Below are 111,883 nucleotides of genomic sequence, written 5' to 3' on the forward strand. Positions count from 1 at the left end.
GCAGGCTCTCCACAAACCCTGTCGTTTGACGTGGCGGCAGCCCGAACAACACCTTGATCGAGAGGCAGAATTGTATGGCCGCCGCAGAAAACCTCTCAGGGTGACCCGCCTGGCCGCCCGGGACCGCGAACCAGGCCATCTCAGGGTCAAACCATACCATCAGCGAGCCACGACGCTTCAAGGCTCGACTGTAGCTCGACCAGTTCGTCGTGCGGAAAAGAGGGATCGGTTTGCTCATGGGGCCAACCTAACCCCCGGACTCACAAACATGAATCCGTAGGTCACAGGGATAGCGCAACAAAGCCGGTTATCGGCTAAGAAAGGCGAGAGCAGCAGCATTGGCCATTTCTGGGGCAACTGCCTCACAAATCGGTGCCTGGACTGGGCATGCGAGCCTCTCAGAGATCGCCCATTACACCAAACAGGCAGACCAGAAAGGGATTCTGGGGGCGAATAAAGAACGCGAGATGGGAAACCGTGTTAAAAAGTTTCCAAAATCTCCGGAATAATATCCTAAAATTAGCATGTTAGGAGAGTATTGGCGCACCCGACAGGATTCGAACCTGTGACCTCTGCCTTCGGAGGGCAGCACTCTATCCAGCTGAGCTACGGGTGCGTCGTGCGCTCTCTTAGCCGTTCCGCCGGGGCGCTGCAAGCTCAGGCGAAGAGCTCGTGGCAAAATTCCAGGGCTTCGACCAGGGCGTCGACCTCGGCCTCGGTGTTGTAGAGGCCGAAGGAGGCGCGGCAGGTCGCCCCTACCCGAAACCGCTCCATCAGCGGCATGGCGCAATGGGTGCCGGCGCGCACCGCGATGCCCTTTTTGTCGAGCACGGTCGAGATATCATGCGCATGGGCCGCACCTTGCAGCGTAAAGCTGAAAATCGCCCCCTTATCAGGCGCGTCGCCCTGAATGTTCAGCCAGTTCAGCCCGGAGAGACGCTGGCGGGCATAGTCGCGCAGCCGGGTTTCATGTGCTGCGATATTCGCCATCCCGAGGCCCGTCAGGTAGTCCAGCGCGACACCGAGGCCGATCTGGTTGACGATGCCGGGTGTGCCGGCCTCGAATTTCATTGGCGGATCGGCCCAGGTGACGCGCTCGCGCGAGACTTCACGGATCATGTCGCCGCCGCCGAGGAAGGGGCGCATCTCCTCCATCCGCTCGCGGCGGATGAAGATCCCGCCGGAACCGCTTGGTCCGTATAGTTTATGCCCGGTGATCGCGTAGAAATCGCAGCCCAGAGCCGCCACATCCACCGGCATATGAACCGAGGCCTGGCTGCCGTCGACCAGCACCGGAACGCCCTGCCCGGCCGCCGCCCGGCAGATCGCGCCGACATCGACCACCGTGCCGGTGACGTTCGACATATGGCTGATCGCCACCAGCTTCGTGCGCGGCCCGATCGCGTCGATCACCGCCTGGGGATCGAGCACACCCTTGTCGTCGCAATCGACCCATTTCAGCACCACACCCTGACGCTCGCGCAGGAAATGCCAGGGCACGATATTGGCGTGATGTTCCAGGATCGAGAGCACGATCTCATCCCCGGCTTGCAGCCGCGGCGCGGCCCAGGCGTAGGAGACCAGGTTGATCCCCTCGGTCGCGCCCGAGGTGAAGACGATCTCCTCCTCGGAAGGCGCGTTCAGAAAGCGAGCGATCTTGCCGCGAATGGCCTCATACTTCTCGGTCGCCAGATTGGAAAGGTAGTGCAAGCCACGGTGAACATTGGCATATTCCATCGAATAGGCCTCGGTGATCGCGTCGATCACCGCCCGCGGCTTCTGCGCCGAGGCGCCGTTGTCGAGATAGACCAGCGGCCGGTCGTTCACCTTGCGCGACAGGATCGGAAAATCGGCGCGGATCCGGGCGATATCATAGGCCATGGGTCAGCGCCTCCGGGTCGATGAACAGGGAAAGCAGGAAGGACAGGATCACCAGCGCCGCGACCAGCGTCAGCACCACGCCGAGGAAGACACCGCCGACCGAGCGGAAGCCGTGAACCTCAGCCGTGAAATTGCTGAGAAATACGAAGAAAACCCCGATCGCCAGATAACTGACCAGCAGCGCGACCGGCGGCAGAAGCAGAACGAGCAGGATCTGCGCGATCTGCAAGGCCATCATCACGGCCTGGAGCCAGGCCATGGCGAGAATGGCGTCGGTGAAACTGCCCTGCCCGCCGCGCCAGCGTCCGACCTGCCAGAGCAGGAAGGCGGCGGCGAACAGCACCGCAAGCTGCACTCCGGCGGTCATGAACGGGCTGCCGAACAGCCGCAGCGCCAGCGCCTGATCGGCGGGCGCCATCATACGGATGCTCAGATGGATCAGCATGGTCGAGGCCACCGCCATCAGCACCAGCGCCACCGCCTCGCCGCCTTTGGGAAGCGGCAGATCAAGAATGCGCCGCATCCCCGCGCGGGGATTGCGGAAAGTCAGAACGAGCGTGTCGGTCAGGAAGGGCATCAGCGCATCGCCTCACGCAGCAGACGGAACCAGAGCCAGAGGAAGGCGAGCGCGATCAGCCCGCCCACCACGTTCACCGCTGCCCCGGGCCCCCTGAACCCGGCCAACAGGCCCTGGAACAGCATCAGGGGCGCCGTGCACAAAAGCGCCCAGAACAGCGAAAGCCGCGCCGCATAGGGGCTGATCCGGCGGCCCATGACGCGCAACGCGAGCGCCGAAAGCATCGCGATACCGTAGAAGATCAGCGGCACCACGAAGAGGAAGACGAAAAGATTGATCCCCATCAGCGCCTGAAGGCCCGGCACCTGATCAAGCGGCTGGCCGGTCTGTTCGGCATGGGTCAGCGCCAGATACGCCTCGCGCGACAGCCGGGGCCATTGCGCGACGAAGAACAGGAAACAGGCCGCCAGCAGCGTCACCAGCGCGCGATCCTCGCGAATACCGTCGCCGAGCTTGCGGCGAAGCACGGCGCCTGGATGGCGCCATGTCTGGGCGATATCTGTGGTGACGGACATTTTCCTGCCTTTACAATCTTCTGCGCCTCAGTCTTCCATCGCGCCGAGCATAAGCTCCAGCCGGTGGAGGATGTCCCCGGCAATCGCCTCGTCCTCGATCTCGGCCAAGGCTTCGGCGAGGAAGGCCAGCACCAGCAGCGATTGCGCCTTCGCCTTCGGCACGCCGCGCGATTGCAGATAGAACAAGGCGGTCTCGTCGATGGCACCCGAGGTCGAGCCATGGCTGCACTTCACATCGTCGGCGTAGATTTCCAGCTCGGGCTTGGCAAGGAAATTGCTGTCCTCGTCCAGCAGCAGACTCTGGCTGATCTGATAGCCGTCGGTCTTCTGCGCGCCCTGTTTCACCAGGATCTTACCCTGAAAGACGCCGGTCGCGCCGTTCCTGAGCACCTTTTTGTAGACCTGGCGGCTCTCGCAGCGCTCTCCGGCATGGGTGACGAAGATGGTGTCGTCCTGGAGGAAGGCCGCGCCCTCGCCCATCACCGCCCCGGCGACATGGGCCACGCCGTCGTCGCCGTTCAGCTCCAGGATGACCTCGTTGCGGGTCAGGCGACCGCTGGCGGTCAGGGTGAAGCTCTTGACCAGCGCCTCTTCCTCAAGCCGGGCGAAGAGATGCGTCACGCAGCGGCGATCATGGTCGCGGCCCTGAGTGCGGATGTGGTGAAAGTGTCCGCCCGCCGCGACATCGACCTCAAGCACGGTATTGTAGCGCGCCGCGACCGCGCCGCTCTCCAGCAGGGTGAATTCGGCCCCGGATTCCACCTTCACGCAATGATGGAGGATCGCATCGGAACCCTCGGATTCGTGCCGATAAATCAGCGCAACGGGCTTCTCTGCCCTGCCCGTCACCCGGATCAAAAGCCCGTCCGTCGCGAAAGCGGTGTTCATCGCCGCAAGCGGGCGTTCCACCGGCACCTGGCCGCGCGTCTCCAACTGGCCGTAAAGGCCCTGCGCCCAGTGGATATCCTTCGCCCCCGCCGTGGCGAGGCGCTCGATCTCGACCCCGGCCAGAGCGAGATCGTCCGAGGCGGCCGCGTCGAACACACCATCGGTAAACACCACCTTCAGCCGCTCGATCGGGGCGAAAGCCGGGGTCTGCGCCGGAACCGGCGCGGCCGCAGGCGTCGCCGCCGCGGTCAGCACTGCGGGATCGGTATAGCGCCAGTATTCGTCGCGCTTCACCGGCAGGCCCATGGCGGTCAGCCGCGCCAGCGCCGCCGCCCGGGGCTCGGCAGTCCAGCCTTTGTGCTCAAGGTTAAGCCCGGCGATCCGCGCCGCCAGCGCATCCTGTTTCGCCTGAAGCACCGCCATCACTGCACCCCGGCCAGGAGATCGGCGTAGCCGTTGGTCTCGACCTCGATCGCCAGTTCCGGCCCGCCGGTCTTCACGATGCGCCCCGCGGCCATGATATGCACCACATCAGGTTTGATATGATCGAGAAGTCTTTGATAATGCGTGATAACAAGGAAAGACCGCCCCGCGTCGCGCAAGGCGTTCACCCCGTCCGAGACCAACTTCATCGCATCGACATCAAGGCCGGAGTCGGTCTCGTCGAGGATGCACATCTTCGGCTCCAGCATCGCCATCTGGAGGATCTCGTTGCGCTTCTTCTCGCCGCCCGAGAAGCCGACATTGACCGGACGCTTCAGCATTTCGGCGTCGATCTTCAGCGTTTTCGCCTTTTCGCGGATGATCTTCAGGAACTCGCCGGCGGAAAGTTCTTCCTCGCCGCGGGCCTTGCGCTGCGCGTTCACCGCGGTGCGCAGGAAGGTCATATTGCCGACGCCGGGGATCTCGACCGGATATTGGAACGCGAGGAACAGGCCGGCGGCGGCGCGCTCTTCGGGCTCCATCTCCAGCAGTTCCTCGCCGTCGAGCGTGGCGGAGCCGTCCGTCACCTCATAGCCGTCGCGGCCTGCGAGCACGTAAGACAAAGTGGATTTGCCCGAGCCGTTCGGCCCCATGATCGCATGGACTTCGCCTGCGTTCACCTTGAGGTCGACGCCTCTGAGGATCACCTTGTCCTCTTCCTCAAGTTTCACGTGCAGGTTCTTGATCTCAAGCATTTCTTCTCTCCTCAGACCGGCTGGAGCAGCGCCCGCGCATAGGCGCGCAGCCGGTCCGGTGTCAGTTGAACGGGTTCAAGGTCGAACCGGGCCATACGCCCGATCATCTCGGTCGGCCGCGCGATTTCCCCGGCCTTGTGATAGGCCGGGCGCGGCAGGTAATCGTCGAAGAACAGCACCACCGGGCGGGTGATGCGATAAGCGACGGTCAGAAAACAGGCCAGCCGGAACCGGCCGTCAACCAGCACCACATCGGGATGCGAAAAGCCCGGCAAGTCCCAGACCTGCAAGGCATAATCCGGCCAGCGTCGAAAGCCGGCCTCATCCGCCGGATGACCCCATTCCTTCGTCGGGCCGATGTCGGCGTGGTGGATATGCACCGGAGCGGGATGCGCCGCGAACCAGTCGCGCATCATCCCGGCCCAGGCGGCATCGGATTCCACCGACCAGACCGTGGCGCCGGCTTCTGCCGCCAGCAGCGTCGAGCCGCCCGAGCCGTATTCCAGCACCACCCGCGCAGTTGCGCAGGCCTGGCCCCAGGCACGGGCCTCCGCCTCGGGCATGGTCAATGCCGGGCGCCGGAGGGCCGCCGTCTCAGCCAAGGCGCACCGCCGTGCCCGTTTCCTGCTCACAGACAGCCGAACGGGTGCCCGGGATGTCGCGGATGCCCGCGAACAGATCGCGGAAGATATCGGTGCCAAGGATCGCCTCGCCGGTGACGATCCAAGGATAGCCGGTGATGGCCCGGCCCTCGACCGAGGGCGTGGTGGTCACGATCATATCCGCTCTCCCACAAATTCCTTCGAAGGAATTTGCAAAAATCTTTGAAGATTTTTGCCGTTACCCCACGCTTCCCTCAAGGCTGATCGCCACCAGGCTCTGCGCCTCCATGGCGAATTCCATCGGCAGCGCCTGGAGCACCTCTTTGCAGAAGCCGTTCACCACCAGCGCGACCGCCTCTTCCTCGTCCATCCCGCGCGAGCGGCAGTAGAACAGCTGATCGTCGTCGACCTTCGAGGTGGTGGCCTCATGCTCGCAGCGCGAGGTGTTGTTCTTCACCTCGATATAGGGAACGGTATGGGCGCCGCATTTGTCGCCGATCAGCAGGCTGTCGCATTGGGTGTAATTGCGCGAGCCCGAGGCCTTTGGATGGACCGAGACCAGCCCGCGGTAGGTGTTCTGCGCCCTGCCAGCCGAAATCCCCTTCGAGACGATGCGGGATTTGGTATTCTTGCCCAGATGGATCATCTTGGTGCCGGTATCGGCCTGCTGCGCGTTGTTGGCGATGGCGATCGAATAGAACTCGCCCTGGGCCTCGTTGCCGCGCAGGATGCAGGACGGGTATTTCCAGGTGATCGCCGAGCCGGTCTCGACCTGGGTCCACATCACCTTGGCGCGGTCGCCGCGGCAGTCGGCGCGTTTGGTGACGAAATTGTAGATCCCGCCCTTGCCGTCCTCATCGCCGGGGAACCAGTTCTGCACGGTGGAATATTTCACCTCGGCATCTTCGAGGATGACGATCTCGACCACCGCGGCATGCAGCTGATGGGTGTCGCGCTTCGGCGCGGTGCAACCTTCCAGATAGCTGACGTAAGAGCCCTTGTCGCAGATGATCAGCGTGCGCTCGAACTGGCCGGTGTTCTCGGCGTTGATGCGGAAATAGGTCGACAGTTCCATCGGGCAGCGGGTGCCCGGCGGGATGTAGACGAAAGAGCCGTCCGAGAAGACCGCAGAATTCAGCGTCGCGAAGAAATTATCCGACTGCGGCACGACCGAGCCGAGATATTTCTGCACCAGTTCCGGGTAGTCGCGGATCGCCTCCGAGATCGGGCAGAAGATCACCCCTGCCTTCGCCAGCTCCGCCTTGAAGGTGGTGCCGACCGAGACCGAATCGAACACCGCATCCACCGCGACCCGGCGCTCGCCCTCGGGCATCTCGACCCCGGCGAGCAGCGCCTGTTCCTTCAGCGGAATGCCCAGTTTTTCATAGGTCGCCAGCAGTTTCGGATCCACCTCGTCCAGAGACTTCGGTTTCACCGCCATGCTTTTCGGGCGCGCGTAGTAATACTGATCCTGATAGTCGATTTCGGGATAGGTCAGCATCGCCCAGCGGGGTTCTTCCATCTTCAGCCAGCGCCGGTAGGCCGCCAGACGCCAGTCCAGCATCCATTCCGGCTCGCCGTTCTTCTCGCTGATCAGGCGGACGATATCCTCGTTCAGCCCCTTGGGGGCGTATTCGGTCGGGATCTCGGTCTCCCAGCCGTATTTGTATTTGCCGGCCATGGCCTGGACGGTCTCGATCGTCTCGCGGTCCACGCCCTCACGGATGTCGTCTTCGGCCACATGGGTATTCATCATCTCAGCTCCATCCTCATGCGGCCCGCGCGCGAGCCTTCGCATATCCTTTGGTCCACGCCTCCGCGAACCGCAGGACATCTTCTTCGCTCACGCCCGGACCGATCGAGATCCTGACCATCTGCCCGGCCTCGTCGGCGCCGAAACCCATGGCGCCCAGCACTTTCGAGGTCCGGACCTTGCCGCTGGAACAGGCCGATCCCGCGGAAACCGCGAAGCCCGCCAGATCCATCGCCATGACCTGGGTTTCCCCGCGCCAGCCCGGAGCGATCACGCAAAGCGTATTGGGCAGCCGTTCGGCACCCTTCCCTACCGAGATAATCCCGTTCGATCCGGCAAACAATGCTGATTCTAGAATATTTCTAATCCGTGCGACATCTTCCCACAGCCCGTCGGCCAGATCCCGCGCCGCGGCCTCAGATGCCGCCGCCATTCCCGCAATGGCGATCAGGTTTTCGGTCCCTGCCCGGCGCCCCATCTCCTGGCCGCCGCCGCGCAGCTGCGCCGGCAGATCCAGTCCCTGGCGCAGGAAAACCGCCCCCACTCCGCGCGGCCCGCCGAATTTATGCGCGCTGGCGATGCCGAACTGCACGCCCAGCCAGTTGAACGCCAGAGGCAGCTTGCCGAGGCCTTGCGTCAGATCGCTGACCGCCAGCCCCTCGGGCAGGTGCTGCACCACGCCGGTCTCGGAATTGGCGATCTGAAGCGCGCTCCGCCCCGGATCCGCCACCGTCACCCGGCCTGCTGCATCCACCGGCAAAACCGGATCGCACCAGGCCAGCACGGCCTCGTGCTCGACCGGCGCGCAGACGAGGCCCCGCCCCGCGCAGACCAGCGCCGCCGCCTCGGTCGCGCCCGAGGTGAAGACGATATCCGCCCCCTCGGCCCCGAAAGCCGCCGCGATCTGCGCCCGCGATTTCTCCAGCAGCGCCTTCGCCGCCCGCCCCTCGGCATGGACCGAGGACGGATTGCCCACCACATCCATCGCCGCAATCATCGCGGCGCGGGCCTTGGGCCGCAAAGGCGCGGTGGCATTCCAGTCGAGATAAAGCCGATCAGCCATTTTCTGTCCGCAAATATCCTCGGGGGGAGCCCGCAGCATGGCTGCGGGCGCGGGGGGCAGACAGCCCCCCGGCGCGGCCTGCCACCGGCAAAACCCCGGTCATTCCTCGTCCACCACGCGAAACAGGTTCGGCACCGCCGGACAGGGCGTCAGATCGTTGCGGATCACGTCGGAAAGCCGGGCCTGATGCAGGAACACATAGACATTCGCCGAAAGGCTCTGCCACAGCCGGTTGGTCAGCGACTGCGCCCTTGTGCCAGACGAGCCGCCCGTGGCCCCTGCCCCGGTATGCATCGCATCGACGGTCTCCTCCACCGCCTGCAACACTTCGCTGACCCGGATCGCATCGGGGCTGCGCGCCAGCCGATAGCCGCCGCCGGGGCCGCGCACCGCCTCGACCAGCCCCGCCCGGCGCAGCTTGACGAAAAGCTGCTCCAGATAGGGCAGCGAGATGTCCTGCCGTTTCGAGATCTCGGCCAGCGAGACCAGATCGTCGTCGTCCTTCGATCTCGCCTCGGTCAGCGCCAGATCGGCCAGCGCCACCATCGCGTAGCGGCCCTTGGTAGAAAGTTTCATTCGATCCCCTCCCGCGCCCGCCGGGGGCGCCGCCGCGCGAGAGCGGCCTTTTCAAGCAATTCCATTGACGCCGCAGCCTGCGGACATTACCTCAGATCCGGTCGCAGGGGCCTTGCCAGTGCCCTTTAGAACCATTCTAAAATATCCGGGCGTTTCCGTCAAGTTTCTGCCCCGGTCAAATCAGGCGAGACCTATGCCCGAAGTCATCTTTGCCGGCCCCGACGGGCGCCTCGAAGGCCGTTACCATCCGCAGAAAGAGCGCGACGCCCCGATCGCCATCATCCTGCACCCGCATCCCGCTTATGGCGGAACGATGAACAACAAGGTGGTCTACAACCTGCATTATGCCTTTCACAACCTCGGCTTCAATGTGCTGCGGTTCAATTTCCGCGGCGTCGGAAGGTCGCAGGGCGAATATGATCAGGGCATCGGCGAGCTGTCGGACGCCGCTTCGGCGCTGGATTATCTGCAAAGCATGAACCAGAACGCCAAGCATTGCTGGGTGGCGGGCTTCTCCTTCGGGGCCTGGATCGGCATGCAGCTTCTGATGCGCCGCCCCGAGATCACCGGCTTCGTCTCGGTGGCGCCGCCGGCGAACATGTATGATTTCACCTTCCTCGCGCCCTGCCCGTCTTCCGGGCTGATCATCAACGGCTCCAGCGACAAGGTGGCGCCGCCGAAGGACACCCGCACGCTGGTCTCGAAACTGCACGAGCAGAAGGGGATCACCATCACCCATACCGAGATCGAGGGCGCCGATCACTTCTTCAAGGACGAAGAGGCGCATATGAAGCCGATGATCGACACGGTGAGCGATTACGTCCGCCGCCGGATGACCGAAAGCAGCCGCTGATGTCGTTCATCCAGGACCTGGCCGACACGCTGGCGCGCGACGTGCTGGAGGCCCAGGCCGAACTCGGCGACGACCGGTTCTACGAACAGGTCGGCCGGGTTCTGCTGGCGGCGTCGCCCACCCTGCAAGAGGCGTTCATGACCTCGATCCGCATCCGGCTGGCCGAGGCGCGCGGGCGCGACTTCCTGAACCGCGCGCTGAAAGCCGGACGCGAGGGCGCCGCGGCCCCCGACGCGCCGCCCGATGTGAGCCTCGGGCATTGACCATCCCGGACGGCGAACGTCTGGCGCGGCAGTTCGCCTTCCTGACCGAGGCCGACCGGCTGAAATCGGTGCTGCGGGCGAACCTGCTCTGCGACGCCTCGCGGCAGGAGAATTCCGGCGAGCATTCCTGGCACCTGGCGCTCTACGCCATGGTGCTGGCCGATCAGGCGCCCGAAGGGGTGCGGATCGACCGGGTGATCCGCATGCTGATCCTGCACGATCTGGTCGAGATCGACGTGGGCGACGTGCCGATCCATTCCGCCAACGGCACCGCCCATGGCAGCCCCGACATCTGCGCCGCCGAGGCAAAGGCCGCCGAGCGTATCTTCGGCCTGTTGCCCGGGGATCAGGCCAGCGCCTTCCGCGCGCTCTGGGATGAGTTCGAGGCGGCAGAGACCCCGGATGCGGTCTTTGCCAAAAGCCTCGACCGGCTTCAGCCGGTGATGCAGAACCTGGCCGGCGGCGGCGGCACCTGGACCACCTACGGCGTCACCTGGGCACAGCTTGAGGCGCGGGTGGGCGCGAAGATCGCCCGCGGCGCGCCGCGGCTGTGGGACTGGGTGAAGGAAAAGGCCCGACCCTGGTTCGGCTGAGCCCCTGGCGCTCATCAGCCCTTACGGGCTTCTTCGCTGCGTCCACGGCGCCGTCTGCCAGCGAAGAAGCCCGTAAGGGCTGATGAGCGGCCCGCAAATCCGCGGTAAATTCGGTATACCTTCGCATACCATCTTTCCCGGCCCCGTGGTTTCCGCTATAGGGCCCCCAGGCGAATCCCAAACTCCGAGAGGGCAAGAGATGACCAAAATCAAGGTGGCGAACCCCGTCGTCGAGATGGACGGCGACGAGATGACGCGCATCATCTGGGACTTCATCAAGAAGAAACTGATCCTGCCCTATCTGGACATCGACCTGCTCTACTACGATCTGGGCATCGAAGAGCGCGACCGCACAAACGATCAGATCACCATCGACGCCGCCAACAAGACCAAAGAGGTCGGCGTGGCGGTGAAATGCGCGACCATCACCCCCGACGAGGCCCGGGTCGAGGAATTCGGCCTGAAGGAAATGTGGAAATCGCCCAACGGCACCATCCGCAACATCCTCGGCGGCGTGATCTTCCGCGAGCCGATCATCTGCCAGAACGTGCCGCGTCTGGTGCCGCATTGGACGAAGCCGATCGTCGTCGGCCGCCACGCCTTCGGCGATCAGTATCGCGCCACCGATTTCCGCTTCCCCGGCAAGGGGAAACTCACGATGAAATTCGTCGGCGAAGACGGCACCGTCATCGAGAAGGACGTGTTCTCGGCCCCCGCCGCCGGCGTGGCCATGGGGATGTACAACCTCGACCAGTCGATCATCGACTTCGCCCGCGCTTCGCTGAACTACGGTCTCGTGCGCAATGTGCCGGTCTATCTTTCGACCAAGAACACCATCCTCAAGGCCTATGACGGCCGCTTCAAGGATCTGTTCCAGCAGATCTTCGACGAGGAATTCGCCGATAAATTCAAGGCCGCCGGCCTGACCTACGAACACCGGCTGATCGACGACATGGTGGCCTCGGCGCTGAAATGGTCGGGCGGCTATGTCTGGGCCTGCAAGAACTACGACGGCGACGTGCAGTCCGACATCGTGGCCCAGGGCTTCGGCTCGCTCGGCCTGATGACGAGCGTTCTGATGACGCCCGACGGCAGGATCGTCGAGGCCGAGGCCGCCCACGGCACCGTCACCCGCCACTACCGCGAGCATCAGAAGGGCAAGGAGACCTCGACCAACTCCATCGCCTCGATCTACGCCTGGACCGGCGGGCTGAAGCATCGCGCCAAGCTGGACGGCAACGAGCAGCTCCTGAAGTTCGCCGAAACGCTGGAGAAAGTGACCGTGCAGACCGTCGAGGACGGCTTCATGACCAAGGATCTCGCGCTGCTGGTCGGGCCGGATCAGAAATGGCTCACCACCATGGGCTATCTGGAAAAGGTCGACGAATATCTGAACAAGGCGCTGGCCTGATCGGCAAGGCGCTGGCCTGACCGGATCGAAAGCAAAGGCCGGGGCGTTCCCCGGCCTTTGTCTTTGCGCCGGGGAGGCTGTCCGCCCCGTTCCGCAAAGGAATGGCGCAGGTGCCGCCCCGCTCCGTCACGCAAGACACTGCCGACCCGGATGGCATACGAAACGGCGGCGGCAGGCCCGGCGGGCAACCGCCGCGCCCCGCTCACCCGCCCTTGCCGGACGCACAGCCGCCAGGGCCAGGCAAACACCTGCACCACACCGGAACAGAACAACTGTTCGTGGCGTTCTGTCAAGGGCTGCGGGATGCCTGCCCGGATGGAACGACGCAACGAACGGCTGACCGCTGCCTTCGCCGCAGCCCTCTCGGAGCGGCGGGAAGCCCTCGGCCTCACTCAGGAAGAGCTTGCCGCACGGGCCGATGTCTCGGCGCGCTTCATCTCTTTTCTGGAAACCGGCCGCCGCCAGCCCTCGCTTTCCGCGCTGCTGGCGCTGAGTGACGGGCTCGGGATCACCCTGACCGATCTGGCGACCGCGACCGAACGGCACTACCGCAGCACTGCGGAGCAAAGCTGATCCCCCTTGCGGATCGCCGCCAAACCGGCGCAGAAACCGCGTCATGACCGATCCCAACCGCCATTCCCGGTTTGAAGACGCCCAGGGCCTGATCTTCGGCACGCTGATGTGCGCGCTCGGGCTGCAATTCCTGCAACATGCGGGCTTTCTGACCGGGCAGACCGCGGGGCTGGCGCTCCTGATCTCCTATATCGGCGGCTACGGTTTCGGCCCGGTGTTCTTCGTGATCAACCTGCCGTTCTACTGGCTCGGCTATCGCCGCTTCGGGCTGGCCTTCACCGTGAAAAGCCTGATCGCGGTGGCGCTGCTGTCCGCCATGGCGCAGATCATGCCGCAGTATCTGAGCTTCGACAATTTGCACCCGCTGCTCGCGGGCATCCTGTTCGGCTTCGTCACCGGCGCCGGGCTGCTGGCGCTGTTCCGCCACGGCTCCAGCCTCGGCGGCATCGGCATCCTCGCGCTGATGGTGCAGGACCGCAGCGGCTTTCGCGCCGGCTGGCTTCAGATGGGTTTCGACATCGCGCTGTTCGTGCTGGCGCTGATCTGGATCCCCCTCGACCGGGTGCTCTGGTCGCTTCCCGGGATGGTGATCCTGAACCTCGTTCTGGCGATCAACCACCGCCGCGACCGCTATATCGCACTTTGACCGCGCCAGACTCGCCAAATCCATATTCTTCCTGTATCTGCGGCCTCACAGCAAACAGGACGCCCCTATGGACCTTCGCAATATTGCGATCATCGCCCACGTTGACCATGGCAAGACCACGCTGGTCGACGAACTTCTGAAACAATCCGGCACCTTCCGCGAAGGCCAGGCAACGACCGAACGCGCGATGGATTCGAACGACATCGAACGCGAACGCGGCATCACCATCCTCGCCAAGGCGACCTCGGTCGAATGGCAGGGGATGCGGATCAACATCGTCGACACCCCCGGCCACGCCGATTTCGGCGGCGAGGTGGAGCGGATTCTGTCGATGGTCGATGGCGTCTGTCTGCTGGTGGACGCGGCCGAGGGCCCGATGCCGCAGACAAAATTCGTGTTGGCCAAGGCGCTCGCGCTCGGGCTGCGCCCGATCGTGGTGCTGAACAAGGTCGACAAGCCCGATGCCGAGCCCGAGCGCGCGCTGAACGAGGTCTTCGATCTGTTCGCCAATCTCGGCGCCTCTGACGAGCAGCTCGATTTTCCGCATCTCTACGCCTCGGGCCGTTCGGGCTGGGCGGACGAGAGCCTCGACGGGCCGCGCAAGGATCTCACGGCGCTGTTCTCGCTGATCGTGAAACATGTGCCGGCGCCGAAACAACTCGCGCGCCAGGCCGAGCCGTTCACCATGCTGGCGACCACGCTCTCGGCCGACCCCTATCTGGGGCGCATCCTCACCGGCCGGGTCGAAAGCGGCCGGATCGCCGCCGGGGCGCAGCTCAAGGCGCTGTCGCGCGACGGCGAGCGGATCGAGCAGTTCCGCGTGACCAAGATCCTCGCCTTCCGCGGCCTCGGTCAGCAGCCGATCGACGAGGCGATCGCGGGCGACATCGTGACGCTCGCCGGCATGACCAAAGCCACCGTGGCCGACACGCTCTGCGCGCCCGAGGTCGAGACCGCGCTGCCCGCCCAGCCCATCGACCCGCCGACCATCACTGTCACCTTCGGGATCAACGACAGCCCACTGGCGGGGCGCGACGGCAACAAGGTGCAAAGCCGGGTGATCCGCGAGCGCCTCATGCGCGAGGCCGAGCAGAATGTCGCGATCAAGGTCGCCGACACCCCCGGCGGCGAAGCGTTCGAGGTCTCCGGCCGCGGCGAACTCCAGATGGGCGTGCTGATCGAGAACATGCGCCGCGAAGGTTTTGAGCTCTCGATCTCGCGCCCGCGGGTGATCTTCCGCGAGGAAGACGGCCAGCGGTTGGAGCCGGTCGAGGAGGTCATCGTCGATGTCGATGACGAATTCTCCGGCGCGGTGATCGACAAGCTGACCGGCGAGCGCAAGGGCGATCTGGTCGAGATGAAGCCCGCGGGCGTCGGCAAGACCCGGATCGTCGCCCATGTGCCCTCGCGCGGGCTGATCGGCTATCACGGCCAGTTCCTGACCGACACCCGCGGCACCGGCGTGCTGAACCGCATCTTCCACGGCTGGGTGGCGCATAAAGGTCCGATCCAGGGCCGCCGCCAGGGGGTGCTGATCTCGATGGAGAACGGCGTCACAGTGGCCTATGCGCTCTGGAACCTGGAGGAACGCGGCAAGCTGTTCCTCGGGCCCCAGGAGCAGGTCTATACCGGGATGCTGATCGGCGAGCATTCGCGCGACAACGATCTGGAAGTGAACCCGCTGAAGGGCAAGAAACTGACCAACGTCCGCGCCTCCGGCACCGACGAGGCGGTGCGGCTGACCCCGCATCTGCGTTTCTCGCTGGAAGAGGCGATCGCCTATATCCAGGACGACGAACTGGTCGAAGTGACGCCGAAGATCATCCGGCTGCGCAAACGTCACCTCGACCCGCATGAGCGCAAACGCGCAAGCCGCACGGAATGAACGAAAAACGGCGCCTCATGGGCGCCGTTTCTCTTTATGGCTTCCGTCGGAGCGGGGGCTGTCTGCCCCCGCACCCCCGAGGATATTTTCAGACAGAAAATGAAAGCAGCACTTTCCTATATTTTCTGTCTCTAAATATCCCGGGGTCCGGGGCAGAGCCCCGGCGGCCGGCCCCTATTCCGCCGCCAGCCGTTTCGCCTTCAGCATCGGCCCCAGATAGCGGCCGGTGTGGCTGGAGTCGGCCTTCGCCACCGCCTCGGGTGTGCCGGTGGCCACGATCCGCCCGCCGCCGTCTCCGCCTTCGGGGCCGATGTCCACGATCCAGTCGGCGGTCTTGATCACGTCGAGATTGTGCTCGATCACCACCACGGTATTGCCCTGCTCGACCAGGGAATGCAGCACTTCCAGCAGTTTGCGCACATCCTCGAAATGCAGTCCAGTGGTCGGCTCGTCGAGGATGTAGAGCGTGCGCCCGGTCGCGCGGCGCGACAACTCCTTCGAGAGCTTCACCCTTTGCGCCTCGCCGCCCGAGAGTGTGGTCGCCTGCTGTCCCACCTTGATGTAACCGAGCCCCACCTCGCAGAGCGCATCCATCTTTTCGCGGATCGCGGGCACCGCCTGGAAGAAGTCGCGCGCATCCTCGCAGGTCATTTCAAGAACATCGGCGATGCTCTTGTTCCTGAACTTGATTTCCAGCGTCTCGCGGTTGTAGCGGCGGCCCTTGCAGGTCTCGCAGGTGACATAGACATCGGGCAGGAAATGCATCTCGATCTTGATCACGCCGTCGCCTTGGCAGGCCTCGCAGCGCCCGCCCTTGACGTTGAACGAGAACCGCCCCGGCCCGTAACCGCGCGCCTTCGATTCCGGCAGCCCGGCATACCAGTCACGGATATGGGTGAAGGCGCCGGTGTAAGTGGCCGGATTGGAACGCGGAGTCCGCCCGATGGGGCGCTGGTCGATGTCGATCACCTTGTCGAGATGCTCGAAGCCTTTGATCGTTTCGCAGGGGGCGGGCGTCTCATGCGCGCCGTTCAGCTTCATCGCGGCGGTCTTGTAGAGCGTCTCGATGGTCAGCGTCGATTTGCCGCCGCCGGAGACGCCGGTCACGCAGACGAAGGTGCCGAGCGGGAAATCCACCGTCACGTCATGCAGGTTGTTCCCCGAAGCCTTTACCACGGTGAGCTTTTTGCCGTTCCCCTTGCGCCGGACTTTCGGCACCGCGATCTCGCGCGCGCCGGAAAGATACTGGCCGGTCAGGCTGGCGGGATCGGCGAGGATCTCGGAGGGCGTCCCGCGCGCCACCACCCGGCCACCATGGACACCGGCACCGGGCCCCATGTCGAAAACATAATCCGCCTCGCGGATCGCATCCTCGTCATGTTCCACCACCAGCACGGTATTGCCCTGATCGCGCAACCCTTTCAGCGTGCCGAGCAGCCGGTCGTTGTCACGCTGGTGCAACCCGATCGAGGGCTCATCCAGAACGTAGAGCACGCCGGTCAGGCCCGAGCCGATCTGGCTCGCCAGCCGGATCCGCTGGCTCTCGCCGCCGGAAAGCGTGCCGGCATTCCGGGCCATCGTCAGATAGTTCAGTCCGACATTCACAAGAAATCCAAGCCTTTCGCGGATTTCCTTCAGAATGGCGCGGGCGATTTCGTTCTGCTGGCCGGTCAGAGACCCGGGCACGGTGGCGATCCAGTCGTAGCTTTCCTGGATCGACTTTTCGACAACCTGGCCGATATGCAGCCCGGCGATCTTCACCGCCAGAGCCTCGGGTTTCAGCCGGTAGCCGCCGCAGGCGGAACAGGGCCGGTTGTTCTGGTAACGCTCCATCTCCTCGCGCGACCAGGAGCTGTCGGTCTCGCGGTAGCGGCGCTCCATATTGGGGACGATCCCCTCGAAAAGACGGCGCACTTTGTAGACGCGGCCGCCCTCGTCATAGGTGAAGTCGATCTCCTCTCCCTTTGATCCGTAAAGGAAAAGCGACTTCACGCTTTCCGGCAGGTCGCGCCATCTGGTCTTTTTGTCGAAGCCGTAATGTTTGGCGAGGCAATCCACCGTCTGGGTGAAATAGGCCGATTTCGATTTCGCCCAGGGCGCGATGGCGCCCTGAAGGATCGACAGGCTCTGGTCGGGAACCACCAGCCGCTCGTCGAAGAACAGCTCCACCCCCAGCCCGTCGCAGCTCGGGCAGGCGCCGAAGGGTGCGTTGAAGGAAAACAGCCGCGGCTCGATCTCGGCGATGGTGAAGCCCGAAACCGGACAGGCGAATTTCTCGGAATAGGTCTTCCGTTCGGCCGTCTCGTCGGCCATTTCGATCACCGCGATCCCGTCGGCGAGGTTCAGCGCGGTGCGGAAAGAATCCGCCAGCCGCGTCTCCAGCCCCTCGCGCACCACGATCCGGTCGACCACCACGTCGATGTTGTGGCGGAATTTCTTGTCCAGAACGGGCGGCTCTTCCAGGTCGTGGAATTCGCCGTTCACCTTGACGCGCTGGAAGCCTTGTTTACGAAGCTCCAGGAATTCCTTCTTATATTCGCCCTTGCGGTCGCGCACGATGGGGGCCAGCAGATAGGCGCGGGTGCCCTCCGGCATCGCCATCACCGCATCCACCATATCCTGCACCTGCATCGCGGTGATCGGCAGGCCGGTCGCCGGCGAGTAAGGCGTTCCCACCCGCGCGAACAGCAGACGCAGATAATCGTAGATCTCGGTGACCGTCCCCACGGTCGAGCGCGGGTTCTTCGAGGTGGTCTTCTGCTCGATGGAGATCGCGGGCGACAGGCCCGAGATATGATCCACATCGGGCTTGCCCATCATGTCGAGGAACTGCCGCGCATAGGCCGACAGGCTTTCGACATAGCGCCGCTGCCCCTCGGCATAGATCGTGTCGAAGGCGAGCGAGGACTTGCCCGAGCCCGACAGCCCGGTGATCACCACCAGCTGGTCGCGCGGGATGTCGAGATCGACGCCTTTGAGGTTGTGCTCGCGCGCGCCGCGCACCTCGATGAACTTCTGCTCCGTCATCACCACACCCCGGGAACTGCCGGCACCAGAGATAGGGCAAATCCCCGCCACATCCAACCGCATTTTGCGAACGAAGCAGGAACGATACACGGGCGCGCGATTTCCTGCCCTCTTGCGATGCCCCCGCCGCTGGCAGACAACGGGGCCAGACCGAGAGAGGTTCCCGCCATGACCACGCTTCCGATCCGCTTCTCGCCCGAAGTGGCGCGCGCCCGCGATCAGGGCAGCGCGCTGGTGGCGCTGGAATCGACCATCATCACCCACGGCATGCCATGGCCGCAGAACCTGGAGACCGCCGGGCGGGTGGAACAGGCGGTGCGCGAGGCGGGCGCCGTCCCCGCCACCATCGCCGTCCTGGAGGGGCGGATCCATATCGGGCTGACCGGGGCGGAACTGAGGGGCCTCGCGCAGGTGCAGGGGGTCGCGAAACTCTCGCGTGCCGATCTGGCGGCCTGCCTTGCCTCGGGCGGCAGCGGCGCGACCACGGTGGCGGCGACGATGATCTGCGCCCGCGCCGCCGGGATCCGGGTCTTCGCCACCGGCGGGATCGGCGGGGTGCATCGCGGCGCCGCCGAGAGTTTCGACATTTCCGCCGATCTTCAGGAACTGGCGCAGACGCCGGTGACGGTGGTCGCCGCCGGGCCCAAGGCGGTGCTCGATCTGCCGAAGACGCTGGAATATCTGGAAACCATGGGCGTTCCGGTGATCGCCTTCGGCCAGGACGAGCTTCCGGCCTTCTGGTCGCGCACATCGGGGCTGAAGGCGCCGCTCAGGATGGACGAGCCGGCGCAGATCGCCGCCGCGCACCGGATGCGCGAAGCACTCGGCCTGCCCGGGGGCCAGCTGGTGGCCAATCCGGTCCCGGCGGCGGACGAGATCGCGCAGCATGAGATCGCTCCCTGGATCGCGGCCGCGCTGGCCGAGGCCGGCGCCCGGGGCATCTCTGCCAAGGCGGTCACGCCGTTTCTTTTGCAGCATATATACGAGGCGAGCGCGGGCCGTTCGCTGGCCACCAACATCGCGCTGGTGCTCAACAATGCGCGTCTTGCGGCGCGGATCGCAAAAGACCTCGTGATGAACCCATGAAAAGCATGGCTTTTCTCTGATCGGCCATTGCGCGGGCGGGGCGGCGCCCCCTAGATTGAGCCGGTCCAGGGAGAGCTCATGTCCGATCCGATCCACCCCCGCCGAAGTTTCCTCGCCGGTCTGCGCGCCAGCTTTCTGACCGGGCTGGTCGTCGTCCTGCCGATCGGGCTGACGCTCTATCTGGTCTGGGCGGTGATCGGCTGGATCGACGGCTGGATCCTGCCGCTGATCCCCGCCAGCTACCGCCCCGATGCCATGCTGCGCTACTACCTCGGGCCGGAATACGAATTCCCGGTGCGCGGTGTGGGCGTGCTGGTGTTTCTGGTGTTCACGATCTGCGTGGGCTGGATCGCCAAGGGGCTGATCGGCCGCTCGGTGATCCGCAAGGGCGAGGATCTGGTCGACCGGATGCCGGTGGTGCGCTCGGTTTACGGCGCGATCAAACAGGTGGCCGAGACCTTCTTCAACAAGAAAGAAACCAGCTTCGACAAGGCCTGTCTGGTGGAGTTCCCCCGGCCCGGCACCTGGGCGCTCGGCTTTCTCTCGACCCGGCCCAAGGGAGAGCTGGCGCGCAAACTCGCGGATATGGGCGAGGAGATGTCGGCGGTGTTCATCGGCCTGACGCCGTTCACCAGCGGGGTGCTGCTGTTCGTGCCGACCAGGGAACTGGTGATCCTGGAGGAAACCGGGATCGACGATGCCGCCAAGCTGATCGTCTCGGGCGGCCTCGTCTATCCGGTGCCCAAGGATCCGCGCTGACCGCTCTCAGCCGAACAGGGCCGCCAGATCGGCCGAGCTGCGCTTGCCGATCTGATCGCCGCATTCCGCGAGGAACCTGTCCGCTGCCGCCCGCCCCGCCCCGAACAGACGTTCGATCAGCGCGCGCGAGGGCTGGAGTTTGGACGCCGCCGTCAGCCCGTTCATCAGCCCGTCGTCGAGGATCATATGCACCCGCACGTCCTTCATCTGGCCGGGGACGATGCGGCCCCCGGCGATCAGCCGTTTGACGAAGGCAATCGCGCGCAACTCTGACAGCAGCGTCGCGTTGAAGCTGATCTCATTCACCCGGTTCTGGATTTCCAGCGGGGTCTGGGGCACCTCTTCGCGCCGCAAAGGGTTGACATGGACGATCAGGATGTCGTCGGGCAGATCATGGTCGTAAAGCGGCCAGAGCGAGGGATTGCCGGCGAAACCGCCGTCCCAATAGCTCTCGTCGCCGATCCCGACCGCCTGAAAGACCGAAGGCAGCGCGGCCGAGGCCAGCAGCGCCTCGGGCGTGATCTCCTGCCCCGCGAAGACCCGCGCCTTGCCGCTGCGCACATTGGTGGCGCCGATGAACAGCCGCGGCGCCTCTTCGGCGCAGACATGGGCAAAATTCAGATCGCGCACCACCGGCTCCAGCGGATTGCGCCAGGCCGCGCCCCAGGCGTAGGGCGAGTAGAACTGCGACGCGACGGCCTGTGGGCTGAACGGCAGCATGGCCGCGGCAGCGTCCTGCGCCATCTGCAGCGCGGGCATCAGATGGTGGAACCAGGGCAGCAGCAGGCGGAAATCACCGATATCGGCGATGTCGTCCCACAGCCGGCGCAGCCGCTTGCGCGCGCCTTCGCGCCCGCCCGCGACAAGCCCGGCCTTCAGCGCCGCGCCGTTCAGCGCCCCGGCCGAAGTGCCGCTGATCGCGGCGATCTCCGGCCCCTCCTCTTCCAGCAGCCGGTCGAGCACCCCCCAGGTGAAGGCGCCATGCGCGCCGCCGCCCTGAAGCGCCAGCGAGATTTTCGTCATGCCGCCCCCTTCCCCTGCGCGGCACAATTTTCTTCAAAGAAAATTGCAAATTCCTTCACAGGAATTTGGCGGCCCGCCCGGCGGTTCATGTCACAACGCCGTCCAGCCGCCGTCGACGGAAATGGTCGTCCCCGTCACCTGGGCCGCGTAATCAGAGCACAGCCAGACCACCGTGCCGCCGATCTGTTCGGTGGTGGCGAACTGGCCCGAGGGCTGGCGTTGCAGCATCACCTCGCGGATCACGGTCTCGCGATCCATGTTGTGGACCTTCATCTGATCCGGGATCTGCGATTCGATCAGCGGCGTCAGCACATAGCCCGGGCAGACCGCGTTGCAGGTGATTCCCTGCCCCGCCGTCTCCAGCCCCACCGCTTTGGTCATCCCCACCACCCCGTGTTTGGCCGAGACATAGGCGGATTTATAGGGCGAGGCCGTCAGCCCATGCGCCGAGGCGATGTTGATGATCCGGCCCCAGCCCGCCGCCCGCATCCCCGGCAGCGCCGCGGCGGTGGTGTGGAAGGCCGAGTTCAGGTTGATCGCGATGATCCGGTTCCAGACCTCGACCGGGAATTCCTCGATCGGCGCCACATGCTGGATGCCGGCATTGTTGACGAGGATGTCGCAGCCGCCCATCTGCGCAACGGCCTCATCGATCAGCGCCCGCGCCTGCGCCCCGTCCGACAGATCGGCCTGGATATAGCGCGCGCTGACCCCGAATCGCTCGCCGAAAGACCTCGCGAGGTCGTGATCCTCGTCGCGATTCGTGAAGCTGTTCAGCACGACATCCGCCCCGGCCTTCGCCAGTTCCTCGGCCACGCCGAGACCGATTCCCGAATTCGATCCGGTCACCACCGCGCGTTTGCCCTTCAGATTCATGCTGCGCCCTCCATGCTGCATCTGCGCGGAAAGACTATCCGCTCACGCGGCGAATGCCAGCGCCGACGGACCAGGGGCAGCGAAAGGGCAAAAAAAACGCCGGCTCAAGGCCGGCGTTAAGTCGTTGAGGCAGGTTTCATACAGGCAAGAAACCTATCGAGCAGTAAGTTCTATATAGTCCTCTCTTTGCCGATGGCCAAGCTAAAAGTTTGAAAAGGCACGATCTGGCGCATAGGGTCGCCGCCAGACCCAGGCCAGAGGCGGATCGTTTCCAGAATGCGTGTGAATGTCCCGGCGAGTGTGAAGACTCTCTGCACCTGCCTTGCGGTTGTGCTGGCGGCTCTCTCCGCGCAGGCCGAGCCGCGGCACGGTATAGCTATGTATGGCGAGCCCGCCCTCCCCCCGGATTTTGTGTCTTTGCCGCAGGTGAACCCTGATGCGCCGAAGGGCGGAACCATCACTCTGGCGCTGCCCGGGGGGTTCGACAGCCTCAATCCGTTCATCACCGCAGGACAGCCCGCGACCGGGATCAGCCCCCTCGTGGTCGAGACTCTGATGGGCCGGAATTACGACGAGCCCTTCACCCTTTACGGCCTGCTCGCCGAATCGGTCGGGACCGACGATTCGCGCAGTTACGCGGAATTTACCCTGCGTGAGGAGGCGCGGTTCTCGGACGGCTCGCCCGTCACGGTCGAGGACGTGCTCTGGTCGTTCGAGACCCTCGGCACCATCGGCAATCCGCGCTACCACGCCGCGTGGAAGAAGATCGCGAAAGCCGAGCAGACCGGCCCGCGCTCGGTGCGCTTCACCTTCTCGGCCGAGGACCGCGAGCTGCCGCTGATTCTCGGGCTGCGTCCGGTGCTGAAAAAGGCGCAATGGGAGGGCCGCGATTTCGAGGCCACCACTTTCGACGCGCCGATCGGCTCCGGCCCCTATGTGGTGGAACGGCTTGAGCCCGGCAGCCGCATCACCTTCCGCCGCAACCCCGACTGGTGGGGCAAGGATCTGCCCTTCAACCGCGGCCAGTGGAATTTCGACGAGATCCGCTACGATTATTTCGCCAACCCGCAGGCGATTTTCGAGGCGTTCAAGGCCGGGCACGTCACCAGCTACCGCGAGACCAATCCGGCGAAATGGGCGGTGAACTACGATTTCCCGGCGGTGCGCGCGGGCGATGTGGTGCTCTCCGAGATCCCCCACAGCCGCCCCTCGGGGATCGAGGGTTTCGTCTTCAACACCCGCGATCCGAAATTCGCCGACTGGCGGGTGCGCGAGGCGCTGATCCGCGCCTTCGATTTCGATTTCATCAACCAGGTGATGAACGGCGGCGTGCAACCGCGGATCCGCTCGTATTTCTCGAACTCGCCTTTGGGGATGGAGCCCGGCACCCCCGCTTCGGGCCGCGAGCTGGAATTGCTGCACCCCTTCGCGGACAGCCTGCTGCCGGGCGTGATCGAGGGCTACAGCCTGCCGGAGTTCAAAGACCGCGCCAGCGCCCGCCGCCACCTGCGCGAGGCGGCGGCGCTTCTGGAAGACGCCGGCTGGCAGGTGGGCGAGGACGGCGTTTTGCGCGATGCCGCAGGCCAGCCGTTCCGGTTCGAGATCCTGCTTTCCGTCGGCCAGGACGAGATGGCCGCCGTCGCCGCGATCTGGGTCGAGGCGCTGAAACCGCTTGGGATCGACGCCCGCGTCTCGATGATCGACGCCGCCCAGATGCGTGAGCGCACCAAAACCTACGCTTTCGAGGTGACGCATTACATCCGCTCGCTCTCGCTCTCGCCCGGGAACGAGCAGATCCTCTACTGGGGCTCAAACGGCGTGACCGAGCCCGGCACCGGCAACTGGATGGGGATGGATGTCCCCGCCGCCGATGCGATGATCGCCGCCCTGCTGAAAAGCCGCGGGCCGGAGGAGTTCACCGCCGCGGTGCGCGCGCTGGACCGGATTCTGACCGCCGGGCGCTATGTGGTGCCGGTCTGGTATGCGGATCGCGCGAGGCTTGCCCACCGAAAAGAGTTGAAATATCCTGAAAACACTCCTCTCTACGGGGATTGGCTCGGATTCCAGCCCGATATCTGGTGGTATCAGGAAGAATGAACCGGAACCGGGTCTGGCAGAAGGCAGGCAGAGCATGAAGAAACTGATCCTCATCGGCGTAATTCTCGCCGCACTCGCAGGGTGCAACACGGTCGCGGGCGTGGGCGACGACGTCTCGGGCGGCGCGCGCACGGTCCAGGGCTGGCTGGGCTGAGGGCGCACGCCGGGGGCTGAACGCTTGCCAAGGCAGGCGGGGCGGCTTATCCCGGGGGCGTCATGGCGCATTACGATCCCTCGCGTTTCAACCTGGCGGCGCATGTTCTTGCGGCCGGTTCCGCCACGCCCGACAAGGTGGCGCTGGCGATCCTGACGCTGACCGGCGCCGAACGCTGGAGCTATGCGCGGCTGCTGCGCGCCGTTCTCGGCTGCGGCGGCTGGCTCTTGTCGCGCGGGCTGACGCCCGGCGACCGGCTGCTGATCCGGCTGGGAAACAGCCCGGGCTATCCGGTGCTTTACCTCGGCGCCATCGCCGCCGGGATCGTGCCGGTGGCCACCTCGCCCCTTCTGACCACGCCCGAGATCACCCGGATGGCGGCGCGCATCCGGGCAAAAGCGGTCGTGGCCGATCCCGGCATCGCTCTGCCTCAGGATTGCACCCCCTGGCCCGCTGATCTTGCCGCCTGGGAACAGGCCGCGCCCTGCGGATGGCATTTCGCAGATGCCGACCGCGAGGCCTATATCGTCTTCACCTCGGGCACCTCGGCCACGCCGCTCGCGGTGCGCCATGCGCATCGCGCGATCATGGGCCGCGCGCCGATGCACGCGGCCTGGGAGGGGCTGACGCCTTCCGACCGGCTTCTGCATTCCGGAGCCTTCAACTGGACCTATACGATGGGCACCGGGCTCATCGATCCCTGGACGGTCGGCGCGACCGCGCTGATCGCCGCGCCCTCGGTCGCGACCGAGCACCTCGGGCTGGTGCTGCGCCGCCATGACGCGACGATCTTCGCCTCGGTTCCCACCGTGTTCCGCCGGTTGTTGCGCGGCGAGATGCCCGGCCTGCCCCGGCTGCGCCACGCGCTTTCCGCGGGCGAAGCCCTGCCCCAGGATCTGCGCCGCGCCTGGCAGGAGAAGACCGGCACCGATATCCACGAAGCCTTCGGGATGAGCGAGATTTCCACCTTTCTCTCCGGCAGCCCCACCCGGCCCGCGCCCGAGGGCACCTCGGGCTTCCCGCAACCCGGCCGCCGCATCGCCGTGCTCTCGGACGCGGGCGAGCCGCTGCCGCCAGGCGAGATCGGCCGCCTCGCGGTCGCGACCAGCGACCCCGGCCTGATGCTGTCTTACGAGGGCGAGGCGCCGCCCTCGGGCAAATGGTTCACCAGCGGCGATCTGGTGCATCAGGACCATCGCGGCGCGATCCACTACCACGGCCGCGCCGACGAGATGATGAACCCCGGCGGCATCCGCATCAGCCCGCGCGAGGTCGAAGCCGCGCTTTCCGCCCTGCCCGGCGTCAGCGATCTGGCGGTGGCCGAGGTCGAACCCGCCCCCGGCACCCGCATCGTCGCGTGCTTTTACGCAGGCCAGCCTGTGCCGGAGAGCACCGCGAATGAATTTGCGGCCGCCCGGCTCGCGCGCTACAAATGTCCGCGCGCCTGGATCCATACCGAGGAGATCCCGCGCGGGCCGACCGGCAAGGTGATCCGCCGCCGCCTCATGGCCCTGTTTCAGGAACAGCTTTCGAAAGCCGACAGATGACCTCGCCCGCCCCCCGGCTGCCCGTCCGGCTGGATATCTTTTCCGACCCGGTCTGCCCCTGGTGCCATGTCGGCAAGCTCAATCTCGACCGCGCGCTGGCCGATCATCCCGGCCATCCGTTCCAGGTCGAGTGGCATCCGTTCCAGCTCAACCCCGACATGCCGCCGGGCGGTCTGGGCAAACGCGCCTGGCTGGAACAGAAATTCGGCGGCAAGGAACGGGTCGATGCGGTGCATGAGCGGCTGCGCGAAGCCGCCCGCGCCGCCGGGGTCGAACTGGACCCCGACCGCCCCGCGCGCATCCCCAATACGCTCGACGCCCACCGCCTGATCCACTGGGCCGGGATCGAGCACCGCCAGAACGAGATCGTCACCGCTTTGTTCCGCGCCTATTGGGACGAGGGCCGCGACATCGGCGAGCATGCCACGCTTGCCGACATCGCCGCGGACAACGGTATGGAGCGCGACGCCGTGCTGCGGCTGCTCGCCTCGGAGGCCGACGCCTCGGATCTGATCGCCCGCGACCAGGACGCCCGCCAGAAGGGTGTCACTTCCGTGCCCACCTTCCTCATCGCCCGCCACTATGTCGTGACCGGCGCGCAGCCGCCCGAACTCTGGGCGGATGTCATCAAAGACCTGAACAAGACGGATTCATGACCGAACAATACCACGCCCGGCCAAAGCTGGGCCAGGCGGAGTTCATCGCGCTGATCGCGATGCTCTTCGCCACCATCGCACTTTCGATCGACGCCATGCTGCCGGCAATCTCGGATATCGGCCGGCTCCTGTCGCCCGAGGCGCCGAACCGCGCCATGCTGATCATCGGCGCCTTCTTCCTCGGCATGGGGCTGGGCACCTTCGTCTCGGGCCCGCTGTCCGACGCCTACGGCCGCAAGTCGATCATGATGCTGGGTGGCGGGGTCTACTGCGCCGCCTCGCTGGCATGCTATTTCGCCGGTTCGCTTGAGATGCTGATCGTCGCCCGGGTGATCCAGGGCATCGGCGCCGCCGGGCCGCGCACCGTGTCGCTCGCCATGGTGCGCGACATGTATCGCGGCCGCGAGATGGCCAGGATCATGTCCTTCGCGATGATGGTCTTCATGGTCGCCCCGGCCATCGCACCGCTGGTCGGCCAGGCCATCATCGACATCGCCGACTGGCATGCGATCTTCCTTGCCTTCGTGCTGTTCTCGCTGACCAGCCTCGTCTGGCTCGGCCTGCGCCAGCCCGAGACCCTGGCGCGCCCCGACCGCATCCCGCTGAGCCCGCGCACGCTGCTCGCGTCGGCACAGGACATGTTCTCGCACCGGATCGTGGTGGTGACAATCCTGATCCAGGCGCTGGTGATGGCGGTGCTGGTCTCGCTCCTGTCCTCGATCGCACCGATCTTCGAGCAGCATTTCGACCGCGGCGTCGAATTCCCCTACTGGTTCGCGATGGCCGCGGTGTTCTCGGCAGTGGGGTCGTTCACCAATGCGAAACTGGTGATGACTGTGGGGATGCGCCGGGTGATCACCATCACCTTCGCCGCGGTGCTGGCGGTCTCGGTCGCGACGCTTGGCTGCCTGACCTGGGGCGACCTCAGCCCCACGGCCGATTTCGCGCTGTTCATGATCTGGATGACCAGCCTGTTCTGCATGATGAGCCTGACCATGGGCAATCTGAACGCCCTCGCGATGGAGCCGGTCGGCCATATCGCGGGCTTCGCCGCCTCGATCATGGCGGGCCTGTCGACCGTGCTCTCGGTGATCATCGCCACCCCGGTCAGCCAGGCCTTCGACGGCTCATACCTGCCGCTGGTGCTGGGCGCGGTGATCTTCCTCGGCCTTGCGCTGGCGCTGATGGCGCTGACCCGCAAGCCGCTTTCATCCTGACCCAAATACCCCCGCCGGAGGCATCCGGCGGATCAGGGCGCGCGGGGTCTATTTTCCGCGCGCCTTCTCCGCCAGATCGCGGGCGATGGCGAAGGCGCCGCGGATGCGCTCGGCCTCGGTCTTCATCTCGCCCATCAGCACGATCTTCGTGCCCTGGACCTTCGCCGCCGCGCCCTGCGCCTTCAGGAATTCGACCAGCCCCGCCGGATTGGCGAATTTGTCGCCCTGGAAGGTCAGCGTCGCGCCCTTCGGCCCGGCATCCAGCCGGTTGATCCCCGCCTTCTTCGCCATCGCCTTGATTCGCACGATCAGCATCAGCGTGTTGACCTCTTTCGGCAGCGGGCCGAAACGGTCGATCAGCTCGGCGGCGAAACCCTCCAGCTCGACCTTGGTCGCCAGCCCCGAGAGGCGGCGGTAGAGGCCGAGGCGGATGTCGAGATCGGGGATATATTCCTCTGGGATCATCACCGGCACGCCAAGGTTCAGCTGCGGCGACCAGTCGTCCGAGATCGGGGACAGCCCGTCGATCTCGCCCGCTTTCAGCTTCGCGATCGTCTCCTCCAGCATGTGCTGGTAAAGCTCATAGCCCACTTCGCGGATATGGCCGGACTGTTCCTCGCCCAGCAAATTCCCCGCGCCGCGCAGATCCAGATCGTGGCTCGCGAGGTTGAACCCGGCGCCGAGGCTGTCGAAACTCGCCAGCAGTTTCAACCGCTTCTGCGCCTGCGGCGTCAGCGGGATGCGCGGTTTCGTGGTCAGATAGCAATAGGCGCGGGTTTTCGAGCGCCCGACCCTTCCGCGGATCTGATAAAGCTGCGAGAGCCCGAACATATCGGCGCGATGCACGATCATCGTATTGGCAGTCGGGATATCGAGGCCCGATTCCACGATGGTCGTCGCCACCAGCACGTCGAACCGCCCGTCGTAGAACTGGTTCATCCGCTCGTCGAGATCGCCCGCCGCCAACTGGCCATGGGCTATGACATAAGTGACCTCGGGGACATGTTCCTTCAGGAACGCCTCGATATCGGGAATGTCCGAGACCCGCGGCACCACGAAGAACGACTGCCCGCCGCGGTAACGCTCGCGCAAGAGCGCCTCGCGGATCGTCACGGTGTCGAATTCCGACACATAGGTGCGGATCGCCAGCCGGTCCACCGGCGGCGTGGCGATGATCGACAGATCGCGCACGCCGGTCAGCGACAGTTGCAGCGTGCGCGGGATCGGCGTCGCGGTCAGGGTCAGGACGTGGACCTCCGAGCGCATCTCCTTCAGCCGCTCTTTGTGGCTGACGCCGAAATGCTGTTCCTCGTCGATGATCAAGAGGCCGAGGTTCTTCAGGCTGACGCCCTTCGCCAGAAGCGCATGGGTGCCGACCACGATATCCACCGTGCCATCCGCCAACCCCTTGCGGGTGGCAGAAGCCTCTTTCGCGGAAACGAAGCGCGACAAAGGCCGCACGTTGAGCGGAAAGCCCCGGAAGCGTTCCGCGAAGCTGCGGTAATGCTGGCGGGCAAGCAGCGTCGTTGGGCAGATCACCGCGACCTGCATCCCGGCCATGGCGGCGACGAAAGCCGCGCGCATCGCCACTTCGGTCTTGCCGAAACCGACATCGCCGACGATCAGCCGGTCCATCGGCGAGCCCTTCTCCAGATCCGCCACCACATCCTGGATGGCGGCAAGCTGGTCCTCGGTCTCGGGCCAGGGGAAGCGGGCGGCGAAAGCCTCCCAGGCGGAATGCGGGGTTTCCAGGATCGGGGCCGAGCGAAGCGCGCGTTCCGCCGCGATCCGCATCAGCCGGTCGGCGATCTCGCGGATACGTTCCTTGAGCTTTGCCTTCTTCGCCTGCCATGCCCCGCCGCCCAGCCGGTCGAGCAGCCCCTCTTCATGGCCGTAGCGCGACAGAAGTTCGATATTCTCGACCGGCAGGTAAAGTTTCGCCTGATCGGCATATTCGATCATCACGCAGGCATGTGGCGCCCCGAGCGCGGTGATGGTCTCGATCCCCAGATACCGCCCCACGCCATGCTCGACATGCACGACCAGATCGCCGGGCGACAGGCTGTCCACCTCGCGCAGGAAATTCTCGGCCTTGCGGCGGCGTTTGGGTTTGGCGACCAGCCGGTCGCCCAGCACGTCCTGTTCCGAGATCACCGCGAGGCCGGGCGCGGTGAACCCGGATTCCAGCGCCCAGACCATCTGGCAGATCCGGCCTTTGCCCTTCGCGGGCGGGCTCAGCCCCCGCAGATCGGCGATGGTCTCGCTCGCCAGCCCCTGATCGTCGAGAAGGCCCTTCAGCCGCTCCATCGCCCCTTCGGACCAGGAGGCCAGCACCACGTCGCGATCCTCGCGCAGCGCGCGAACATGGTCGGACAGTGCCCCGAAAAGACTGACCTTTTCCTGCTGCCGCTCGGGCGCGAAACTGCGGCCCACCCGACCGCCGGCATCCAGCACCCCGGGCCCGGGGCTTTGCGGCAGGGGCGAGAGCCGGATTTCGCGGTGCCCCGCCAGCGCCGCCTGCCAGCCCGCCTCGTCCAGATAGAGCCCGCGCGGCGCGACCGGCTTGTAGACGGTATCCATCTTCGCCCGCGCCGCCATGGCGTCGTTGCGGGCGTCGTAAGCGTCTTCCACCGCCTGCCAGCGCGCGATCTGCATCACCGGCACCTGATCGTCCAGCATCACCGCCGCATCGGGCAGATAGTCGAAGATCGTCTCCAGCCGCTCGTGGAAGAAGGGCAGCCAGTGCTCCATCCCCTGATGCTTGCGGCCCGCGCTCACCGCCTCGTAAAGCGGATCGTCCGAGCCTCCGGCGCCGAATTCCACCCGGTAATTCTGGCGAAACCGGGTGATCGCGGCCTCGTCCAGCACCACTTCCGACACCGGGGCGAATTCCACCGCCTTCAGCTTTTCGGTGGTGCGCTGCGAGACCGGATCGAAGCGCCGCGCGCCATCGAGCTGATCGCCGAAGAAATCCAGCCGCACCGGACCACCCGGCCCCGGCGGGAAGATATCGACGATCCCGCCCCGTATCGCGAAATCGCCCGGCTCGGCCACGGTGGAAACCGGGGTGAACCCCATCCGCGCAAGAAAGCCGCGCAGCCGCGTCTCGTCCACCCGGTCGCCCACTTTCGCGCGGAACGAGGATGCGCGCACCACCTCGCGCGCGGGGAGAAGCTGGCTCGCGGCATTGAGCGTGGTCGAGACCACGAAAGCGCCCGAAAGCCCCTCTGCCAGCGCCGCAAGCACCGCCATCCGGCGCGAGGCGGTGTCGGGGTTGGGCGAGATCCGGTCGTAGGGCAGGCAATCCCAGGCCGGCAGATCCAGCACCGGCACATCGGGCGCAAAGGCCGCCAGCGCCGCGCGCATCGCCTCGGCCCGCTTGTCGTCGCGCGCGACATGGATCACCGGCTGGCCGTGTTTCAGCTCGCGCGCCAGCAGAAAACCGTCGAAGCCCTCGGGCGCACCGCCGAGGAGGATGGGGCGTTGTTCCGTCATCAGTAAAGAATCGAATGGCTGAGGTTGCGCCACATCCCGAACATCGATGTGACCAGAATCGCGAACATCCCCACCACCTGCACCATCCGCCGCAGAAGCAGCAACTGCTGGTAAAGCCCCGCGCCCAGATCCTCGCCGCCCTCGATCTTCAGCGCGGTGCGCAGCGACAGCCAGGCCACCGGCAGCATCCAGACCGTCAGGAAGAACACCGCCTGGGCGAATTCCACCCAATACCAGAAGGCCAGCAGCGTCAGCACCGTGAAGAAAAACGCCAGCCCGAAGAACAGCGGCGCCGCGGCGGTTCGGGTGATCGCCAGCATGCGGCGCGCGTTGATCGAGGCCAGCGTCTCGACATCGAGCTGCGCCTGGCCGCCCTGGCGGCGCGCGCGCTGGATCATGTCATAGGGCACACCCAGCACCCAATGGCTTACCGAGGACCACAGCACGGCCAGCGCGACCCAATACCAGAGGTTCGAGAAGGATCGCAGGTCGATCACTTCGGAAACGATACGGTAAAGGTCCACGCCCGGATGTTCCTTTCTGGCAGCACATGGTCCGCGGGATCATGGCCGTCTGCGCTTGAGGCCCGGCCCTTTCCATGGCAGGCAAGAAGACGGGCCGCAAGCCCCTCCGACTCTCAAGACACCGCGACTCCTGAAATGTTGCGCGCAGCCTCCGGCGATCCGGCCCGCGCGCGACGCCCGACAGGGGCAAGCCAGACAGGTTTCAACGATGCAGCCGATCCATGCGCCCTTCCCCGCCACCCGCCTGCGCCGCCTGCGCAAAAGCCCGGCCCTGCGCGCGCTGACGCAGGAGAACCTGCTGAGCGCGGGCAATCTGATCTGGCCGGTGTTCATCCGCGAGGGCGAAGGGATCGAAGAGCCGGTCGCCTCGCTGCCCGGGGTGAACCGGCTGTCCCTCGACCGGCTGCTCGGGCGCGCGGAAGAGGCGCTGGCGCTCGGCATTCCGGCGATCTGCCTGTTTCCCTACACCGACCAGTCCTTGCGCACCGAGGGCTGCGAAGAGGCCTGGAGCCCCGACAACCTGACCAACCGCGCGATCCGGGCGCTCAAGCGCGAACTGCCGGAGCTGGCGGTGATGACCGATATCGCGCTCGACCCCTATAACGCCAACGGGCATGACGGTTTCGTGCGCGAGGGCGTGATCGTGAACGACGAGACGGTGGCGGCGCTGGTGAAGATGGCGCTGGCCCAGGCCGAGGCGGGGGCGGATATCCTCGGGCCGTCCGACATGATGGACGGCAGGATCGGCGCGATCCGCCAGGCGCTGGAGGCCGCGGGACACAAGGATGTGGCGATCATGTCCTATGCCGCGAAATACGCCAGCGCCTTCTACGGCCCGTTCCGCGATGCGGTGGGCGCCAGCGCGCGGCTGACGGGCGACAAGAAGACCTATCAGATGAACCCGGCGAACAGCGACGAGGCCCTGCGGCTGGTCGCGCGCGACCTGTCCGAGGGCGCGGATATGGTGATGGTGAAGCCGGGGATGCCCTATCTCGACATCTGCCGCCGGGTGAAGGACGCCTTCGGGGCGCCGACCTTCGCCTATCAGGTCTCGGGCGAATATGCGATGATCCGGGCCGCGGCGCTGAACGGCTGGATCGACGGCGAAAAGGCGATGGCCGAGAGCCTGATGGCTTTCCGCCGCGCGGGCTGCGACGGGATCCTCACCTATTTCGCGCCGGAAATGGCCCGGCTGCTGAGGGCGTGACGCGTGCGCCCCGCGCGCGAAACCCCGCCGATCACCGGGGCCTGTCTGAGAAACACATGACAAAGCCTTCGGATCACGCTAGATTTTGCGTCAATGGGGCCGCAGAGCCCCGGATGCAGGCAAAAAGGGCAGTATCATGAACAGGATCTCACGACGCACGTTGCTGGCCGGGGCCGGTTCCGCGGCGTTTCTGACCGCGGCCTGCGGCAATGGCGTGGGCTCGAACGGCGCGGCGCAGATCGACGCCAGGGTCGATGCCACGCAGAACTATCTTTTCGGCCATTATCCCGGCACCCGGGATCTGGCCTCGCGGGCAAGCGGCGTGCTCTACATGCCGCTGATGACCGAGGCGGGCCTCGTCTGGGGCGGCGCCTTCGGCCGCGGCGCGCTCAGGATCCAGGGCGCCACGGTGGATTATTATTCCGCCACCAAGGCCAGCGTGGGCTTGCAGATCGGCGCGCAGCAATATGCCCATGCGCTGTTCTTCATGACCCCGGCCGCGCTGGAGGAATTCCGCCGCTCGACCGGCTGGGCGGCGGCGGCCGATCTGCGCTATGCCACCCCCGAGGAAGGCGCCACCATCGGCAAGGCCACCACCGAGATGGAGCCGGTGATCGCGCTGGTCTTCGGCCAGCAGGGGCTGATCGCCGGGGCGACGCTGGCGGGGGTGAAATACACAAGGATCATCCCCTGACCACCAGGGCTCCGAAATCTTCGAAGATTTCGGGCCGATTTCTTCAAAGGAACCGGAGTCAGCGCGGCAGGCGGCGGATCAGGCTTGAGGTGTCGTTCCGCCCCCCGCCCATGTTCTGCACATCCTTGTAGAACTGATCGACCAGCGCCGTGACCGGCAGGCTGGCGCCGATCTGGTCGGCGGTCTCCAGACAGATCTTCAGATCCTTGCGCATCCAGTCCACCGCGAAGCCGAAATCGAACCTGTCGGCCAGCATGGTCTTATGGCGGTTGACCATCTGCCAGCTTCCCGCCGCGCCCTGCGAGATCACCTCGACCACCGCCTCGCCGTCGAGCCCCGCCCGGCTGCCGAAGGCCAAAGCCTCGGACAGCCCCTGCATCAGCCCGGCGATGCAGATCTGGTTCATCATCTTGGCAAGCTGCCCCGCGCCGCTGTCGCCGATCCGGCGGCAGATCCTTGCATAGGCGGCGATGACCGGCTCGGCCCGGGCGTAATCGGCTTCCGTCCCGCCGCACATCACCGAGAGCACGCCGTTCTCGGCCCCCGCCTGGCCGCCCGAGACCGGCGCGTCGATGAATCCCCGGCCGCTTTGCGCCAGCACCTCCGCCAGTTCGCGCGTCACCTGGGCCGAGACCGTGGTGTGATCGACGAAAACCGCGCCCTTTGCCAGGCCCGCAAAGGCCCCCTCCGCCCCGAGGCAGACCTCGCGCAGATCGTCATCGTTGCCGACGCAGGCCATGACGAATTCCGCGCCTTCCGCCGCCGCGCGCGCCGATTCCGCCACCCGGCCGGAAAACCGGGCCGCCCAGGCCCCGGCCCGCGCGGGCGAGCGGTTCCACACCGTCACCTCATGGCCCTTCGCCGCCAGATGGCCCGCCATCGGAAAGCCCATCACCCCGAGCCCCAGAAACGCCACCTTTGCCATGCCCTGCTCCTTGCGCCGTGAATTGCCCTTCGGTCCGGGATGGACTAGGACCTGTTTCGATTGCGGACGTCAAGAACAGGCCCCTGATGCTCACCCTCTTTCGCTGGATGCTGCGTCTTCTGACCGGGGCGCTGGTGCTCGCGGGCGTGGCCCTCGTCATCGGCTACTGGTTCCTGTCGCGCTCGCTGGTCGATTATAACGAGGACTTCACGCTTGCGGGCATCACCGCCCCGGTCGAGGTGGTCAGGAACAACGACAGCGTGCCGCATATCTTCGGCCGGAACGACCGCGACACCTGGTTCGCGCTCGGGTTTGTCCATGCCCAGGACCGGCTCTGGCAGATGACCATGCTGCGCCGCACCGCGCAGGGGCGGCTCTCGGAGATCTTCGGCCCGCGCACGCTGGCGGTGGACGAACTGGCGCGGCGGCTCGATCTTTACGGGCTGGCGCTGGAATCGGTGAAGGTGCAGGACGCGCAGACGCTGGCCGCGCTGGAAGCCTATTCCGCGGGGGTGAACGCCTGGATCGAACAGGTGAACTCGGGCGCGCGCGGGCGCGGTGCGCCGGAATTCTGGCTGTTCGAGCCGGAGATTTCTGCCTGGGCCCCGGCGGATTCCATTGCGGTGATGAAGCTGATGGCGCTGCAACTGACCGGCCAGGCCCAGAACGAGGTCCTGCGTGCGCGGCTCTCGCTGGCGCTGCCGCCCGAGCGGCTGGCCGATATCCTGCCCGAGGATCCGGGCAAGGGCATCACCTCGCCCAGCTACGCCAGCCTGATCCCCGGCGCGCTGCCCGAGGGTGAGCCGGTCGATTTCGCCCTTGGTCCCTTCTCGCCGCTGCTTGACCCCGCGCTTGCGGGCGCCTCGAACGCCTGGGCGGCGGTGCCGGGGCGCTCGGCTGCTGGCGGCGCGCTGCTCGCGAACGATCCGCATCTGGGCTTCACCGCGCCGACGATCTGGTATCTCGCGCGGCTGGAGCTGGAATCCGGCGGCGTGATCGGCGGCACCATTCCGGGGATTCCGGCGATCCTTGTCGGGCGCTCGGAGCAGATGGGATGGGGGCTGACCACGGCCTATCTCGACGACCAGGACATCGTGATCGAGAAGCTGAACCCGGAAAACCCCGAGGAATATCTGCTGCCGGGCGGCGGTTACGAGAAATTCACCACCCGCCAGACCGTGGTGATGGTCAAAGGCGGCGAGCCGCTGACCCTGACGCTCCGCTGGTCGCGAAACGGCCCGGTGCTGTCGGGGCGGCAATACGATCTGCAATCCATCACCCCGGCAGGCCATGTCGCGGCTTTGTCCTGGACCGCGCTTTCCGCGGCAGACACTTCGATGACCGCGGCGATCCGGGTGATGACATCAGGATCCGTCGCCGAGGCGATCGAGGCCGGGCGGCTGCATGTGGCGCCGGCGCAGAACCTGATGCTGGCCGGCCCCGACGGCATCGCTTTGCAACTGATCGGCGCCATGCCCGCGCGCGACCCGGAGCACCCCGGCCAGGGCCGCATCCCCGCCCCCGGCTGGCTGGATGCGACCGGCTTCAAGGGCATCTTCCCCTATGAGGACAACCCGCGTTTCGTGAACCCCGAAGAGGGCATCCTCGGCAATACCAACAACAAGACGGTGGACCGGCCCTTCCCGCATCACGTCAGCTTCACCTGGGGCGATACGCAGCGCATCCAGGCCTGGCTCGCACTGATCCGCACCCGCGAGGTCCATACCCGCGAGAGCTTCATGGAGGCGCAGCTCGATACGGTAAACCCGACCGCGCGCCTCTTGCTGCCGCTGATCGGCGCCGATCTGTGGTTCACCGGCGAGGCCGCGCCCGAGGGCACGCCCGGGCATTTCCGCCAGCGCGCGCTGGATCTGCTGGCGAAATGGAACGGCGAGATGAGCGAGCATCTGCCCGAGCCGCTGATCGCCGAGGCCTGGCTGCGCGCTTTGATGGACCGGCTGATCCAGGACGAGCTTGGGCCGCTGGCCACGAATTTCAGCCGCCCCGATCCGGTGTTCATCGAACGGGTTTACCGAGATGTCGGCGGCGCCGCGAAATGGTGCGACGTGGTGCAGTCGGCCCCGGTCGAGACCTGCACCGACATGGCGCGGATGGCGCTGGACGAGGCGCTGATCCGGCTGGCCGAGACCTATGGGCCGAATATGGAAAGCTGGCGGTGGGGCGATGCGCATCAGGCCACGCATGACCATCCGGTGCTGGGCGAGGTTCCGCTTCTGAAATGGTTCGTCAACATCCGCCAGTCGACCAGCGGCGGCGACGATACGCTGATGCGGGGCCGCACGAAGGGCTCGGGGCCGAATCCCTTCCTCAACGTCCATGGCGCGGGTTATCGCGGGGTCTATGATTTCGCCGACCCCGACAGTTCGATCTTCATCACCGCGACCGGCCAGTCGGGCCATCCGCTCTCGCGCCATTACGACGATCTGGGCGAATTGTGGCGGCGCGGCGAATATATCCCGATGAGCCTCGATCCCGATCTGGCCCATGCGGCCGCAGCGGGGGTGATGATGCTGACGCCGCTTGCGGGCGGGGCGGAGTGACGCCTCCGGCGGGGGTATTTGGGTCAGGATGAAAGGCGCAAGGCTCAGTTTGGTTCGCGGTCAGTCGCGATCCACAGGATGCCGGCGCCGACGGCGATAGCGGCGGGCGTGACGCCAGGCTGCCAGTAAAGCTCCATCAGCCCGTCGCCGAAGCCCCGGGTATGGTCGAAATGCGGTTTGAACAGGCCCGGGAGCCAGCAGGCGGCGAAGGTGAGACAGGCCAGCCCGCGCCCGACGCGCGCGGCCAGCCCGGTCGCCAGCGCCCGCGGCAGGGCCGCCAGCGCGCATTGCAGGAACAGCGCGCGCGCGCCCCAGGTCGCGCTCAGGCCGGGCGTCGCGGCAGAGTCCCGCCCGCGCGGATGAAATATCCGCGCCAACCGCCCGCAAGGAACATAAATGCCCGCCGGTGTCGAGCCCGAAGCCGGGCGCTGCGGTCCTGAGCGCCTGCCTCAGCCCCGCAGCGCGTGCCATTGCTTTTCCTGGCGTTCCGTCCACAGCACGTCCAGATCCCAGCCGTCCTCGGTCTGGCTTTCCGCGGTGACGATGCCCTGCTCATGCGCCCAGGCCCGTTTGCGGCCCTCGGCGAAGCCGAGCGTCAGCCGGGCCGCGCTTTTTTCCGGGGCGAGCGCGGCGGAGACCGCCAGCAGCAATTCCTCCACCCCCTCGCCGGTCAGGGCCGAGACCGCGAAGACCCCGGGCCGGGTCCCGGCCTGGGTCAGCAGCCCCTCGCGCGCCGAGGGTTCCACCAGGTCGAGCTTGTTCCAGACCTCGAATTTCGGCGTGACGCGGTTCACGCCGAGGCCGGAGAGGATGTCCTCGACATCGGCCGCCTGTTCCGCGGTCTCGGGATGCGAGATATCGCGCACATGCAGGATCAGATCGGCCGACAGCACCTCTTCGAGCGTGGCGCGAAAGGCGGCGACCAGCTGCGTCGGCAGGTCCGAGATGAAGCCCACGGTGTCCGACAGGATCACCTTGCGCCCCGCGCCTTGCGCCGCAGGCAGCACCACGCCGCGCATGGTCGGGTCGAGCGTGGCGAAGAGCATGTCCTTCGCCAGCACTTCGGCCCCGGTCACCCGGTTGAACAGGGTGGATTTTCCGGCATTGGTATAGCCGACCAAAGCCACCACCGGGAACGGGATGCGGGCGCGGGCGGCGCGGTGCAGCTCGCGCGTTCTGACCACCTTTTCAAGCTGGCGGCGCAGGCGGATCGCCTGTTCGTCGATGGCGCGGCGGTCGTTTTCCTTCTGCGTCTCACCCGGGCCGCCGACGAAGCCGAAACCGCCGCGCTGACGCTCCAGGTGGGTCCAGGCCCGCACGAGGCGGGTGCGCTGGTAGTTCAGCGCGGCGAGTTCCACCTGCAACACCCCCTCGCGGGTGCGGGCGCGGTCGGCGAAGATCTCCAGGATCAGGCTGGTGCGGTCGAGGAGTTTCACCTTCCACTCGCGTTCCAGATTGCGCTGCTGCACTGGCGTGACCGGGCCGTCGACCAGCACGAGGCCGATGTTCTCTGCCCTGATCCGCACGCCCAGCTCTTCGATCCGGCCGGCGCCGAACAGCATGCCGGGATGGAGCCGGGGCACCCGCACCACCTCGGACCAGATCACGTCGAGTTCGGGCAAAGCCCCGGCGAGGCTGACCGCCTCGGCCAGACCGTGTTCGGGCAGGCGGCGGCCGGGCCGGCTGCGGATGTCTGGATGCAGCACGATGGCGCGCATCTTCTGCGCGGCGGTGGCATGCGCGGCTCCGCGCTGCGCCCGGCGATCCAGGGGCAGCGGGATCAGATCGTCTTCGTCGTCGTCAGGGGCGTTTATCAGTCTTCGCCTTCATAGAGGTTGATCGGCGCACCAGGCATGATGGTCGAGATCGCGTGTTTATAGACCAGCTGCGACTGGCCATCCCGGCGCAGAAGCACGCAGAAATTGTCGAACCAGGTGATCACACCCTGGAGTTTGACCCCGTTGATCAGGAAGATCGTCACCGGAACCTTCGCCTTGCGGACGTGGTTCAGGAAGGCGTCCTGGAGGTTCTGTTTGTCGCCAGCCATTGTTTTGTTTTGCCTTGCGCTTGCCGCTTCGCCGCGGTCTTTGAGAGGATCGGCCAAAGGCCGCAGGCCCCCGGCAGGCTTCGCCCGCCGTGACGGATGGATAATAGGGCGGATACGGGCAGTTTCCAGATGAGAAATAGCGAAACCCCGGCGCAGGGTTTCCGGCCCCCGACCTGGTGTTGCGTAAATGCCCGCTATCGGCGCCAGTTGGCGGGAACCAGCAGCGCGATCAGGGCCAGGGTCTCCAGCCGGCCCAGCACCATCGCCAGCCCCAGAATCAGCTTCGCCCCTGCGCCGAGCGGCGCCCAGGCCACCGGCACATCGCCCGCCACCGCCGCCAGCGGGCCGGTGGTGGTCAGGGCCGAGATGCACAGCACCAGCGCCTCGGTGAAACCGATCCCCGTCAGCGTCAGCGCCGCGGTGACCAGCGCCACCGACAGCGCGAAGAGCATGAAGAAGATCCAGGCATACCAGGCCCCCTCGCCCGCCAGCCGCCGCGCCGCCGCGCCGCTGCCCACCGAACTGGGGTGGACGATCTTCTCCAGCTCGCGCCGGCCCTGGAGCAGCAGCGCCCAGACCCTGAGCAGCGTCACGCCCCCCGCCGTGGTCGCCACGCCGCCGCCGGTGATCGCAAGCCCCATCAGCAACAGCCCGGGCGAGCCCATCCCCGCCCAGTCCCGGGCCGAGATCCACCACTGGCTCTCATAGCCGGTGGTGGTCAGGAACGAGGCGGCAGTGAACAGGGACCCCCAGAAGGCGCGGGCCAGACCGGCAAGGCTCTCGCCCTCGCCCGTCGCCGCATCCGCCGCCAGATGGCGCAGCAGCAGAACCACCACCACCAGCGCGATCAGCGCAAGGCCGAGGCGGATCTCGGGATCGTCGCGCAGCCGGCCCTGGCGCTGCCCCGGCAACGGCAGCGGCATCAGGCGGCGGCTGAGCGCCAGCAGCATGAAGCCGCAGAGCAGCGCCTCGCCCGCAAGACCCGAGCCCGCGACCGCCCCGCCCCCGGTCATCGCCACGCCGCTGGTCGACAATGTGCCCATGGCATGGGTCAGCGCGACCAGCCCGTCCTCGTTCGCGACCAGAAGCCCCAGCCAGAGCGCGAAGGTCAGCCCGGCATAGACCGGCCAGATGGCGCCCGCGCAACGCGCCAGCCGCTCGCGCGGATCGCCCGTCCCGCCGCCCGCGCGGCCCTGGGCGGTGTTGTGGCCCGGCAGGCTGCCCGAGATCACCTCGCTGCCGCCAAGGTTCAGCGGCGCCAGTACCGCATAGGCCGCGAGCAGCACGAAGAACCCGCCCAGCCAGCCCGCCATCGCCCGCCACAGATGGACCGCGGGCGGCAGGCGCGCGGGATCGTAAAGCGTGGCGCCGGTGGTGGTGAAGGCCGAGACCATCTCGAACCACAGATCCATCCCGCCGCTGTCGCGCAGGATCCAGGTCAGCGGCAACGCGAAGGCCAGCGGCAAGAGCGCATAGGCCCCCGCCAGCGCGGCAAGCTGGCTGTGCGCCGTCTGGCGGCGGGGCTGCGCGCGGGTGACGATGGCCAGCATCGCGGTCAGCACCATCAGCAGCAGCCCCGAATAGAAGAAGGCCTGGGCAGTGTGGGGATCGCGCGTCATGGCCGCATGCGCGGCGGGCACCAGCGCCATCAGCGCCACCACGCCGAGCGCCAGCACCAGCAGCGGCAGGTCGCGCATCCAGGCCATGATCCCGGTTCGCCCGCGCATCAGAAGAAGTCGATCGAGACCTGGAACAGGCGCTCGACCTCGGGGATGTCTTTGGTCAGCGCGAAGATCGCCACCACGTCGCCCGGCTCGATCCGCATCGCGGGTTCGGGTTTCAGCACCCGGTCGCCCTTCATCACGCCGCCGACCAGCACGCCCTCGGGGAAGGCGATCTCGCGGATCAGCCGGCCGGAGATCGGCGAGGTCGACAGAACCTGGGCCTCGATCATCTCGGCCTCGCCGTCGCCGATGGAATAGACCGCACGCACGCGGCCATGGCGGATGTGGCGCAGGATCGAACTGACGGTGGTGGCGCGCGGGTTGATATAGGCGTCGATGTCGAGGGGCGCCATCAAAGGCGCCAGCGTCGGATCGTTCACCAGCGCGATCGTCAGCGGACAGCCCGCCTGTTTGGCGCGCACCGCGACCAGCAGATTGGTCTTGTCGTCATCGGTGACCGCCAGCACCGCATCGGCGCGGCCGACCCCGGCCTCGGCCAGCAGATCCATGTTCATCCCGTCGCCATTCAGCACGATGGTGCGCGACAACGCATCGGCCGCGGTCTCGGCGGTGGCGCGGTCCTTCTCGATCATCCGCACCCTGACCCGCCCGGAGCGCGCCTCCAGCACCCGGGCGACCGTCAGCCCGACATTGCCGCCGCCGATAATGACCACGCGCTCCTGCTTGTGGCTCTTCTTGCCGAAGATCTCCAGGCTGCGCGGCACGTCTCCGGCATGGGTGAAGAGATAGATCTGATCCTCTTCCAGAAGCTGGTCGTTCGGATCGGGCGCGAACAGCCGCCCCTCGCGCCGCACGCCGACCACGATGGCGCGGAGCGTGGGGAACAGATCGTTGAGCTGGCGCAAAGGGGTGTTCAACACCGGACATTCCGCGCTGAGTTGCAGCCCCAGAAGCTGGGCCCGGCCCTGCATGAAGACTTCGGTGTCAAAGGTCTCGGGCGCGGCGAGCCGTTGCAGCGCCGCCTCGGCCACCTCCAGCTCGGGGCTGATGATGACGTCGATCGCCAGCCGGTCGGTGTTGTAAAGGTCGGAATAGCCGGTCTCCAGATAGCTCTGGGCGCGGATGCGGGCGATGCGGCGGGTGACGTTGAAGGCGGCCTGGGCGATCTGACAGGTGACCATGTTCACCTCGTCGGAATGGGTGGCGGCGATCACCATATCGGCATCGCGCGCGCCCGCTTTCTCCAGCACGTCCGGGTGGCTGGCGAAGCCGACCACACCCTGGACGTCCAGCGTCTCGGTGGCGCGGCGCACCAGTTCGGCATTGATGTCGACGATGGTGACATCGTTCTTCTCGCCCGCCAGCTGGCGGGCGATCTGCCAGCCGACCTGGCCCGCACCGCAGATGATGACCTTCATCGCAAAACTCCCGAGGTGGCGATCACTGACCGGCCGCCGGGGGCGCTTCGCCCCCCGGACCCCCAGAGGATATTTTCAGACAGAAAATAGGGGAGCGCAGCTTATGCTCATTTTCTGTCTCTAAATATCCCACGGGGGTCCGGGGGTGTGAAACCCCCGGCGCTCTCAACTGGCGATCAGGCCTCGCTTTCTTCCGTCTCATCCTCGAAATGCGCGCCGCGGGCGCCGGATTTGGAGCTTGTCACCACGCCGAGGCTTTTCAGTTTGCGGTGCAGCGCCGAGCGTTCCATTCCGACGAAATTCGCGGTGCGGCTGATGTTGCCGCCGAAGCGGTTGATCTGGGTCAGCAGATATTCGCGCTCGAAGAGTTCCCGCGCCTCGCGCAGCGGCAGCGTCGCCACCGCACCGCCCAGCACCATGCTTTCCGCTCCCGAGGGCGCGCCTTCGGCGCCGGGCAGTTCCCGCGCCTCGATGGCGCCGCCGTTCTCGCCGAGGATCAGCACCCGCTCGATCATGTTCCTGAGCTGGCGGACATTGCCGGGCCAGGGCATGGTCTGAAGCATGGCCTCGGCATCGGACGAGATATTGCGCGCGGGCAGGCCCTGGCTGCGATGGAAGTAATCGACGAAATGGCGCGCGAGTTCGGGAATGTCGTCGCGGCGTTCCGACAAGGGCGGCACCGGGATCGGTACCACATTGAGCCGGTCGTAGAGTTCCTGGCGGAAGCGCCCGGTGCGGATCTCGGCCGGCAGATCGCGCGAGGTCGAGGAGATCACCCGCAGATCGACGCGCACCTTGTCGGTGCCGCCCGCGCGGGTGAACTGCTGCTCGGTCAGCACGCGCAGGATCTTGGACTGGGTGCCGGTGGGCATGTCGCCCACCTCGTCGAAATAGACCACGCCGCCATGGGCCTGTTCCAGCAGGCCCGGCTCGACCCCGCGCTCGGGCGTTTCGCGGCCGAAGAGCACCTCCTCCATTCGCTCGGGCTCGATCGTGGCCGACGAGACCGAGACGAAGGGCGCCGCGGCGCGGTTTGAATTGGCATGGATATAGCGCGCCGCCAGTTCCTTGCCCGATCCCGGCTGGCCGGTCAGCATCACCCGACCGTTGGACTTCGTGACCTTTTCCAGCTGTGATTTCAGCGCCTTGAAGGCCGGGCTTGACCCGATCATCTCGGAGGAGGCCACATCGCGGCGCCTGAGTTCGTGGTTCTCGCGGCGCAGGCGCGAGGTCTCCATCGCGCGGGCCACCACCAGGGTCAGCTGGTCGATGTTGAAGGGCTTCTCGATGAAATCGTAAGCGCCCTGTTTGATCGCCGCCACCGCGATCTCGATATTGCCATGGCCCGAGATGATGATCACCGGCACGTCGGGGTTGTCGCGTTTGACGGTCCTGAGAATGTCGATCCCATCCATCCGGCTGTCTTTCAGCCAGATGTCGAGGATCATCAGAGCGGGCGGTTCCGCGTTGATTTCGTTGATACATTCGTCGGAATTACCGGCGAGGCGCACGCTATAGCCTTCGTCCTTCAGGATATCGCCGATCAGTTCACGAATATCCTTTTCGTCGTCGACGATCAGAATGCTCATCTCAGCCTCCATGCCCGGAAGGGCTTGTGTTCGGCGCCCCGGCGGGGGCGGCATTGGCCTGGCCCTGAGGGCCAAGATTGCGTCCCATGCGGCGCCGCGCGAGCCGCGGCAGCCGGATCTCGGCCAGCGCGCCGGGATGGGAATTTCCGTCGAACACCGGCGCGTCGTGCAAAGACAGCGTGCCGCCGTGTTCCTCGATGATCTTCTTGACGATGGGCAGCCCGAGGCCGGTTCCCTTGGCGCGGGTGGTCACATAGGGCTCGAACAGGCGCGCGCGGTCCTCGGGCAGGCCGGTGCCGTTGTCGGCGATGCGGATCACGCTGTCGTTCCCGTCGCTGTCCATGGTGATGCGGATCTCGGGCTCATAGCCTGCGGGCGCACCGTTTTCCATAAGGGTTTCCGTGGCTTCTCCGGCGTTCTTGATCAGATTGGTGAGCGCCTGGCTGATCATCGTCGCATCCAGATCCATCAGCAGCGGCCCGGGCGGTATTTCGGCGCTGAAACGCACCCCGGGCTGGCCTGCGCGTTGCAGCGTGACCGCATCGCGCAGGACCGCGACCAGATCGGTTTCGCGCCGGTCCGGCTCGGGCATGCGGGCGAATTTGGAGAACTCGTCGACGATGCGGCGCAGATCGTTGGTCTGGCGGACGATCACATCGGTCAGGCTTTCCAGCTCGTCCACATCCTGCACCTGTTTGCGGAACTTGCGCTTCACCCGCTCGGCCGAGAGCGCGATCGGGGTCAGCGGGTTCTTGATCTCATGCGCGATGCGGCGCGCCACGTCGCCCCAGGCCGCCATCCGCTGCGCGGTGACCAGATCGGTCACATCGTCGAAGGCGACGACATAGCCCTCCAGCCCCTCGCCGCTGCGCCGTTCCGACAGGCGCACCAGCAGGCTCTCGATCTGGCCGCGGCGCGTCAGGCGGATCTCTTCCTGCGCCATCGGGCCGGGCTCTTCCCGAAGGCGCCGGAACAGATCGGCGAATTCGGGAACCAGATCCTCCAGCGGCTGCCCGGCGCTTTCGCCGGCCAGATCGAGCACCCGCACCGCCGCGCGGTTGACGAAATCGACCCGCCCCCCGGGGTCGAGACCGATCACCCCGGCGGTGACGTTCGACAGCACCGAATCGAACAGCCGGCGGCGCTCCTCGGTCTCGGCGTGGCTGGCGACCAGCGCCACCCGCTGGCCCTTGAGCTGCCGGGTCATGCGGTTGAAGATCCGCCCCAGCATGGCGATTTCGTCGTCGCCCTGTTCCTCGGGCACCTGGACATCCAGATCGCCGTCGCCCACGCGCTGCGCCGCGCCCGTCAGCCGCCCCACCGGACGCGCGAGCCGCTCGGCGAACCACAGCCCCAGCCAGATCGCGGCGAGGATCAGGATCAGCGCGAAGCCCAGATAGATCAGCCCGAAGTTGAGCAGCAGCTTGCCGCGCTCGGATTCGAGCTGGTTGTAGATCCGCACCGTCTCGGTGGTCTCATCCAGCAAGGACAGCAGCCGCCCGTCCACCTCGCGGCTGACATAGAGATAGCGGTCGGCATAGGCCGGCAGCCAGATCAGCGCGCGGAATTCGTTGCTCTGCCAGTCGGGGATCAGCACCACCTCGCCCTGCCGCGCCAGCGCCAGATCGTCGGGGGAAACCGCCTCGAAGCCGAACAGATAGGACCGCTCGCCCCGGGTTTTCAACTGGCCGGTGCCGTCGATCAGATAGGCCTCTTTCAGCCCGCGCTGGATCGCCTCCTGGCCTTTGGCCAGCAGCGGGCGAAGCTGGTCGTCGCGCAAAAAGACGCTTTGTTCGCGCGCGGCGTTCAGGAAACCGGCCAGCGCCAGCGAATCCTGGGAGAGGCTGGCGCGCTGTTCGCCCTCATAGGCCTGGGCGGCGGACAGCGAGGAGCCGACCACCGAACGCACCCGTTCCGAAAACCAGCCCTCAAGCCCGAGATTGACCGAGAGCACCGCGAAAACCGCGACAAGAATCGTCGGCACCAGCGCCATGCCGGCGAAGACCCCGGTCAGCCGCATATGCAGCTGCGATCCGGCCGAGCGGCGGCGGCGTTCCGCCAGCATCCGCATGATCCTGGCCAGCACCAGCGCCGCGATCAGCAGCACATAGACCAGATCCGCCAGCAGGATCAGCCGCAGAGCCGGAGAGCCGGTGGATTGATTCAGTGGCCCGAGCAGCAGGAAGGTCGCCACCACCAGCACCGGCCCGAGAAAGACGAGGCCAAGCGTCACCGCGGTCTGAATCCGCCGCTGGCGGCGCAAACGCGACATTCTGGCCCAGACATCCCGGCTTAGCGCCCGACCCGTTGCTGACATAACCCTTCAACATCTTGTGGGCAGAGCCGGATGCGACCGGGTTGCCACGCTTGATGTTGCGGTTTTACATCAGTTTGCGGCGCCGTGTCACGCGAATATCCAGGTCGGTGATCTTCTTGCGCAAAGTATTGCGATTGATCCCGAGAAGATCGGCGCATCTGGCCTGGTTTCCGGCGGTGGCGTCCAGCGCGATCTCGATCAGCGGCATTTCCACCTCGCGCAGGATGCGCTGCCAGACGCCGGGCGGCGGCAACTGGCCGCCATGCAAATCGAAATAGCGTTGCAGATGGCGCGCGACGGTGGCCGAGAGTTTCTCGCCCTCACCGGCGCCGCGCGAGGGTTCCGCCACCGGCAGCTGGCCCAGAACGGCGGCCACCTCGGCGCGGCTGATCTCGGGATCGGCCGAGGTCACCATCAGCCGGCGGATGGCGTTTTCAAGCTGGCGCACGTTGCCCGGCCAGGCATGGCTGCGGATCATCTCGCGCGCATCGGGCGCAAGCTGGCGCGGGGTGCCCGACTCGCGCTCGGCCCGGGCGATGAAATGCTCGGCCAGGAGCGGAATGTCCTCGACCCGCTCGCGCAGGGCGGGCACATGCAGGATGACGCCGCCCAGACGGTAGTAAAGATCCTGCCGGAAGCGGCCCGTCTCCATCCGCGCGGTCAGATCGGCCTGGCTCGTCGCCATGATCCGGGGCGCCTTGCCCGACATCGCCTCGGCCTGGATCAGATCGAGCAGCCGCACCACCCGGGCCTGGGCATCCTCGTCGTAATCGCCGATCTCGTCGAAGACCAGCGAGCCGCCGCGCGCCCGCGCCAAGAGCGAGGACGGCCCCTCGACCCCTTGCAGATCCCCGGCCTGAGCCAGGGTGAAGGGCAGATTGCGCCGGTCGGAGAAGTCGTGGATCGCGCGGGCGAGCAGGCTTTTGCCGGTGCCCGATTCCCCGGTGATCAGCACGGGGATATCGGTGTTCATCACCCGCGCCACCAGCCGGTACAGCGCCTGCATCGAGGGGGTGCGTCCGACCAGCGGCAGCTCTCCGGTCTCGCGCGTGGCGGGGGCGGCGGGCGCGGCGCGGCGCTTCTGTTCCAGCGCGCGCGCCGAGCGTTTCATCAGATCGGGCAGGTCGAAGGGTTTCGGCAGATAGTCGAAAGCCTCAGCCTCGGCGGCCTGGATCGCGGTCATGATCGTGTTCTGCGCCGAGATCACGATCACCGGCAGGCCCGGCCGCAGCCGGCCGATCCGCGGCAGCGCGTCCAGCCCGTTGCCGTCGGGCATGATCACATCCGAGATCACCAGGTCGCCCTTGCCCTCTTCGACCCACCGCATCAGCGTCATCAGGCTTGATGTCGCATGGACCTTGCAGCCCGCCCGGGTCAGCGCCTGGGTCAGAACCGTGCGGATCGTGCGATCGTCGTCCGCGACCAGAACCGTGCCATCCATGATCTACCCTTTCTTCTGTTCCTTCGGCGCCAGCGGCAGCGAGAGCCGGAACACCGTGCGTCCCGGCACCGAATCGACCGAGATCCAGCCCTCGTGGTCGGCGACGATTTTCGAGACCAGCGCGAGGCCGAGCCCGGTGCCGTTCTCGCGCCCAGAGACGAAGGGATCGAACACTTCGGCGGCGATGTCGGGCGGCAGGCCCGGCCCGTCGTCCTGGATCTCGATGTTCAGCGGCAGCGCGGCCTGGCTGCCATCCTTGCGGCGCATCCGCAGGCTGAGGTCGTAGAAGCTGCGCAGCCGGATGGTGCCGCCTTTGGGGCCCGCCGCCTCGGCCGCGTTGCGGATCAGGTTGAGAAACACCTGCATCAGCTGATCCGGGTCGGCGTAAGTCGGCGGCAGCGAGGGGTCGTAATCCTCCAGGATCTGCATATGCGAGGCGAAACCGACGAGGCCCGAGCGCCGCGCGCGGTCCAGCGCGTCGTGGACATTGACCGCGCGCCGCTCGGGCGGGCGCAGATTGCCGAACTGCTCGACCTGTTCCAGCAGCTTCACGATCCGCCGGGTTTCCTCGACGATCAGATCGGTCATCTCGCGGTCTTCCGCCGTCAGCGTCATCGACAGAAGCTGCGCCGCGCCGGAAATCCCGGCGAGCGGGTTCTTGATCTCATGCGCCAGCATCTCGGCCATGCCGATCGCCGATTTCGCCGCGGTCTTGGATGCCCCTGCCCGGCCCAGCCGGTCGGCGATCTCGCGGGGGCTGAGCAGCATCAGGATGGTGCCCGGATTGTCGTGCATCGGCGCCAGATGGATCTCGCATTGCACCGGCGCGCGCTCTCCGCTGGTCACATCGGCGTCGTTGATCTTCATCGGCGCCTGGTTGGCGCGGGCGCGGGCAAAAGCCTCTTCCATCGGGGCGTCGATGGCCAGGCGGTCCAGCACCGGCTGGCCATGCAGCGACCTGGCCGAGGCGTTCAGGAAGGCTTCGGCCTGGGGATTGGCCTCCTGGATGCAGCCGTCCGGCCCGATCAGCAGCGCCGGCAGCGGCAGCGAGGCCCAGATCACCCCCGGCACCGGATAAGGCGCGCGCCAGCGGCTCATGCGGCTTCCTCCGCTTCCGCGAACGCGCGCAGGATCAGGCGTTTGACCTGTTCCGGCTCGGTCGCGGTCAGCACCGCCTCACGCGCATGATCGAGGCCCGCGGCCTCCAGATACCAGCCGAGGTGCTTCCTCGCACAGCGCAGCCCCAGTTCGCGGCCGTAGAAGCCGAGCATCTCGTCGTAATGCGCAACGATCATCTCGCCCCGCGCGCGCCCCTCGGGGATCACCGGCGCGGGCGTGCCGTAAAGTTCATGCGCGATCTCGGCCAGCCGCCAGGGCCGCCCCTGCGCGCCCCGCCCCACCATCACCCCGTCGGCGCCGCTCTGGTCCAGCGCCGCGCGGGCGCTGGCCGCGTCCTGGATGTCGCCATTCGCGATCACCGGGATCGTCACCGCCTCTTTCACCGCCCGGATCGCGCGCCAGTCGGCGCTTCCCTTGTAGAACTGGCAGCGGGTGCGGCCATGGATCACCACCATCCGAACCCCCGCCCCCTCGGCGCGGCGCGCGAGGTCGGGCGCGTTCAGATTGCTCTCGTCCCAGCCGAGCCGGGTCTTCAGCGTGACCGGCACCTGCACCGCGCCGACCACCGCCCCGATCAGCCGCAAAGCCAGATCCGGGTCTTTCAGGAGCGCCGAGCCGCAGAGCCCCGTCGTCACCCGTTTCGACGGGCAGCCCATGTTGATGTCGATGATCTGCGCGCCCTGGCCCTCGCACCATTTCGCCGCCTCGGCCATCAGCGCGGGGTCGCGCCCGGCAAGCTGAACGCTGGTCGCGACCTCGCCGAAGCCAAGCTCGGCCCGGGCCCGCGCCTCGGGCCGCGCGCGCAGCACCTCGTCCGAGGCCACCATTTCCGAGACGACAAGCCCCGCGCCGAAGGATCCGACCAGCCGGCGGTTCGGCAGATCGGTGATTCCGGCCAGCGGCGCCAGCAGAACCGGGGGCGAGAGCCGGAAAGGTCCGAGGTTCAGGTCCAATGGCGTTTCCTTGAGCATGTGAAAGGCGTAACCGCCGCCCCTGCCCGCCCGAAAGCGGTTCAGAGGCAAGGCGCGGCGCAGATCTGCCCTTTAAACGGGCACCGCACAATATTTAAGCACTTATGCCCGTTTTCGCAGCGGATTGACAGCGCCCCGCCTTCCCGCCGCCCCGATTGTCAGCCGGGGCGCTCTGGCATAGAAAGCGCCGACCCGCTTTCCCGCCGCAAGGGCCGCCGTGCCGCAGATCCCGCCAGATGCCAGCACCATCCTCGTGGTGATCACCGCCGCCGGGCGCGGCACCCGCGCGGGCGACGGGCCGCCCAAGCAATGGCGCGACCTTGGCGGCAAGCCGGTGCTCGCCCATACGCTGGCGGCCTTCGCGGGCCTGCCGGTGGTGCTGACCATCCACCCCGAGGACCGCGCTCTGGCCGAGGCCATCGCCCCCGGCGTGCCGCTGGTCGAGGGCGGGCGGACGCGGGCGGAATCGATCCGCAACGCCTTGGAGGCCATGGCCGGGAAAGGCTTCACCCGGGTGCTGATCCATGACGGCGCGCGCCCGCTGACCAGCCCCGCACTGATCGCCCGGCTGATCGCCGCGCTCGATGAGGCCCCGGCGGCCGCCCCCGCGCTCGCGGTGACCGATGCGCTCTGGCGCGGGCGCGACGGGCGGGTCATGGGCCTTCAGCCGCGAGACGGGCTCTTTCGCGCCCAGACCCCGCAGGCGTTCCATTTCGACGCCATTCTCGCCGCGCATCGCGCCGACCGTCAGGGCACGGCGGCCGACGATGTGGAGCTCGCCCGCGCCGCCGGGCTTGACGTGCTGATCGTCGGCGGCGAGGAAGACAATCTGAAACTGACCTTCCCCGGCGATTTCGCCCGCGCCGAAGCCATTCTCGCGCGCAGAACAGGAGCCCCCGCCATGGATGTCCGCATGGGCAACGGCTACGATGTCCACGCCTTCACCGAAGGCGATCATGTCTGGCTCTGCGGCGTGAAGATCGCGCATGACCGCGGCCTTCTCGGCCATTCCGACGCCGATGTGGGCATGCACGCGCTGACCGATGCGATCTACGGCGCGCTGGCCATGGGCGATATCGGCCGGCATTTCCCGCCCTCGGACCCTCAGTGGAAGGGCGCCGCCAGCCATATTTTCCTGTCGCATGCGGTGAAATCCGCCGCCGGTCAGGGGTATCGGATCGGCAACTGCGACGTGACGCTGGTCTGCGAGCGCCCGAAGATCGGACCACATGCCGCAGCGATGCAAGAGGCGCTCGCGCGTATCATCGGCTGCGATCCCGCCCGCATCAGCGTCAAGGCCACCACCTCCGAGCGCCTCGGCTTCACCGGGCGCGAGGAAGGGATCGCCGCCCTCGCAACCGCAGTTCTGGTGAAAGAATGATAAATCTGACCGCAACCTTCTTCGGCATCGGCCATCTGCGCCCGGCATCCGGCACCTGGGCCTCGCTCGCCGCCGTGGTGCTGGCGGTTCTCGCCTTTCAGGCGGGGCTGGCGCTGGCGGTGCCGGTCGCCGCCGTCCTCGCCACGCTGGCGGGTTTCTGGGCGGTGCCGCTCTATCTGCGCGGACGCGACGACAGCGACCCCTCCGAAGTGGTGATCGACGAGGTGGCGGGCCAGTGGATCGCGATCAGCTTCACCGTGATTCCGCTCTGGCGCCACGGGGCGGAGCTCGGCTTCTTCTCGGGCGCCTGGCCGGGCTGGGTCGCGCCCTTCCTGCTGTTTCGCCTGTTCGACATCTGGAAACCTTGGATCATCGGCCGGGCCGACCGGCGCGGCGACGCGGCTGGCGTCATGCTCGACGACATCATCGCGGGTTTCTTCGCCGGCATTACCTCGGTCCTGCTTGCGGGCCTCTATCATGCGGTGCTGGAACCATGGCTCCTGACCTGACCCTCGCCACTGAGGTGCTCGACGCCGCGCGGCACGCAGCCGCGCGGATCGCCACCGCCGAAAGCTGCACCGGCGGCATGGTCGCGGCGGCGCTGACCGATGTGCCGGGCTCGTCGGACGTGGTGGACCGCGGCTTCGTCACCTATTCCAACGAGGCCAAACAGGAGATGCTCGGCGTCGCCAAAGCCACGCTCGACGCTTATGGCGCGGTCAGCGAACAGGTCGCGCGCGAGATGGCCGAGGGCGCGCTCGCGCATTCGCGCGCCACGCTGGCGGTCTCGGTCACCGGCATCGCCGGACCGGGAGGCAGCGGGTTCAAGCCCGAGGGCCGGGTCTGTTTCGGCCTCGCCCAGGCCGGCCGCCCCACCCGCACCGGGACCCTGGACTTCGGCGCCCCCGGCCGCGCCGAGGTGCGCCGCCAGAGCACGCTCCACGCGCTGCGCCTGCTTCTCGCCGCCCTGCAACCGCGGGCCCTGGCCTGACCCTGCCGTCTTCATCCTGACCCAAATACCCCCGCCGGAGGCAGGCGCGGGAACCGCGCCGCTCTTTCAGCGCGCGCCGTAAAGCTCGGCGGCCCGGCGCTCGAAGGCCCGCACGATCCGCTGCATCGCTTCGTTGAACACCAGCCCGATCACCCCTTGCAGGATCGCATTGCGGAACTCGAAATCCACGAAGAAATCCACCTCGCAGCCGCCCGCCTCCAGATCGCGGAACGCCCAGCCCGATCGCATATAGCGGAACGGCCCGTCGAGATATTCGGTCAGGATCCGGCTCTCGGCGGGCAAAAGCGTCACCCGGCTGCCGAACCGCTCGCGAAACACCTTGAACGAGATCACCAGATCCGCCTCGATCACCTCGCCGCCCTCGACCGGGCTGCGCGAGCGGATCCGCGCCGCGGCGTTCCACGGCAGGAATTTCGGATAGCTTTCCACATCGGCGACCAGCGCGAACATCTCGCCGGCGCTATAGGGCAGCTTTCGGGTTTCTTGATGCTTCGGCATTGTCAGGCTCGGTCGGACACCCGCCCCATGTCGCGCGGGTGCGCCGCGATTTCAAGCCCGAAGCGTCTCCCGCGCGCAGCCGCCGCAACCCCCGCCGCAGCCCTCACCGCCGCCTGCGCGATTTTCCTTTCCCCGCCGGGCCGGATCGGCGAAAAAGACTGTCTCAGCCCCGGAGCCGCCATGCCAGACCGCCCCTATGTGATCGATCAGATGATCAGCGCCAAGGCGATCGCCGCCCGGATCGAGGCGCTGGCGCGCGAGATCACCGAAGCCTTCCGCGGCACCGACAAGCTGGTGGTTGTCGGTCTGCTGCGCGGCTCTTTCGTCTTCATCGCCGATCTGGTGCGCGAGATCGACCTGCCGGTCGAGGTGGATTTCCTGGAGGCCTCGTCTTACGGCGACGGCACGCAATCCTCGCGCGAGGTGCGCATCCTCAAGGATCTGCGCGGCCAGATCCAGGGCCGCGACGTGCTGGTGGTCGAGGATATCGTCGATACCGGCTTCACCCTCACCCACGTCAAACACCTGCTTGAAAGCCGAGAGCCGCGCCGGCTGGAGATCTGCGCGCTGCTCGACAAACCCTCGCGCCGCGAGGTGCCGATCAGGGCGACCTGGACCGGCTTCGAGATTCCCGACGAATTCGTCGTCGGCTACGGCATCGACTTTGCGCAACGCAACCGCAACCTGCCCTATATCGGCAAGGTGCGGTTCCTGGACGGGTAGACGGCATGGATCCGATGCGCTGGCTGTTGCGCGCGAAACGCTGGGCGGCACATCCGCCGCCGATGCGCCGGGTGCTTCTGGTGCTGGGCGTGATCGCGGCCTGTCTGGCGCTCGCGGCGTTTGAGTGGATCTGGGGCTGGCCCGCCTGGCTGACCGTGAACCGCATGCGGCCCTGACAAACCCTGCCTTCGCGGGTACTCTGGCCGGGCCTGCAAGCGACACGCCAGCCGGAGGGAACCATGCGCCTTGTCCTCGCCGCTCTCGTCCTGATCGCCGCCGGGGCCGCGGCCTTCCTCTGGATCACCCGGCCGCGCCCGCTGGATGCCGCGGACCTCGCCGGGCTCGAAGGCGATGCGGCGCGCGGCGCGCAGGTCTTCCTCGCCACCGGCTGCGCATCCTGCCACAAGGCGCCGGGTGCCGCGCCCGAGGCGGAACTGGTGCTTTCGGGCGGCCAGGAATTCCCCTCGGATTTCGGCACATTCCTCGCGCCGAACATCAGCCAGCACCCTGAGCAGGGGATCGGCGCCTGGTCGCTGCACGATCTCGCGAATGCCATGATGCGCGGCGTCTCGCCCGCGGGCGAGCATTATTACCCCGCCCTGCCCTATGCCTCTTACGCGAAGATGCGGCTCCAGGACGTGGCCGATCTCTACGCCTATATGCGGACCCTGCCCGCCGATCCGACCCCGAGCCAGCCGCATCGCCTCGGCTTTCCGTTCAACCAGCGCCTTGCGCTTGGCGGCTGGAAGCTCCTGTTCCTGAACACCGACTGGGCGCTGGCGGGCGATCTGCCGGAGCCGGCGGCGCGCGGGCGCTATATCGTCGAGGCGATGGCGCATTGCGGCGAATGCCATACGCCACGCAACCTGCTCGGCGGGATGGACCGCGGGCGCTGGCTGACCGGGGCGCCGAACCCCTCGGGGCGCGGCCGGATCCCGGGCGTCACGCCCGGGGAACTCGGCTGGAGCGCGGATGAGATCGTCGAATATCTGACCTCGGGCTTCACCCCCGACTACGATTCGGCGGGCGGCCATATGGTCGCGGTGATCGAAAACCTCGCCCGCCTGCCGGTGGAAGACCGCGAGGCCGTCGCCGCCTATCTGCTGGCCCTGCCCTGAGCCTCAGCCGCCCAGCTTTTCCAGCCGCGCCGCGCGCAGCCGGGCGAAATCCGACCCGGCATGGTAGGAGGATCGCGTCAGCGGCGTCGCCGAAACCATCAGGAAGCCCTTGTTCCAGGCCGATTTCTCGTAACCCGCGAATTCCTCGGGCGTGATGAAGGCCGCCACGCGGTGATGCTTCGGCGTCGGTTGCAGATACTGGCCGATGGTCAGGAAGTCGATGTCGGCCGAGCGCATGTCGTCCATCACCTGATGCACCTGCTGGCGCTCTTCGCCCAGCCCCACCATGATCCCCGATTTGGTGAACATCGTGGGATCCAGTTCCTTCACCCGCTGCAACAGCCGCAGGCTGTGGAAATAGCGCGCGCCGGGGCGGACCTCATGGTAGAGGCCCGGCACCGTCTCAAGATTGTGGTTGAACACATCGGGCCGCGCCTCGACCACCTTTTCCAGCGCAGAAGGCGCGCATTTCAGGAAATCGGGCGTCAGCACCTCGATCGTGGTCGCGGGCGAGCGGTGGCGGATCGCGCGGATGGTCTGGGCGAAATGCTCGGCGCCGCCGTCCTCCAGATCGTCGCGGTCGACGGAGGTCACCACCACATGCGCAAGGCCCAGCTTCGAGACCGCATGGGCCACCCGCCCCGGCTCGAACGCATCGAGGTTTTGCGGCTTGCCGGTCGCCACGTTGCAGAAGGTGCAGCCGCGGGTGCAGATCTCGCCCATGATCATCATGGTGGCATGGCCCTGCGACCAGCATTCGCCGACATTGGGGCAGCCCGCTTCCTCGCAGACCGTCACCAGGCGGTTTTCCTTCATGATGTCGCGGGTCTTGCGGTAGCCGTCCGAGGTGGGTGCCTTGACCCGGATCCAGGACGGTTTCTTCGGCTGCGCCTGATCGGGGCGATGCGCCTTTTCCGGGTGTCGCTGATCGGGGATCTTCAGATCGCGCATGGGCGGGCCCTTGTGGTTTTTCCCCCTGACGCGGGGCACCCGCAAAACATAGGCCGATCCCGGCGCCAAGGCAACGGACAGAGCATCGCAGTCTTTCCCCGCGCCACCCCGGCGGGGCATTGCCTCCTGCATCGACCGCGCATCGGCGGAAACCGTTCCGGTCGCAGGCGCTGGCCGCGCAGAGTGAATCAAAGGGGCCGCAGATGCGGCCCCTTTTCCGTCAGCCGATCAGCGGGCCCGAGCGGCCATAGGTCTCGTCGTAGTGGCGGCGCAGGCGCAGCAGCGCGATCCGCAGCACGATCTTGCCCGAACGCGCGGCCCAGCCCATGCGGCGCTCGGCACTTTCGACACCTTCCAGAAAGCAGCAGACCCGCAGCGCGATATCGCCCAGGCCCGGCCCCAGATCGCGCAAAGCCGCCGCCACCCGGTCGCGCGCGCGGCCCGGCCCTTCGGCCAGCCCCGAATTCGCGCGAAAGCCGCCGCGGTCGCCGCCGGTCAGGAATTTCTCCCAGTTCTGCGCCACCCGAGGCCCCATCTGGGCCAGTTCGAAATCCTCGCGCAGCCGCTCGGCCGCCTCGACCAGATCGGCACTCAGGAAGAACTGGCCGTTCTTCTCGCGCCGCCGCCCCAGCACCGCGACCGGGCTTTCGGCCAGGTTGTAGCGGGTGCGGCGCGGCCCCTCTTCGTCCGCCACCTCGCGCTCGCCCCAGATCCGGTGCTGGTCGGCGAAGGGCTGGGCGGCCTCGGCCATGCCGCCGGCCGCGCGGCCGTCCTCGTCCATCATGCGCTTCAGCGCCGCGCGGCCGCCCTGGGTGATCTCATAGGTCGAGATCCGCCCGGTCTTGCGACATGAGATCCAGTCCTTGAGGCAGAAGGCCTGGGCGATCTCGCGATCCAGCACCGCGGTCTTCGCCGCGCGCCCGTCGGGGAATTCGCGCAGCACCACCGCCTTTTCCATATCGCTGGCGAAGGCGAGCACCGCGCCCGGCTCGGCCAGACGGCGCAGGATCCGCCGCCCCTCCTCGCGCAGCCGGGTCTCGTCGGGCAGGGACGGCGCCGCGGGCGCCTTCACGGGCCGGGGCACGGCCTGGAACGAAGGGGAACGGGGAGAGATATGAGCTGTCATTCCGGTGGGATCCTCTGAGCCGGCGGGAAATTCTGGCCGGCGCGCCGCATGACTGAGCCGGTCGAGCGCCGAATCCATCAGCGGATCGTCGCGGCGGCCCTCATAGCGGCGCACCTGGCGCAGCACGGTCGAGGCATGCAAACCCCGGTCCCGCGCCAGCGCCCTGAGCGATTTCCCCTCTTCGGTATGGCCGAGATACAGCCTGACCCGTTCGGGCAGCCAGTCCGGCAAAGCCAGGGCAGCGGGAGCCAGGACTGTGGGGGCCAGCGGGGCTGGTCTTGTCTCATATCTGACTGACTGGTCCATGTTTTCCATCAGAACATCCGGCCGAAGCGTCTGCACAACCTAAGGGGGATTTGGTTACTCAGATCTTAACTGTTTACGATCTGTGCATAATCGTAACCAAAACCTAAACAGTGGCGAAGCGTCCGAACGCCCGTGCAAAACGAAACGCAACGCAAGGTTGTGCCCCTCTAAGACTATGCGCCCCGACTGAATGAGGTTCGCATGTCCGACTTCCGCACCCTCCTGGCCGAGATGCGCCGCCCCGGTATCCTGATGCGCGCCGTGCGCTTCGGTCTTGCCGATTATCAGCGCCAGCACATGCTCAAACGGCTGGCGCCCGAAGAGACCCGGCCCGAACGCATCCTGCCGCGGCTGTTTGAAACCGAGGCGCGGCTTGAGGAAACCCGCCAGCGGGGGGATGCGAATTACTCGATCCGGGATCATATCGAGGTGCTGGTGACGCTGGTGGCCGAGACCCGGGCCTGGTATCGCCCGACCGCCGTCCAGGCCGGATAGCGGCCCCGCGGGGGCTCTTCCGCCCTTACGGGCGTCATCGCCGGCGAAGAGGTCTGTGAAGACCGATGAGCGGACCCCGCGCGAAGGAAAAAGCCCCGCTCTGTTGCCAGAGCGGGGCCGGTTGTTTCCGCTATGGAAACCTCAGATGAAAGCGTCGGGCATTTCCGCTTTGCGCTCTGCCACGAAAGCATCAAGCGCCTCGCGTTTCGCCTCGTCCAGCGCCGGGGGCACGTAATCGGCCAGCATCTTCTTCACCCGCACCGAGGCCAGCTGCGCGGTGTCGCGCCCGCCTTCCTCTTCCCAGGTCTCGAAGGGTTTGTAATCCAGCACTTCGGTGCGCCAGAACGCGGTCTTGAAATTGGCCTGGGTATGGGCACAGCCGAGGTAATGGCCACCCGGACCCACTTCGCGGATCGCGTCCATGGCCTGCGCGTTCTCATCGACCGCGACGCCCCGCGCCAGCCCGTGCAGCGTGCCGAGCTGGTCGGCATCCATCACGAATTTCTCGTAAGACGACACCAGACCGCCTTCCAGCCAGCCGCAGGCATGCAGCATGAAGTTCACCCCGGCGGTGAGCCCCATGTTCAGGCTGTTCGCGGTCTCATAGGCGGCCTGGGCATCGGGCAGTTTCGAGCCGCAGAACGAGCCCGCCGAGCGGTAGGGCAGCCCCAGACGGCGCACCAGTTGCCCGGCGCCCCAGGTGATATGGGCGGCCTCGGGCGTCCCGAAGGTGGGCGCCCCCGAGTTCATGTCGATCGAGGTCACGAAAGCCCCGGCGATCACCGGCGCACCGGCGCGCACCAGTTGGCTATAGGCCACCCCCGCCAGCACCTCGGCCAGCACCTGGGTCAGCGTGCCCGCCACCGTCACCGGCGCCATCGCGCCGCCGACGATGAAGGGCGAGATGATCGCCGCCTGGTTCGCCGCCGCATAGACCTCAAGCGCGCCCATCATGATGCCATCGAAGGTCAGCGGCGAGTTGATGTTGATCAGCGAGGTCATCACCGTGTTCTGATCGACGAAATCGTCGCCGAACAGGATCTTCGACATCGCAACCGAATCCGCCGCCCGCGACGGCTCGGTCACCGAGCCCATATAGGGCTTGTCCGAAAGCGTCATATGGGCCAGCAGCATGTCGAGATGGCGCTTGTTCACCGGCACGTCGGTCGGCTCGCAGACCGTCCCGCCGGAATGGTGCAGCCATTTCGACATATAGCCGAGCTTCACGAAATTGCGGAAATCCTCGATGGTGGCGTAACGCCGCCCGCCCTCGGCGTCGCGCACGAAGGGCGGGCCGTAGACCGGGGCCAGCACCAGATTGCGACCGCCGATTTCGACATTGCGCCCGGGGTTGCGGGCGTGCTGGGTAAAGCTCGCGGGCGCGGTGGAACAGAGCTTGCGCGCAAGGCCGCGCGGGATATGCACCCTTTCGCCCTTCACATCGGCACCCGCCGCGCGCCAGCGGTCCAGCGCGGCCGGGTTTTCCACGAAATTCACGCCGATCTCTTCCAGAACGGTCTCGGCGTTGTATTCGATGATCTGAAGCGCCTCTTCGTTCAGCACCTCGAAATTCGGAATGTTGCGGGTGATGAACTTCGCGGTCTCGAAGCTCACCGCGGTGCGTTCGGCCCTGCGAGCCGCGCCGCCGCCACGCGCCCGGCGGCCTTCGATCACTTCCGACATGTCATCCTCCTGAACGGCTTTCCGACCCTGAAATAAACCCCAGGGCAGAGGATCCGCCTGGTGTTTACGTCACTTTTACGCGGAAACCGACATTTGCCGCCGCCGGAACCGACACCGGCACGGCGGAATCGACGAAATCGCGGCCAGAACCGTCGGAAGAGTTGACAGATGAGAATGATTTGCATTTACATGTGATCGCGCAACAGCAGGAGATCGCGATGCCCCGCCCCCTTCTTCGTCTTTTAGGCACTGCCGCGCTTGCCGCGCTGATCGCCGCCCCGGCGCTGGCCCGGACCGGGGAGCGGATGAAGGTGGTCACCACTTTCACGGTGCTGGCCGATATGGCGCGCAATGTGGCCGGCGACGCGGCCGAGGTGGTCTCGATCACCAAACCCGGGGCCGAAATCCATGGCTACGAGCCCACCCCGCGCGATCTGGTCGGCGTCCAGGACGCGGATCTGATTCTCTGGAACGGGCTGAACCTGGAATTGTGGTTCGCGGGCTTTCTGGAAAACCTGGGCGATGTGCCCTCGGTCACCATCAGCGACGGGATCGTCCCGATCGCGATCTCTTCGGGCAGCTATGAGGGCAAGGCCAATCCCCATGCCTGGATGGGGCTCGACAACGCGTTGATCTATATCGACAATATCGCAGATGCCTTCGCGGAACACGACCCGGAGAACGCCGCAGCCTACAAGGCCAATGCCGAAAGCTACAAGGCCGAGCTGCGCGCCGCCATCGGGCCATTGCGCGAGCGCGTGCAGGCGATCCCCGAGGACCGGCGCTGGCTGGTGACCTGCGAGGGCGCTTTCAGCTATCTGGCCCGCGATTTCGGCATGCACGAGCTTTATCTCTGGCCGATGAACGCCGATCAGATGGGCACGCCGCAGCAGGTGCGCGCGGTGATCGACGGCGTGCGCGGGCAGGAGATCCCGGTGGTGTTCTGCGAAAGCACCGTCAACACCGCCCCCGCCAAACAGGTCGCCCGCGAGACCGGCGCCCGCTACGGCGGCGAATTGTATGTCGACAGCCTGTCCGAACCCGACGGCCCGGTGCCGACCTATCTCGATCTGCTGAAAGTCACGGCGGAAACCATCGCCGCCGGGCTTGAGGGCGAGGGTAACTGAGAACGCGTCTCAAAAGCACTTCTCTGCCGCGCATCGCCGTGGCAGAGTTCGCCTGAACCGGCAAAAGCCAGGAGCATCATGTCAGATCCGCAGCACAATCCGGGGCAGGACGCAGGCGAGGATCCCGGCGGCGGCATCTTCGCCCGCGACGTGACCGTCACTTACCGCAACGGCCTGACCGCCCTGCGCCAGGCCAGTTTCCAGATCCCGAAGGGCACCGTCACCGCGCTGGTCGGGGTGAACGGCGCCGGAAAATCCACCCTGTTCAAGGCGATCATGGGCTTCGTGCCGCTCGCGCGCGGCGAGATCCGGCTTCTGGGCCTGCCGGTGAAAGAGGCGCTGAAGCAGAACCTCGTCGCCTATGTGCCCCAGGCCGAGGAGGTGGACTGGTCTTTCCCCGTCCTCGTCGAGGATGTGGTGATGATGGGGCGCTACGGCCATATGGGCTTTCTGCGCCGCCCGCGCGCCGAAGACCGCGCCGCGGTCGAGGCCGCGCTTTCGCGGGTGAACATGCTTGAATACCGCCACCGCCAGATCGGCGAGCTTTCGGGCGGCCAGAAGAAGCGCGTCTTCCTCGCCCGCGCGCTGGCCCAGGACGGGCGGGTGATCCTGCTGGACGAGCCCTTCACCGGCGTCGATGTCAGGACCGAGGAGCAGATCATCCGGCTGCTCGGCGAGTTGCGCGACGAGGGCCGGGTGATGCTGGTCTCGACCCACAACCTCGGCTCGGTGCCCGAGTTCTGCGACCGGGTGGTGCTGGTGCGCGGCACGGTGCTGGCCCATGGCCCGACCGCCGCCACCTTCACCCATGACAATCTGGAGAAGGCCTTCGGCGGCGTCTTGCGCCGCTTCACACTGGGCGGCGACGTGCTGCATGACGACGACGACCCGCGCCGGATCTCGATCCTGACCGATGACGAGCGCCCCCTGGTGCAATACGGCGAGCGCACCCGCACCCGCGAGGACGGCGAATGACGCTGCTGGAGCCTTTCGCCTATGGCTATATGACCAATGCGATGTGGGTCTCGGCGCTGGTCGGCGGGGTCTGCGGGTTTCTTTCGGCTTACCTGATGCTGAAAGGCTGGTCGCTGATCGGCGATGCGCTTTCGCATTCGGTGGTGCCGGGCGTCGCGGGTGCGTATCTCCTGGGCCTGCCGTTCGCGCTTGGCGCCTTTCTGTCGGGCGGGCTGGCGGCGGCGGCGATGCTGTTCCTGTCCGACCGCTCGGGCCTCAAACCCGATGTGGTGATCGGGCTGATCTTCACCTCGTTCTTCGGGCTGGGGCTGTTCATGGTCTCGCTCAATCCGATGGCGATCTCGGTCCAGACCATCACCATGGGCAATATCCTCGCCATCACGCCCGAGGACACGCTGCAACTGGCGATCATCGGTTTCGTCTCGCTGGCGGTGCTGCTGGCGAAATGGAAGGATCTGATGGTGGTGTTCTTCGACGAGAGCCATGCGCGCTCCATCGGTCTGCGACCGGGGCTGCTGAAAGCGGTGTTCTTCGTCCTGCTCTCGGCCTGCGTGGTGGCGGCGATGCAGACGGTGGGGGCGTTTCTGGTGATCGCGCTGGTCGTCACCCCCGGCGCCACCGCTTACCTGCTCTGCGACCGCTTTCCGCGGCTGATCGCGCTCTCGGTCGCCATCGGCGCGGGGACGAGCTTCCTTGGCGCCTATATCAGCTATTTCCTCGACGGAGCGACCGGCGGGATCATCGTCTGCCTGCAAACGCTGATCTTCCTCGTGGTCTTCGTGCTGGCGCCGAAACACGGGCTGCTGGCGGCGCGCAGGCGCGCGGCCGAGGCGCTGGCAGAGGACGCGCCATGATCGAGACCCTGCTGACCCCGTTCCAGTTTCCGTTCATGCGCGACGCCTTCCTGATCGCGGCTCTGGTCGCGCCGCCCTGCGCGCTTCTGTCGTGCTTTCTGGTGCTGAAGGGCCAGGCGCTGATGGGCGATGCGGTCAGCCATGCGGTGCTGCCGGGCATCGTTCTGGCCTATGTCGGGGGCTTTCCGCTGATCCTCGGCGCCTTCGGCGCGGGGATGTTCACCGCCATCGCCACCGGCTGGCTGGCCCAGAACAGCCGGGTGAAACAGGATACGGTGATGGGCGTGGTGTTCTCCGGCATGTTCGGGCTGGGGATCGTGCTCTACACCTCGATCGAGAGCGACGCCCATCTCGACCATATCCTGTTTGGCAACATGCTGCGGATCTCGGGCGCGGATCTGTGGAACGCCGGGCTGATCTCGGCCTTCGTCAGCGCGGCGCTGATCCTGAAATGGAAGGATCTGATGCTGCATGCCTTCGATCCGGCCCAGGCGAAAGCCTCGGGGCTGCGGGTCGGGCTGCTGCATTACGGGCTGCTGACGCTTTTGTCGCTGACCATCGTCGCCACGCTGTCGGCGACCGGGCTGATCCTTGCCGTGGGGCTGCTGATCGCCCCCGGAGCCATCGCCTTCCTCATGGTGCGCCGGTTCGGGGCGATGCTGGTGGTCGCGACCCTCGCCTGTCTGAGCGCGATGATCCTCGGCGTCTGGCTCAGCTTCTGGCTGGATTCCTCGCCCGCGGCGACGATCATCCTCGTGCTGACGGCGATGTTCCTGATCGCCTTCCTGCGCCGCAGCCTTCAGATCCGGGCACAGAGCCGTCGGGAAGACCGGTCCGGGGCCGCTGCGCCGCGCTGACGCGCGCCGGCGGCCCCGGACGGAGGCCGGGGGGCAAAGCCCCCCGGACCCCCACCGGCCGCTTACTGCATCCCGAGCGCGGACATATAGACTTCGAGGATCGCATCCTCTTCCTGGCGCTCCTGCGCGTCTTTCTTGCGCAGCGAGACGATCTTGCGGATCGCCTTGGTGTCGAACCCGCGGCCCTTGATCTCGGCGTAGATCTCTTTGATCTGATCGCCGATATCCTTCTTCTCGGCCTCGAATTGCTCGATCCGCTCGATGAACTGACGCAGTTCATCGGCGGTGACGTTGAAGGCATCATTCATCTTCTGCTCTCCGGTTTGCCTCGGGGGCCAGATAACGCGGCCCGGCCCCGGCTTTCAAGACGGAGTTGCGGGGCCGGGCTTGCAAGCGCAATCGCCACGGGTTAGCCAGCGGGCAAAGCAAAAGGGGGCCGCGCCATGGAAATCCTGATCTGGACCGGAGCCCTGATCTCGCTTCTCGGCCTCGGGGGGCTGGTGTGGTGCGTGCTGCGCGGGCTGAAGATCCGCCGCTCGGGCGCCGATGAGGCGAGGATGCGCAGCGAACTCCAGCGCCTTTTCGCGGTGAATTTCGCGGCCCTCGGCGTCTCGGCGCTCGGGCTGGCGCTGGTGGTGGCGGGGATCGCTCTCGGCTGACGCCCGCTTCCGGGCGCCTTTGTCAGGCCACCGCGCCGCGGCCTTTCGAGACCAGCTCGTCCAGCACCGGATGCGGCGTCCAGACATCGCCCTCGGACTGCCAGCGCCGCAGATCGGCGCGCAGCACCATAGGCCCGCGCCTTGCGGCCTGATACATCGGCCCGCCGCGCCAGCGCGGGAAACCATGGCCCTGGATCAGGATATGGTCGATATCCGAGGGCCGCAGCGCCACCCCCGCCGCGAGCAGCCGGTAACCCTCGTTCGCCATGGCCGCGAGCCAGCGGTGCCGAACCTCGTCTCCGGTCATCGCCCGCATCGTGCCGCTGACGCCCGTATCGGTCAGTTCCGGCGGGACTTCGCCGAAATCCTCAAGCGCCCTCGCGATCAGCCGCACCGGCACCCCGCTTTGCGCCATCAGCGCCAGCGCCCGCCGCCCGGCCGCCGTCACCGCCCGGCCGATCCCGACCGGACCGCCGGTCAGCACCGGCGGCAGGCCCAGATGCCGCAGAAGCCGGATCGCGGTGGCGACCTGCCCCGGCGCGGCGGCCAGAACCGGCCCCAGTTCCGCGATCCGCCCCGAGGGCGCCAGCAGCAGCCCCGGCCCCGGGCCACCGCCGTAGAAAAGCTGCACGATCCCGGGCCGGTCGACCAGCCCCGCCGGAACGGGCCCGGCGTGAAGGATCAGCCCCGCCTCGCCAAGCGCTTCCGGCCCCGCGTCGCTTTCGAGCCGCAACAGATCGGCGTCATATTGTTCGCGGCTCAGCCGGCCCTCGCGCAGACCGGCCTCCATCCGCGCGGTCACCGCCTTCACCTGGGCGGCATGGGCTTGCGGATCGGGCCCGGCGGACCAGATCACCCGCAGCCCGCGCTCCACCGCCATCAGCGCCAGCGCGGCCTGCTGCGGGATGGATCCGTTCAGCCCCAGCACCGTAACCAGTTCCGCATCGGCGCGCAAAATGTCTTCGGGCGGAACCGAGGCCCGGCGCTCGGCCCGTGCGGCGGCGATCAGGCCCTGGCTTTCCTCGCCTGCCGCCAGATCCTCGTAAGCCACCGCTTCAAGCGCATAGCCGTTCGCGGGCGGCAGGCAGAGCGCGGCCTCGACGCAATCGACGATCCGGGCGGGCGCGGGTAAGGGGTTGCGGGCCTCGCGCGCGCGGGCCCGGGCGATGGCGGCGGTATAGGCCGCCACATCGGACAGCCCTTCGTTGCGGGCGCTGACCGGGCGCGGCCCCGTCATCGACAGGGCCAGATCAATGGCAGCCGCGACGACATCCTCGTCAGCAAGGTGATCGGCCAGCCCGATCGCCAGCGCCTCATCCGCGCCGACCGGATGGACGCGCAACAGCATCTCAAGCGCCTCCTGCGCGCCGACGAGCCGCGGCAGCCGCTGGCTGGCCCCCGCCTCGGGCGGCAGGCCCAGACCGGCGCCGGGAAAGATGAACCGTGCCCAGGGCCCGGCCACCCGGGCATGGGCCGCCAGCGCCAGTTCCGCCCCCGGCCCGACCGCGCGGCCCGCGACCGCGGCCACCACCGGCCCGGAATGGTTTTCGATCAGAAGGCAAAGTTCGGCCAGCGAGGGGCGACCGTCGGCGATGCCGTCGCCCTGATCGATCAGCGTCGCGGCCGAGAACATCCGCCCGGCCCCGGCGATCACGACGGGGCGCCCGGGCGCCGCATCCGCGATGGCCCCGGCAAGCGCCGCCCGCACCGCGGGGCCGAGCGCATTGAGCGGCGGGTTGTCGATCACGAGGAGAAGCACCGCGCCCTCCGGCCCCGCCGCCTCCACCCTGATCCCCGAAGCCGCCCCGATCACCTGCACCATCACCCTGCCCCAACCCGTCCGGCCATTTCCTGGCCGAGTTAACAGGAGAAAACCTCCCTCTGACAAGCCATTCGCCGGAAAAGCCGGAAACAACGGGCATGGGAAGCGACGGCCCGAACGGCTTATCGGCCCTTACGGGCCTCTTCGCCTGCGATGACGCCTGTAAGGGCGGAAGAGCGCACGGACGAGCCGTCCCCGCCGCGGATTGCCTCCCGCCTCCCGTAGCAGACATCCCCGCCACCGGGGCACCTTTTCCATTTGTCCAGGCCGCGGCGGTGCCAGCGAACGCGCAGCGACGAAGTTTCACCCGCTCCGCATCCCTGCGAGGCCACGGCGACCGTCTTCGCTCAAAGCTCAGACCTGGCCAGCCGCCTGCTGTCGCCGCGTGCTCATACGGGCATATTGTCGAAACCGGCCTCGACCTCGGCCTCGTGCAACCGGCGCCGTTCGGCCTCTTCCGCGGCACTTTCCGGGCCGGTTTCCGAAACCGGCAACAGCGCCGCCAGCGCCCGCATCTCGGCCAGCAGAACCGACAGCGCCGCCTTCTGCCCGGTTGCCGCCAGTTCCATCGCTTCCTGTGCCAGTCGTGCCATTTCCCTGAGTTCCTGCTGTGGTGCCATGGTTCTCCCCCTCTCTGTTTCTGCCGCCCTCCTGCGGTATTTCTTGCATGAAACCCTGTGGCGGTGATTGACCCAGGTCAAGCGCCGCAGACTTTCCCCCCGGGGCTTTGCGGGGTCTTTTCCCGCCGCTGCCCAAAGGGTAATCTCGCCCGCGAACCAGTCAGGATGAAGCGATGAATATCCGTCCGCTCAGCGAAACCTATGCCGTCTCGCCGCAGATCTCGCCCGGGGATCTGCCCGCGATCCGCGATGCCGGTTACACGACGGTGATCGACAATCGCCCCGATGGCGAGATTCCCTCCGAGGTGCAGACCGAAGCGATGCGCGCCGCGGCCCTCGCGCTCGGGCTGGAATTCGTGACGAATCCGGTGGTGGGCGGCCAGCTCACGATGGCGAATGTCGAGGCCCAGGGCCGGGCCATCGCCGCCGCGCGCGGCCCGGTGCTGGCCTATTGCGCCAGCGGCAACCGCTCGTCCATCGTCTGGGCCCTGAGCCAGGCGGGCACGCTGCCGGCGGCAGAGCTGATCGCCCGTGCGGCGCGGCACGGCTACCAGATCGGCCATCTGGAGCCGCAGATCGAAGCCCTCGCCGCGCAGAAATCCGTCGGCTGAGCCTGCGCCCGGCTGTTCTACTGCCCGGCGAATCTCAGGGACATGCCCTGCCGCCCAGTGCTCTGTCCGCCCCCGACACGTCTTTCCCGCTCATGGCCAATGAGCGGGGGCGAGACGCTGCCGCCAAACGCGGGCGGAACCGGCACCGGCTTTCGCCAACCTTCCATAGGGGCTTTGCCCGGGCGGCATGATCTCACGCCATCCGTTTTCGCAGTCCGCCGAAACCAGGCGCCGTTTCGGATCCCGGCGCCGGAAAACCGGGCGCCGCCCGGCTTTCGCCTCCGGCCCGGGCTCTTACACTTACCGCCGGACGGATGAAGACCTTGCAGACCGCCCGGTGCCGGGAAAGATCGCTGCCGGGGCTTTCGCAAGAGCCGGATCTTTTTTCTGCGCTGCCTTTCAGCGCGGAAACGAGGGCAGGTGAATTTCCCTACGAGCAGATGCGTTGCGGCGAAAACCTGACTTACCCGCCGCACAAACGCGGCGCCACTCGTCGCGGGAATTTCATACCCCGCTATCGGGGCCGGTCCCTGCCGGTGACGCAGTTTGGCGTCGCCTGGCCGCGCCAACCGGCCAGAGCCTGCGCGAAACCCGGCTGAGCCGCCAGCCCCGGGGCAACGGCATTCTCTTATGCGATGCCTTTCCTCCCATCCCGGCCTGACGTGAGGTCAGCGGGAAATGGCCGGAAAGGCCCCGGGTTCTCACGCTGCTTCGCCCCTTCTATGCGGTTCTCCTTCTGTCGCGCGGAACCCGCCCGCATGGTTCAGGCTCAGCCGGTCGCCCCGAGGAGGGGTTGCTCCAGGCCTCCCCCCTCTTCGAGGCCAGGCGCGGGAGGCGACGATACCACCGCATGGGAGGCAAATTTCGTCACCGGCGTGGGGGTGGCCGCCGCGTCCCCGGGCGGCAGCTCCGTCAGCCGCAATGCGCGGTAGCCGCGTTGCTGGCCGAGCCGCGCCAGCGCGAGCGGCAGCCCGTCGACGCCTTCCAGCGTGATCCGGTCCAGCGCCGCCCCCGCCAGGGTCAGGACCTGGCCCTCGGCCAGATCCAGCACCTCGTGCAGGCTGAGCCGGTGCTGCGCGAGCACCGCGCGCAACACGCATTGCGCCGGGCCGACCACCGGCGCCAGCGACGGGTTCTGACCCTCGCCCGCGGGCTCCTGCGCCTTCAGGCTGTCGGCGCGGCGGGTGAAAGTGCTTTCCGGCAGCGCCAGCACCACCTCGCCCGAGCGCGCGCCATCGGCCAGCGAGAGCTGCGCCAGGCTCACCCGCCAGGGCTGATCCTCCAGCAACAGCCCGAGCGAGCGCGCGTCTTCCAGGAACGAGGCATAGCGGAAGCCCGCGACCGGCGCGGTCTCATCCCGGCCGCGCAGCAGCAGATCGAAATGGCCGAGCGCGCGGTCGATCACCACCGAGACCATCGCCGCATCGGTGCGGGTCGGGCGGCGGGCGGCGGGCGCGGCCGCACCCACGCGGCCGATGGTCTGCATCTCGATCAGCGCCGACATCACCCCGGGCGAAAGCGCGATCATCCCCATCGCCCCCGCAGGCCCGTCGAGCAAGGCGATCAGCGCGCGGTCGGGCAGCAATTCCGGCAGTTCGGCCAGATCGCGCCGGGACGATGCAAGCGAGGTGATCTCGCTGGCCAGCCCCGCCCCTTCGCGGGTGGCGCGCGCCAGCGCGAGGCGCCAGGCATGATCCTCGCCCCCGGGAACGGCTGCCGTATCCTCGGGGGTGATCCGCCGGAGCTTGCGGCGAAGGGTTTCATTCATGGCGTTTCGTTCATGGGCCGCGTCCCACCTGCTGATAATTCCGGTCCCGCGCCGTCCTGATGCGATCCTGGCAGCAGAAGGTTAGCGCCCGGTTAAGCGCCGCCGCCTTCTCCGATCCGCAACGGCAGCGCCACGCGGAAGGCGGCACCCCCCTGGCCGGGCAGATAGTCGATGGTGCCGCCCAGATTGGTGACGATCTCGCGGCAGATCGCAAGACCGAGGCCGGCGCCGCTGGCGCGCGCCTCGCCGGGCAGGCGCCAGAATTTCTCGAACACCACCGGCTGCGAGGCCTTGGGAATCCCCTTGCCGTTGTCGGCCACGTCGATCCTGACCCGGCCGCCGCGCACCCGCACCGCGATGCGGATCGCCGGATGGCTGGAATCGCAGTATTTCCGCGCATTGGCGATCAGGTTGATGAAGACCTGGGTCAGCCGGTCGGCATCGGTGCGCATCCAGATCGTCTCGGCGGTGGTGTCGCGGATGAAGGCGATGTCGCGCCCGGGCTTGATCTTCTCGGTGGCGAGGATGGCGCGCTCGATCATGTCGCGCACGCTGACGAGGCTGACCGAAAGCTGCACCTTGCCGCTTTCCAGCACCGAAAGGTCGAGCAGGTCGTCGAGCAGCCGGGTCAGCCGCACCGCCTCGTCGCGGATGATGCCGCCCGAGCGCGCCACCGTCGCGGGCGGCAGATCGCCCTCGGCGAGGATCTCGGAAAACGCCCGGATCGAGGTCATCGGGGTGCGCAACTCATGGCTGACCTGGCTGAGGAAGGCGTCCTTCTGCACCGAGAGCGTGGTCAGCTTGTCGTTCGCCTCGCGCAGAGCGGTGGCGGTGCGGGCCAGTTCCTCGCGCTGTTCCTCAAGCTGGGCGGAATGTTCCATCAGCTGGGCGCTTTCCCTTGCCACCACCATCAGATCCTCGACCGTCACCGTATCGCGGCCCACCAGTTTCGAGATCATCGCATGGGCGGTGGCCGCGCCGATGGAGCCCGCCAGCTTCTCCTCAAGGCTGGCGAGGAAGGCGGGCGTCGGATCGGGCAGCATCGATTCGCTCTTGCCCTGGGCGCGGGCGGCAGTCTCGAACAGGATCTGCGCATCCTCCTCGCCCATGATGCGCTGCGTCATCACCAGAAGCGCCTCGGGTTCCGCCGCGCCCTGCGCCCAGCGTTGCGGGCCGACCGGCCCCTCGAAGACATTCACGAAGGCCGCGCTTTGCAGCCGCTCGACCGGGCCGGGGAAGGACAGGATCGAGCCGATGCAGAACACCGCGCTGTTCAGAAGCAACGACCAGAACAGGGCATGGACCAGCGGGTCGCTCATGTCGGTGCCGAACAATGCCTCGGGGCGCAGCCAGGAGATCCCCCATGGCCCTTGCTCCATCACATGGGCCGGGATGAAGGCCCCCGCGCCGAAGGACGGCAGGAACAGGCAATAGGCCCAGGCGGCAAAGCCGGTGATCAGGCCGAGAAGCGCGCCGGTGCGGGTGGCGCCGCGCCAGAAGATGCCGCCCATCATCGCCGGCAGGAATTGCGCGACGCCGACGAAAGAGATCAGCCCGATGGCCGCCAGCGCCCCCGAGCCGCCCGAGACCCGGTAATAGCCATAGCCGAGCGCCAGCACGATGCCGATGGACAGCCGCCGCGCGTTCAGGACCAGCGAGCGCACGTCCTCCGAGATCGCGCCCGAGCGGCGCAGCCTGAGCCAGGTCGGGATCACGATATGGTTCGACACCATCGTGGCCAGCGCAATCGCCTCGACGATCACCATCGAGGTGGCCGAGGAAAACCCGCCGAGGAAGGCGAGCATGGCAAGCCCGCCCTGCCCCTCGGCCAGGGGCAGGGTCAGGACGAACATGTCGGGGTTGGCGCCCTCGGGCAGCCGCTCGATCCCCAGAACCGCAATCGGCACGATGAAGAGGCTCATCGCCATCAGATAGGCCGGGAACGCCCAGGAGGCGCGGGCAAGCTGGCCGTCGTCGGAATTCTCGACCACGATGACCTGGAACATCCTCGGCAGGCAGATCACCGCGACACCGGCAAGGAAGATCAGCGCGGTCCAGCGCCCGGGCTGAAGCTGCCAGTCGTGCAGGCTGGAGGCGTCGATCCTGGCGATGATGCCGGAAACCCCGCCCGAAAGCCCCCAGATCACGAAGACGCCAACGGCGATCAGCGCGACCAGCTTGACCACCGCCTCGACCGCGATGGCGGTGACGATGCCGGTATGCTGTTCCTTGGCGTCGAGGTTGCGGGTGCCGAAGAGGATGGTGAACAGGGCCAGCCCCGCCGCCACCCAGATCGCGATCTGGCCGCCCGCCGGCCGGGCCTCGGCCGCGGGGGCGGCGCGGGCGAACACGTCGAAGGCCAGCACCACCGATTGCAGTTGCAGCGCGATATAGGGGGTGACGGCGACGATGGCCATCAGGGTGACGATCACGCCCAGCGAATTCGACTTGCCGAAACGCGACGAGATCAGATCGGCGATGGAGGTCACCCGCTGCTGGCGGCCGATATGCACCAGTTTGCGCAGGATCCACCACCAGCCGATGAACACCAGCGTGGGCCCGAGGTAGATCGTCAGGAACTCCAGCCCCGAGCGCGCCGCATAGCCGACCGCGCCGTAGAAGGTCCAGGCGGTGCAATAGATCGACAGCGAGAGCGTATAGATCAGCGGCGAGCGCAGCCAGCCCGGCCGCCCCGCCCCCGAGCGGCGCTCGACCAGGAAGGCCACCGCGAACAGAAAGATCACATAGGCGAGGCAGGAGGCGACGAGCAGGTTGAAGGACATCGGCCGCTCAGTCCTCGTCCTCGTCGCCCTTGCCGCCCGCGGGCCCCTCGCCCGGCCACTTGTCCTCGGGGCGGGCAAGGCCCGGAGCGAAGACCGCCGCGGTCAGGATCAGCCCCGCCCAGGTCAGAAAGAACCAGATCACATCGCCCGAAAGCCGCCGGTTGCCGTCGCCCGCGGGCGTCCACAGCATCGGCAGGATCATCAGCAGAACCCCTGCCACCGGCAGGATCCGCGCGGCATCGCGCAGACGGCGGCGGCGATAGGGGCTGGGGGCCAGGAACAGCGGCGCGCGGCGAAGCGGTTTCATCTCTGCCCCGCCGCCGCATCGGTGCCGCCGCCGGTCAGCGCCCGCACCTCGGCGAGGATCCCCGCGTTCGAGAAGGGTTTGGTCATGAACCGGCTGGCCCCCGCGCGTTCGGCCGCCTCGCGGTCGCGCGGCAGGCCCTTGGCGGTCAGCATCAGCACCGGCACCGCCGCGGTAAGCGGATCGGCGCGCAGCGCGATCAGGATCTCCAGCCCCGACATGCCGGGCAGCATATGGTCGAGGATCACCAGCGCCGGGTCGAGCCTGCGCGCCGCCTCGGGTGCGGCGGCGCCATCGGCGATATGGGTCACCTCCCAGCCATCGCGCGACAGGATGAAGACGATGGCCTCGGCAATGTTCGGCTCATCCTCGATCAGCAGCACACGGCGGCTTTGTCCGGTTCCCATCGGTCGCTGTCCCTCCCCCCGGTCCGGGGGTCTGCGCCGCCCGGACCGGCAGTATCCTATGATTTTGACGGCGCTGTCAAAAGGTCAGACGGCGGCGGTGCCGAGGATCGAGGGCTCACGCCGCGCCGGGCATGGTGCGCGCGGGCAGATCCGGCAGGTGGGGCCGAGCGCGATGGCCGCTCCGGCGTCGCGCGGATCGGCGGGCAGGATCAGCATGGCGGCGGTGCGCAGTTCCGGCCCGTCGAAACCGTAGGGCTGGCGCGTCTCGCAAAAGCCGAGGCAGATGAACCGCCGGGCCCCGGGCGCCGGAGTGGCGACCAGCGCGCGCACCGGCTGGCCGGGCCGGGCGAGCGCCGCGAACAGCGGCCAGAGCGGACAGGCCGCCCCGAAGCGCGGCAAAGAGAATCCATCGGCGGGCTTGCGAAACAACAGCGTGCCCGAAGCGTCACACAGCACCAGCCCGGCGGCCGAGTCGGGCAGAAAGGCGATCCGCCGCATCGCCGCCAGCACGTCGCTGCCGAACCGCGCCGCCAGCAGCGCCGGATCCGGCCCGCTCTCGTCCAGCGCCGCCTCGAAGGCGCCGGGCGGCATGGCGGCGCGGTCGCGCCCGGCCTGATCAAGCCAGGCCCGCGCCAGATCGCGCGCGGCGGGAGAGGCCGGCCAGGGCGCATCGTCCCCGCCGGGCTCCGCCGACCAGCCGCGCGCCGCCGCCCAGGTCTCGAATTCGTCCTGGGGCGCGGCGGCGACGGTCTCGGTCTCGACCTCGGAATGATCGAGCCAGGAGATCAGCGTCTCGGCGCCCTGCACCAGCCGCGCGCTGTCGTGATGCAGGTTCAGGTGGAAGCGGCGCTGCCAGTCCGGCGTCAGATCCTCGGTCTCAACCAGGATCTCGGCCGTCGCGCGCACCGCAGACAGCGCCGAGAGCAGCTCATGCAGCGCCGAGGACAGATGCGGGTCGTGGCCCAGCCGGTCGTTCAGCGCCGCCACCGCCTGGCGCAGCACCGCGTTATTGGTCTGCAACTGCGCGATCAGCCGCGCCCAGCCGGGAAAGCGCCCGGCCAGATCCTCGGCACGCTCGGCCTCGGCCCCGGCTTCGGGCAGGGTGGCGGCGGCCGCGCGCAGATCGGCCACCAGCGCCGCGGGCTCGCTGTCGCCGAATTCCTTCGCCGAAAGCCCGAGCGCCGCGGCAAGCCGCTCCAGCACCTCGGGGGTGACATTGCGGCGGTTGTGCTCGATCAGGTTCAGATACGAGGGCGAGATCGCCGCCCCCGCCGCCAGATCCGCCTGCCGGATCCCCGCCGCCAGCCGCCGCTCGCGCAGCCTCGTGCCGATGAGAGCCGATGGCGTCATTCCTTCCCCCGGAACAGGCCGCCCGCCGCGGCCCGCCCGAGTTTACCTCTCGGCGTAAACTTTACAACAGCTGCAAAGCCACCGAGGGGGCCCGGGCCGCCGGATCGGGCAGAGGCCGGCCCGCAATGGCAACAAACGCGCGCTCGATCCCCATAGCGGATAGCAGGGAACATTCCCCTGCGGATCGAAACCAACCATCTCATTTTCCGTGCCGTCAACCGGAACGGTGCTCACTCCGGTCGCGCGCGCCTTGCCGGATTTACCCGTCTTGCGAGGGATCGCTTGCGGAAACGGGGCGGCAGGCTAAATCCCCTGCTTCATACCCTTTCATCCTGACCCAAATACCCCGGGGGAATGCTGCCGGGCACCGGCAGCATGGGGGCGGCGCCCCCTTCAGCCGATGCAATAATAATGCTCCGGGTCATTGTCATAGCGCACCGGCCGCATCCCCGCCGCGGTCTCGTAGTAATAGCAGCCGTCATTGCCGTGGCGTAAGGCCGATGCCGGAACGCCCGACGGCAGCAAGGCCACCGCATCCGGGGCCGCGATGGCCGAGAATCGGTCGGCCTGGCCGGTGGCCCTGCCGCCGGTCGGATCGGGGAGCCCCGCATCGGTGCAGGCGGCGAGGCAAAGCCCGGCGAGAAGCGCCGCCCGCCTCACGCCACCACCTCCGCCGTCTCCAGCACCGCGTGCAGCAGCACATCGGTGCCCGCCGCCGCCCATTCGGGGGTGATCGCCTCGGCCTCGTTATGCGACAACCCGCCTTCGCAGGGGCAGAAGATCATCGTCGTCGGCGCGACGCGGGCGATCCAGCAGGCGTCGTGCCCGGCACCCGAGACCACATCCAGATGGCTGTAGCCAAGCCGCTCCGCCGCCGTGCGCACCCGCCCGACCAGTTCCGGCGTAAAGGTCACCGGATCGAAATGCCCGACCGGCTCCACCGCGCAGCCCACACCGAGCGCCTCGCAGATCGCGGCGGCTTCCGCCTCGATCCGCGCCCGCATCCGGTCAAGCTTCGCCTGATCGACCGAGCGGATATCCACGGTGAACACCACCTGCCCCGGCAGCACGTTGCGGCTGTTGGGCGAGAACGTCACCTGGCCCACGCCGCCGACCGCATCGGGCTGGTTCTCCATCGCCACGGTCTGGACCATCTCGAAGATCCGCGCCATGGCGAGGCCCGCGTTCCTGCGCATCGCCATCGGGGTCGAGCCGGTATGGGCATCGCGCCCGGTCAGGGTGAATTCCAGCCACCACAGCCCCTGGCCATGGGTTACGACGCCGATGTCGCGCCCCGCGGCCTCCAGGATCGGACCCTGTTCGATATGCAGCTCGAAATAGGCGTGGATCTTCCGCGCGCCGGTCTCTTCCCCGCCGATCCAGCCGATGCGCCCGAGTTCCTCGCCGAAGCTCTTCCCCTGGGCGTCGCGGCGCGCATAAGCGAAATCCTCGTCGATCACGCCGGCAAAGACGCCCGAGGCCAGCATCGCCGGCGCGAAACGCGCGCCTTCCTCGTTGGTCCAGTTCACCACCACGATGGGCCGGCGGGTGCGGATGCCCAGATCGTTCATCGTGCGCACCGCCTCCAGCCCGCCCAGAACGCCCAGCACCCCGTCATAGCGCCCGCCGGTGGGCTGGGTGTCGAGATGGCTGCCGATATAGACCGGCAGGGCGTCGGGATCGGTTCCCGGGCGGGTGAAGAACATGTTCCCCATCCGGTCCACGCCCATCTCCATCCCCGCCGCCACGGCCCAGGAGCGGAACAGATGCCGCCCCTCGTTGTCGGCATCGGTCAGGGTCTGGCGGTTGTTGCCGCCCGCGACCCCGGGGCCGATCCGCGCCATATCGGCCAGGCTGGCCCAGAGGCGTTCGGAACTGATGCGGAGATTTTCCCCGGGTGCAGGCATGAAGGCACTCCCTGTCGTCCGGCGCTGGCCGCGCGGGACGAATCCGCGAACCCCTGTCCGGTCGGGCGAAGGCGACCACAGCCGGGGGAAAGGGTCAACAGATTTCCCCCCCTTGTTAACCATGGCCGGATTTGACCCGGACCGCGCCGGATGTGTAAGAAAAACCATGGATCAGAACAGCCCGCGCCCGGTGCGCCAGAGCCGCATCCAGCAAAAGAACCGCCAGGCGATCCTCGGCGCGGCGCTGGAACTCTTTTCCGCCCGGGGCTTCCGCGGCGCCACGCTCGAACAGATCGCCGCCGCCGCGGGGCTGTCGAAGCCCAATCTGCTTTATTATTTCGCCTCGAAGGAAGAGATCTACCGCCAGTTGCTGACCGGGCTGCTGAAGAACTGGCTCGATCCGTTGCGCGCCCTGCGCGCCGGGGGCGAGCCGCTGGACGAGATCCTCGGCTATATGCGGCGCAAGCTGGATCTTTCGCGCGACTATCCGCGCGAAAGCCGGCTCTTCGCCAATGAGATCCTGCAAGGCGCCCCGCATCTGCATGCCGCGATCGCCGGAGAATTGCGCGATCTGGTGATGGAAAAGGCCGAGGCGCTGCGGGCCTGGATGGATCAGGGCCGCATCGCGCGCAGCGATCCGGTGCATCTGATCTTTTCGGTCTGGACGCTGACCCAGCATTACGCCGATTTCGACATGCAGGTGCGCGTCATCCTCGGCCCCGGCCGCGACCCCTATGCCGAGGCCGGGGAATTCCTCGACACCCTGTTCCGCCGCCTGCTGGCGACGGGCGGAATTGAAACGAATGCAAAGCATTAACCGCTGTGGCAAAGGCGGTTAACGGATTATGCTGAGCCTGGGGTAAATTTTTCTGGAGTGACTGAGATGGGATTGGTCTCAGCCGTCCGGCCGGTCGCGCCGGTGACGGGGCATGTGGCGCAGGGCGGAGCGGGCTCCGCCGGACCGGGGTCGGCCTCGCAGAACGGCAGCCGGACCGCCCCGGCGGCGGCGGCGGAAACCGCGCAGCCGGTGGCGCAGGTTTCCGGCGCGGCGCGCGCGGCGCAGCCGCTGACCGAGGACGGGCCTTTGCGCGAATCCGCCCGCGCCAAAGTGGTGGCGGCGCAGCGCGCCTATATGATGACACTGCGCGCGGCGGGGGTGAATCCGCTGATCAATCCGGCCCCCTGAGGGGCCGCGGCAGAGGGGGCTTGCGCCCGGCCTGCTCTGGGCGCAGGCTGGCTGCGCAGCAGCAGAAGGCCCGCCCCCGATGTCGCTTGTCCTCTTTGGCCACCGTTTTTCCTCATACACCCAGAAGGTGCTGCTGGCGCTTTACGAAAATGCGCTGCCCTTCGACTTCCGCAGCATCGGCCCCGAGACGCCCGCGCATACCGCCGACTGGGCGCGCCGCTGGCCGATCCGCAAATTCCCGCTGCTGCTCGACGGCACGCGCGAGATCGCCGAGAGCAGCATCATCCTCGAATATCTGCACCTCAGCCGCCCGCTGGCGGTGCCGCTGCTGCCCGCGGCTCCGATGGAGGCGCTGGAGGTCCGCTTTCTCGACCGTTTCTTCGATCTGCATGTGATGGAGGCGGCGCAGCATGCGGTGGATGGCGCGCTGACCGGCGATCCGGTCCGCCGCGCCGAGGGGCTGGCGCGCAGCATCGACAAGCTGGACCGGGCCTGGCCCTGGCTGGAAACCCGGCTGGCAGGCCGGGAATGGGCGGCGGGCGCGGTTTTCTCGCTGGCCGATTGCGCGGCCTCGCCCGCGCTGTTCTATGCCGACTGGGTCCATCCGATCCCGGAAAGCTGTCCGGGCCTCAGGGCCTATCGCGCGCGGCTGCTGGCCCGCCCCGCTTTCGCCCGCGCGGTGAATGAGGCGCGCGACTTCCGCCCTTACTTTCCGCTGGGCGCCCCCGACCGGGACTGAGGGCGCACGGCCTCAGCCCGCCAGCCGCTCCCAGATCCAGCTGATCGCGATGCCGCCGACCTCGCCGAATTTCAGCACGACGAAGGCCCAGGCCAGGCAGCCCAGCACGTTCCAGAACGCGAAGCGGAACAGCGTCATGCCGCTCATCCCCGCCATCAGGAAGACCACCGGCCGCAGCACGGTGGTGAAATGGCCCGCGAACAGCGTCACCGGCCCCCACCGGGTAAAGGCGGCATCGGCCTTCGTCACCCAGTCGGGATGATCCTTCAGCGGCCGCATGGTCAGGATCGTGACGCCATAGCGCCGCCCCAGCCAGAACGAGAAGAACGAACCCGCCATCGCACCCAGAGACGCTCCGATCCACAGCGTGGTGAAATTCAGCACGCCATTCGCCGCAAAAGCCCCCACCGCCACCATGATCGCGGTCGAGGGGATCAGGATCGACAGGAAAGCCGTGGTCTCGGCGGCGGCGAAAACCGCCATCAGCCACGGCGCAAGCGCATGATGGCGCTCGATAAACGCGATGATCTGGTCGATCCAGTCCGACATGCACGCTCCGGGTTTCGCGCCCCGATGTGGACGAGAAGCAGGCCAAGGGCAAGGTGAAACCGGCCCCGCGCCCCGCCCCCGGCAGATCGCCGGCAACAAGCGGGATCATGGGCGCTTTTCTCCGGGAACGGGCTGCCTTATAAGCACTGGCAGTCAAAGCGGGCCTTGCGCCTGCCTTCCCGGGCCGCCACATCGCCACCCGGAAAGAGAAAGCGGCGAAACAAAGCCATCAGAGGACGGCATGAGCAAACATTCTTCCGACGCGGACGTCGATTTCATCTCGGCCCTCGCCGAACTGCTGAACAGGAACGATCTGACGGAAATCGCCGTGAAACGCGAATACGGCGAAGACGACAGCCTTGAGGTGCGCGTCGTCAAACAGTCGAACATCGTCACCACCACCGTCGCCGCCCCGGCCCCCGCCTGGGCGAGGGCCGCGCCCGCCGCGGCCCCGGCTGCCGCGCCTGCCCCGGCCGCCGCAGCCCCGGCGGAAGACCCGAGCCAGCATCCGGGCGCGGTGACCTCGCCGATGGTCGGCACCATCTATCTTTCGGCCGAACCCGGCGCCACGCCCTTCGTCTCGGTCGGCGCCCAGGTGTCCGAGGGCCAGACGCTGCTGATCGTCGAGGCAATGAAGACGATGAACCACATTCCGGCGCCGAAATCGGGCACGGTGAAACGCATCCTCGTCGACGACGGCACCCCGGTCGAATACGGTGCGCCGCTGATGATCATCGAATAAGGGCGGCGGGGCATGTTCGAGAAACTCCTGATCGCCAACCGGGGCGAGATCGCGCTGCGCGTGATCCGCGCCTGCCGGGAGATGGGGATCAAATCGGTCGCGGTGCATTCCACCGCTGATGCCGATGCGATGCACGTCCGTCTGGCCGATGAATCGGTCTGCATCGGGCCTGCGTCCTCGACCGACAGCTATCTGAACAAGGCCGCGATCATCTCGGCCTGCGAGATTTCCGGCGCCCAGGCCGTGCATCCGGGCTATGGCTTCCTGTCGGAGAACGCCGCCTTCGCCCAGGCGCTGGACGATCACGGCATCACCTTCATCGGCCCGAACGCCCAGCATATCCGCATCATGGGCGACAAGATCACCGCGAAAGAGACCGCGAAGGAGCTGGGGATCCCGGTGGTTCCCGGCTCGGACGGCGGCGTGCCGGATCTGGAGACCGCGCTGAAGGTCGGGACCACGATCGGCTATCCGGTCATCATCAAGGCCACCGCCGGCGGCGGCGGACGCGGCATGAAAGTGGCGCGCAATCCCGAAGAGATGGAGATTTCGTTCCGCACCGCGCGTTCCGAGGCAAAGGCCGCCTTCGGCAACGACGAAGTCTATATCGAGAAATACCTGCAAAAGCCGCGCCATATCGAGATCCAGGTCTTCGGCGACGGTAAGGGCAATGCCGTCCATCTGGGCGAGCGCGACTGCTCGCTGCAACGGCGCCACCAGAAGGTGTTCGAGGAAGCCCCCGGCCCGGTCATCACTCCGCAGCTGCGCGCCGAGATCGGCGATGTCTGCGCGAAGGCGGTGGCGAAGATCAACTACATCGGCGCCGGCACCATCGAATTCCTCTATGAGGACGGCAAGTTCTACTTCATCGAGATGAACACCCGGCTTCAGGTCGAGCATCCGGTGACGGAATTCATCTATGGCGTCGACCTCGTGCGTGAACAGATCCGCGTCGCCGCCGGCCTGCCGATGTCGTTCCGCCAGGACGAGCTGGAGGTCAGCGGCCATGCGATCGAGGTTCGGATCAACGCCGAGAAACTGCCGAATTTCACCCCCTCGCCGGGCCGGGTGAAGACCTTCCACGCGCCCGGGGGCCTTGGCGTGCGGATGGATTCGGCGCTTTACGGCGGCTATTCGATCCCGCCCTATTACGACAGCCTGATCGGCAAGCTGATCGTCCATGGCCGCGACCGCCCCGAGGCGCTGTCGCGCCTGCGCCGGGCGCTGTCCGAGCTGGTGGTCGACGGGATCGAGACCACGATCCCCCTGTTCACCGCGCTGCTGAACGAGCCCGACATCCAGACCGGGGATTACAACATCCACTGGCTGGAAAAATGGCTTGAAGCGCAATTCTCGCGCGACGGGCGCTGAAAGCGCAACAGCCGATGACGAAGGTGACACCGGAACTCCTGCTGCATGGCTATGCGGCGGGAGTCTTTCCGATGGCAGGCTCGCGCGACGACCCGGATATCCACTGGGTCGATCCGCGCCGGCGCGGCGTGCTGCCGCTGGATGGCTTCCATATCTCGCGCAGCCTTGCCCGCCGCATCCGCCGGGCCGACTGGCAGATCACCACCGACCGCGCCTTCCGCGCCGTGGTCGAAGCCTGTTCCGACCGGCCCGAGACCTGGATCAACCCGGAAATCCTCGATCTGTATCTTGGGCTGGCCGGGATGGGCTTCGCCCACAGCCTGGAGGTATGGGAGGGCGAGGACCTGGTCGGCGGCGTTTATGGCGTGACGCTCGGCGCGGCCTTCTTCGGCGAAAGCATGTTCTCACGCCGCCGGGATGCGTCGAAACTGGCGCTGGCTTACCTGACGCACCGCTTGCGGGCGGGCGGCTTCCGGCTGTTCGACACCCAGTTCCTGACCGCGCATCTGGCCAGCCTCGGCGCGGTCGAGATTTCGCGGGCCGAATATCACCGCCGGTTGCGCCGCGCGCTGGACTCCGAGGCCGCGTTCGATCCGCCGGGTTATTCGGCCGATCCGTCCCCGGTTTCTTCCTCCGGCGACTCCTCGGTCTCCGGCGGCGTATAGCCCGGCACCACGCAGCGCAGCACCCAGACATCATAACGCGGATGATCCATCGCCGAGAGCGCGGGGCTTGAGGCGATCATCCAGCCCGAGAACACCGGCCCTTCGCGGCTGGAATCGAGGATGGTCAGATGCGCCTCGGCCTCGGCCGCCGGGTTGTCCTCGATATAGCGGCAGGCGTCGAGCTGGATGGTCAGCCGCCCGTTGGTGGCCGACTGGCCGCGCGCCAGTTCGATATCGCCGGTGCGCCCGGTCAGCGTGTCGAGCCAGCGGATCACGCCGCCCTGGGCGTCGACGAAGCCCTGACCGAAGGCCGGTGCCGCAAGCCCGAGGCCGAGGACCAGGGCAATTCCCCTCATCCGCCGCTCTCCCCGGACGGGGAGCCGCCCTCGCCGCCGACGAATTTCATCAGGAGCGAAATCAGGCTGACCGAGCCCTGCGTGTCCTCGATCTCTTCGCCGGGGGCCAGGGTTTCCAGCGCGCCGCCGGGCAGGATCTCGACGTAATTGCCGCCCAGAAGCCCGTCCTGCGAGATCAGGATCGCGGAATCGGCCGGCAAGAGGATGCCGTCCTGCATGGCGATGGTCGCATCGGCGAAGAACGTGTCGGGGTTCAGCTTCAGGCTGGTGATGGTGCCGACCTTCAGTCCGGCCAGCCGCACATCGGAGCCCGCCCGGATCCCGTCCACCGCGCGGAACGAGGCGGTCAGCGGATAGGTCTTGCCGCCGCCCGGGCCGATCCCGGCGCCGCTGGCGGCATAGAAGGCGAAACCCGCCGCCAGCGCCAGCACCACGGCCCCGGTCGCGATCTCTGCAACCGACCGGCTCATTCCGGCTGCCAGGCCTCATAGTCCTGGCGCGCGACCGGCGCACCGCGGCGGATCGAGCCGGGCGGCGCATAGGCCAGATCGCTGCCGGTGAGGTTCTCGCTATGCGGCTTTTCCCAGGGCTTGTGGGGCAGCGGCGCCTCGGTCGGCGGCTGCTCGTAGGTGTGGTGCAGCCAGCCGTGCCAGTCGGGCGGCACGCGGCTGGCTTCCATCTCGCCGTTGAAGATCACCCAGCGTTTCTTGCCGTCATGCGAGCGGTAATAGATATTGCCCTCTTCATCCTCGCCGACTTTCACGCCCTTGCGCCAGGTGAAGAACCGGGTGTTCAGCGTCTCGCTGTTCCACCAGGTCAGAAAGCTGAGCAGGAACTTCTTCATCGGCCGAGTCCTCCGGGCATCTCACGGCCCGGGTATGGCGCAACTGAGGCCGAAGGTCCAGCACGAAGCCGGGCCGGGGCGCGGCGCGGACGGGGTTTCGCCTGAAATGCGCGCGGGCGGCGGCAGCGCTCAGCCTGCGGCTTCGGCCGGACCGCCGGGCGCCGCGATACAGGCGAGGAAATCCGCGAACCTCTCGCGCGAGGCAGGCCAGTCGAAGCTCCAGCCCTCGTCCGGGGTGCGCCAGTCCTTGCCGTAATTCGACACCAGCACCGCCTCGGCATCCCTCGGCAGCGCGAGGCCGGTCATCGGATCGGATTTCAGCGGCAGAAGCTGGGCTTTCGTCAGATTTCCGGCGGTGTGGGGATAGATCCAGAGCCTGTCGTCGGCGCCGCACCAGGCCGGGAACAGATCCACGCCGAAACCGCCGATCTTGTGCAGCTTGAGCGTGACCTGGCTCCAGCTGCTGCGCTGCACCGCCACGCCGTCGGCGATCATCCGGTCGGTAAGCGCGATCCATTCCCTGGCCGCACCGGCCGCGTCCCCGGCCTGCAACAGGATCCCGAGGTCGATGTCGTTGTCATGGGCAAGCAGAGTGCCCTCGCGCACAAGCCCCAGAAGCGTGCCGGAATTGGCGAAGATCTCGCGCCCATACCCCGAGAGGCCCTCGGCGATGGTCCTGCACTGATCAAGGATCTCGCGGATGTTCTCTGCCCCGAACGAGGCCGAGAACTTGCCGCCGATCGGTCGCAGCAGCCCCATCTCTCCGAACAAAAGCGCCATGAAATCAGCGTATTACGCGGTCTTCTTCTTGCGCCGGCTGATCCGGTTGTATTTGGAGATATAGCCCTGGGTCTTGAAGGCCCGCTTTTTCGCAAGGCAATGCAGCAGGATCCAGGCGCGCAGCCAGTCGGGGTCGGATTTGTCCTCGTGCCGGGTCAGCAGGTCGAAAAGCCGTCATACGCCTTGCGACCGATCTCTCCCTGCCGGGCGGCCTCCAGGATCGCCGTCAGCGTGTCCGGCCCGACGCCTGCTCCGGATGTGGGCTCCGGGGCGGGCATTTCGCGGATCGCGGTCTTGAGCGATGTCGAGGACACATCCTTCGTGCGCGGCAGATAGACCACCTCGCACAGATCCTTCAGGTCATCAAACCTGCCCTCCCAGTCGTCCCCCATGGCGAAAACGTCGATCTTCTCGCGGATGATGTCCTCGCGCTTCTGGCCCCAGCCTTTTTCGGGCAGAACCTGGTCGACATAGCGACAGGCGCCGACCAGGGCCGCACGCTGCTCCCAGGACATGACGGCGGTCTTGCCCTTGACGGCGTTGAATTCGTCGGTCGAAACGCAGACCGTCAGATGATCGCCGAGTTCCGCCAGCCGTTCGAGAAGCCGGATATGGCCGATGTGAAAAAGATCGAATGTCCCGTAAGTTATAACTTTTCTCGTCATTTCCGTCCGCTGCTCCGGCCCTGCCGGACCCAGAGTTACAGCAATAAGACCCACAAGGACAGAGGCTGAGGCCGGGAAGATGACCGGGCGGCGGCGGGCATGAAAAAACCCGGGAGCGCGCGCGCATCCCGAGTTTTTTCTGAGACGATTCGCTCAATCAGCCGGCCGAGGCGGCCTCTTTCTTCTTGCGTTCGGCGTGAACCAGCAGCGGCACGGCCTTGCCGCCAACCACTTCCTCGTTCACCACCACCTCCTGGACGCCTTCCATCCCGGGCAGTTCGAACATCGTGTCGAGCAGGATGTCCTCCATGATCGAACGCAGGCCCCGGGCGCCGGTCTTGCGTTTGATCGCGCGTTTGGCGATGGCCGACAGCGCCTCGGGGGTGAAGTTCAGCTTGACGTTCTCGATCTCGAACAGGCGCTGGTATTGCTTGACCAGCGCGTTTTTCGGCTCGGTCAGGATGGTGACCAGCGCCGCCTCGTCGAGATCTTCCAGCGTCGCCACCACCGGCAGACGGCCGACGAATTCCGGGATCAGGCCGAATTTCAGCAGATCCTCGGGCTCCAGTTCCTTGAACAGCTCGCCCACTCCGCGCTCATCCGGGCCCTTGACCTCGGCGCCGAAGCCGATGCCCGAGCCCTTGCCGCGCTGCGCGATGATCTTGTCGAGCCCCGCGAAGGCACCGCCGCAGATGAACAGGATATTGGTGGTGTCGACCTGGAGGAATTCCTGCTGCGGATGCTTGCGCCCGCCCTGGGGCGGCACCGAGGCCACGGTGCCCTCCATGATCTTCAGGAGCGCCTGCTGCACGCCCTCACCCGACACGTCACGGGTGATCGAGGGATTGTCGGACTTGCGGGTGATCTTGTCGACCTCGTCGATATAGACGATGCCGCGCTGCGCCCGCTCGACGTTGTATTCGCTGGCCTGCAAGAGCTTGAGGATGATGTTCTCGACATCCTCGCCCACATAGCCCGCTTCGGTCAGCGTGGTCGCGTCAGCCATGGTGAACGGCACGTCGAGAATCCGCGCCAGCGTCTGCGCCAGCAGCGTCTTGCCGGTGCCGGTCGGGCCGATCAGCAGGATGTTCGACTTCGAGAGTTCGATATCCTGCTTCGACGAGTGATTCAGCCGCTTGTAATGGTTGTGCACCGCGACCGAGAGCACCCGCTTGGCATGCGACTGGCCCACGACGTAATCGTCGAGCACCTTGCAGATCTCGCGCGGGGTCGGCACGCCTTCGCCGGATTTCAGGCCCGAGGATTTGGTCTCCTCGCGGATGATGTCCATGCAAAGCTCGACGCATTCATCGCAGATGAACACGGTCGGCCCCGCGATCAGCTTGCGGACCTCATGCTGGCTTTTGCCGCAGAACGAGCAGTAAAGCGTGTTCTTGCTGTCGCCCGAGTTGGATGCCATGCGTAACCCTTTGCCGTCCGCCGCCAGATTTTTTCGCGGCCCCTTCCGCTGTGAAGTCTAGGCCAAGGCCCGGGCCACCACAACGCCAAATCGCCCCCGGCATAACCGGCGCCCGGAGCGCGCGAGAGATCACAGAACCGTCCCCCGGCCGCCGTGTCCGGCGACCGGGGAAACACCTTATTTCGAGGCGTCTTCCGCCTTGCCGCGATCCGAGACGATCTCGTCGATCAGCCCCCAGGCCCTGGCTTCCTCGGCGGTCATGAAATTGTCGCGCTCCAGGGCGGCTTCGACCGTCTCGTAATCGTTGCCGGTGTGGCGGACGTAGATCTCGTTCAGGCGCCGCTTCAGCCGTTCGGTGTTGCGGGCGTGAATCATGATGTCGGTCGCCTGGCCCTGGTAGCCGCCCGAGGGCTGGTGCACCATGATCGAGGAATTCGGCAGGCTGAACCGCATCCCCTTTTCGCCCGCGGTCAGCAGGAGGCTGCCCATCGAGGCGGCCTGGCCGATCACCAGCGTCGAGATCTTCGGGCGGATATACTGCATCGTGTCGTAGATCGACAGGCCCGAGGTCACAACGCCGCCGGGGCTGTTGATATACATCGAGATTTCCTTGGTCGGGTTCTCGGCTTCCAGAAACAGAAGCTGGGCGCAGATCAGGCTGGACATGCCGTCATGCACCGGGCCGGAAAGGAAGATGATCCGCTCCTTCAACAGGCGCGAGTAGATGTCGTAGGCGCGCTCCCCCCGGCTCGTCTGTTCGACGACCATCGGGACCAGCGTATTCATGTAGTGCTCTGCGGGATCGCGCATCGGGCCTGCCTCTTCACTTCATCTGAAAGCGTTATCGCCGTAAGGTTTCGAGAGTCTTAGTGATGCGGCACGGGGGCCGCAAGGGCGCGAGTGAGATCAGAGCGCATCAGCGTGCCAGACGCAGTTCCGCCATCAGCCCGCCAAGCCGCCTGCCCTGCCCCAGCCTCAGCCCGCCGCCATGGCTGGCGGCGATGTCCGCGGCGATGGACAGCCCGAGGCCGACGCCGCCGCCCTTGTTCGGATCACGCTCGCTCCCCAGCCGGGTGAAGGGCTGCACCGCACGCTCGCGCTGATCCTCGGGAATGCCGGGCCCGTCGTCCTCGACGGTGATGCGCAGTTCTTCGGGGTGGAAGGCCACGCCGATCTCGACCCGGCGGCCGTGGCGCAGCCCGTTCGCCACCAGGTTGTCGATCGCGCGGCGCAGCCCCTGGGGCCGCAGCCGCAGCCGGCGCGGCCAGCCGGTAACGGTCAGCGGCGCCACCTCGCCGCCGCCCCTGCGCGCGTCCTGGATCACCTCTTCCAGCAAAGAGATGACATCGGTCTCGTCCTCGCCCTCGGTCGCATCGCCGCGCACGAAGGCGAGGAATTCGTCCACCAGCCGCTCCATCTGGATCACATCGGCCTGAAGCGCCCGGGTATCCTCGTCCTCGGGCATCAGCGAAAGCGCCAGCCGCATCCGCGTCAGGGGCGTGCGCAGATCGTGGCTGACCCCCGAGAGCATCAGCATCCGCTGTTCGATCTGGCGCTCGATCCGGTCGCGCATCTCAAGAAAGGCCCGCCCCGCCGCCCGCACTTCCAGCGCGCCGCGCGGGCGGTACGCGATCCGCTCGCCGCGCCCGAAGGCCTCGGCGGCGCCCGCAAGCCGGGCGATGGGGCGCAGCTGGTTGCGCAGGAAGATATAGGCGATCACCGTCAAAAGAACCGAAGTGGCCAGCATCAGAACCAAAAGCTGGTGCGGATTGGTCGCCGACATCCGCCGCCGCGCGATATCGGCGCCGATCTCGCCGAAACGGGTGGCGATCCGCAGCCGGACGATCCGGTCCCCCCCGGTGACATCCACGGCGGTGAGACCGGGGATCTCCTCATGCAGGGCACGGATGATCTCCTGCCCCGAGAAATCGAAGGTGGCGGCGAGATCGTCCGTCGGCACCTGCACATCCGGCGGCGCGGCGAGCTCGATCTGCAACGGGCGCGCCACCGCATCCGCCCGGGCGAAGGCCTCTGCGGCGCTCTCGCCCTTGTCGAATTCCGCCAGCACATAGAGCAGATCAATGGCGACGCCCCGCGTCATCTGCCCGGTCACGCCCTCGTAATGGCGCTGGATGAAAGCCATGGACACGACAAGCTGGATCGTGACGATGGGCACGATCAGGATCAGGGCAGCACGGCCGTAAAGCCCGCGCGGAAGCAGATGTTTCAGTCTGAACATGAAGGGAAGGCTAGCGGTGTCGGCGGATGAAGGAAAGCACGGGCTGGCCCGGGGGCGGAAGCCGGGATCCGGCGCGCGCCCGTTCCGGCGGGTCCGAGGCCACCACCGCGGGCTTACCCCGGGATCGCCGCAGCGGACCGCCACCGGCCGGCCAGCAGAAGCTGCCGACCGCGTGGCCCGGCATGGAACGGACGCGCGCGGCAGACATCTGCCTGGATTCCCGGCCGAATCTGCCGCGGCGGGGAGTGGCAGGGGCGATCATCCCCGGTCCGTGCCGGAGCAGCCGCTGGCGCATCGCCCTGGCCGGAAGAACACGCGACGGAGGACAGGATGAGCGAATACAGCGCGCCGCTGGTGCCGGAAGACCTGCCGCTGCGTCTCGTCCGTGCGGAGAATCCCTCGCCGATGACCGGCCCCGGCACCAACACCTTCCTGCTCGGCCAGGGCGAGGTGATGGTGATCGACCCCGGCCCCGCCCTGCCCGGCCATCTTGCCGCGATTCTGGCGGCGCTGGATCCCGGTGAGCGGATCGCGGCGATTCTGGTGACGCATCCGCATCTCGACCATTCCGCGCTCGCCCCCGCGCTGGCCGGGGCAAGCGGCGCCAGGATTTACGGCTTCGGCCCCGCCGGATCGGGGCGCAGCCCATTGATGCGGCACCTGGCCAAAGCCGGGCTGGGCGGCGGCGAGGGCGTGGATCATGGCTTCGCCCCGGACCTGCGGCTCGCGGGCGGCGAGGCGCTGGACCTCGCCGGCGAACGGATCGAGGTGGTCCACACCCCCGGCCACATGGCCGAGCACCTGGCGTTCGGCTGGAATGGCATCCTGTTCTGCGGCGACCATGTGATGGCCTGGTCGACCAGCCTCGTCTCGCCGCCCGATGGCGACATGGGCGCCTATCTCGCCTCGCTGCACGCTTTGCGCGAGGCCCGCTGGCGCCGCTGGCTGCCCGCCCATGGCGATCCGGTCGGGGATCCCGCCGCGCGGCTTACCGAGCTGATCGCGCACCGCGCCGCGCGCGAGGCCCGGATCCTCGAAGAACTCGCCCGCGCGCCCGGCACGGTCGAGACGCTCACGCCGCGAATCTACCACGACACGCCGCCCGCGCTCTGGCCCGCCGCCGGCCGTAACCTGCTGGCGCATCTCGCGGATCTGATCACGCGCGGGATCGTCACTGGCACCGGCTGGCCCGGCCCCGAAGCGGTATTCCGGCGAATCTGACCCGCCGCGGCAAAGTGCGAAACAGTTTTGCGAAACGAGCCGTTTTGCCCCTTGCCGCCCCCACAGGCGCTTGCTATATGCCGCCCCGTGTTCCGGCGTAGCTCAGCGGTAGAGCAGTTGACTGTTAATCAATTGGTCGTAGGTTCGATCCCTACCGCCGGAGCCAAATGAAGAAGGGGTCAGCTGAAAAGCTGACCCCTTCTTCATTTGGCTAGTACTCACAAAATACTCACGGGGAACGGGCGTACTTACAGAGTCGCTTCGGCACGGTGCGGCGGATTGACTCGCACCCCGGCCACCTTCTGACAGCATGGCCGTAAAGCTCAGTCTTCTAGAGCGTACTCATTTGGGTTCACTGCCTCCAGAATAGGTGCCGCCCAAGCTTTGGTTGATGATCGTTTATGCCTCAGAAATACTTCTACACAAATCCAGTCAGTAGAAGGTTCGTATGATGCACTCGGCTTCATGTGGTGATGAGTCTCTTCTCTGGGCTTCAGCACCTTTGCCACCCTGATCACGTTGTTCGGCTTGCCGTTGGGGTTGGGAATCGTCTCCATAGCCGGGTTCCACCATGAGCGGTGGTTGAAGCGCGATACGTGATATGGAGTGCTTCCTCTGTCTTTATGAAAAGAGACAGCGACCTCTCGCACGACAAACGGCTCTGCACCGGCGTTGGATATGATGATTTCAATCGTCCTATAATCGAGCGCCGCAACCTCTTTGGGATTTAGTACCCCCACCCAAGCTTTGGGTCCGGTTGTGAGCCACTTGTACAGCACAGCGGCAGCGCCTGCCAAAGCTGTAACTGTCGATAGTGCGGCTGCATAAGTCGCCACAGGGTCAATCAAAAATGCTTCCCACGTCACCTAAGGCTCCGCTCGTGTAATACGCGAACTTATACTACCAATAACAATGTACGGTTCCAGCCATGATGCGGAAACCGGCCTTTTTCACCCCTCAGGATTGAGGAACCGCGTCACCCGGCGCAGCACTTCCATATCCTCGGGGTCGGCAAGGTCGGCCCACCCAGTATGGGTGGCAGCTTCTTCGGGCTGGCTTCCATCTGCACCAACTTGGGCAGCGGCCAAGCCAGCCTGTTCAAAGCGAATCTTTCCGATTCCGTGAAGCCATGCGCGGCCAGCGTGGCCTTGCCGGATCGGGCGAGGCGTTGCAGTTCGGGCACCGCGAAGGCGGCGAGTTCCGCCCGCGTGTAGGACGTGGGGTCACCCTGGACGACGCGCGCCACAAGATCGCCCTCTGGCGCTACGACTGCAACGCTGTCGGGCCGCACTCCTCACCCGGCAACCTGAGGCCGCTCGAAGCGCGCCGGACGCTTGCGCCACCCGAGGGCTCCGCGCCCGGCGCGCTTGCACGGAAACCATCTGCCGACTACCAATCCCAAACCGGCAGACTCCCGTTATGAACGTGGGACGACCGACGGGAAGGTCAACCATGCTGCGAAGACGAAGTCTGGCTCGGCTCACGATGGACTCTGCCGGGTGGGATGTAGATAGAACCGCGAGTCATTATGATGCAGCTCTTGCGAGGACATTCGCTCTGTTCTGCAAACTGAAGCGGCGAGCGTCACCGGAGACAGATGGCGATATTTTCGGGTCTCTCCGCCAAAAATCAACGACTTCAAGAGGGATAGCTTTTGACGGTGGGAGCGGAGGCATATGATCCCTCAAAATATTTATATTTTTTCAATAAGTTATATTACAGGGCAGACAGTCGGCCGGGAACAGGGCGAACCGGAGAGCGGCGAACGGGTGCCCGCCCGCTCAACCTCCGATGTGCGCACGACGCGGGTCACGGGTCACCCTTTCGTGACGCCGCGTCAGTGATTGACGCAAATTGCAACGCTGCCTAGCCTTTTCTCAGGGGAACCCTTTAAGGGATGAGGAAAATGCAGCGAGTTCTTATGACCTCCGCCGCCATTGCCGCGCTGACGGCAGGCGTGGCGCAGGCGGGCGGGATCGACCGCTCGGGCCAGCCGATCGGCGTCTTGTTCGAAGAGGGCAATTATTTCGAACTGGGCTTCGGCCAGATCCGCCCGGATGTCGGCGGCACCTATTTCTCCACCGGCCAGCCGACCGGCAATGTCCTGGGGAATTACAGCCTGCCCTCGCTTGCGCTGAAATATCAGTTCAACGAGCAGCTCTCGGGCATGATCTCTTACGATCACGCCTATGGCGCCGATGTGGCCTATGGTGGCTCATTCGCGGCGTTCCAGCCGCTGGCCGGCACCACGGCCGAAGTGAAATCCGACAATTTCACCGCGCTCCTGCGCTATAAGTTCAACGAGAACTGGTCGGTCCATGGCGGGATCCGCGCCTCGAAAGCGGGGGGCGATGTCACGATCTGGAACATGGGTCTGACCACGGCGGTGCCGATCTACAACGCCCATCTGGAATCGGCCTGGGGCGCGGGCTATGTGCTCGGCGGTGCCTATGAGCGGCCCGATATCGCGCTGCGCGCCGCCGTGACCTATTTCTCGGATGTCGACCATTCGATGCCGACGACCGAAAGCGGCCCGGTCACCGGCATGGTTCCGCCCGGCAACCTGAACCAGGACACCGAGGTCACCACGCCCCAGGCGGTCAACATCGACCTGCAAACCGGGATAGCGAAGGATACGCTGGCCTTCTTCCAGTTCCGCTGGGCCGACTGGTCCGAGTTCCGCATCGCCCCCGGCGGCGCGGCGCCCTGGCTGCCGCAGGGGCTCGTCGATTTCGAGGACAGCTATACCTACACCCTCGGCGTCGGCCGCCGGTTCAACGAGAACTGGTCGGGCTCGGTTTTCATCACCTATGAGGATGCGGGCGACGACCGCACCACCGCGCTCTCGCCCTATTCGGGCTATCGCGGCATCGGGCTCGGCGTGGTCTACACCCAGGACAATATCAAGGTCACCGCCGGGGTGCGCTATATGGATCTGGGCAATGCCATCGCCTCCAGCGCGGGCACCCCGGTCGGGCTGTTCGAGGACAACCACGCCGTCGCCGCGCAGATCAAGGTCGGCTACCGCTTCTGAGCCCCCGGGCTTTGCGCATGAACCCGCCCCTTCGGGGGCGGGTTTTCCATTGCAACGCCGCCGGTCGCGGGCTACCTCCGGAAGGATTTCCGCATGAGGCGCGCATGATCTATTCTACCAGTGAGACCTGGGCGAAGGCCGAAAACAAGCAGGTGCTGCTGTTCGGCATGTCGGGCCTTGGCAAGACCTATCTGTCGAACATGCTGCGCGACGCCCCCGCCGACCAGGGCGGCTGGTTCCATTACTCGGTCGATTACCGGATCGGCACCCGCTACATGGGCGAGTTCATCGCCGACAACTTCAAGCGCGAGGCGATGAAGATCCCGCTTCTGCGGGAACTGCTGATGTCGGATTCGGTCTATATCGCCTCGAACATCACCTTCAACAACCTGGCGCCGCTGTCGACCTATCTCGGCAAGCCCGGCGATCCGGCGAAGGGCGGCCTGCCCTTCGCGGAATACATGAAGCGCCAGGAACAACACCGCCAGGCCGAGATCGCCGCCACGCTCGACACCCGCTGGTTCATCGAACGGGCGCAGGAGCTTTACGGCTATCGCAATTTCATCTGCGACACCTCGGGTTCGATCTGCGAGGTGGTCGATCCCTGGAACCCGGCCGATCCGGTGATGAAGCAACTCTCGGAAACGCTGCTGCTGGTCTGGATCAAGGGATCAGAGGCGCATACCGAGGAACTGATCCGCCGTTTCGATCGCGCGCCGAAGCCGATGTATTATCAGCCCGATTTTCTTCATATGATGTGGGAAGAATACCGCGCAACGCATTCGGTTTCTGAAGAAAATTGTGACCCTGACCATTTCGTCCGCTGGACCTATGCCCGGGCGCTGGCGCATCGCCAGCCGCGTTATGCGGCCATGGCGGAATGGGGCGTGACCGTCACCGCCGAAGAAGTGGCCGGTGTCGCCTCGCCCGCGGATTTCTCCGCGCTGATCGCCCGCGCCATTGATCGCAAGAAACTGACCGCTTAGGTCAGGCACTCTCACCCATCCCGGCCCTCAGGAACCAAGCCAATGCCCATCACCCTGCCCGAAAACCTTCCCGCCTATGACGTTCTGCGGAACGAGGGCGTGATGGTCATGTCGCCCGAACGGGCGGCACGGCAGGACATCCGGCCTTTGAAGATCGGCCTGCTGAACCTGATGCCGAAGAAGATCCAGACCGAGACCCAGTTCGCGCGGCTGATCGGGGCGACGCCATTGCAGATCGACCTGCATCTGATCCGCATGACCGAGCATCAGACGAAGAACACCGCCACCGAACATATGGAAACCTTCTACCGCCCTTTCCAGGCGGTGAAGCAGGAGAAATTCGACGGTCTGATCATCACCGGCGCCCCGATCGAGCATCTGCCTTTCGACGAGGTGACCTACTGGAGCGAGCTGCGCGAGGTGTTCGACTGGACCCAGAGCCATGTCCATTCCACCTTCGGCGTCTGCTGGGGCGGGATGGCGATGATCAACCATTTCCACAATGTGCAGAAACATATCCTGCCGCAAAAGGCCTTCGGCTGCTTCCTGCATGAGAATGTCGCGCCAACCTCCTGTTATCTGCGCGGTTTCTCGGATGATTGCTTCATCCCCGTCTCGCGCTGGACCGAGATGCGCGCCGCCGAGATCCGCGCGGCGGGGCTGAAGATCCTGCTCGACAGCCCCGAGGTCGGCCCCTGCCTGGTCGAGGATGAGGGCCGCCGCGCGCTCTATATCTTCAACCATTTTGAATACGACAACGACACGCTGAAACAGGAATACGACCGCGACACCGCCAACGGCACCCCGATCAACGTGCCGCGCCATTACTACCCCGAGGACGATCCCTCGCGCCCGCCGCGCAACCGCTGGCGCAGCCATGCGCATCTGCTCTACGGCAACTGGATCAACGAGATCTATCAGAGCACCCCGTTCGACCCTGCAGAAATCGGCGGCTGAAAGCCGGTTGCGGCGGGGCCTTCCCGCCGCCACACTCGGGCGCAAACGGAGGATATGATGGATCTGCCATTCGACGGCGCGATCAGCCGCTATTTCCGCAAAGAGGCGCCCGAGGACATCCGCAAGGCGATTGAAAAGCATGATGGCGACGACATCCTGACCCGCTCCTACCCCTACCGCGAGGAAATGGGGAAGAAGGATTACGAGCGGATCATGGAGGGGTTGCAGCGCCAGCTTGTGCGCCTCCAGGCCGATATCAGGGCGACCGGCAAGCGCATCGTGGTGGTGTTCGAGGGCCGCGACGCCGCCGGAAAGGGCGGCACCATCGACCGGGTGCGCGAAAACCTGAACCCGCGTGTCGCCAATGTGGTGGCGCTGCCCACCCCCTCGGACCGCGAGAAATCGCAATGGTATTTCCAGCGCTACATCGACTGGCTGCCCGCGGCGGGCGAAATGGTGCTGTTCGATCGCAGCTGGTATAACCGCGGCGTGGTGGAAAAGGTGTTCGGCTTCTGCACCGACGCCGAGCGCGCCACCTTCTTCCGCCAGGTCCCCGAATTCGAGAAGATGCTGGTCGATGAGGGCGTGGTCCTGATCAAGCTCTGGCTTGAGGTCGGCCGGGCCGAGCAGCTCAAACGCTTTCTTGAGCGCGAGAAGGATCCGCTGAAACAGTGGAAACTCTCGACCATCGACGTGCAGGGCCTGGCGAAATGGGACGAATATTCCGCCGCCATCGCCGAGACGCTGACGCTGAGCCACAATCTCGATGCGCCCTGGACGGTGATCCTGTCGGACGACAAGAAACGCGCCCGGATCGCGGCGATTCAGAAGATCCTGCTCAGCACCGAGTTCCGGGGCAAGGATCCGGCTCTGATCGGCGGAATCGACGCAGCGATCTGCGGCGGGCCCGAGAAGATGCCGCGGAACTGAGCGGAACAGGGGCGTGAAACGCGGCTATCATCACGGCAATCTTCGCCAGGCCCTGGTCGAGGCGACGCTTTCGCTGATCGCGGGCCGCGGGCCGCAGGGCTTTACGCTTTCCGAGGCCGCCAAGGCCGCCGAGGTCACTCCGGCCGCGGTCTACCGCCATTTCGCCGGCCGCGACGATCTGCTGGCCGAGGTCGCGCGCCAGGGCTTCGAGATCTTCGCGGCGCTGCTGGAATATGCCTGGGATGAGGGCCGCCCCGGCGCGCTGGCGGCGTTCGAGGCGACCGGACGGGCCTATCTGGCCTTCGCGCGCAAATATCCGGGCCATTACCAGGCAATGTTTGAAAGCGGGCTCCAGCCCGGCCGCCATCCCGATCTGGCCAATGTCGCCGGCAAGGCCCGCGCCATCATGGAACGCGCGGCCGAGGCGCTCATCGCCGCGCTGCCGCCCGCGCGCCGCCCGCCTGCCAGCATGGTTTCAGCCCATGTCTGGGCCACCAGCCACGGCGTGGTGGAACTCTTCCTGCGCGGAAACGGCGCCAGCCTGCCCTGGCCCCCCGAGGATCTCCTGGAAACCGCGATCGGCATCTATCTGCGCGGCCTCGGCATCCTGCCGCCCGACCGATAGGCCCCGGCAGAACCGGCGGACGGACCCGGATCGGACCCCTCGCCCCGGGTTTCCCTCCCGCCCCGGTACATCATCACAGGACTCAGGCCCGAAAGAGCCGCCCTTTCTGCCGCAAGCACCGCGTGAGCGGCCCCGGACAGACCTCAGGTATCGGGCTCCTTATAGACGCCCTGTTCCTTCAGCGCGTCCATCACCTCTTTCGGCATATAGGTCTCATCGTGCTTGGCCAGCAGCGTGGTGGCCTCGAACACGCCATCGACCAGGCGGCCGGTGGCGATGGTGCCGGTCCCCTCTTTGAACAGATCCGGGCGCGGGTTGTCGCCGATGTAGCGCACCGGCACTTCGGCGCCCCCGTCGGTGACGATGAAATCGAACCGCACCCCGCCGCGGCCGACGATGGAGCCCTCCTTGACGAGGCCGCCGAGGCGGAACACCTCGGTCTCGGGCGGGGCTTCTTCCAGCACCTGGGTCGGGCTGCGGAAGAAGTTGATCCCGTCCTTCAGCGCGAAGCCGACAAAGACCGAAGCGAGGATCAGCGCGACGAAGGCCAGCAGGACGACCTGGATGCGCCGCTGCTTCTTGAGACCCTTGAGCCCCCGGAACTGCGGTTTTGCTGTGCTCTGCATGGCTTACCCTTTTTCGTTCGCCGGGCGATCCTGGCAGATCCGCCGCCCGCCCGTCTTGACCGCGATCAAATCCCTCAGGGGAAGAGCGGCGCCAGCATCAGCCCCGTGGTCTCTTCGATCCCGAGGGTCAGATTCGCGTTCTGCAAAGCCTGGCCCGAAGACCCCTTGGTCAGATTGTCGAGCACCGCGATCACCACCGCCCGGCCCGGAATCCGGTCGCCGGTCACCCCGATATGACAATAATTGGAGCCCGCAACGTCGCGTGTCGAGGGGAGTGCGCCAAAAGGCAGCACCTGAAGGAAGGTTTCCTGCGCGTAAGCGGCCTCCAGCGCGCGATGCACCGCGGCCGGGTCGCCCTTGACATAGACGGTGGCAAGGATGCCGCGGTTCATCGGCAGCAGATGCGGGGTGAACTGCACCCGCACCTCGCGCCCGGCGAGTTTCGAGAATTCCTGGTCGAATTCGCCCAGATGCCGGTGCTTGCCGCCCGCGGAATAGGAATGGGTGCCGCCCGACAGCTCGGCATGGAGCAGATTCTCCTTCAGCGAGCGCCCGGCGCCGGAAACCCCGGCCTTGAGGTCGATCACGATGTCGTCGAGGTCGATCACGCCCGCGGCAATCAGCGGGCGCAAAGCATATTGCCCGGTCGCGGCATTGCAGCCGGTCCCGGCGATCAGCCTCCCCTTGCGGATCTCGTCGCGGTAGAATTCGGTCAGGCCATAGACCGCCTCCTTCTGCAATTCGACCGCAGCGTGGGGCTGGCCATACCATTTCTGGTATTCCGCCGGATCGCGCAGCCGGAAATCGGCGGAAAGATCAACGATCTTCAGATCGCGCGGCAGTTTCGCGATCACCTCCTGGCTGGTGGCATGGGGCAAAGCGCAGAAGCAGAGGTCGATCCGCGAGAAGTCGACCTCATCGATCTTCACCAGTTTCGGCAGATCGAGATGGCGCAGGAACGGGAAGACCGCCGCCATCTCCATCCCCGCCTTGCGGTCGGCCGAAAGCGCCGCGATCTCCATCTGCGGATGGGTGGCGATCAGCCGGACAAGCTCGGCCCCGGTATAGCCCGAGGCCCCGAGAATGGCGATGCGGAAGGTCATGACGCGGCATCCTGCGAAAAAGGGAAGTGGGGTCTTCCTGGCGCCAAAGCGCGGATTTTGCAAGCGCCACGCCCCGGCCCGCCGCTTTCGCCACCGCAAGCCGGAGGAGCCTCCGGCGGGGATATTCAGAGACAGAAAATGAACCGCTCCCGTCATTTTCTGTCTCTAAATATCCCGGGGGTGAGGGCGCATCGCGCCCGAGGGGGCTGGCCCCCTCTCTTCTTACCCCGCCGCCACCCAGATCACATCGCGGATCCGCGGCGCGCTGGTCGCAAGCATCACCAGCCGGTCGAAGCCGAGCGCGCAGCCGGCGGCGGCGGGCATCAGCGCCAGCGCCGCAAGGAAATCCTCGTCGATCGGATAGGTCTCGCCGTAGATCCGCGCCTTGATCTCCATTTCCTCCGCGAAACGGCGGCGCTGTTCTTCCGGGTCGGTCAGCTCGCCAAACCCATTCGCCAGCTCCACCCCGCAGGCATAGACCTCGAACCGCTCGGCAAGCCGCGGGTCGGAGGGGCAGCGCCGCGCCAGCGCCGCCTCGGCCGCCGGGTAAAGGTCGAGCACCGTCAGCCGCCCCTGCCCCAGATGCGGCTCGACCCGTTCCGACAGCACCCGGCTGAACAAATCCGACCAGCTTTCGCCCGGCATGTGCCGCAAGCCCACCCGGTCCATCTGCTCCGCCAGCGCCTGCGCCTCCGTCGCGCCCGAGGCGTCCATCGTCGCGAGAAGGTCGATCCCGGCGTGGCGCGCGAAAGCCTCACAGACGCTCACGCGCTCACAGGGCAGCGCCGGATCGCAAACACGGTCGCGGAACCGCAGCAGCCCGTCCGGGCAGGCCAGCCGCACCCAGGCGGCGATGTCCTCCATCAGCCGCTCATAGCTTTCGCCCGCGCGATACCATTCCAGCATGGTGAATTCCGGCTCGTGCAGCGCCCCGCGCTCGCGGTTGCGCCAGACATGCGAGAAGGCGTGGATCCGGGTTTCTCCCGCCGCCAGCAGCCGTTTCATCGCGAATTCCGGCGAAGTATGCAGATAAAGCTCGCGCCCCGCCCCGTCATTGCCGATCGCCGTGGTGCGGAAAGCGTGCAGATGCGCCTCGTTTCCGGGGCTGAGTTGCAGCGCGGCCGGATCGACCTCGGTGAAACCCTCACCCGCCAGCCAGGCCCGGATCGCCGCCTGGATGCGGTTGCGCTCCAGCAGAAGCGGGCGTCTGTCGGCATGGCGCGACGGGTGCCACCATGGCGTCTCATGGAGGGTTTCATCGGTTTCGCGGGTCATATCGGCCATTCCTGCTGGAAATCCTGCAACGCTTGCGCTATCTGGCGGCGCAATCGCCGCCCGGAGCCAGAGGCCCCTTTCTCGCGGCGCATCCCTATACAAGGATCCTCGCCCGTGAAAGTCATCGCCTCTTCGCTGCGCAAAGGGAATGTCGTCGAAGTCGACGGCCGTCTCTATGCGGTTCTCTCCGCCACCAACTTCCACCCCGGCAAAGGCACGCCGACCACCTCGGTCGAGATGCGCCGGATCTCGGACGGCGTGAAGGTGTCCGAGCGCTGGAAGACCACCGACCAGGTGGAAAAGGCCAATGTGGACGAGCGCGCCTATGACTACCTCTATGAGGACGGCGAAGGCTATCACTTCATGGAGCCCGAGACCTACGAGCAGCTCGTCGTCACCGAAGGCGTGATGGGCGACAACAAGGTCTATCTCCAGGAAGGGATGCGCTGCTGGCTGAAGACCTATGAGGGCGCGACGATCGCCATCGAGATGCCGCAGAAGATCACCGTCGAGATCGCCGAGACCGAGCCGGTGGTGAAGGGCCAGACCGCCTCCTCCAGCTACAAGCCGGCGATGACCGATTCCGGGTTGCGGGTGATGGTGCCGGCGCATATCGGCCCGGGCACGCGGATCGTGATCAACACCGACGACAATTCCTATGTCGAGCGCGCCAAGGACTGATCCCGGCCCGATGTGACGCTTTTCGGGGGCGTGGCGCGGCCATGCCCCTTCTCCTTGCGAAGAACCCCGCATGACCCGCCCGCCCTATTCCTGGCCCTCCCCCGACCGCGATTATGCGAACGGCGATTTCATCCCCGGTGCCGCGGATTTCCCGCCGCGCTGGCGGGCGGAGGCTGCGGCGTTTCGCACAGGCCTCGGCGCCCGGGCGCAGCCGGATCTGGACTACGGCCCGGGCGCGCGCCAGCGCTATGACCTGTTCCTGCCCGAGGGCACGGCGCAGGGCACGGTGATCTTCATCCACGGCGGCTACTGGCTGGCCTTCGGGCGCGAGGATTTCTCTCATCTGGCGCGCGGGCCGCTGCTGCGGGGCTGGGCGGTGGCGATGCCGTCCTATACGCTCACCCCCGCCGCGCGCATCCATGAGATCACGGCGGAAATGGCGCGGCTGACCCGGCTGATCGCCGCGACGCGGCCGGGGCCGGTCACCGTCACCGGCCATTCCGCCGGCGGCCATCTGGCGGCGCGGATGGGCTGCGCGGATCTGGCGCTGCCGGTGGCGCGGGTGGTGCCGATCTCGCCGCTGGCCGAACTCGGGCCGCTGATGGCCTGCAAGATGAATAAGGATCTGCGCCTCGACACCGCAGAGGCCGCGACCGAAAGCCCGGCCCGGCTGACGCTTTCCCCCGGCACCTCGGCGCATATCCAGGTCGGCGCCAATGAGCGCCCGGCCTTCCTGTGGCAGGCGCGCACGCTGTCCGAGGAATGGGCCTGCCCCTGGACCGCTGCCCCCGGGTGCCACCATTTCGACGTGATCGACGCGCTGACCGACCCGGCCTCGGCGCTCACTGAAACCCTGCTCGCGGTCTGATCTTCATCCTGACCCAAATACCCCGGGGGAGGAGGCGCGGAACGCGCCGGAGGGGGCGGCGCCCCCTCAGCCCTCGCCGGCCAGATGCACCGCGGTGCCCCAGTCCTCGCAGGCCCGCGTCAGATGCTCGCTCAAGGGCCGGTCGGTGAAGACCGCATCCAGATCGGCAAGCGAGGCCAGCCGCGCCGGGGCCGAGCGCTGGAATTTCGAGTGATCCGTCACCAGAAACGCGCGGCGCGCCTGTTTCAGGATCGCTTTCGAGACCCGCACCTCGGCCAGATCATAGTCGAGAATGTCGCCGTCGCCATCCACCGCCGAGCAGCCGATCACCGCGAAATCCACCTTGAACTGCGCAAGGAACTGCGTGGTCAGCTCGCCCACGAGGCCACCGTCCGAGCGCCTCAGCGTGCCGCCCGCCAGCACCACCTCGCAGGCCGGGTTGGCGGCGAGGATATTCGCCACATTCATGTTGTTCGTGACCACGGTGATGTTCTGATGCTGCAACAACGCATGGGCCACCGCCTCGGTTGTGGTGCCGATGTTCAGGATCAGGCTGGAATTGTCGGGGATATGCGCGGCGCAGGCCCTGGCGATCCGCGCCTTGGCCCTGTCGTTCATCTTGCGCCGGCTTTCCCAGGCGATGTTGGTCACGCCGGTGCGCGCGACCGCGCCCCCGTGTACCCGTTCCAGATGCCCGGCCTCGGCCAGTTCCGCCAGATCGCGGCGGATGGTCTGCAAGGTCACGTTGAGCCGGCTGGCCAGATCCTCGACCACCACCCGCCCCTCGGCGCGGGCGATATCGAGAATCTCGCTCTGACGAAAGCTGAGCGCCATCGGCCGGTCTCCCTGTCTTTTCAGGCGCTCATGCCACGGATGGACGGGTTTGTCATCGGCGCGCCGCAGCGCCCTTGCCTTCGTTTTCCCGCGATTTTTCGCCGCATACGCGAAGGCGCGCAGACAAGCATTTGATATGATGGATCTTCGCATCTCGCATATGCGAAAAATTTCGACTTATCCCTAAAACGAAAAAAAACGAAAACAGGCTATTGACGATTCCGGCCCCTGTGGCGCAGGCTGAGAAGCGGGGGAGGACCGGAATTTGAGCGCGCAGATGCAGCCGGAAACGGCGGATCTTTTCGTGATTGGCGGCGGCATCAACGGCTGCGGCATCGCGCGCGACGCGGCGGGGCGCGGGCTTTCGGTCACGCTGGCCGAACAGGGCGATCTGGCGCAGGCGACCTCTTCGGCCTCGACCAAACTGTTCCACGGCGGGCTGCGCTATCTGGAATATTTCGAGTTCCGCCTGGTGCGCGAGGCGCTCTCTGAGCGCGAGGTGCTGCTGAGGAACATGCCGCATATCGCCCGGCCGATGCGCTTCGTGCTGCCTTACGATCCGGCGATGCGGTTCGAAAGCGATACGCCCACCTCGCGGCTTCTGGGCCATGTCATGCCCTGGATGCGGGGGCGCCGTCCGGCCTGGCTGATCCGGCTGGGCCTGTTCCTCTACGACCATATCGGCGGGCGCAGGATCCTGCCCGGCACGGCCAGCCTCGATCTGCGGACCGACCCCGCCGGGCAGGCGCTGAAGCCCGGCTTCACCCGCGCCTGGGAATATTCCGACTGTCAGGTGGACGATGCGCGGCTCGTGGTGCTGAACGCGCGCGACGCCGGGGCGCGGGGCGCAAGGATCCTGACCCGCACCCGGGTCAGCGAAGCGAAGCGCGAGGCCGGGCACTGGCTGATCCGCACCGAAACGCCCGAGGGGCCCGCGACCCACCGCGCCCGTGTGCTGGTCAACGCGAGCGGCCCCTGGGTCGGCCATGTGATCCGCGACACGCTGCATCTGCGCACCGCCGAGGGCGTGCGCCTGGTGCGCGGCAGCCATATCGTCACCCGGCGCCTGTTCGATCACGACCGCGCCTATTTCTTCCAGGGCCCGGATGGCCGCATCATCTTTGCCATCCCCTATGAGGGTGATTTTACCCTGATCGGCACCACCGACCAGGACCACCAGGGCGCCCCGGGCGAGGCGGTCTGCTCGGACGCCGAGCGCGATTATCTCTGCGCCTTCGCCAGCCGCTGTTTCGCCCGCCCCGTCACCCCCGCCGATGTGGTCTGGAGCTATTCCGGCGTCCGCCCGCTTTACAACGACGGGGCGAAATCGGCGACGGCGGCGACGCGGGAATATGTGCTCTCGCTGGACCGCGACGGCGCCCCCCTGCTGAACGTGTTCGGCGGCAAGATCACCACCTACCGCCGGCTGGCGGAACAGGCGATGGCGAAACTCGCGCCGTTCTTCCCGCAGGCGGGCCGGCCCTGGACCGCGGACGCGCCGCTGCCGGGCGGCGATTTCCCGCATGACGGCCTGCCCGCACTGATCGCCGGGCTGAGGGCCGCGCATCCGTTCCTGAGCGAAGCCGGGGCCCGCCGCCTCGCCCGCGCCTATGGGTCTGACGCCGCGCAGATCCTCGGCAATGCCCGCGAGGCGGCTGATCTGGGCCGGGATTTCGGCGCGGGCCTGACTGAGGCCGAACTGCGCTGGCTGATGGAGAAGGAATACGCCCGCACGCCCGAGGATGTGATCTGGCGGCGCACGAAACTGGGGCTGCGGCTGAGCGCGGACCAGATCGCCGCCCTCGCCGAGCATATGGCGCAGCACGGCGCGCAGACAACAACCGCCGCCTGAGCGCGGGATGACGGAGGACACATGGTGCTGGAACTGAAGGGTGTGGGCAAATCCGTGGCCGGACGCCCCCATATCCACCCCACCGATCTGCGGCTGGACGGCGGCACGATGAACGTGCTGCTCGGCCCCACTCTGTCGGGCAAGACCACGCTGATGCGGCTGATGGCGGGGCTCGACCAGCCGACCACCGGGCGGGTGTTCCAGAACGGCGAGGACGTGACCGGCCGCCGCGTCCAGGACCGCGGCGTCGCCATGGTTTACCAGCAGTTCATCAACTATCCCGGCATGACGGTTTACGAAAACATCGCCTCGCCCCTGCGGATCCTGCGCCGCCCGCGCGAGGAAATCGACCGGCGCGTGCGCGAGACCGCCGAAATGCTGCGGCTGACCCCGATGCTGGAGCGGAAACCGCTGGAACTGTCGGGCGGCCAGCAGCAGCGTTGCGCGCTGGCGCGGGCGCTGGTCAAGGGCGCCGGGCTGGTGCTGCTCGATGAGCCATTGGCCAATCTCGACTACAAGCTGCGCGAGGAATTGCGCATGGAAATTCCAAAGATCTTCGAGGCTTCCGGCGCGATCTTCGTCTATGCCACCACCGAACCCGAGGAGGCTTTGCTGCTCGGCGGCAATACCGCGACGCTGTGGCAGGGCCGCGTGACCCAGTTCGGACCGACAGCGCAGGTCTACCGCCAGCCGAAAGATGCGACCACCGCCCGGGTGTTCTCGGACCCGCCGATGAATTTCGTCCCGATCTTCCGCGAGGGCAACCGCATCTGCTTCGGCGCGACCGCCAACGCCCCCGCCGAGGGCGCGCTGGCCGCTCTGCCCGAAGGCCGCTACATCGCAGGTTTCCGCGCCAACCACTTGCGGATCAACAGACATTCCGGCGCGGCGGTGGAATTTGACGCCAAGGTTCTCGTCACCGAGATCACCGGCTCCGAGACCTTCATCCATGTCGGCCATGGCGAGGACCGCTGGATCGGCCTCGTTGGCGGCATCCACAACCTTGAGGCCGGGGCGCCGCTGTCGGTCTGGCTCGACCCCGCGCATGTCTATGTCTTCGGCCCCGACGGTGAGCTGGTGGTTCCCGCCGGCTATGCCCTCGCCCCGCAAGAGAAGGTCGCCTGACATGGCCCGGATCACGCTGGAAAATCTTGCCCATTCCTATCTGCCGAAACCTGTCTCGGACGCGGATTTCGCGCTGAAGCAGATGACCCATATCTGGGACGACGGCGGCGCCTATGCGTTGCTCGGCGCCTCGGGCTGCGGCAAGACCACGCTGCTGAACATCATCTCGGGCCTCCTGACCCCCAGCCAGGGCCGGGTGCTGTTCGGCGACCGCGACGTGACCCATGCGCCGACGGCCGAGCGCAACATCGCCCAGGTGTTCCAGTTCCCGGTGGTCTACGACACGATGACGGTGCGCGAAAACCTGGCCTTTCCCCTGCGCAACCGCGGCAAGGACGCGGGTTATATCGCCGCCCGCGTCGGCCGGATCGCGCAGATGATCGGGATGGAGCACGGGCTGGACCGCAAGGCGCGCGGGCTGACGGCGGATGCCAAGCAGAAGATCAGCCTCGGGCGCGGCATGGTGCGCGAGGATGTGAACGCCATCCTGTTCGACGAGCCGCTGACGGTGATCGACCCGCATATGAAATGGGAGCTGCGCACCCAGCTCAAGCAACTGCACCGCCAGTTCGGCCATACGATGATCTATGTCACCCATGACCAGACCGAGGCGCTGACCTTCGCCGACAAGGTGGTGGTGATGCACGACGGCCGGGTGGTGCAGATGGGCACGCCGGAAGAGCTGTTCGAGACCCCGGCCCACACCTTCGTGGGCTATTTCATCGGCTCGCCGGGGATGAACCTGTTCCCCGCGAAGGTGCAGGGGCGCGAGGCCGATCTGGGCGGTCTGCGGATCGACCTCGGCGCGGATTACGCCCCGCTGGCGGGTGAGACGAAGATCGGCATCCGCCCGGAATATGTTCAGATCTCGGATCAGGGACACCCGGTAAGTATCTCATCCGTCGAGGATGTCGGCCGCCACCGCATCCTGCGCGGCCGGCTTGCCGGCCATCCGGTCAACGCCATCCTCCACGAAGGCGAGAGCCTGCCCGCAGAGCCCCGCCTCGGCTTCGTGCCGGGGCGGATCAATGTCTACCACGACGACTGGCGCGTCGCGCCCGGGAAGGTGTGAGCCATGGACAGACCCTGGAACAACAAGGCCTGGTTTCTGGTGCTGCCGGTGCTGGCGCTGGTGGCGATCTCGGCGGTGATCCCGCTGATGACGGTGGTGAACTACGCCTTCAACGACACATTCGGCAACAACCAGTTCTTCTGGGCGGGGCTGGAATGGTTCGACGAGATGATCCATTCCTCGCGCCTGCATGGCGCTTTGGGGCGGCAGATCCTGTTCTCGGCGATCATCCTCGCCATCGAAGTGCCGCTCGGCATCTTCATCGCGCTGAACATGCCGAAGAACAAGGGCTTCTGGTCCTCGCTCTGCCTTGTGCTGATGGCGCTGCCGCTCCTGATCCCGTTCAACGTGGTCGGCACCATCTGGCAGATCTTCGGCCGGGTGGACATCGGGCTTCTGGGCCGCACGCTTTCGGCGCTCGGGGTGGATTACAACTACGTCTCGGATCCGATCGACGCCTGGATCACCGTGATCGTAATGGATGTCTGGCACTGGACCTCGCTGGTCGCGCTTTTGTGCTTCGCGGGCCTGCAAAGCATCCCGCAAGCCTATTACCAGGCAGCGAAAATCGACCAGGCCAGCCGTTGGGCGGTGTTCCGCCATATCGAACTGCCGAAGATGAAGGGCGTTTTGCTGATCGCGGTTCTGCTCAGGTTCATGGACAGTTTCATGATCTACACCGAGCCTTTCGTCGTCACCGGAGGCGGCCCCGGCAATGCCACCACCTTCCTGTCGATTGATCTGGCGAAGATGGCCACCGGCCAGTTCGACCTTGGCCCGGCGGCGGCGTTCTCGCTGATGTATTTCCTTGTGATCCTGCTGATCTCCTGGGTGTTCTATACCGTGATGACCAATCTCGACCGTGACGAAACCAGCGGGGAGGCGAAGTGATGCGCATCCGCCCCTCTGCCATCGTCATGACGGTCTATATCCTGTTCCTTTTGCTGCCGATCTACTGGCTTCTGAATATGAGCCTGAAGACCAATGCCGAGATCACCGGCGGCTTCAGCCTCTGGCCGCGCGACCTGACCTTCCGCAATTTCGCGACCATCCTGTCGGACCCAAGCTGGTATATGGGTTACGTTAACTCGCTGATCTATGTGGTTCTGAACACGGTGATTTCCATCACCGTCGCTCTGCCCGCGGCCTATGCGTTCAGCCGTTACCGCTTCCTTGGCGACAAGCATCTGTTCTTCTGGCTGCTGACCAACCGGATGGCGCCGCCCGCGGTCTTCGCGCTGCCGTTCTTCCAGCTTTATTCGGCGATGAACCTGATCGACACCCATATCGCGGTGGCGCTGGCGCATTGCCTCTTCAACGTGCCGCTGGCGGTCTGGATCCTTGAGGGCTTCATGCGCGGCGTGCCCAAGGAGATCGACGAGACTGCCTGGATCGACGGCTATTCCTTCCCGCGCTTTTTCGCCCGCATCTTCATGCCGCTGATCGCGAACGGGATCGGGGTCGCCGCCTTCTTCTGCTTCATGTTCTCCTGGGTGGAGCTGCTGCTCAGCCGCACCCTGACCACCACGGTCGCCAAACCCATCGGCGTGACCATGACCCGCACCGTCTCGGCCAGTGGGATGGACTGGGGCGTGCTGGCGGCGGCCGGGATCCTGACGCTGATCCCCGGCGCCCTGGTGATCTGGTTCGTGAGGAATTACATCGCCCGCGGCTTCGCCCTGGGCCGGGTCTGAGGGAGGATGGCCATGACGCAAACCCGCTGGCTCGCACTCTACGCCGTCACCACGCTGATCATGCTGGCGATCCTCGGCGCGCTCTGGATCGAGGTGCCGCTGAAGGACGGCGCGCGCAATATCACCGGGCAGATGTTCCCGGGCGGCTGGATGGCCTGGACCTTCCCGGTCGCTCTGTTCTTCTGGATCATCGCAAGCCTCTTGATCGTGATGACCCTGCTTGCGATCCGTTTCCCCGAGACGCCGCGCATCGGCATCCTCGGGATCGAGACCACCCGGGGCGACCGGCTGTTCATCAGCCTGCTCGGCTCGGCCTTCATCGCGCTGATCTGGCTTTTCTTCGCGGGCCCGCCGGTCTGGGGCGCGCTTGTTCTCTGCCTTCTCTGGGCCGCGGCGGTCTTCGCCCTGGTCTGAGGAAGGAATGCAGCGGGGCCAGGCGGCAGGAGGGCCGCCCCGCCCCTGACAACGACAACTTTCAACGGGAGGAAACAATGAAACGGAAAGTCACTTCCACCGCCATGGCGCTGGCGCTGCTGGCGCTCGGCGCCCCGGCCTGGGCCGATATGGACGCGGCGAAAGCCTTCCTCGATGCCGAGATCGGCGATCTGTCCTCGCTGAGCCGCGAGCAGCAGGAAGCCGAGATGCAATGGTTCATCGACGCCGCAGGGCCCTTCCAGGGCATGGAGATCAAGGTGGTCTCGGAAACCATCACCACCCATGAATACGAATCCAAGGTGCTGGCGCCCGCATTCACCGCCATCACCGGGATCAAAATCACCCATGACCTGATCGGCGAGGGCGATGTGGTCGAACGGCTGCAAACCCAGATGCAGTCGGGCGAGAACATCTATGACGCCTATATCAACGACTCGGATCTGATCGGCACCCACTGGCGCTACAAACAGGCGCGCAGCCTGACCGACTGGATGGCGGGCGACGGGGCAGACGTGACCAGCCCGACGCTTGACCTTGAGGATTTCATCGGGCTGAAATTCACCACCGCCCCGGACGGCGACCTCTACCAGTTGCCCGATCAGCAATTCGCCAATCTCTACTGGTTCCGCTACGACTGGTTCTCGGACGAAAAGACCAGGGCCGATTTCAAAGAGGCTTACGGCTACGACCTCGGTGTGCCGCTGAACTGGTCGGCCTATGAGGATATCGCCGAATTCTTCACTGGCCGCGACATGAGCTATATGGGCGGGCCGGCTTCGGGCGTTTTCGGCAATATGGACTACGGCAAGAAAGACCCCTCGCTCGGCTGGCGCTACACCGATGCCTGGTTCTCGATGGCCGGGGGCGGTGACAAGGGCGAGCCGAACGGTCTGCCGGTCGACGAATGGGGCATCCGGGTGGATGAGAACTCGCGCCCGGTGGGTTCATGCGTGGCGCGGGGCGGCGCGACCAATGACGCGGCCGCGGTCTATGCCGTGACCAAGGCGATCGAATGGCTGCAAAAATACACCCCGCCCGAGGCCATGGGCATGACCTTCGGCGAGGCCGGGCCGGTGCCCGCTCAGGGCAATATCGCCCAGCAGATGTTCTGGTACACCACCTTCACCGCCGATATGGTGAAGCCCGGAACCGCGGTGATGAACGATGATGGCACGCCGAAATGGCGCATGGCCCCCTCGCCCCATGGCGCCTACTGGTCCGAGGGCACCAAGGTCGGCTATCAGGACGTGGGTTCGTGGACGCTGATGGAATCCACTCCGGTCGACCGCGCGAAAGCCGCCTGGCTTTATGCCCAGTTCGTCACCTCGAAAACGGTCGATGTGAAGAAGGCCCATACCGGGCTGACCTTCGTGCGCGATTCCACCATCAACCACGAAAGCTTCACCGAGCGTTCGCCGCAGCTTGGCGGTCTGGTGGAATTCTACCGCTCGCCCGCGCGGGTGGCCTGGTCGCCCACCGGCACCAACGTGCCGGATTACCCGAAACTGGCGCAGCTCTGGTGGCAGAACATCGGCGACGCGATGTCGGGCGCCAAGACGCCGCAAGAGGCGCTCGATGCGCTTTGCGCCGAACAGGAGCGGGTGATGGAACGGCTGGAGCGCGCCGGGGTTCAGGGCGACATCGGCCCGAAGCTGAACGAGGAGAAGGATCCGCAGGAATGGCTCGATGCCGAAGGCTCGCCGGTGGCGAAGCTCGAGAACGAGGATCCGGCGCCGGAAACCATCAGCTATGACGAACTGATCAAGTCCTGGCAGTAAGAGGCTCTTGCGGGCGGCGCAGACCGCCCGCAAATTTCTTGGAAGAAATTTGACCGGAATTTTGGAAAATTCCGGGGCCCGCGATCAGGGGAAAGCGCCGGACATGAGCCATATCCTTGCCATCGACCAGGGCACCACCTCGTCGCGCGCCATCCTGTTCGACGCGCGCCTGCGCCCCGTCGCCTTGGCGCAGGAGGAATTTCCGCAGATCTTCCCCGCGCCCGGCCAGGTCGAACACGATCCAACATCGCTGTGGTCCACCGTGGCCGCCACCGCCCGCGCCGCGATCGAGAAGGCGGGCGCCAGCGCCGCGGGAATCGCCGCCATCGGCATCACCAACCAGCGCGAAACCACGCTCCTGTGGGACCGCAGGACCGGCCAGCCCCTGCACAATGCCATCGTCTGGCAGGACCGCCGCACCGCGCCGCTGTGTACCGAGTTGCGCGAGGCCGGACATGAGCCGATGATCACCGCCCGCACCGGCCTGCTCTGCGATCCCTATTTCTCGGGCACCAAGCTGAAATGGCTGCTCGACCATATCCCCGGCGCCCGCGCCCGTGCGGCGAAAGGCGAGCTGGCCTTCGGCACGGTGGACAGCTGGCTGATCTGGAACCTGACCGGCGGCCGCACCCATGCCACCGACGCCACCAATGCCGCCCGCACCCTGCTCTACAACATCGCCGAAAACCGCTGGGACGAAGAAATCTGCGCGCTTCTCGACATCCCCCTGCCGCTTCTTCCCGAGGTGCGCGACTGCGCGGGCGATTTCGGCATGACCCGCCCGGACCTCTTCGGCCGCGAGATCCCGATCCTCGGCGTCGCGGGCGATCAGCAGGCCGCGACCATCGGCCAGGCCTGTTTCGCGCCCGGCATGATGAAATCCACCTATGGCACCGGCTGTTTCGCGCTGCTGAACACCGGGACAGACCTGGTGCCGTCGAAGAACCGCCTGCTTTCCACCATCGCCTACCGGCTGAAGGGTGAGACCACCTATGCGCTGGAAGGCTCGATCTTCATCGCGGGCGCGGTGGTGCAATGGCTGCGCGACGGGCTGAAGATCATCCGCGAGGCGCGCGAGACACAACCGCTGGCCGAGGCCGCCGACGAGGCCCAGGGCGTGGTCCTCGTCCCCGCCTTCACCGGCCTCGGCGCGCCCTACTGGCAACCCGAAAGCCGCGGCGCAGTTTTCGGCCTGACCCGCAACTCGGGCCCCGCGGAACTCGCCCGCGCGGCGCTGGAAAGCGTCGGCTACCAGACCCGCGACCTGCTGGAAGCGATGCGCGCCGACTGGGGCGCGGCGGCCGAGGGCGTTCTGCGCGTCGATGGCGGGATGTCGGCCTCGGACTGGTCGATGCAGTTCCTCGCCGATATCATCGGCCAGCCGGTCGACCGCCCGGTGGTGACCGAGACCACCGCGCTCGGCGCCGCTTTCCTTGCCGGGATGGAAGCGGGCGTCAGCGGCGGCCCCGGGGAGTTCGCCGCCGCCTGGGCGCTCGACCGCCGCTTCGCGCCCGCCATGGCGGAACCCGCGCGCGAGGCGAAATATGCCCGCTGGCGCCGCGCGGTCGCCGCCTGTATGGACTTCCGATGATCTACGCCATCGAGGCCCCGCCCCGCATCCTGTTCGGCCGCGGCGAGGCCGCCAAAGCCCCCGCCATCCTTGCCACCTTCGGCCCGCGCGGCGTGATCGTCCATGGCCGCTCTGCCGCCCGCGCCGCCTGGCTCGCGACCGCCCTGCCCGGCCATGCCATCCTCTCCATCGCCTGCCCGGGCGAGCCGGTGCTGGACGATCTGACAGGGGCGCTGACCGAGGCCCGCGCCCACCGCCCCGACTGGGTGGCGGCGGTGGGCGGCGGCGCGGCGCTCGATCTCGGCAAGGCGCTCGCCGCACTGATCCCGGCGCCGGGCACGCCGATGGACCATCTGGAAGTGGTCGGCCGGGGCCTGCCGCTCTCGGACCCGCCGCTGCCGTGGATCGCGCTGCCCACCACCGCCGGCACCGGAGCCGAGGTCACCCGGAACGCGGTGATCGGCCTGCCGGAACATGGCCGCAAGGTCTCGCTGCGCGATCCCGCGATGCTGGCGCGGGTCGCCATCATTGACCCTTCGCTGACCGACGGCTGCCCGCGCGAAGTGACGCTCGCCTCGGGCCTCGACGCGATCACGCAAGGGATCGAGCCCTTCCTGTCGGGCCGCGCGACGCCTTTCACCGACGCGATCACCCGCCCGACGCTGGCCCTGGGCCTGCCCGCTTTGATGCGGCTGATGCAGGCCGAGGATACCGCCGCGCGCGACATGATGGCGCATGTCAGTCTGACCGGCGGGCTCGCGCTGGCGAATGGCGGGCTCGGCGCGGTGCATGGCCTTGCCGGGGTGATCGGCGGCCGGATCCCGGCGGCCCATGGCGCGATCTGCGGCGCGCTGCTCGGCCCGGTCTTGCGCGCGAACCATGCGGCCACCAAAGCCACCCCCTTCGCCGCCCGCCTGACCGAGGTCTTCACCGCCCTCGCCCCGGCGCTCGGCTGCGCTCCCCAAGACACGCCCGAGGCCCTCGCCGCCTGGGCGCATGACGCCGGCCTGCCCCGCCTCGCCGCGCTCAGCCTCAAACGCGACCAGATCCCCGACATCGCCGCCGCCTCGGCCAGTTCCAGTTCGATGAAAGGCAACCCGGTGCCGCTGCCGCAAAACGCGCTGGAACGGATCCTCGAAGCCGCGCTTTGATTTTCACCCTGACGAAAATACCCCGGGGTATGCCGACGGTTTCGCCACCGGTTCAAGGAACCGGCGGCATGGGGGCAGAGCCCCGCAAAGCTAAGGGCCACCCCGAAGGGCGGCCCTCAGCTTTCGCACAACCCGAAAAGATCACTCGATCATCGGCAAGAGCGCATCGACGGATTTCTTGGCATCGCCGTAGAACATCCTCGTGTTCTCCTTGTAGAACAGCGGGTTCTCGATTCCCGAATACCCCGTGCCCTGGCCGCGTTTCGAGACGAACACCTGTTTCGCCTTCCAGACCTCCAGCACCGGCATCCCGGCGATGGGGCTGTTCGGGTCCTCCTGCGCCGCCGGGTTCACGATGTCGTTCGAGCCGATCACGATGGCCACATCGGTCGAGGGGAAATCGTCGTTGATCTCGTCCATCTCCAGCACGATGTCATAGGGCACCTTGGCCTCGGCCAGGAGCACGTTCATATGCCCGGGCAGCCGGCCCGCCACCGGATGGATGGCGAAACGCACCTCTTTCCCCTTCGCGCGCAGCTTGCGGGTCAGCTCGCTGACCGACTGCTGCGCCTGCGCCACCGCCATGCCGTAACCCGGCACGATCACCACCGAATCCGCGTCGTTCAGCGCCGCCGCCACGCCTTCGGCGTCGATGGCGATCTGCTCTCCGGTGACTTCCATCGCCGGGCCGGTGGTGCCACCGAACCCGCCGAGGATCACCGAGATGAACGAACGGTTCATCGCCTTGCACATGATGTAGCTCAGGATCGCCCCCGAAGAGCCCACCAGCGCGCCGACCACGATCAAGAGATCATTGGACAGCGAGAAGCCGATCGCCGCCGCCGCCCAGCCCGAATAGCTGTTCAGCATCGACACGACCACCGGCATGTCGGCGCCGCCGATCCCCATGATCAGGTGATAGCCGATGAACAGGGCCGCAATCGTCATGCCGATCAGCGCCAGCGAAGAGCCGGTTTGCAGATAGACCACCAGCAGCACCAGCGAAATCGCCGCCGCGCTCGCGTTCAGCACATGCCCGCCCGGCAGTTTCTTCGCCTTGCCGTCGACGCGGCCCGCCAGCTTGCCGAAAGCGATCACCGAGCCGGTGAAGGTCACCGCGCCGATGAACACGCCGAGGAAGGTCTCGACCCGCAGGATCGAGATCTCGACCGGCGTCTTATGCGCGATCACCGCCGCGAAGCCGGTCAGCTCTTCGGCCAGTTTGGAAAGCGCCATCACCTTGTCGAGGTCGGCGAAGACCGCCCCGGCCGGATCCTGCGCCAAAGCCAGCAGATCGGCGAGCCGCACCATCTCGATATGGGTGTTGAAGCCGATGAACACGGCGGCCAGACCCACCAGCGAGTGCATCGCGGCAACAAGCTGCGGCATCTCGGTCATCTGGACGCGCTGCGCCACCACCCAGCCGGCGGCGCCGCCGGCAAGGATCAGCACCAGCGACAGCCACCACAGACCGGCGCCCG

The 111,883-nt window shown here is 66.6% G+C and carries 109 protein-coding genes, 2 tRNA genes and 1 pseudogene (1 of these 112 cut by a window edge); 54 read left to right on the top strand and 58 right to left on the bottom strand.

The features are described 5' to 3' along the window. From XINFAN_RS16210 to iscR, 12 genes and pseudogenes are all read right to left on the bottom strand, one after another. A partial coding sequence (locus XINFAN_RS16210; protein ID WP_199286445.1) for a transposase occupies positions 1-238 on the bottom strand: 238 nt, incomplete at its 3' end. Positions 239-539: 301 nt separating this feature from the next. Then, a tRNA-Arg gene (locus tag XINFAN_RS16215) sits at positions 540-616 on the bottom strand. Positions 617-657: 41 nt separating this feature from the next. Continuing rightward, on the bottom strand, positions 658-1,881 hold the full coding sequence (locus XINFAN_RS16220) for a cysteine desulfurase (protein ID WP_124087913.1): 1,224 nt from the start codon (positions 1,879-1,881) through the stop codon (positions 658-660). Further along, positions 1,871-2,458, bottom strand: coding sequence for a YIP1 family protein (locus tag XINFAN_RS16225; RefSeq protein ID WP_124087914.1), 588 nt, complete (start codon positions 2,456-2,458; stop codon positions 1,871-1,873). The genes XINFAN_RS16220 and XINFAN_RS16225 overlap by 11 nt, the downstream gene beginning before the upstream one ends. Next, positions 2,458-2,973 (bottom strand): YIP1 family protein, encoded by a 516-nt coding sequence (locus tag XINFAN_RS16230; RefSeq protein WP_124087915.1) that lies wholly within the window; start codon positions 2,971-2,973, stop codon positions 2,458-2,460. The genes XINFAN_RS16225 and XINFAN_RS16230 overlap by 1 nt, the downstream gene beginning before the upstream one ends. Before the next feature lie 27 nt (positions 2,974-3,000). Beyond that, complete coding sequence (locus tag XINFAN_RS16235; RefSeq protein WP_124087916.1) at positions 3,001-4,284, bottom strand: SufB/SufD family protein; 1,284 nt, start codon at positions 4,282-4,284, stop codon at positions 3,001-3,003. Further along, positions 4,284-5,039: a Fe-S cluster assembly ATPase SufC gene (gene sufC / locus XINFAN_RS16240; RefSeq protein ID WP_124087917.1), complete on the bottom strand. Its 756-nt coding sequence runs from the start codon at positions 5,037-5,039 to the stop codon at positions 4,284-4,286. Before sufC ends, XINFAN_RS16235 begins: the two co-directional genes overlap by 1 nt. 11 nt (positions 5,040-5,050) lie before the next feature. Continuing rightward, positions 5,051-5,602 carry a hypothetical protein gene (locus XINFAN_RS16245; protein WP_199286446.1) on the bottom strand — a complete coding sequence of 184 codons (552 nt, stop codon included), beginning with the start codon at positions 5,600-5,602 and terminating at the stop codon, positions 5,051-5,053. A 46-nt stretch (positions 5,603-5,648) separates the two neighbouring features. Continuing rightward, positions 5,649-5,819 (bottom strand): annotated as a pseudogene (locus XINFAN_RS22535) (heavy metal-binding domain-containing protein); the annotation flags it as partial. 60 nt (positions 5,820-5,879) lie between these two features. Next, positions 5,880-7,397 carry a Fe-S cluster assembly protein SufB gene (gene sufB / locus XINFAN_RS16255; protein WP_124087920.1) on the bottom strand — a complete coding sequence of 506 codons (1,518 nt, stop codon included), beginning with the start codon at positions 7,395-7,397 and terminating at the stop codon, positions 5,880-5,882. Between the two features lie 13 nt (positions 7,398-7,410). Then, positions 7,411-8,457: a cysteine desulfurase family protein gene (locus XINFAN_RS16260; RefSeq protein WP_124087921.1), complete on the bottom strand. Its 1,047-nt coding sequence runs from the start codon at positions 8,455-8,457 to the stop codon at positions 7,411-7,413. 99 nt (positions 8,458-8,556) lie between these two features. Then, a complete protein-coding gene (gene iscR, locus XINFAN_RS16265) occupies positions 8,557-9,033 on the bottom strand; it encodes a Fe-S cluster assembly transcriptional regulator IscR (RefSeq protein WP_124087922.1) in 477 nt (158 codons plus the stop codon). 193 nt (positions 9,034-9,226) lie between these two features. Here iscR and XINFAN_RS16270 point away from each other — a divergent pair, with 193 nt between their 5' ends. The 7 genes from XINFAN_RS16270 (at position 9,227) to typA (ending at position 15,257) form a co-directional block, all read left to right on the top strand. Further along, complete coding sequence (locus tag XINFAN_RS16270) at positions 9,227-9,886, top strand: alpha/beta hydrolase (protein WP_124087923.1); 660 nt, start codon at positions 9,227-9,229, stop codon at positions 9,884-9,886. Next, complete coding sequence (locus tag XINFAN_RS16275; protein WP_124087924.1) at positions 9,886-10,149, top strand: hypothetical protein; 264 nt, start codon at positions 9,886-9,888, stop codon at positions 10,147-10,149. The genes XINFAN_RS16270 and XINFAN_RS16275 overlap by 1 nt, the downstream gene beginning before the upstream one ends. Next, positions 10,146-10,742, top strand: a complete 597-nt coding sequence (locus tag XINFAN_RS16280; RefSeq protein WP_233352256.1) for an HD domain-containing protein — start codon at positions 10,146-10,148, stop codon at positions 10,740-10,742. The genes XINFAN_RS16275 and XINFAN_RS16280 overlap by 4 nt, the downstream gene beginning before the upstream one ends. 199 nt (positions 10,743-10,941) lie before the next feature. Then, the gene (locus tag XINFAN_RS16285) at positions 10,942-12,153 is read left to right on the top strand and encodes an NADP-dependent isocitrate dehydrogenase (RefSeq protein ID WP_124087925.1); all 1,212 of its coding nucleotides are present in this window, start codon (positions 10,942-10,944) and stop codon (positions 12,151-12,153) included. A gap of 315 nt (positions 12,154-12,468) precedes the next feature. Beyond that, positions 12,469-12,726, top strand: coding sequence for a helix-turn-helix domain-containing protein (locus XINFAN_RS16290; protein ID WP_233352258.1), 258 nt, complete (start codon positions 12,469-12,471; stop codon positions 12,724-12,726). A gap of 43 nt (positions 12,727-12,769) precedes the next feature. Then, positions 12,770-13,372 (top strand): YitT family protein, encoded by a 603-nt coding sequence (locus XINFAN_RS16295; protein ID WP_124087927.1) that lies wholly within the window; start codon positions 12,770-12,772, stop codon positions 13,370-13,372. A 67-nt stretch (positions 13,373-13,439) separates the two neighbouring features. Then, entirely contained in the window at positions 13,440-15,257 is a 1,818-nt protein-coding gene (gene typA, locus XINFAN_RS16300; RefSeq protein ID WP_124087928.1) for a translational GTPase TypA, read from the top strand. A 174-nt stretch (positions 15,258-15,431) separates the two neighbouring features. On the opposite strand, the gene uvrA is transcribed toward typA, so the two are convergent. Further along, entirely contained in the window at positions 15,432-18,284 is a 2,853-nt protein-coding gene (gene uvrA / locus XINFAN_RS16305; RefSeq protein WP_124087929.1) for an excinuclease ABC subunit UvrA, read from the bottom strand. A 168-nt stretch (positions 18,285-18,452) separates the two neighbouring features. Between uvrA and XINFAN_RS16310 the strand changes: the two genes are divergently transcribed. Together XINFAN_RS16310 and XINFAN_RS16315 are read left to right on the top strand one after the other, a co-directional pair. After that, positions 18,453-19,370, top strand: coding sequence for a pseudouridine-5'-phosphate glycosidase (locus XINFAN_RS16310; protein WP_124087930.1), 918 nt, complete (start codon positions 18,453-18,455; stop codon positions 19,368-19,370). Positions 19,371-19,448: 78 nt separating this feature from the next. Next, complete coding sequence (locus tag XINFAN_RS16315; RefSeq protein ID WP_124087931.1) at positions 19,449-20,129, top strand: DUF502 domain-containing protein; 681 nt, start codon at positions 19,449-19,451, stop codon at positions 20,127-20,129. 6 nt (positions 20,130-20,135) lie between these two features. On the opposite strand, the gene XINFAN_RS16320 is transcribed toward XINFAN_RS16315, so the two are convergent. Next, the gene (locus XINFAN_RS16320) at positions 20,136-21,152 is read right to left on the bottom strand and encodes a patatin-like phospholipase family protein (RefSeq protein WP_124087932.1); all 1,017 of its coding nucleotides are present in this window, start codon (positions 21,150-21,152) and stop codon (positions 20,136-20,138) included. Positions 21,153-21,242: 90 nt separating this feature from the next. After that, on the bottom strand, positions 21,243-22,028 hold the full coding sequence (locus tag XINFAN_RS16325; protein ID WP_124087933.1) for a 3-hydroxybutyrate dehydrogenase: 786 nt from the start codon (positions 22,026-22,028) through the stop codon (positions 21,243-21,245). A gap of 276 nt (positions 22,029-22,304) precedes the next feature. On the opposite strand from XINFAN_RS16325, the gene XINFAN_RS16330 reads away from it, so the two are divergent. The 5 genes from XINFAN_RS16330 to XINFAN_RS16350 all read left to right on the top strand — a co-directional run bounded on the left by XINFAN_RS16330 (position 22,305) and on the right by XINFAN_RS16350 (position 27,699). After that, a complete protein-coding gene (locus XINFAN_RS16330; protein ID WP_435530876.1) occupies positions 22,305-24,125 on the top strand; it encodes an extracellular solute-binding protein in 1,821 nt (606 codons plus the stop codon). 34 nt (positions 24,126-24,159) lie between these two features. Further along, on the top strand, positions 24,160-24,279 hold the full coding sequence (locus XINFAN_RS16335; RefSeq protein ID WP_124087934.1) for a lipoprotein: 120 nt from the start codon (positions 24,160-24,162) through the stop codon (positions 24,277-24,279). A gap of 62 nt (positions 24,280-24,341) precedes the next feature. Further along, positions 24,342-25,826 carry a class I adenylate-forming enzyme family protein gene (locus XINFAN_RS16340; protein ID WP_124087935.1) on the top strand — a complete coding sequence of 495 codons (1,485 nt, stop codon included), beginning with the start codon at positions 24,342-24,344 and terminating at the stop codon, positions 25,824-25,826. After that, positions 25,823-26,482, top strand: a complete 660-nt coding sequence (locus XINFAN_RS16345; RefSeq protein ID WP_124087936.1) for a DsbA family oxidoreductase — start codon at positions 25,823-25,825, stop codon at positions 26,480-26,482. Before XINFAN_RS16340 ends, XINFAN_RS16345 begins: the two co-directional genes overlap by 4 nt. Beyond that, positions 26,479-27,699, top strand: a complete 1,221-nt coding sequence (locus XINFAN_RS16350) for a multidrug effflux MFS transporter (protein ID WP_124087937.1) — start codon at positions 26,479-26,481, stop codon at positions 27,697-27,699. Before XINFAN_RS16345 ends, XINFAN_RS16350 begins: the two co-directional genes overlap by 4 nt. Before the next feature lie 48 nt (positions 27,700-27,747). Here the strand turns inward: XINFAN_RS16350 and mfd are convergent, their stop codons facing one another. Together mfd and XINFAN_RS16360 are read right to left on the bottom strand one after the other, a co-directional pair. Further along, positions 27,748-31,194, bottom strand: a complete 3,447-nt coding sequence (gene mfd, locus XINFAN_RS16355; protein WP_124087938.1) for a transcription-repair coupling factor — start codon at positions 31,192-31,194, stop codon at positions 27,748-27,750. Next, positions 31,194-31,718 (bottom strand): component of SufBCD complex, encoded by a 525-nt coding sequence (locus XINFAN_RS16360; protein WP_124087939.1) that lies wholly within the window; start codon positions 31,716-31,718, stop codon positions 31,194-31,196. The genes mfd and XINFAN_RS16360 overlap by 1 nt, the downstream gene beginning before the upstream one ends. 208 nt (positions 31,719-31,926) lie before the next feature. On the opposite strand from XINFAN_RS16360, the gene hemB reads away from it, so the two are divergent. Then, positions 31,927-32,925 (top strand): porphobilinogen synthase, encoded by a 999-nt coding sequence (gene hemB, locus XINFAN_RS16365; RefSeq protein ID WP_124087940.1) that lies wholly within the window; start codon positions 31,927-31,929, stop codon positions 32,923-32,925. Between the two features lie 136 nt (positions 32,926-33,061). After that, on the top strand, positions 33,062-33,619 hold the full coding sequence (locus tag XINFAN_RS16370) for a lipid-binding SYLF domain-containing protein (protein WP_124087941.1): 558 nt from the start codon (positions 33,062-33,064) through the stop codon (positions 33,617-33,619). A 58-nt stretch (positions 33,620-33,677) separates the two neighbouring features. Here the strand turns inward: XINFAN_RS16370 and XINFAN_RS16375 are convergent, their stop codons facing one another. Then, positions 33,678-34,544 carry an NAD(P)-dependent oxidoreductase gene (locus XINFAN_RS16375; protein ID WP_124087942.1) on the bottom strand — a complete coding sequence of 289 codons (867 nt, stop codon included), beginning with the start codon at positions 34,542-34,544 and terminating at the stop codon, positions 33,678-33,680. A gap of 86 nt (positions 34,545-34,630) precedes the next feature. Here XINFAN_RS16375 and XINFAN_RS16380 point away from each other — a divergent pair, with 86 nt between their 5' ends. Further along, positions 34,631-37,105: a penicillin acylase family protein gene (locus tag XINFAN_RS16380; RefSeq protein WP_124087943.1), complete on the top strand. Its 2,475-nt coding sequence runs from the start codon at positions 34,631-34,633 to the stop codon at positions 37,103-37,105. Between the two features lie 44 nt (positions 37,106-37,149). Here XINFAN_RS16380 and XINFAN_RS16385 read toward each other — a convergent pair whose 3' ends face one another. The 10 genes from XINFAN_RS16385 to dusB form a co-directional block, all read right to left on the bottom strand. Beyond that, positions 37,150-37,482 (bottom strand): hypothetical protein, encoded by a 333-nt coding sequence (locus XINFAN_RS16385; RefSeq protein ID WP_124087944.1) that lies wholly within the window; start codon positions 37,480-37,482, stop codon positions 37,150-37,152. A 72-nt stretch (positions 37,483-37,554) separates the two neighbouring features. Continuing rightward, positions 37,555-38,823 carry a GTPase HflX gene (gene hflX, locus XINFAN_RS16390; protein ID WP_124087945.1) on the bottom strand — a complete coding sequence of 423 codons (1,269 nt, stop codon included), beginning with the start codon at positions 38,821-38,823 and terminating at the stop codon, positions 37,555-37,557. Between the two features lie 95 nt (positions 38,824-38,918). Next, the gene (hfq, locus tag XINFAN_RS16395; protein WP_023664101.1) at positions 38,919-39,152 is read right to left on the bottom strand and encodes an RNA chaperone Hfq; all 234 of its coding nucleotides are present in this window, start codon (positions 39,150-39,152) and stop codon (positions 38,919-38,921) included. A gap of 194 nt (positions 39,153-39,346) precedes the next feature. Beyond that, positions 39,347-40,879: a potassium transporter TrkG gene (locus XINFAN_RS16400; protein ID WP_233352260.1), complete on the bottom strand. Its 1,533-nt coding sequence runs from the start codon at positions 40,877-40,879 to the stop codon at positions 39,347-39,349. Then, entirely contained in the window at positions 40,879-42,255 is a 1,377-nt protein-coding gene (trkA, locus tag XINFAN_RS16405) for a Trk system potassium transporter TrkA (RefSeq protein WP_124087946.1), read from the bottom strand. Before trkA ends, XINFAN_RS16400 begins: the two co-directional genes overlap by 1 nt. Positions 42,256-42,431: 176 nt before the next feature. Beyond that, entirely contained in the window at positions 42,432-43,844 is a 1,413-nt protein-coding gene (ntrX, locus tag XINFAN_RS16410; RefSeq protein ID WP_124087947.1) for a nitrogen assimilation response regulator NtrX, read from the bottom strand. Between the two features lies 1 nt (position 43,845). Then, the gene (locus XINFAN_RS16415) at positions 43,846-46,116 is read right to left on the bottom strand and encodes a sensor histidine kinase NtrY-like (protein ID WP_233352262.1); all 2,271 of its coding nucleotides are present in this window, start codon (positions 46,114-46,116) and stop codon (positions 43,846-43,848) included. 109 nt (positions 46,117-46,225) lie between these two features. After that, a complete protein-coding gene (locus XINFAN_RS16420) occupies positions 46,226-47,602 on the bottom strand; it encodes a response regulator (RefSeq protein WP_124087949.1) in 1,377 nt (458 codons plus the stop codon). A gap of 3 nt (positions 47,603-47,605) precedes the next feature. Continuing rightward, positions 47,606-48,700 carry a two-component system sensor histidine kinase NtrB gene (locus XINFAN_RS16425; protein ID WP_124087950.1) on the bottom strand — a complete coding sequence of 365 codons (1,095 nt, stop codon included), beginning with the start codon at positions 48,698-48,700 and terminating at the stop codon, positions 47,606-47,608. Next, positions 48,697-49,674: a tRNA dihydrouridine synthase DusB gene (gene dusB / locus XINFAN_RS16430; protein ID WP_233352264.1), complete on the bottom strand. Its 978-nt coding sequence runs from the start codon at positions 49,672-49,674 to the stop codon at positions 48,697-48,699. Before dusB ends, XINFAN_RS16425 begins: the two co-directional genes overlap by 4 nt. 235 nt (positions 49,675-49,909) lie before the next feature. Here dusB and XINFAN_RS16435 point away from each other — a divergent pair, with 235 nt between their 5' ends. The 3 genes from XINFAN_RS16435 to XINFAN_RS16445 are packed head-to-tail and all read left to right on the top strand — an operon-like array spanning position 49,910 to position 52,064. Next, entirely contained in the window at positions 49,910-51,073 is a 1,164-nt protein-coding gene (locus XINFAN_RS16435; RefSeq protein WP_233352266.1) for a bifunctional 2-C-methyl-D-erythritol 4-phosphate cytidylyltransferase/2-C-methyl-D-erythritol 2,4-cyclodiphosphate synthase, read from the top strand. Continuing rightward, complete coding sequence (locus XINFAN_RS16440; RefSeq protein ID WP_124087952.1) at positions 51,070-51,582, top strand: phosphatidylglycerophosphatase A family protein; 513 nt, start codon at positions 51,070-51,072, stop codon at positions 51,580-51,582. Before XINFAN_RS16435 ends, XINFAN_RS16440 begins: the two co-directional genes overlap by 4 nt. Continuing rightward, on the top strand, positions 51,567-52,064 hold the full coding sequence (locus XINFAN_RS16445) for a CinA family protein (protein WP_124087953.1): 498 nt from the start codon (positions 51,567-51,569) through the stop codon (positions 52,062-52,064). The genes XINFAN_RS16440 and XINFAN_RS16445 overlap by 16 nt, the downstream gene beginning before the upstream one ends. Before the next feature lie 66 nt (positions 52,065-52,130). On the opposite strand, the gene XINFAN_RS16450 is transcribed toward XINFAN_RS16445, so the two are convergent. Further along, a complete protein-coding gene (locus tag XINFAN_RS16450; protein ID WP_124087954.1) occupies positions 52,131-52,583 on the bottom strand; it encodes a type II toxin-antitoxin system RatA family toxin in 453 nt (150 codons plus the stop codon). Positions 52,584-52,763: 180 nt separating this feature from the next. Between XINFAN_RS16450 and hpt the strand changes: the two genes are divergently transcribed. From hpt to XINFAN_RS16460, 3 genes are all read left to right on the top strand, one after another. After that, positions 52,764-53,306 (top strand): hypoxanthine phosphoribosyltransferase, encoded by a 543-nt coding sequence (gene hpt / locus XINFAN_RS16455; RefSeq protein WP_124087955.1) that lies wholly within the window; start codon positions 52,764-52,766, stop codon positions 53,304-53,306. A gap of 5 nt (positions 53,307-53,311) precedes the next feature. Then, entirely contained in the window at positions 53,312-53,482 is a 171-nt protein-coding gene (locus XINFAN_RS22010) for a hypothetical protein (RefSeq protein ID WP_199286448.1), read from the top strand. Between the two features lie 63 nt (positions 53,483-53,545). Then, positions 53,546-54,424, top strand: coding sequence for a cytochrome c (locus XINFAN_RS16460; RefSeq protein ID WP_124087956.1), 879 nt, complete (start codon positions 53,546-53,548; stop codon positions 54,422-54,424). Between the two features lie 3 nt (positions 54,425-54,427). Here XINFAN_RS16460 and lipA read toward each other — a convergent pair whose 3' ends face one another. Together lipA and XINFAN_RS16470 are read right to left on the bottom strand one after the other, a co-directional pair. Then, positions 54,428-55,375 (bottom strand): lipoyl synthase, encoded by a 948-nt coding sequence (gene lipA, locus XINFAN_RS16465; protein ID WP_124087957.1) that lies wholly within the window; start codon positions 55,373-55,375, stop codon positions 54,428-54,430. Between the two features lie 220 nt (positions 55,376-55,595). Beyond that, positions 55,596-56,732, bottom strand: a complete 1,137-nt coding sequence (locus XINFAN_RS16470) for a DUF6456 domain-containing protein (RefSeq protein ID WP_435530877.1) — start codon at positions 56,730-56,732, stop codon at positions 55,596-55,598. 276 nt (positions 56,733-57,008) lie between these two features. Between XINFAN_RS16470 and XINFAN_RS16475 the strand changes: the two genes are divergently transcribed. After that, positions 57,009-57,302, top strand: a complete 294-nt coding sequence (locus XINFAN_RS16475) for a DUF6477 family protein (protein WP_124087958.1) — start codon at positions 57,009-57,011, stop codon at positions 57,300-57,302. Positions 57,303-57,443: 141 nt separating this feature from the next. On the opposite strand, the gene XINFAN_RS16480 is transcribed toward XINFAN_RS16475, so the two are convergent. Continuing rightward, the gene (locus XINFAN_RS16480) at positions 57,444-58,985 is read right to left on the bottom strand and encodes a trimethylamine methyltransferase family protein (RefSeq protein WP_124087959.1); all 1,542 of its coding nucleotides are present in this window, start codon (positions 58,983-58,985) and stop codon (positions 57,444-57,446) included. Positions 58,986-59,203: 218 nt separating this feature from the next. On the opposite strand from XINFAN_RS16480, the gene XINFAN_RS16485 reads away from it, so the two are divergent. From XINFAN_RS16485 to XINFAN_RS16500, 4 genes are all read left to right on the top strand, one after another. Further along, entirely contained in the window at positions 59,204-60,112 is a 909-nt protein-coding gene (locus XINFAN_RS16485) for a metal ABC transporter substrate-binding protein (RefSeq protein ID WP_124087960.1), read from the top strand. A 78-nt stretch (positions 60,113-60,190) separates the two neighbouring features. Further along, entirely contained in the window at positions 60,191-61,087 is an 897-nt protein-coding gene (locus tag XINFAN_RS16490; RefSeq protein ID WP_124087961.1) for a manganese/iron ABC transporter ATP-binding protein, read from the top strand. Next, a complete protein-coding gene (locus tag XINFAN_RS16495) occupies positions 61,084-61,941 on the top strand; it encodes a metal ABC transporter permease (RefSeq protein ID WP_124087962.1) in 858 nt (285 codons plus the stop codon). The genes XINFAN_RS16490 and XINFAN_RS16495 overlap by 4 nt, the downstream gene beginning before the upstream one ends. Then, positions 61,938-62,798, top strand: a complete 861-nt coding sequence (locus XINFAN_RS16500; RefSeq protein ID WP_124087963.1) for a metal ABC transporter permease — start codon at positions 61,938-61,940, stop codon at positions 62,796-62,798. The genes XINFAN_RS16495 and XINFAN_RS16500 overlap by 4 nt, the downstream gene beginning before the upstream one ends. A 62-nt stretch (positions 62,799-62,860) precedes the next feature. Here XINFAN_RS16500 and XINFAN_RS16505 read toward each other — a convergent pair whose 3' ends face one another. Further along, the gene (locus tag XINFAN_RS16505) at positions 62,861-63,106 is read right to left on the bottom strand and encodes a DUF2312 domain-containing protein (RefSeq protein WP_124087964.1); all 246 of its coding nucleotides are present in this window, start codon (positions 63,104-63,106) and stop codon (positions 62,861-62,863) included. 135 nt (positions 63,107-63,241) lie between these two features. Here XINFAN_RS16505 and XINFAN_RS16510 point away from each other — a divergent pair, with 135 nt between their 5' ends. Continuing rightward, on the top strand, positions 63,242-63,457 hold the full coding sequence (locus XINFAN_RS16510) for a hypothetical protein (RefSeq protein WP_124087965.1): 216 nt from the start codon (positions 63,242-63,244) through the stop codon (positions 63,455-63,457). Between the two features lie 22 nt (positions 63,458-63,479). Here the strand turns inward: XINFAN_RS16510 and XINFAN_RS16515 are convergent, their stop codons facing one another. Then, positions 63,480-65,279 carry an enoyl-CoA hydratase-related protein gene (locus XINFAN_RS16515; protein WP_124087966.1) on the bottom strand — a complete coding sequence of 600 codons (1,800 nt, stop codon included), beginning with the start codon at positions 65,277-65,279 and terminating at the stop codon, positions 63,480-63,482. Positions 65,280-65,668: 389 nt separating this feature from the next. Next, positions 65,669-65,872, bottom strand: coding sequence for a hypothetical protein (locus XINFAN_RS16520; protein WP_124087967.1), 204 nt, complete (start codon positions 65,870-65,872; stop codon positions 65,669-65,671). 200 nt (positions 65,873-66,072) lie between these two features. Here XINFAN_RS16520 and XINFAN_RS16525 point away from each other — a divergent pair, with 200 nt between their 5' ends. Next, complete coding sequence (locus XINFAN_RS16525) at positions 66,073-66,510, top strand: protein tyrosine phosphatase family protein (protein WP_124087968.1); 438 nt, start codon at positions 66,073-66,075, stop codon at positions 66,508-66,510. 769 nt (positions 66,511-67,279) lie between these two features. Here the strand turns inward: XINFAN_RS16525 and XINFAN_RS16530 are convergent. From XINFAN_RS16530 to XINFAN_RS16560, 7 genes are all read right to left on the bottom strand, one after another. Continuing rightward, on the bottom strand, positions 67,280-68,278 hold the full coding sequence (locus XINFAN_RS16530; protein ID WP_124087969.1) for a FliM/FliN family flagellar motor C-terminal domain-containing protein: 999 nt from the start codon (positions 68,276-68,278) through the stop codon (positions 67,280-67,282). 92 nt (positions 68,279-68,370) lie between these two features. Then, on the bottom strand, positions 68,371-71,061 hold the full coding sequence (locus XINFAN_RS16535; protein WP_124087970.1) for an ATP-binding protein: 2,691 nt from the start codon (positions 71,059-71,061) through the stop codon (positions 68,371-68,373). Between the two features lie 7 nt (positions 71,062-71,068). Further along, the gene (locus tag XINFAN_RS16540; protein WP_124087971.1) at positions 71,069-71,368 is read right to left on the bottom strand and encodes a hypothetical protein; all 300 of its coding nucleotides are present in this window, start codon (positions 71,366-71,368) and stop codon (positions 71,069-71,071) included. Next, the gene (locus tag XINFAN_RS16545; protein ID WP_124087972.1) at positions 71,365-71,772 is read right to left on the bottom strand and encodes a response regulator transcription factor; all 408 of its coding nucleotides are present in this window, start codon (positions 71,770-71,772) and stop codon (positions 71,365-71,367) included. Before XINFAN_RS16545 ends, XINFAN_RS16540 begins: the two co-directional genes overlap by 4 nt. A gap of 84 nt (positions 71,773-71,856) precedes the next feature. Next, positions 71,857-73,122 (bottom strand): helix-turn-helix transcriptional regulator, encoded by a 1,266-nt coding sequence (locus XINFAN_RS16550; protein WP_124087973.1) that lies wholly within the window; start codon positions 73,120-73,122, stop codon positions 71,857-71,859. Between the two features lie 393 nt (positions 73,123-73,515). Further along, positions 73,516-73,782, bottom strand: a complete 267-nt coding sequence (locus XINFAN_RS16555) for a hypothetical protein (protein WP_124087974.1) — start codon at positions 73,780-73,782, stop codon at positions 73,516-73,518. Beyond that, entirely contained in the window at positions 73,779-75,029 is a 1,251-nt protein-coding gene (locus tag XINFAN_RS16560; protein WP_124087975.1) for a Zn-dependent hydrolase, read from the bottom strand. Before XINFAN_RS16560 ends, XINFAN_RS16555 begins: the two co-directional genes overlap by 4 nt. Before the next feature lie 166 nt (positions 75,030-75,195). Between XINFAN_RS16560 and XINFAN_RS16565 the strand changes: the two genes are divergently transcribed. The 3 genes from XINFAN_RS16565 (at position 75,196) to XINFAN_RS16575 (ending at position 76,954) form a co-directional block, all read left to right on the top strand. Beyond that, on the top strand, positions 75,196-75,846 hold the full coding sequence (locus XINFAN_RS16565; protein WP_124087976.1) for a TetR family transcriptional regulator C-terminal domain-containing protein: 651 nt from the start codon (positions 75,196-75,198) through the stop codon (positions 75,844-75,846). Positions 75,847-75,912: 66 nt separating this feature from the next. Then, positions 75,913-76,215, top strand: coding sequence for a hypothetical protein (locus tag XINFAN_RS16570; protein ID WP_124087977.1), 303 nt, complete (start codon positions 75,913-75,915; stop codon positions 76,213-76,215). 79 nt (positions 76,216-76,294) lie between these two features. Further along, complete coding sequence (locus XINFAN_RS16575) at positions 76,295-76,954, top strand: glutathione S-transferase family protein (RefSeq protein WP_124087978.1); 660 nt, start codon at positions 76,295-76,297, stop codon at positions 76,952-76,954. Between the two features lie 12 nt (positions 76,955-76,966). Here the strand turns inward: XINFAN_RS16575 and XINFAN_RS16580 are convergent, their stop codons facing one another. Then, on the bottom strand, positions 76,967-77,503 hold the full coding sequence (locus XINFAN_RS16580; protein ID WP_124087979.1) for a DedA family protein: 537 nt from the start codon (positions 77,501-77,503) through the stop codon (positions 76,967-76,969). A 241-nt stretch (positions 77,504-77,744) separates the two neighbouring features. On the opposite strand from XINFAN_RS16580, the gene accB reads away from it, so the two are divergent. From accB to aat, 3 genes are read left to right on the top strand one after another with little or no spacing between them, the layout of a single operon-like run. After that, positions 77,745-78,245, top strand: a complete 501-nt coding sequence (gene accB / locus XINFAN_RS16585) for an acetyl-CoA carboxylase biotin carboxyl carrier protein (RefSeq protein WP_124087980.1) — start codon at positions 77,745-77,747, stop codon at positions 78,243-78,245. Between the two features lie 12 nt (positions 78,246-78,257). Continuing rightward, a complete protein-coding gene (accC, locus tag XINFAN_RS16590) occupies positions 78,258-79,616 on the top strand; it encodes an acetyl-CoA carboxylase biotin carboxylase subunit (protein WP_124087981.1) in 1,359 nt (452 codons plus the stop codon). A 14-nt stretch (positions 79,617-79,630) separates the two neighbouring features. Beyond that, complete coding sequence (gene aat, locus XINFAN_RS16595; RefSeq protein ID WP_124087982.1) at positions 79,631-80,281, top strand: leucyl/phenylalanyl-tRNA--protein transferase; 651 nt, start codon at positions 79,631-79,633, stop codon at positions 80,279-80,281. Here aat and XINFAN_RS16600 read toward each other — a convergent pair. The 8 genes from XINFAN_RS16600 to XINFAN_RS16635 form a co-directional block, all read right to left on the bottom strand. After that, positions 80,218-80,637 (bottom strand): DUF2155 domain-containing protein, encoded by a 420-nt coding sequence (locus XINFAN_RS16600; RefSeq protein ID WP_124087983.1) that lies wholly within the window; start codon positions 80,635-80,637, stop codon positions 80,218-80,220. The genes aat and XINFAN_RS16600 overlap by 64 nt on opposite strands. Beyond that, complete coding sequence (gene mlaD / locus XINFAN_RS16605) at positions 80,634-81,107, bottom strand: outer membrane lipid asymmetry maintenance protein MlaD (RefSeq protein ID WP_124087984.1); 474 nt, start codon at positions 81,105-81,107, stop codon at positions 80,634-80,636. The genes XINFAN_RS16600 and mlaD overlap by 4 nt, the downstream gene beginning before the upstream one ends. Next, positions 81,104-81,481, bottom strand: a complete 378-nt coding sequence (locus XINFAN_RS16610) for an NADH:ubiquinone oxidoreductase subunit NDUFA12 (RefSeq protein WP_124087985.1) — start codon at positions 81,479-81,481, stop codon at positions 81,104-81,106. Before XINFAN_RS16610 ends, mlaD begins: the two co-directional genes overlap by 4 nt. A 129-nt stretch (positions 81,482-81,610) precedes the next feature. Beyond that, on the bottom strand, positions 81,611-82,261 hold the full coding sequence (locus tag XINFAN_RS16615) for a LicD family protein (RefSeq protein WP_124087986.1): 651 nt from the start codon (positions 82,259-82,261) through the stop codon (positions 81,611-81,613). Positions 82,262-82,416: 155 nt separating this feature from the next. After that, positions 82,417-82,926: an adenylyltransferase/cytidyltransferase family protein gene (locus tag XINFAN_RS16620; RefSeq protein ID WP_124087987.1), complete on the bottom strand. Its 510-nt coding sequence runs from the start codon at positions 82,924-82,926 to the stop codon at positions 82,417-82,419. Positions 82,927-83,083: 157 nt separating this feature from the next. Beyond that, the gene (gene clpX / locus XINFAN_RS16625) at positions 83,084-84,346 is read right to left on the bottom strand and encodes an ATP-dependent Clp protease ATP-binding subunit ClpX (RefSeq protein ID WP_124087988.1); all 1,263 of its coding nucleotides are present in this window, start codon (positions 84,344-84,346) and stop codon (positions 83,084-83,086) included. A gap of 177 nt (positions 84,347-84,523) precedes the next feature. Beyond that, entirely contained in the window at positions 84,524-85,156 is a 633-nt protein-coding gene (locus XINFAN_RS16630; RefSeq protein ID WP_124087989.1) for an ATP-dependent Clp protease proteolytic subunit, read from the bottom strand. A gap of 106 nt (positions 85,157-85,262) precedes the next feature. Next, positions 85,263-86,585 (bottom strand): ATP-binding protein, encoded by a 1,323-nt coding sequence (locus XINFAN_RS16635; RefSeq protein WP_124087990.1) that lies wholly within the window; start codon positions 86,583-86,585, stop codon positions 85,263-85,265. 330 nt (positions 86,586-86,915) lie between these two features. On the opposite strand from XINFAN_RS16635, the gene XINFAN_RS16640 reads away from it, so the two are divergent. Together XINFAN_RS16640 and XINFAN_RS16645 are read left to right on the top strand one after the other, a co-directional pair. Beyond that, a complete protein-coding gene (locus tag XINFAN_RS16640) occupies positions 86,916-87,806 on the top strand; it encodes an MBL fold metallo-hydrolase (protein ID WP_233352268.1) in 891 nt (296 codons plus the stop codon). Between the two features lie 91 nt (positions 87,807-87,897). Further along, a tRNA-Asn gene (locus XINFAN_RS16645) sits at positions 87,898-87,972 on the top strand. A 157-nt stretch (positions 87,973-88,129) separates the two neighbouring features. Here the strand turns inward: XINFAN_RS16645 and XINFAN_RS16650 are convergent. Both XINFAN_RS16650 and XINFAN_RS16655 read right to left on the bottom strand, forming a co-directional pair. After that, on the bottom strand, positions 88,130-88,672 hold the full coding sequence (locus XINFAN_RS16650; RefSeq protein WP_124087991.1) for a hypothetical protein: 543 nt from the start codon (positions 88,670-88,672) through the stop codon (positions 88,130-88,132). A 110-nt stretch (positions 88,673-88,782) separates the two neighbouring features. After that, a complete protein-coding gene (locus tag XINFAN_RS16655) occupies positions 88,783-89,052 on the bottom strand; it encodes a hypothetical protein (RefSeq protein WP_124087992.1) in 270 nt (89 codons plus the stop codon). Between the two features lie 660 nt (positions 89,053-89,712). Here XINFAN_RS16655 and XINFAN_RS16660 point away from each other — a divergent pair. The 5 genes from XINFAN_RS16660 to XINFAN_RS16680 all read left to right on the top strand — a co-directional run bounded on the left by XINFAN_RS16660 (position 89,713) and on the right by XINFAN_RS16680 (position 94,338). After that, positions 89,713-90,840 carry an OmpP1/FadL family transporter gene (locus XINFAN_RS16660; RefSeq protein ID WP_160144646.1) on the top strand — a complete coding sequence of 376 codons (1,128 nt, stop codon included), beginning with the start codon at positions 89,713-89,715 and terminating at the stop codon, positions 90,838-90,840. Between the two features lie 104 nt (positions 90,841-90,944). Continuing rightward, complete coding sequence (locus XINFAN_RS16665) at positions 90,945-91,826, top strand: ATPase (protein WP_124087994.1); 882 nt, start codon at positions 90,945-90,947, stop codon at positions 91,824-91,826. A 42-nt stretch (positions 91,827-91,868) separates the two neighbouring features. Beyond that, the gene (gene metA, locus XINFAN_RS16670; RefSeq protein ID WP_124087995.1) at positions 91,869-92,783 is read left to right on the top strand and encodes a homoserine O-acetyltransferase MetA; all 915 of its coding nucleotides are present in this window, start codon (positions 91,869-91,871) and stop codon (positions 92,781-92,783) included. 57 nt (positions 92,784-92,840) lie between these two features. Beyond that, positions 92,841-93,713 (top strand): polyphosphate kinase 2, encoded by an 873-nt coding sequence (gene ppk2, locus XINFAN_RS16675; protein ID WP_124087996.1) that lies wholly within the window; start codon positions 92,841-92,843, stop codon positions 93,711-93,713. Between the two features lie 13 nt (positions 93,714-93,726). After that, on the top strand, positions 93,727-94,338 hold the full coding sequence (locus tag XINFAN_RS16680) for a TetR/AcrR family transcriptional regulator (RefSeq protein ID WP_124087997.1): 612 nt from the start codon (positions 93,727-93,729) through the stop codon (positions 94,336-94,338). A gap of 143 nt (positions 94,339-94,481) precedes the next feature. Here XINFAN_RS16680 and ccmE read toward each other — a convergent pair whose 3' ends face one another. The 3 genes from ccmE to epmA form a co-directional block, all read right to left on the bottom strand. Then, positions 94,482-94,964: a cytochrome c maturation protein CcmE gene (gene ccmE / locus XINFAN_RS16685; RefSeq protein WP_124087998.1), complete on the bottom strand. Its 483-nt coding sequence runs from the start codon at positions 94,962-94,964 to the stop codon at positions 94,482-94,484. Positions 94,965-95,038: 74 nt separating this feature from the next. Next, positions 95,039-96,067, bottom strand: a complete 1,029-nt coding sequence (gene argC, locus XINFAN_RS16690) for an N-acetyl-gamma-glutamyl-phosphate reductase (RefSeq protein WP_124087999.1) — start codon at positions 96,065-96,067, stop codon at positions 95,039-95,041. Between the two features lie 222 nt (positions 96,068-96,289). Beyond that, positions 96,290-97,342: an EF-P lysine aminoacylase EpmA gene (gene epmA, locus XINFAN_RS16695; RefSeq protein WP_124088000.1), complete on the bottom strand. Its 1,053-nt coding sequence runs from the start codon at positions 97,340-97,342 to the stop codon at positions 96,290-96,292. A gap of 114 nt (positions 97,343-97,456) precedes the next feature. On the opposite strand from epmA, the gene efp reads away from it, so the two are divergent. Both efp and XINFAN_RS16705 read left to right on the top strand, forming a co-directional pair. Beyond that, complete coding sequence (gene efp / locus XINFAN_RS16700) at positions 97,457-98,023, top strand: elongation factor P (protein ID WP_124088001.1); 567 nt, start codon at positions 97,457-97,459, stop codon at positions 98,021-98,023. Positions 98,024-98,093: 70 nt separating this feature from the next. Beyond that, positions 98,094-98,891, top strand: a complete 798-nt coding sequence (locus XINFAN_RS16705; protein ID WP_124088002.1) for a hormone-sensitive lipase — start codon at positions 98,094-98,096, stop codon at positions 98,889-98,891. Positions 98,892-98,957: 66 nt separating this feature from the next. Here XINFAN_RS16705 and XINFAN_RS16710 read toward each other — a convergent pair whose 3' ends face one another. Then, entirely contained in the window at positions 98,958-99,725 is a 768-nt protein-coding gene (locus XINFAN_RS16710) for a DeoR/GlpR family DNA-binding transcription regulator (RefSeq protein ID WP_124088003.1), read from the bottom strand. 277 nt (positions 99,726-100,002) lie between these two features. Between XINFAN_RS16710 and glpD the strand changes: the two genes are divergently transcribed. The 9 genes from glpD (at position 100,003) to XINFAN_RS16755 (ending at position 110,402) form a co-directional block, all read left to right on the top strand. Next, on the top strand, positions 100,003-101,577 hold the full coding sequence (gene glpD / locus XINFAN_RS16715; protein ID WP_124088041.1) for a glycerol-3-phosphate dehydrogenase: 1,575 nt from the start codon (positions 100,003-100,005) through the stop codon (positions 101,575-101,577). Positions 101,578-101,598: 21 nt separating this feature from the next. Beyond that, a complete protein-coding gene (locus XINFAN_RS16720) occupies positions 101,599-102,702 on the top strand; it encodes an ABC transporter ATP-binding protein (RefSeq protein WP_124088004.1) in 1,104 nt (367 codons plus the stop codon). A gap of 1 nt (position 102,703) precedes the next feature. Further along, complete coding sequence (locus XINFAN_RS16725) at positions 102,704-103,774, top strand: ABC transporter ATP-binding protein (protein WP_124088005.1); 1,071 nt, start codon at positions 102,704-102,706, stop codon at positions 103,772-103,774. 3 nt (positions 103,775-103,777) lie between these two features. Next, entirely contained in the window at positions 103,778-104,665 is an 888-nt protein-coding gene (locus XINFAN_RS16730; RefSeq protein ID WP_124088006.1) for a carbohydrate ABC transporter permease, read from the top strand. Next, a complete protein-coding gene (locus XINFAN_RS16735) occupies positions 104,665-105,468 on the top strand; it encodes a carbohydrate ABC transporter permease (protein ID WP_124088007.1) in 804 nt (267 codons plus the stop codon). The genes XINFAN_RS16730 and XINFAN_RS16735 overlap by 1 nt, the downstream gene beginning before the upstream one ends. Positions 105,469-105,480: 12 nt before the next feature. After that, positions 105,481-105,882, top strand: a complete 402-nt coding sequence (locus XINFAN_RS16740; protein ID WP_199286449.1) for a DUF2160 domain-containing protein — start codon at positions 105,481-105,483, stop codon at positions 105,880-105,882. Between the two features lie 77 nt (positions 105,883-105,959). Further along, positions 105,960-107,681, top strand: a complete 1,722-nt coding sequence (locus XINFAN_RS16745) for an ABC transporter substrate-binding protein (RefSeq protein ID WP_124088008.1) — start codon at positions 105,960-105,962, stop codon at positions 107,679-107,681. Positions 107,682-107,784: 103 nt separating this feature from the next. Then, the gene (gene glpK / locus XINFAN_RS16750) at positions 107,785-109,272 is read left to right on the top strand and encodes a glycerol kinase GlpK (RefSeq protein WP_124088009.1); all 1,488 of its coding nucleotides are present in this window, start codon (positions 107,785-107,787) and stop codon (positions 109,270-109,272) included. Beyond that, positions 109,269-110,402 (top strand): iron-containing alcohol dehydrogenase, encoded by a 1,134-nt coding sequence (locus XINFAN_RS16755; protein WP_124088010.1) that lies wholly within the window; start codon positions 109,269-109,271, stop codon positions 110,400-110,402. The genes glpK and XINFAN_RS16755 overlap by 4 nt, the downstream gene beginning before the upstream one ends. Positions 110,403-110,543: 141 nt before the next feature. Here XINFAN_RS16755 and XINFAN_RS16760 read toward each other — a convergent pair whose 3' ends face one another. Continuing rightward, positions 110,544-111,883 carry the 3' portion of an NAD(P)(+) transhydrogenase (Re/Si-specific) subunit beta gene (locus XINFAN_RS16760; RefSeq protein ID WP_124088011.1) on the bottom strand. The gene runs 154 nt beyond the window's last position, so 1,340 of the gene's 1,494 nt are visible here — the last part of the coding sequence; its start codon lies beyond the right edge, outside the window; the stop codon is at positions 110,544-110,546.

The sequence above is a fragment of the Pseudogemmobacter humi genome, from assembly GCF_900609055.1.
GTDB lineage: Bacteria > Pseudomonadota > Alphaproteobacteria > Rhodobacterales > Rhodobacteraceae > Pseudogemmobacter > Pseudogemmobacter humi.

Bases quoted from the DNA above. Each gene is read 5' to 3' on its own strand.
- XINFAN_RS16635 (WP_124087990.1), bottom strand. From the start codon at position 86,585: ATGTTCAGACTGAAACATCTGCTTCCGCGCGGGCTTTACGGCCGTGCT.
- XINFAN_RS16320 (WP_124087932.1), bottom strand. From the start codon at position 21,152: ATGACGAAAATCTCGCTGGCGCTTCAGGGCGGCGGCGCGCATGGCGCC.
- XINFAN_RS16295 (WP_124087927.1), top strand. From the start codon at position 12,770: ATGACCGATCCCAACCGCCATTCCCGGTTTGAAGACGCCCAGGGCCTG.
- hemB (WP_124087940.1), top strand. From the start codon at position 31,927: ATGCAGCCGATCCATGCGCCCTTCCCCGCCACCCGCCTGCGCCGCCTG.
- iscR (WP_124087922.1), bottom strand. From the start codon at position 9,033: ATGAAACTTTCTACCAAGGGCCGCTACGCGATGGTGGCGCTGGCCGAT.
- XINFAN_RS16235 (WP_124087916.1), bottom strand. From the start codon at position 4,284: ATGGCGGTGCTTCAGGCGAAACAGGATGCGCTGGCGGCGCGGATCGCC.
- XINFAN_RS16580 (WP_124087979.1), bottom strand. From the start codon at position 77,503: ATGTCGGACTGGATCGACCAGATCATCGCGTTTATCGAGCGCCATCAT.
- XINFAN_RS16445 (WP_124087953.1), top strand. From the start codon at position 51,567: ATGGCTCCTGACCTGACCCTCGCCACTGAGGTGCTCGACGCCGCGCGG.
- XINFAN_RS16545 (WP_124087972.1), bottom strand. From the start codon at position 71,772: ATGGGAACCGGACAAAGCCGCCGTGTGCTGCTGATCGAGGATGAGCCG.
- XINFAN_RS16425 (WP_124087950.1), bottom strand. From the start codon at position 48,700: ATGAGCCGCTGGCGCGCGCCTTATCCGGTGCCGGGGGTGATCTGGGCC.
- uvrA (WP_124087929.1), bottom strand. From the start codon at position 18,284: ATGACGGAGCAGAAGTTCATCGAGGTGCGCGGCGCGCGCGAGCACAAC.
- ntrX (WP_124087947.1), bottom strand. From the start codon at position 43,844: ATGAGCATTCTGATCGTCGACGACGAAAAGGATATTCGTGAACTGATC.
- XINFAN_RS16740 (WP_199286449.1), top strand. From the start codon at position 105,481: ATGACGCAAACCCGCTGGCTCGCACTCTACGCCGTCACCACGCTGATC.
- XINFAN_RS16380 (WP_124087943.1), top strand. From the start codon at position 34,631: ATGCTCACCCTCTTTCGCTGGATGCTGCGTCTTCTGACCGGGGCGCTG.
- hfq (WP_023664101.1), bottom strand. From the start codon at position 39,152: ATGGCTGGCGACAAACAGAACCTCCAGGACGCCTTCCTGAACCACGTC.
- XINFAN_RS16755 (WP_124088010.1), top strand. From the start codon at position 109,269: ATGATCTACGCCATCGAGGCCCCGCCCCGCATCCTGTTCGGCCGCGGC.
- XINFAN_RS16610 (WP_124087985.1), bottom strand. From the start codon at position 81,481: ATGAAGAAGTTCCTGCTCAGCTTTCTGACCTGGTGGAACAGCGAGACG.
- XINFAN_RS16730 (WP_124088006.1), top strand. From the start codon at position 103,778: ATGGACAGACCCTGGAACAACAAGGCCTGGTTTCTGGTGCTGCCGGTG.
- XINFAN_RS16620 (WP_124087987.1), bottom strand. From the start codon at position 82,926: ATGACGAGAAAAGTTATAACTTACGGGACATTCGATCTTTTTCACATC.
- XINFAN_RS16245 (WP_199286446.1), bottom strand. From the start codon at position 5,602: ATGCCCGAGGCGGAGGCCCGTGCCTGGGGCCAGGCCTGCGCAACTGCG.
- XINFAN_RS16565 (WP_124087976.1), top strand. From the start codon at position 75,196: ATGGATCAGAACAGCCCGCGCCCGGTGCGCCAGAGCCGCATCCAGCAA.
- clpX (WP_124087988.1), bottom strand. From the start codon at position 84,346: ATGGCATCCAACTCGGGCGACAGCAAGAACACGCTTTACTGCTCGTTC.
- accC (WP_124087981.1), top strand. From the start codon at position 78,258: ATGTTCGAGAAACTCCTGATCGCCAACCGGGGCGAGATCGCGCTGCGC.
- XINFAN_RS16720 (WP_124088004.1), top strand. From the start codon at position 101,599: ATGGTGCTGGAACTGAAGGGTGTGGGCAAATCCGTGGCCGGACGCCCC.
- XINFAN_RS16345 (WP_124087936.1), top strand. From the start codon at position 25,823: ATGACCTCGCCCGCCCCCCGGCTGCCCGTCCGGCTGGATATCTTTTCC.
- XINFAN_RS16500 (WP_124087963.1), top strand. From the start codon at position 61,938: ATGATCGAGACCCTGCTGACCCCGTTCCAGTTTCCGTTCATGCGCGAC.
- ppk2 (WP_124087996.1), top strand. From the start codon at position 92,841: ATGGATCTGCCATTCGACGGCGCGATCAGCCGCTATTTCCGCAAAGAG.
- XINFAN_RS16710 (WP_124088003.1), bottom strand. From the start codon at position 99,725: ATGGCGCTCAGCTTTCGTCAGAGCGAGATTCTCGATATCGCCCGCGCC.
- XINFAN_RS16370 (WP_124087941.1), top strand. From the start codon at position 33,062: ATGAACAGGATCTCACGACGCACGTTGCTGGCCGGGGCCGGTTCCGCG.
- XINFAN_RS16400 (WP_233352260.1), bottom strand. From the start codon at position 40,879: ATGCGCGGGCGAACCGGGATCATGGCCTGGATGCGCGACCTGCCGCTG.
- XINFAN_RS16535 (WP_124087970.1), bottom strand. From the start codon at position 71,061: ATGTCCTTCAACCTGCTCGTCGCCTCCTGCCTCGCCTATGTGATCTTT.
- XINFAN_RS16340 (WP_124087935.1), top strand. From the start codon at position 24,342: ATGGCGCATTACGATCCCTCGCGTTTCAACCTGGCGGCGCATGTTCTT.
- aat (WP_124087982.1), top strand. From the start codon at position 79,631: ATGACGAAGGTGACACCGGAACTCCTGCTGCATGGCTATGCGGCGGGA.
- XINFAN_RS16510 (WP_124087965.1), top strand. From the start codon at position 63,242: ATGGAAATCCTGATCTGGACCGGAGCCCTGATCTCGCTTCTCGGCCTC.
- XINFAN_RS16460 (WP_124087956.1), top strand. From the start codon at position 53,546: ATGCGCCTTGTCCTCGCCGCTCTCGTCCTGATCGCCGCCGGGGCCGCG.
- XINFAN_RS16575 (WP_124087978.1), top strand. From the start codon at position 76,295: ATGTCGCTTGTCCTCTTTGGCCACCGTTTTTCCTCATACACCCAGAAG.
- XINFAN_RS16220 (WP_124087913.1), bottom strand. From the start codon at position 1,881: ATGGCCTATGATATCGCCCGGATCCGCGCCGATTTTCCGATCCTGTCG.
- hflX (WP_124087945.1), bottom strand. From the start codon at position 38,823: ATGCGCGCCATCGTGCTGCATCCAGACATCCGCAGCCGGCCCGGCCGC.
- epmA (WP_124088000.1), bottom strand. From the start codon at position 97,342: ATGACCCGCGAAACCGATGAAACCCTCCATGAGACGCCATGGTGGCAC.
- argC (WP_124087999.1), bottom strand. From the start codon at position 96,067: ATGACCTTCCGCATCGCCATTCTCGGGGCCTCGGGCTATACCGGGGCC.
- XINFAN_RS16260 (WP_124087921.1), bottom strand. From the start codon at position 8,457: ATGGCTGATCGGCTTTATCTCGACTGGAATGCCACCGCGCCTTTGCGG.
- XINFAN_RS16480 (WP_124087959.1), bottom strand. From the start codon at position 58,985: ATGTCGGAAGTGATCGAAGGCCGCCGGGCGCGTGGCGGCGGCGCGGCT.
- XINFAN_RS16475 (WP_124087958.1), top strand. From the start codon at position 57,009: ATGTCCGACTTCCGCACCCTCCTGGCCGAGATGCGCCGCCCCGGTATC.
- XINFAN_RS16485 (WP_124087960.1), top strand. From the start codon at position 59,204: ATGCCCCGCCCCCTTCTTCGTCTTTTAGGCACTGCCGCGCTTGCCGCG.
- XINFAN_RS16600 (WP_124087983.1), bottom strand. From the start codon at position 80,637: ATGAGGGGAATTGCCCTGGTCCTCGGCCTCGGGCTTGCGGCACCGGCC.
- XINFAN_RS16325 (WP_124087933.1), bottom strand. From the start codon at position 22,028: ATGAATCTGAAGGGCAAACGCGCGGTGGTGACCGGATCGAATTCGGGA.
- XINFAN_RS16310 (WP_124087930.1), top strand. From the start codon at position 18,453: ATGACCACGCTTCCGATCCGCTTCTCGCCCGAAGTGGCGCGCGCCCGC.
- XINFAN_RS16550 (WP_124087973.1), bottom strand. From the start codon at position 73,122: ATGACGCCATCGGCTCTCATCGGCACGAGGCTGCGCGAGCGGCGGCTG.
- typA (WP_124087928.1), top strand. From the start codon at position 13,440: ATGGACCTTCGCAATATTGCGATCATCGCCCACGTTGACCATGGCAAG.
- XINFAN_RS16530 (WP_124087969.1), bottom strand. From the start codon at position 68,278: ATGAATGAAACCCTTCGCCGCAAGCTCCGGCGGATCACCCCCGAGGAT.
- hpt (WP_124087955.1), top strand. From the start codon at position 52,764: ATGCCAGACCGCCCCTATGTGATCGATCAGATGATCAGCGCCAAGGCG.
- XINFAN_RS16540 (WP_124087971.1), bottom strand. From the start codon at position 71,368: ATGAAACCGCTTCGCCGCGCGCCGCTGTTCCTGGCCCCCAGCCCCTAT.
- XINFAN_RS16350 (WP_124087937.1), top strand. From the start codon at position 26,479: ATGACCGAACAATACCACGCCCGGCCAAAGCTGGGCCAGGCGGAGTTC.
- ccmE (WP_124087998.1), bottom strand. From the start codon at position 94,964: ATGCAGAGCACAGCAAAACCGCAGTTCCGGGGGCTCAAGGGTCTCAAG.
- XINFAN_RS16615 (WP_124087986.1), bottom strand. From the start codon at position 82,261: ATGGCGCTTTTGTTCGGAGAGATGGGGCTGCTGCGACCGATCGGCGGC.
- XINFAN_RS16735 (WP_124088007.1), top strand. From the start codon at position 104,665: ATGCGCATCCGCCCCTCTGCCATCGTCATGACGGTCTATATCCTGTTC.
- sufB (WP_124087920.1), bottom strand. From the start codon at position 7,397: ATGATGAATACCCATGTGGCCGAAGACGACATCCGTGAGGGCGTGGAC.
- XINFAN_RS16330 (WP_435530876.1), top strand. From the start codon at position 22,305: ATGCGTGTGAATGTCCCGGCGAGTGTGAAGACTCTCTGCACCTGCCTT.
- XINFAN_RS16665 (WP_124087994.1), top strand. From the start codon at position 90,945: ATGATCTATTCTACCAGTGAGACCTGGGCGAAGGCCGAAAACAAGCAG.
- XINFAN_RS16520 (WP_124087967.1), bottom strand. From the start codon at position 65,872: ATGGCACGACTGGCACAGGAAGCGATGGAACTGGCGGCAACCGGGCAG.
- XINFAN_RS16290 (WP_233352258.1), top strand. From the start codon at position 12,469: ATGGAACGACGCAACGAACGGCTGACCGCTGCCTTCGCCGCAGCCCTC.
- XINFAN_RS22010 (WP_199286448.1), top strand. From the start codon at position 53,312: ATGGATCCGATGCGCTGGCTGTTGCGCGCGAAACGCTGGGCGGCACAT.
- XINFAN_RS16270 (WP_124087923.1), top strand. From the start codon at position 9,227: ATGCCCGAAGTCATCTTTGCCGGCCCCGACGGGCGCCTCGAAGGCCGT.
- trkA (WP_124087946.1), bottom strand. From the start codon at position 42,255: ATGAAGGTCATCATCTGCGGTGCGGGCCAGGTCGGCTGGCAGATCGCC.
- XINFAN_RS16315 (WP_124087931.1), top strand. From the start codon at position 19,449: ATGTCCGATCCGATCCACCCCCGCCGAAGTTTCCTCGCCGGTCTGCGC.
- XINFAN_RS16515 (WP_124087966.1), bottom strand. From the start codon at position 65,279: ATGGTGCAGGTGATCGGGGCGGCTTCGGGGATCAGGGTGGAGGCGGCG.
- XINFAN_RS16230 (WP_124087915.1), bottom strand. From the start codon at position 2,973: ATGTCCGTCACCACAGATATCGCCCAGACATGGCGCCATCCAGGCGCC.
- XINFAN_RS16420 (WP_124087949.1), bottom strand. From the start codon at position 47,602: ATGGATGGCACGGTTCTGGTCGCGGACGACGATCGCACGATCCGCACG.
- XINFAN_RS16705 (WP_124088002.1), top strand. From the start codon at position 98,094: ATGACCCGCCCGCCCTATTCCTGGCCCTCCCCCGACCGCGATTATGCG.
- mfd (WP_124087938.1), bottom strand. From the start codon at position 31,194: ATGACGGAACAACGCCCCATCCTCCTCGGCGGTGCGCCCGAGGGCTTC.
- sufC (WP_124087917.1), bottom strand. From the start codon at position 5,039: ATGCTTGAGATCAAGAACCTGCACGTGAAACTTGAGGAAGAGGACAAG.
- metA (WP_124087995.1), top strand. From the start codon at position 91,869: ATGCCCATCACCCTGCCCGAAAACCTTCCCGCCTATGACGTTCTGCGG.
- XINFAN_RS16450 (WP_124087954.1), bottom strand. From the start codon at position 52,583: ATGCCGAAGCATCAAGAAACCCGAAAGCTGCCCTATAGCGCCGGCGAG.
- XINFAN_RS16505 (WP_124087964.1), bottom strand. From the start codon at position 63,106: ATGAATGATGCCTTCAACGTCACCGCCGATGAACTGCGTCAGTTCATC.
- XINFAN_RS16660 (WP_160144646.1), top strand. From the start codon at position 89,713: ATGCAGCGAGTTCTTATGACCTCCGCCGCCATTGCCGCGCTGACGGCA.
- XINFAN_RS16285 (WP_124087925.1), top strand. From the start codon at position 10,942: ATGACCAAAATCAAGGTGGCGAACCCCGTCGTCGAGATGGACGGCGAC.
- XINFAN_RS16440 (WP_124087952.1), top strand. From the start codon at position 51,070: ATGATAAATCTGACCGCAACCTTCTTCGGCATCGGCCATCTGCGCCCG.
- XINFAN_RS16495 (WP_124087962.1), top strand. From the start codon at position 61,084: ATGACGCTGCTGGAGCCTTTCGCCTATGGCTATATGACCAATGCGATG.
- XINFAN_RS16275 (WP_124087924.1), top strand. From the start codon at position 9,886: ATGTCGTTCATCCAGGACCTGGCCGACACGCTGGCGCGCGACGTGCTG.
- XINFAN_RS16415 (WP_233352262.1), bottom strand. From the start codon at position 46,116: ATGTCGCGTTTGCGCCGCCAGCGGCGGATTCAGACCGCGGTGACGCTT.
- XINFAN_RS16745 (WP_124088008.1), top strand. From the start codon at position 105,960: ATGAAACGGAAAGTCACTTCCACCGCCATGGCGCTGGCGCTGCTGGCG.
- XINFAN_RS16570 (WP_124087977.1), top strand. From the start codon at position 75,913: ATGGGATTGGTCTCAGCCGTCCGGCCGGTCGCGCCGGTGACGGGGCAT.
- XINFAN_RS16525 (WP_124087968.1), top strand. From the start codon at position 66,073: ATGAATATCCGTCCGCTCAGCGAAACCTATGCCGTCTCGCCGCAGATC.
- XINFAN_RS16640 (WP_233352268.1), top strand. From the start codon at position 86,916: ATGAGCGAATACAGCGCGCCGCTGGTGCCGGAAGACCTGCCGCTGCGT.
- accB (WP_124087980.1), top strand. From the start codon at position 77,745: ATGAGCAAACATTCTTCCGACGCGGACGTCGATTTCATCTCGGCCCTC.
- glpK (WP_124088009.1), top strand. From the start codon at position 107,785: ATGAGCCATATCCTTGCCATCGACCAGGGCACCACCTCGTCGCGCGCC.
- XINFAN_RS16490 (WP_124087961.1), top strand. From the start codon at position 60,191: ATGTCAGATCCGCAGCACAATCCGGGGCAGGACGCAGGCGAGGATCCC.
- XINFAN_RS16375 (WP_124087942.1), bottom strand. From the start codon at position 34,544: ATGGCAAAGGTGGCGTTTCTGGGGCTCGGGGTGATGGGCTTTCCGATG.
- XINFAN_RS16560 (WP_124087975.1), bottom strand. From the start codon at position 75,029: ATGCCTGCACCCGGGGAAAATCTCCGCATCAGTTCCGAACGCCTCTGG.
- XINFAN_RS16725 (WP_124088005.1), top strand. From the start codon at position 102,704: ATGGCCCGGATCACGCTGGAAAATCTTGCCCATTCCTATCTGCCGAAA.
- lipA (WP_124087957.1), bottom strand. From the start codon at position 55,375: ATGCGCGATCTGAAGATCCCCGATCAGCGACACCCGGAAAAGGCGCAT.
- XINFAN_RS16630 (WP_124087989.1), bottom strand. From the start codon at position 85,156: ATGCGCGATCCCGCAGAGCACTACATGAATACGCTGGTCCCGATGGTC.
- XINFAN_RS16335 (WP_124087934.1), top strand. From the start codon at position 24,160: ATGAAGAAACTGATCCTCATCGGCGTAATTCTCGCCGCACTCGCAGGG.
- mlaD (WP_124087984.1), bottom strand. From the start codon at position 81,107: ATGAGCCGGTCGGTTGCAGAGATCGCGACCGGGGCCGTGGTGCTGGCG.
- XINFAN_RS16225 (WP_124087914.1), bottom strand. From the start codon at position 2,458: ATGCCCTTCCTGACCGACACGCTCGTTCTGACTTTCCGCAATCCCCGC.
- glpD (WP_124088041.1), top strand. From the start codon at position 100,003: ATGCAGCCGGAAACGGCGGATCTTTTCGTGATTGGCGGCGGCATCAAC.